The 111,723-nt window shown below is 72.3% G+C and carries 105 protein-coding genes and 3 pseudogenes (1 of these 108 only partly in view); 56 read left to right on the top strand and 52 right to left on the bottom strand.

The genetic code is table 11. The features are described from left to right. Nucleotides 1-612 carry the 3' portion of a GNAT family N-acetyltransferase gene (locus ABZ915_RS41030; RefSeq protein ID WP_361814072.1) on the top strand. 186 nt of this gene lie to the left of the window's left edge, so only the last 612 of its 798 coding nucleotides appear in the window; its start codon lies off the left edge, out of view; its stop codon occupies nt 610-612. 336 nt (nt 613-948) lie between these two features. On the opposite strand, the gene ABZ915_RS41025 is transcribed toward ABZ915_RS41030, so the two are convergent. Beyond that, a complete protein-coding gene (locus ABZ915_RS41025; protein WP_361814071.1) occupies nt 949-1,212 on the bottom strand; it encodes a GlsB/YeaQ/YmgE family stress response membrane protein in 264 nt (87 codons plus the stop codon). Nucleotides 1,213-1,437: 225 nt separating this feature from the next. Here ABZ915_RS41025 and ABZ915_RS41020 point away from each other — a divergent pair, with 225 nt between their 5' ends. Next, nucleotides 1,438-2,886 carry a hydrolase gene (locus ABZ915_RS41020; protein ID WP_361814069.1) on the top strand — a complete coding sequence of 483 codons (1,449 nt, stop codon included), beginning with the start codon at nt 1,438-1,440 and terminating at the stop codon, nt 2,884-2,886. Nucleotides 2,887-2,925: 39 nt separating this feature from the next. Here ABZ915_RS41020 and ABZ915_RS41015 read toward each other — a convergent pair whose 3' ends face one another. Together ABZ915_RS41015 and ABZ915_RS41010 are read right to left on the bottom strand one after the other, a co-directional pair. Beyond that, complete coding sequence (locus ABZ915_RS41015) at nt 2,926-5,649, bottom strand: exo-beta-D-glucosaminidase (protein ID WP_361814067.1); 2,724 nt, start codon at nt 5,647-5,649, stop codon at nt 2,926-2,928. Nucleotides 5,650-5,751: 102 nt separating this feature from the next. Then, nucleotides 5,752-6,936, bottom strand: coding sequence for an ROK family transcriptional regulator (locus ABZ915_RS41010; RefSeq protein WP_361814065.1), 1,185 nt, complete (start codon nt 6,934-6,936; stop codon nt 5,752-5,754). Nucleotides 6,937-7,062: 126 nt separating this feature from the next. Between ABZ915_RS41010 and ABZ915_RS41005 the strand changes: the two genes are divergently transcribed. Next, complete coding sequence (locus tag ABZ915_RS41005; RefSeq protein ID WP_361814064.1) at nt 7,063-8,535, top strand: APC family permease; 1,473 nt, start codon at nt 7,063-7,065, stop codon at nt 8,533-8,535. Nucleotides 8,536-8,707: 172 nt separating this feature from the next. Then, nucleotides 8,708-9,475, top strand: coding sequence for a metalloregulator ArsR/SmtB family transcription factor (locus tag ABZ915_RS41000; protein WP_361814135.1), 768 nt, complete (start codon nt 8,708-8,710; stop codon nt 9,473-9,475). A 68-nt stretch (nt 9,476-9,543) separates the two neighbouring features. On the opposite strand, the gene ABZ915_RS40995 is transcribed toward ABZ915_RS41000, so the two are convergent. Both ABZ915_RS40995 and ABZ915_RS40990 read right to left on the bottom strand, forming a co-directional pair. After that, nucleotides 9,544-9,981, bottom strand: coding sequence for an SPW repeat protein (locus ABZ915_RS40995; RefSeq protein ID WP_361814062.1), 438 nt, complete (start codon nt 9,979-9,981; stop codon nt 9,544-9,546). Nucleotides 9,982-10,065: 84 nt separating this feature from the next. Next, nucleotides 10,066-10,662 (bottom strand): sigma-70 family RNA polymerase sigma factor, encoded by a 597-nt coding sequence (locus tag ABZ915_RS40990; protein WP_361814060.1) that lies wholly within the window; start codon nt 10,660-10,662, stop codon nt 10,066-10,068. 117 nt (nt 10,663-10,779) lie between these two features. On the opposite strand from ABZ915_RS40990, the gene ABZ915_RS40985 reads away from it, so the two are divergent. After that, the gene (locus ABZ915_RS40985; protein ID WP_361814133.1) at nt 10,780-11,805 is read left to right on the top strand and encodes a MerR family transcriptional regulator; all 1,026 of its coding nucleotides are present in this window, start codon (nt 10,780-10,782) and stop codon (nt 11,803-11,805) included. Nucleotides 11,806-11,827: 22 nt separating this feature from the next. On the opposite strand, the gene ABZ915_RS40980 is transcribed toward ABZ915_RS40985, so the two are convergent. Further along, nucleotides 11,828-13,201 (bottom strand): deoxyribodipyrimidine photo-lyase, encoded by a 1,374-nt coding sequence (locus tag ABZ915_RS40980; RefSeq protein WP_361814059.1) that lies wholly within the window; start codon nt 13,199-13,201, stop codon nt 11,828-11,830. A gap of 79 nt (nt 13,202-13,280) precedes the next feature. Further along, the gene (locus ABZ915_RS40975) at nt 13,281-14,810 is read right to left on the bottom strand and encodes an SDR family oxidoreductase (RefSeq protein ID WP_361814057.1); all 1,530 of its coding nucleotides are present in this window, start codon (nt 14,808-14,810) and stop codon (nt 13,281-13,283) included. Between the two features lie 182 nt (nt 14,811-14,992). Between ABZ915_RS40975 and ABZ915_RS40970 the strand changes: the two genes are divergently transcribed. Further along, entirely contained in the window at nt 14,993-15,169 is a 177-nt protein-coding gene (locus ABZ915_RS40970) for a hypothetical protein (protein WP_361814055.1), read from the top strand. Between the two features lie 21 nt (nt 15,170-15,190). Here ABZ915_RS40970 and ABZ915_RS40965 read toward each other — a convergent pair whose 3' ends face one another. Next, nucleotides 15,191-16,249, bottom strand: a complete 1,059-nt coding sequence (locus ABZ915_RS40965) for an acyl-CoA dehydrogenase family protein (protein WP_361814053.1) — start codon at nt 16,247-16,249, stop codon at nt 15,191-15,193. A 114-nt stretch (nt 16,250-16,363) separates the two neighbouring features. On the opposite strand from ABZ915_RS40965, the gene ABZ915_RS40960 reads away from it, so the two are divergent. The 8 genes from ABZ915_RS40960 (at nt 16,364) to ABZ915_RS40925 (ending at nt 24,133) form a co-directional block, all read left to right on the top strand. Further along, a complete protein-coding gene (locus tag ABZ915_RS40960; RefSeq protein WP_361814051.1) occupies nt 16,364-16,714 on the top strand; it encodes a YciI family protein in 351 nt (116 codons plus the stop codon). Next, nucleotides 16,714-17,913: an RNA polymerase sigma factor gene (locus ABZ915_RS40955; RefSeq protein ID WP_361814049.1), complete on the top strand. Its 1,200-nt coding sequence runs from the start codon at nt 16,714-16,716 to the stop codon at nt 17,911-17,913. Before ABZ915_RS40960 ends, ABZ915_RS40955 begins: the two co-directional genes overlap by 1 nt. A gap of 112 nt (nt 17,914-18,025) precedes the next feature. Then, nucleotides 18,026-19,348, top strand: coding sequence for an aldehyde dehydrogenase family protein (locus ABZ915_RS40950; protein ID WP_361814047.1), 1,323 nt, complete (start codon nt 18,026-18,028; stop codon nt 19,346-19,348). 139 nt (nt 19,349-19,487) lie between these two features. Next, nucleotides 19,488-20,852, top strand: coding sequence for a phospholipase (locus ABZ915_RS40945; protein WP_361814045.1), 1,365 nt, complete (start codon nt 19,488-19,490; stop codon nt 20,850-20,852). A gap of 297 nt (nt 20,853-21,149) precedes the next feature. Next, nucleotides 21,150-21,524, top strand: a complete 375-nt coding sequence (locus tag ABZ915_RS40940) for a BlaI/MecI/CopY family transcriptional regulator (RefSeq protein WP_361814043.1) — start codon at nt 21,150-21,152, stop codon at nt 21,522-21,524. After that, nucleotides 21,521-22,447 (top strand): M48 family metalloprotease, encoded by a 927-nt coding sequence (locus tag ABZ915_RS40935; protein WP_361814041.1) that lies wholly within the window; start codon nt 21,521-21,523, stop codon nt 22,445-22,447. Before ABZ915_RS40940 ends, ABZ915_RS40935 begins: the two co-directional genes overlap by 4 nt. Before the next feature lie 130 nt (nt 22,448-22,577). Next, nucleotides 22,578-22,970, top strand: coding sequence for a VOC family protein (locus ABZ915_RS40930; protein WP_361814039.1), 393 nt, complete (start codon nt 22,578-22,580; stop codon nt 22,968-22,970). Between the two features lie 92 nt (nt 22,971-23,062). Further along, nucleotides 23,063-24,133, top strand: a complete 1,071-nt coding sequence (locus ABZ915_RS40925) for an adenosine deaminase (protein WP_361814037.1) — start codon at nt 23,063-23,065, stop codon at nt 24,131-24,133. On the opposite strand, the gene ABZ915_RS40920 is transcribed toward ABZ915_RS40925, so the two are convergent. Both ABZ915_RS40920 and ABZ915_RS40915 read right to left on the bottom strand, forming a co-directional pair. Beyond that, nucleotides 24,115-24,627 carry a DUF664 domain-containing protein gene (locus ABZ915_RS40920; RefSeq protein ID WP_361814035.1) on the bottom strand — a complete coding sequence of 171 codons (513 nt, stop codon included), beginning with the start codon at nt 24,625-24,627 and terminating at the stop codon, nt 24,115-24,117. The genes ABZ915_RS40925 and ABZ915_RS40920 overlap by 19 nt on opposite strands. A 71-nt stretch (nt 24,628-24,698) precedes the next feature. Further along, nucleotides 24,699-25,574: a LysR substrate-binding domain-containing protein gene (locus tag ABZ915_RS40915; protein ID WP_361814033.1), complete on the bottom strand. Its 876-nt coding sequence runs from the start codon at nt 25,572-25,574 to the stop codon at nt 24,699-24,701. 111 nt (nt 25,575-25,685) lie between these two features. Here ABZ915_RS40915 and mgrA point away from each other — a divergent pair, with 111 nt between their 5' ends. The 5 genes from mgrA to ABZ915_RS40890 all read left to right on the top strand — a co-directional run bounded on the left by mgrA (nt 25,686) and on the right by ABZ915_RS40890 (nt 32,206). After that, complete coding sequence (mgrA, locus tag ABZ915_RS40910; RefSeq protein WP_361814031.1) at nt 25,686-26,675, top strand: L-glyceraldehyde 3-phosphate reductase; 990 nt, start codon at nt 25,686-25,688, stop codon at nt 26,673-26,675. Between the two features lie 194 nt (nt 26,676-26,869). After that, complete coding sequence (locus ABZ915_RS40905) at nt 26,870-29,548, top strand: LuxR C-terminal-related transcriptional regulator (protein WP_361814029.1); 2,679 nt, start codon at nt 26,870-26,872, stop codon at nt 29,546-29,548. Nucleotides 29,549-29,706: 158 nt separating this feature from the next. Further along, nucleotides 29,707-31,335, top strand: a complete 1,629-nt coding sequence (locus ABZ915_RS40900) for an MFS transporter (protein WP_361814027.1) — start codon at nt 29,707-29,709, stop codon at nt 31,333-31,335. A gap of 16 nt (nt 31,336-31,351) precedes the next feature. After that, the gene (locus ABZ915_RS40895) at nt 31,352-31,870 is read left to right on the top strand and encodes a hypothetical protein (RefSeq protein WP_361814025.1); all 519 of its coding nucleotides are present in this window, start codon (nt 31,352-31,354) and stop codon (nt 31,868-31,870) included. Nucleotides 31,871-32,008: 138 nt separating this feature from the next. After that, on the top strand, nt 32,009-32,206 hold the full coding sequence (locus tag ABZ915_RS40890) for a hypothetical protein (RefSeq protein WP_361814023.1): 198 nt from the start codon (nt 32,009-32,011) through the stop codon (nt 32,204-32,206). Nucleotides 32,207-32,254: 48 nt separating this feature from the next. Here ABZ915_RS40890 and ABZ915_RS40885 read toward each other — a convergent pair whose 3' ends face one another. Then, nucleotides 32,255-33,664, bottom strand: coding sequence for a DUF2252 domain-containing protein (locus tag ABZ915_RS40885; RefSeq protein ID WP_361814021.1), 1,410 nt, complete (start codon nt 33,662-33,664; stop codon nt 32,255-32,257). Beyond that, a complete protein-coding gene (locus ABZ915_RS40880; protein ID WP_361814019.1) occupies nt 33,661-34,302 on the bottom strand; it encodes a potassium channel family protein in 642 nt (213 codons plus the stop codon). Before ABZ915_RS40880 ends, ABZ915_RS40885 begins: the two co-directional genes overlap by 4 nt. A 220-nt stretch (nt 34,303-34,522) precedes the next feature. On the opposite strand from ABZ915_RS40880, the gene ABZ915_RS40875 reads away from it, so the two are divergent. The 4 genes from ABZ915_RS40875 (at nt 34,523) to ABZ915_RS40860 (ending at nt 37,733) form a co-directional block, all read left to right on the top strand. Further along, nucleotides 34,523-35,167: an HdeD family acid-resistance protein gene (locus ABZ915_RS40875; protein ID WP_361814017.1), complete on the top strand. Its 645-nt coding sequence runs from the start codon at nt 34,523-34,525 to the stop codon at nt 35,165-35,167. Between the two features lie 76 nt (nt 35,168-35,243). Next, nucleotides 35,244-35,705, top strand: a complete 462-nt coding sequence (locus ABZ915_RS40870) for an SHOCT domain-containing protein (protein WP_361814015.1) — start codon at nt 35,244-35,246, stop codon at nt 35,703-35,705. Between the two features lie 36 nt (nt 35,706-35,741). Then, nucleotides 35,742-36,188, top strand: a complete 447-nt coding sequence (locus ABZ915_RS40865; RefSeq protein WP_361814013.1) for a hypothetical protein — start codon at nt 35,742-35,744, stop codon at nt 36,186-36,188. A 159-nt stretch (nt 36,189-36,347) separates the two neighbouring features. Further along, nucleotides 36,348-37,733, top strand: coding sequence for a hypothetical protein (locus tag ABZ915_RS40860; protein WP_361814011.1), 1,386 nt, complete (start codon nt 36,348-36,350; stop codon nt 37,731-37,733). A gap of 47 nt (nt 37,734-37,780) precedes the next feature. Here the strand turns inward: ABZ915_RS40860 and ABZ915_RS40855 are convergent, their stop codons facing one another. Further along, nucleotides 37,781-38,164, bottom strand: coding sequence for a nuclear transport factor 2 family protein (locus ABZ915_RS40855; RefSeq protein ID WP_361814009.1), 384 nt, complete (start codon nt 38,162-38,164; stop codon nt 37,781-37,783). Nucleotides 38,165-38,496: 332 nt separating this feature from the next. Here ABZ915_RS40855 and ABZ915_RS40850 point away from each other — a divergent pair, with 332 nt between their 5' ends. Next, nucleotides 38,497-38,907 carry a hypothetical protein gene (locus ABZ915_RS40850; protein ID WP_361814131.1) on the top strand — a complete coding sequence of 137 codons (411 nt, stop codon included), beginning with the start codon at nt 38,497-38,499 and terminating at the stop codon, nt 38,905-38,907. 20 nt (nt 38,908-38,927) lie between these two features. Here ABZ915_RS40850 and ABZ915_RS40845 read toward each other — a convergent pair whose 3' ends face one another. The 3 genes from ABZ915_RS40845 to ABZ915_RS40835 are packed head-to-tail and all read right to left on the bottom strand — an operon-like array spanning nt 38,928 to nt 40,206. Then, a complete protein-coding gene (locus ABZ915_RS40845; protein ID WP_361814007.1) occupies nt 38,928-39,353 on the bottom strand; it encodes a PRC-barrel domain-containing protein in 426 nt (141 codons plus the stop codon). Continuing rightward, nucleotides 39,353-39,982: a PRC-barrel domain-containing protein gene (locus tag ABZ915_RS40840; RefSeq protein WP_361814129.1), complete on the bottom strand. Its 630-nt coding sequence runs from the start codon at nt 39,980-39,982 to the stop codon at nt 39,353-39,355. The genes ABZ915_RS40845 and ABZ915_RS40840 overlap by 1 nt, the downstream gene beginning before the upstream one ends. Nucleotides 39,983-40,029: 47 nt before the next feature. Further along, nucleotides 40,030-40,206, bottom strand: a complete 177-nt coding sequence (locus ABZ915_RS40835) for a hypothetical protein (RefSeq protein WP_361814005.1) — start codon at nt 40,204-40,206, stop codon at nt 40,030-40,032. Between the two features lie 155 nt (nt 40,207-40,361). On the opposite strand from ABZ915_RS40835, the gene ABZ915_RS40830 reads away from it, so the two are divergent. After that, nucleotides 40,362-40,817 (top strand): ATP-binding protein, encoded by a 456-nt coding sequence (locus ABZ915_RS40830; protein WP_361814003.1) that lies wholly within the window; start codon nt 40,362-40,364, stop codon nt 40,815-40,817. 28 nt (nt 40,818-40,845) lie between these two features. Here the strand turns inward: ABZ915_RS40830 and ABZ915_RS40825 are convergent, their stop codons facing one another. After that, the gene (locus ABZ915_RS40825) at nt 40,846-41,733 is read right to left on the bottom strand and encodes an RNA polymerase sigma factor SigF (RefSeq protein WP_361814001.1); all 888 of its coding nucleotides are present in this window, start codon (nt 41,731-41,733) and stop codon (nt 40,846-40,848) included. A 237-nt stretch (nt 41,734-41,970) separates the two neighbouring features. On the opposite strand from ABZ915_RS40825, the gene ABZ915_RS40820 reads away from it, so the two are divergent. Further along, nucleotides 41,971-42,336 (top strand): helix-turn-helix transcriptional regulator, encoded by a 366-nt coding sequence (locus ABZ915_RS40820; RefSeq protein WP_361813999.1) that lies wholly within the window; start codon nt 41,971-41,973, stop codon nt 42,334-42,336. Nucleotides 42,337-42,541: 205 nt separating this feature from the next. Continuing rightward, nucleotides 42,542-43,024: a VOC family protein gene (locus tag ABZ915_RS40815; protein ID WP_361813997.1), complete on the top strand. Its 483-nt coding sequence runs from the start codon at nt 42,542-42,544 to the stop codon at nt 43,022-43,024. A 36-nt stretch (nt 43,025-43,060) separates the two neighbouring features. On the opposite strand, the gene ABZ915_RS40810 is transcribed toward ABZ915_RS40815, so the two are convergent. The 5 genes and pseudogenes from ABZ915_RS40810 to ABZ915_RS40790 all read right to left on the bottom strand — a co-directional run bounded on the left by ABZ915_RS40810 (nt 43,061) and on the right by ABZ915_RS40790 (nt 48,813). Next, on the bottom strand, nt 43,061-43,945 hold the full coding sequence (locus ABZ915_RS40810) for an aminoglycoside phosphotransferase family protein (RefSeq protein WP_361813995.1): 885 nt from the start codon (nt 43,943-43,945) through the stop codon (nt 43,061-43,063). 80 nt (nt 43,946-44,025) lie between these two features. Further along, the gene (locus tag ABZ915_RS40805) at nt 44,026-44,904 is read right to left on the bottom strand and encodes a geranyl diphosphate 2-C-methyltransferase (protein ID WP_361813993.1); all 879 of its coding nucleotides are present in this window, start codon (nt 44,902-44,904) and stop codon (nt 44,026-44,028) included. A gap of 43 nt (nt 44,905-44,947) precedes the next feature. Further along, nucleotides 44,948-45,997 (bottom strand): annotated as a pseudogene (locus ABZ915_RS40800) (family 2 encapsulin nanocompartment cargo protein terpene cyclase); the annotation flags it as partial. A gap of 7 nt (nt 45,998-46,004) precedes the next feature. Further along, nucleotides 46,005-47,447: a family 2B encapsulin nanocompartment shell protein gene (locus ABZ915_RS40795; protein ID WP_361813991.1), complete on the bottom strand. Its 1,443-nt coding sequence runs from the start codon at nt 47,445-47,447 to the stop codon at nt 46,005-46,007. Between the two features lie 358 nt (nt 47,448-47,805). Beyond that, the gene (locus tag ABZ915_RS40790; protein ID WP_361814127.1) at nt 47,806-48,813 is read right to left on the bottom strand and encodes a zinc-binding alcohol dehydrogenase family protein; all 1,008 of its coding nucleotides are present in this window, start codon (nt 48,811-48,813) and stop codon (nt 47,806-47,808) included. A 168-nt stretch (nt 48,814-48,981) separates the two neighbouring features. Between ABZ915_RS40790 and ABZ915_RS40785 the strand changes: the two genes are divergently transcribed. Together ABZ915_RS40785 and ABZ915_RS40780 are read left to right on the top strand one after the other, a co-directional pair. Further along, a complete protein-coding gene (locus tag ABZ915_RS40785) occupies nt 48,982-49,779 on the top strand; it encodes a VOC family protein (RefSeq protein WP_361813989.1) in 798 nt (265 codons plus the stop codon). A 30-nt stretch (nt 49,780-49,809) separates the two neighbouring features. Continuing rightward, complete coding sequence (locus tag ABZ915_RS40780) at nt 49,810-50,505, top strand: ribonuclease H (protein WP_361813987.1); 696 nt, start codon at nt 49,810-49,812, stop codon at nt 50,503-50,505. A 13-nt stretch (nt 50,506-50,518) separates the two neighbouring features. On the opposite strand, the gene ABZ915_RS40775 is transcribed toward ABZ915_RS40780, so the two are convergent. Next, on the bottom strand, nt 50,519-51,340 hold the full coding sequence (locus ABZ915_RS40775; protein ID WP_361813985.1) for a tyrosinase family protein: 822 nt from the start codon (nt 51,338-51,340) through the stop codon (nt 50,519-50,521). A gap of 34 nt (nt 51,341-51,374) precedes the next feature. Beyond that, nucleotides 51,375-51,749 (bottom strand): tyrosinase cofactor, encoded by a 375-nt coding sequence (locus tag ABZ915_RS40770; protein WP_361813983.1) that lies wholly within the window; start codon nt 51,747-51,749, stop codon nt 51,375-51,377. A gap of 342 nt (nt 51,750-52,091) precedes the next feature. Here ABZ915_RS40770 and ABZ915_RS40765 point away from each other — a divergent pair, with 342 nt between their 5' ends. The 5 genes from ABZ915_RS40765 (at nt 52,092) to ABZ915_RS40745 (ending at nt 57,154) form a co-directional block, all read left to right on the top strand. Next, on the top strand, nt 52,092-53,306 hold the full coding sequence (locus ABZ915_RS40765) for an FAD-dependent monooxygenase (protein WP_361813981.1): 1,215 nt from the start codon (nt 52,092-52,094) through the stop codon (nt 53,304-53,306). 95 nt (nt 53,307-53,401) lie between these two features. Then, a complete protein-coding gene (locus ABZ915_RS40760) occupies nt 53,402-54,871 on the top strand; it encodes an MFS transporter (protein ID WP_361813979.1) in 1,470 nt (489 codons plus the stop codon). After that, nucleotides 54,868-55,467 carry a TetR family transcriptional regulator gene (locus ABZ915_RS40755; protein WP_361813977.1) on the top strand — a complete coding sequence of 200 codons (600 nt, stop codon included), beginning with the start codon at nt 54,868-54,870 and terminating at the stop codon, nt 55,465-55,467. The genes ABZ915_RS40760 and ABZ915_RS40755 overlap by 4 nt, the downstream gene beginning before the upstream one ends. 83 nt (nt 55,468-55,550) lie before the next feature. Beyond that, the gene (locus ABZ915_RS40750; RefSeq protein WP_361813975.1) at nt 55,551-56,534 is read left to right on the top strand and encodes an aldo/keto reductase; all 984 of its coding nucleotides are present in this window, start codon (nt 55,551-55,553) and stop codon (nt 56,532-56,534) included. A gap of 194 nt (nt 56,535-56,728) precedes the next feature. After that, nucleotides 56,729-57,154 (top strand): DUF6328 family protein, encoded by a 426-nt coding sequence (locus ABZ915_RS40745; protein ID WP_361814126.1) that lies wholly within the window; start codon nt 56,729-56,731, stop codon nt 57,152-57,154. Here the strand turns inward: ABZ915_RS40745 and ABZ915_RS40740 are convergent. From ABZ915_RS40740 to ABZ915_RS40700, 9 genes are all read right to left on the bottom strand, one after another. Next, a complete protein-coding gene (locus tag ABZ915_RS40740; RefSeq protein WP_361813973.1) occupies nt 57,139-57,792 on the bottom strand; it encodes a DUF2238 domain-containing protein in 654 nt (217 codons plus the stop codon). The genes ABZ915_RS40745 and ABZ915_RS40740 overlap by 16 nt on opposite strands. A 121-nt stretch (nt 57,793-57,913) precedes the next feature. Next, on the bottom strand, nt 57,914-58,345 hold the full coding sequence (locus tag ABZ915_RS40735) for an SsgA family sporulation/cell division regulator (RefSeq protein ID WP_361813971.1): 432 nt from the start codon (nt 58,343-58,345) through the stop codon (nt 57,914-57,916). Nucleotides 58,346-58,460: 115 nt separating this feature from the next. Beyond that, nucleotides 58,461-59,432: an LLM class F420-dependent oxidoreductase gene (locus ABZ915_RS40730; RefSeq protein WP_361813969.1), complete on the bottom strand. Its 972-nt coding sequence runs from the start codon at nt 59,430-59,432 to the stop codon at nt 58,461-58,463. 67 nt (nt 59,433-59,499) lie between these two features. Further along, a complete protein-coding gene (locus tag ABZ915_RS40725) occupies nt 59,500-61,143 on the bottom strand; it encodes a serine/threonine-protein kinase (protein ID WP_361813967.1) in 1,644 nt (547 codons plus the stop codon). A 204-nt stretch (nt 61,144-61,347) separates the two neighbouring features. Continuing rightward, on the bottom strand, nt 61,348-62,307 hold the full coding sequence (locus ABZ915_RS40720) for a threonine/serine dehydratase (RefSeq protein WP_361813965.1): 960 nt from the start codon (nt 62,305-62,307) through the stop codon (nt 61,348-61,350). Nucleotides 62,308-62,391: 84 nt separating this feature from the next. Further along, complete coding sequence (locus tag ABZ915_RS40715; protein WP_361813963.1) at nt 62,392-63,447, bottom strand: polyprenyl synthetase family protein; 1,056 nt, start codon at nt 63,445-63,447, stop codon at nt 62,392-62,394. After that, complete coding sequence (locus ABZ915_RS40710; RefSeq protein WP_361813961.1) at nt 63,444-64,484, bottom strand: tetratricopeptide repeat protein; 1,041 nt, start codon at nt 64,482-64,484, stop codon at nt 63,444-63,446. The genes ABZ915_RS40715 and ABZ915_RS40710 overlap by 4 nt, the downstream gene beginning before the upstream one ends. Nucleotides 64,485-64,655: 171 nt before the next feature. Further along, on the bottom strand, nt 64,656-65,333 hold the full coding sequence (locus ABZ915_RS40705) for an AIM24 family protein (protein ID WP_361813959.1): 678 nt from the start codon (nt 65,331-65,333) through the stop codon (nt 64,656-64,658). Nucleotides 65,334-65,389: 56 nt separating this feature from the next. Next, nucleotides 65,390-66,601, bottom strand: coding sequence for a serine hydrolase domain-containing protein (locus tag ABZ915_RS40700; RefSeq protein WP_361813957.1), 1,212 nt, complete (start codon nt 66,599-66,601; stop codon nt 65,390-65,392). A 310-nt stretch (nt 66,602-66,911) separates the two neighbouring features. Between ABZ915_RS40700 and ABZ915_RS40695 the strand changes: the two genes are divergently transcribed. The 5 genes and pseudogenes from ABZ915_RS40695 (at nt 66,912) to ABZ915_RS40675 (ending at nt 74,648) form a co-directional block, all read left to right on the top strand. After that, nucleotides 66,912-68,699, top strand: coding sequence for a M4 family metallopeptidase (locus tag ABZ915_RS40695; RefSeq protein ID WP_361813955.1), 1,788 nt, complete (start codon nt 66,912-66,914; stop codon nt 68,697-68,699). A gap of 168 nt (nt 68,700-68,867) precedes the next feature. Continuing rightward, nucleotides 68,868-69,017, top strand: a pseudogene (locus ABZ915_RS40690) (sugar kinase); the annotation flags it as partial. Nucleotides 69,018-69,106: 89 nt separating this feature from the next. Continuing rightward, nucleotides 69,107-70,906 (top strand): CBM35 domain-containing protein, encoded by a 1,800-nt coding sequence (locus ABZ915_RS40685; RefSeq protein WP_361813953.1) that lies wholly within the window; start codon nt 69,107-69,109, stop codon nt 70,904-70,906. A 104-nt stretch (nt 70,907-71,010) separates the two neighbouring features. Next, nucleotides 71,011-73,356, top strand: a complete 2,346-nt coding sequence (locus tag ABZ915_RS40680; protein WP_361813951.1) for a glycoside hydrolase N-terminal domain-containing protein — start codon at nt 71,011-71,013, stop codon at nt 73,354-73,356. Then, the gene (locus tag ABZ915_RS40675; RefSeq protein WP_361813949.1) at nt 73,353-74,648 is read left to right on the top strand and encodes an SGNH/GDSL hydrolase family protein; all 1,296 of its coding nucleotides are present in this window, start codon (nt 73,353-73,355) and stop codon (nt 74,646-74,648) included. Before ABZ915_RS40680 ends, ABZ915_RS40675 begins: the two co-directional genes overlap by 4 nt. Here the strand turns inward: ABZ915_RS40675 and ABZ915_RS40670 are convergent. The 3 genes from ABZ915_RS40670 to ABZ915_RS40660 are packed head-to-tail and all read right to left on the bottom strand — an operon-like array spanning nt 74,572 to nt 78,040. Next, nucleotides 74,572-74,922: a UBP-type zinc finger domain-containing protein gene (locus tag ABZ915_RS40670; protein WP_361813947.1), complete on the bottom strand. Its 351-nt coding sequence runs from the start codon at nt 74,920-74,922 to the stop codon at nt 74,572-74,574. The two genes, ABZ915_RS40675 and ABZ915_RS40670, sit on opposite strands and share 77 nt — an antisense overlap. Then, nucleotides 74,919-76,367: an ATP-binding protein gene (locus ABZ915_RS40665; RefSeq protein ID WP_361813945.1), complete on the bottom strand. Its 1,449-nt coding sequence runs from the start codon at nt 76,365-76,367 to the stop codon at nt 74,919-74,921. Before ABZ915_RS40665 ends, ABZ915_RS40670 begins: the two co-directional genes overlap by 4 nt. After that, a complete protein-coding gene (locus tag ABZ915_RS40660; protein ID WP_361813943.1) occupies nt 76,364-78,040 on the bottom strand; it encodes an FAD-dependent oxidoreductase in 1,677 nt (558 codons plus the stop codon). Before ABZ915_RS40660 ends, ABZ915_RS40665 begins: the two co-directional genes overlap by 4 nt. A gap of 162 nt (nt 78,041-78,202) precedes the next feature. Here ABZ915_RS40660 and ABZ915_RS40655 point away from each other — a divergent pair, with 162 nt between their 5' ends. Continuing rightward, nucleotides 78,203-79,066, top strand: a complete 864-nt coding sequence (locus tag ABZ915_RS40655) for a universal stress protein (RefSeq protein ID WP_361813941.1) — start codon at nt 78,203-78,205, stop codon at nt 79,064-79,066. Between the two features lie 28 nt (nt 79,067-79,094). On the opposite strand, the gene ABZ915_RS40650 is transcribed toward ABZ915_RS40655, so the two are convergent. The 3 genes from ABZ915_RS40650 to ABZ915_RS40640 all read right to left on the bottom strand — a co-directional run bounded on the left by ABZ915_RS40650 (nt 79,095) and on the right by ABZ915_RS40640 (nt 82,068). Further along, the gene (locus ABZ915_RS40650) at nt 79,095-80,330 is read right to left on the bottom strand and encodes a DUF4032 domain-containing protein (protein WP_361813939.1); all 1,236 of its coding nucleotides are present in this window, start codon (nt 80,328-80,330) and stop codon (nt 79,095-79,097) included. Nucleotides 80,331-80,340: 10 nt separating this feature from the next. Then, entirely contained in the window at nt 80,341-81,093 is a 753-nt protein-coding gene (locus tag ABZ915_RS40645) for an MBL fold metallo-hydrolase (protein ID WP_361813937.1), read from the bottom strand. Nucleotides 81,094-81,435: 342 nt separating this feature from the next. Continuing rightward, nucleotides 81,436-82,068 (bottom strand): alpha-ketoglutarate-dependent dioxygenase AlkB, encoded by a 633-nt coding sequence (locus ABZ915_RS40640; RefSeq protein WP_361813935.1) that lies wholly within the window; start codon nt 82,066-82,068, stop codon nt 81,436-81,438. Between the two features lie 121 nt (nt 82,069-82,189). Between ABZ915_RS40640 and ABZ915_RS40635 the strand changes: the two genes are divergently transcribed. Both ABZ915_RS40635 and ABZ915_RS40630 read left to right on the top strand, forming a co-directional pair. Next, the gene (locus tag ABZ915_RS40635) at nt 82,190-82,831 is read left to right on the top strand and encodes a TetR/AcrR family transcriptional regulator (RefSeq protein ID WP_361813933.1); all 642 of its coding nucleotides are present in this window, start codon (nt 82,190-82,192) and stop codon (nt 82,829-82,831) included. Between the two features lie 18 nt (nt 82,832-82,849). Then, nucleotides 82,850-84,523: an FAD-binding dehydrogenase gene (locus ABZ915_RS40630; RefSeq protein ID WP_361813931.1), complete on the top strand. Its 1,674-nt coding sequence runs from the start codon at nt 82,850-82,852 to the stop codon at nt 84,521-84,523. Between the two features lie 30 nt (nt 84,524-84,553). Here ABZ915_RS40630 and ABZ915_RS40625 read toward each other — a convergent pair whose 3' ends face one another. Further along, nucleotides 84,554-84,904, bottom strand: a complete 351-nt coding sequence (locus ABZ915_RS40625) for a DUF488 family protein (protein WP_361813929.1) — start codon at nt 84,902-84,904, stop codon at nt 84,554-84,556. Nucleotides 84,905-85,069: 165 nt separating this feature from the next. Between ABZ915_RS40625 and ABZ915_RS40620 the strand changes: the two genes are divergently transcribed. The 5 genes from ABZ915_RS40620 (at nt 85,070) to ABZ915_RS40600 (ending at nt 90,407) form a co-directional block, all read left to right on the top strand. After that, a complete protein-coding gene (locus ABZ915_RS40620; protein ID WP_361813927.1) occupies nt 85,070-86,497 on the top strand; it encodes a M1 family metallopeptidase in 1,428 nt (475 codons plus the stop codon). A 42-nt stretch (nt 86,498-86,539) separates the two neighbouring features. Next, nucleotides 86,540-87,277, top strand: a complete 738-nt coding sequence (locus tag ABZ915_RS40615; protein ID WP_361813925.1) for a L,D-transpeptidase family protein — start codon at nt 86,540-86,542, stop codon at nt 87,275-87,277. 19 nt (nt 87,278-87,296) lie between these two features. Then, a complete protein-coding gene (locus tag ABZ915_RS40610) occupies nt 87,297-87,995 on the top strand; it encodes a response regulator transcription factor (protein ID WP_361813923.1) in 699 nt (232 codons plus the stop codon). Further along, nucleotides 87,992-89,842, top strand: coding sequence for a HAMP domain-containing sensor histidine kinase (locus ABZ915_RS40605; protein WP_361813921.1), 1,851 nt, complete (start codon nt 87,992-87,994; stop codon nt 89,840-89,842). Before ABZ915_RS40610 ends, ABZ915_RS40605 begins: the two co-directional genes overlap by 4 nt. 115 nt (nt 89,843-89,957) lie before the next feature. Continuing rightward, on the top strand, nt 89,958-90,407 hold the full coding sequence (locus ABZ915_RS40600) for a DUF6098 family protein (RefSeq protein ID WP_361813919.1): 450 nt from the start codon (nt 89,958-89,960) through the stop codon (nt 90,405-90,407). A 69-nt stretch (nt 90,408-90,476) separates the two neighbouring features. On the opposite strand, the gene ABZ915_RS40595 is transcribed toward ABZ915_RS40600, so the two are convergent. Beyond that, a complete protein-coding gene (locus ABZ915_RS40595) occupies nt 90,477-90,728 on the bottom strand; it encodes a WhiB family transcriptional regulator (protein ID WP_361813917.1) in 252 nt (83 codons plus the stop codon). A 265-nt stretch (nt 90,729-90,993) separates the two neighbouring features. Here ABZ915_RS40595 and ABZ915_RS40590 point away from each other — a divergent pair, with 265 nt between their 5' ends. Next, the gene (locus tag ABZ915_RS40590; protein ID WP_361813915.1) at nt 90,994-91,956 is read left to right on the top strand and encodes an alpha/beta hydrolase; all 963 of its coding nucleotides are present in this window, start codon (nt 90,994-90,996) and stop codon (nt 91,954-91,956) included. 37 nt (nt 91,957-91,993) lie between these two features. Here the strand turns inward: ABZ915_RS40590 and ABZ915_RS40585 are convergent, their stop codons facing one another. Continuing rightward, complete coding sequence (locus ABZ915_RS40585) at nt 91,994-92,899, bottom strand: LysR family transcriptional regulator ArgP (protein ID WP_361813913.1); 906 nt, start codon at nt 92,897-92,899, stop codon at nt 91,994-91,996. A gap of 92 nt (nt 92,900-92,991) precedes the next feature. Here ABZ915_RS40585 and ABZ915_RS40580 point away from each other — a divergent pair, with 92 nt between their 5' ends. Further along, nucleotides 92,992-93,606 carry a LysE/ArgO family amino acid transporter gene (locus tag ABZ915_RS40580; protein ID WP_361813911.1) on the top strand — a complete coding sequence of 205 codons (615 nt, stop codon included), beginning with the start codon at nt 92,992-92,994 and terminating at the stop codon, nt 93,604-93,606. A gap of 118 nt (nt 93,607-93,724) precedes the next feature. Continuing rightward, a complete protein-coding gene (locus ABZ915_RS40575; protein WP_361813909.1) occupies nt 93,725-95,029 on the top strand; it encodes an MFS transporter in 1,305 nt (434 codons plus the stop codon). A 12-nt stretch (nt 95,030-95,041) separates the two neighbouring features. Here the strand turns inward: ABZ915_RS40575 and ABZ915_RS40570 are convergent, their stop codons facing one another. Together ABZ915_RS40570 and ABZ915_RS40565 are read right to left on the bottom strand one after the other, a co-directional pair. Further along, the gene (locus ABZ915_RS40570; RefSeq protein ID WP_361453985.1) at nt 95,042-95,497 is read right to left on the bottom strand and encodes a cyclic nucleotide-binding domain-containing protein; all 456 of its coding nucleotides are present in this window, start codon (nt 95,495-95,497) and stop codon (nt 95,042-95,044) included. Between the two features lie 271 nt (nt 95,498-95,768). Next, nucleotides 95,769-95,993 (bottom strand): hypothetical protein, encoded by a 225-nt coding sequence (locus ABZ915_RS40565; RefSeq protein ID WP_361813907.1) that lies wholly within the window; start codon nt 95,991-95,993, stop codon nt 95,769-95,771. A gap of 153 nt (nt 95,994-96,146) precedes the next feature. Between ABZ915_RS40565 and ABZ915_RS40560 the strand changes: the two genes are divergently transcribed. From ABZ915_RS40560 to ABZ915_RS40540, 5 genes and pseudogenes are all read left to right on the top strand, one after another. After that, nucleotides 96,147-96,581, top strand: a complete 435-nt coding sequence (locus ABZ915_RS40560; protein WP_361813905.1) for an ATP-binding protein — start codon at nt 96,147-96,149, stop codon at nt 96,579-96,581. A 209-nt stretch (nt 96,582-96,790) separates the two neighbouring features. Then, nucleotides 96,791-97,684: a SigB/SigF/SigG family RNA polymerase sigma factor gene (locus ABZ915_RS40555; RefSeq protein WP_361813903.1), complete on the top strand. Its 894-nt coding sequence runs from the start codon at nt 96,791-96,793 to the stop codon at nt 97,682-97,684. Nucleotides 97,685-97,724: 40 nt separating this feature from the next. Further along, nucleotides 97,725-97,976, top strand: a complete 252-nt coding sequence (locus tag ABZ915_RS40550; protein ID WP_361813901.1) for a DUF5133 domain-containing protein — start codon at nt 97,725-97,727, stop codon at nt 97,974-97,976. A gap of 81 nt (nt 97,977-98,057) precedes the next feature. Further along, nucleotides 98,058-98,873: a DUF1206 domain-containing protein gene (locus ABZ915_RS40545; RefSeq protein ID WP_361814124.1), complete on the top strand. Its 816-nt coding sequence runs from the start codon at nt 98,058-98,060 to the stop codon at nt 98,871-98,873. Nucleotides 98,874-98,899: 26 nt separating this feature from the next. Then, nucleotides 98,900-99,091: pseudogene (locus tag ABZ915_RS40540) on the top strand (DUF1206 domain-containing protein); the annotation flags it as partial. Nucleotides 99,092-99,128: 37 nt separating this feature from the next. Here the strand turns inward: ABZ915_RS40540 and ABZ915_RS40535 are convergent. Further along, the gene (locus ABZ915_RS40535) at nt 99,129-101,348 is read right to left on the bottom strand and encodes an FUSC family protein (protein WP_361814122.1); all 2,220 of its coding nucleotides are present in this window, start codon (nt 101,346-101,348) and stop codon (nt 99,129-99,131) included. Between the two features lie 121 nt (nt 101,349-101,469). Continuing rightward, nucleotides 101,470-102,897 carry an NAD(P)/FAD-dependent oxidoreductase gene (locus ABZ915_RS40530; protein WP_361814120.1) on the bottom strand — a complete coding sequence of 476 codons (1,428 nt, stop codon included), beginning with the start codon at nt 102,895-102,897 and terminating at the stop codon, nt 101,470-101,472. 306 nt (nt 102,898-103,203) lie between these two features. Here ABZ915_RS40530 and ABZ915_RS40525 point away from each other — a divergent pair, with 306 nt between their 5' ends. Continuing rightward, the gene (locus tag ABZ915_RS40525; RefSeq protein ID WP_361813899.1) at nt 103,204-104,022 is read left to right on the top strand and encodes a methyltransferase domain-containing protein; all 819 of its coding nucleotides are present in this window, start codon (nt 103,204-103,206) and stop codon (nt 104,020-104,022) included. 23 nt (nt 104,023-104,045) lie between these two features. On the opposite strand, the gene ABZ915_RS40520 is transcribed toward ABZ915_RS40525, so the two are convergent. The 6 genes from ABZ915_RS40520 to ABZ915_RS40495 all read right to left on the bottom strand — a co-directional run. Beyond that, a complete protein-coding gene (locus ABZ915_RS40520; RefSeq protein ID WP_361813897.1) occupies nt 104,046-104,480 on the bottom strand; it encodes an ATP-binding protein in 435 nt (144 codons plus the stop codon). A 128-nt stretch (nt 104,481-104,608) separates the two neighbouring features. Continuing rightward, on the bottom strand, nt 104,609-106,513 hold the full coding sequence (locus ABZ915_RS40515) for an AMP-dependent synthetase/ligase (RefSeq protein WP_361813895.1): 1,905 nt from the start codon (nt 106,511-106,513) through the stop codon (nt 104,609-104,611). 144 nt (nt 106,514-106,657) lie between these two features. After that, on the bottom strand, nt 106,658-107,746 hold the full coding sequence (locus ABZ915_RS40510) for a glutamate--cysteine ligase (protein ID WP_361813893.1): 1,089 nt from the start codon (nt 107,744-107,746) through the stop codon (nt 106,658-106,660). Nucleotides 107,747-107,869: 123 nt separating this feature from the next. Beyond that, complete coding sequence (glgB, locus tag ABZ915_RS40505) at nt 107,870-110,071, bottom strand: 1,4-alpha-glucan branching enzyme (RefSeq protein WP_361813891.1); 2,202 nt, start codon at nt 110,069-110,071, stop codon at nt 107,870-107,872. 3 nt (nt 110,072-110,074) lie between these two features. Next, nucleotides 110,075-111,439, bottom strand: a complete 1,365-nt coding sequence (locus tag ABZ915_RS40500) for a maltokinase (protein ID WP_361813889.1) — start codon at nt 111,437-111,439, stop codon at nt 110,075-110,077. Between the two features lie 29 nt (nt 111,440-111,468). Then, on the bottom strand, nt 111,469-111,723 hold a 255-nt coding region (locus ABZ915_RS40495), incomplete at its 5' end, for an alpha-glucosidase C-terminal domain-containing protein (RefSeq protein ID WP_361813887.1).

Here is a 111,723-nt window from a genome sequence, read left to right as displayed (position 1 = left end):
CAGATCGCGTACTTCACCGGCCTCGGCCACGACTTCGAGTGGAAGCTCCACGGTCACGACCTCCCCGCGGACCTCGGAGCGCGGCTCACCGCGGCCGGGTTCGTGCGCGAACCGGAGGAGACGCTGATGATCGCCGAAGTGGCGGATCTGACCGGCGATCCGGAGCCGCCGGAGGGCATCCGCATCGTGCCCGCCACCGACCGGGCGGGCATCGACCTCGTGGTGGCCGTGCACGAGAGGGCTTTCGGCAGAGACGGCACCCGGCTGCGTCACCAGCTGCTCGCCCAGCTCGCCGCCGCCCCGGACACCGTCGTGCCCGTCGTCGCGCTGGCCGGCGAGGAACCGGTCTCGGCGGCCCGCCTGGAGCTGGTCCCGGGCACACGGTTCGCCGGACTGTGGGGCGGCGGCACGGTCGAGGCATGGCGAGGCCGCGGCATCTACCGGGCCCTGGTCGCCCACCGCGCCCGCCTCGCAGCGACCCACGGCTACCCCTACCTCCAGGTCGACGCCTCCGCCCTCAGCCGTCCCATCCTGGAACGCCTGGGCTTCCACCCGCTCACCACCACGACGCCGTACGTGTACGAGGCCGCTGCCGCCGGGCTCGGCCGGTGAACCCTCGGCGGGACCGCCCCTGGGGCTCCGCCCCGGACCCCGCCCAGGGGCTGCGCCCCTGGACCCCGGGGTTTCCCGCCCACCCATGACGGCCGACTGAAAGGCTGCCCCACCTGGGGCTCCGCCCCGGGCCCCGGCGGGGACCGCGTCCCCTGCACCCCTCGCGGGGCTCCGCCCCTGCACCCCGCACGGCGACATGCGGGGCCAACGTGCACGCGCCCGAAAGGGGCGCGGGGAACTGCGCGACCAGCCGCGGACGACGCGCACTCGCCCACGGCGAAACCCCGGCACCCCACTGGGCGGACCCCCAACTCGGCCCCGGCGGCCGGCCGTGCGTCAGCGGTGCGCCCTCGACCGGTCGAGGGCGGAGACGCCCAGCGCGGCCAGGCCGATCTGGATGAGCCACTCGATCCAGTCGACGCCCTTGGTGTCGGCCACCCCGAACCCGGCGGCGATCGCCGAGCCCAGCAGGGCGGCCACGATGCCGACCGCGATCGTCCACAGGATGCCGATGTGCTGCCGGCCGGGGACGACCAGGCGGCCCAGTACACCGATGATGATGCCGATGACGATGGCGCTGATGATGCCCGAGATCTCCATCTCCGCCCCTCTTCCTCGAGATCCCCGCTGTGTCCAATCTGCCCCCTTACTGTAGAAACAGTCCGCTCCGCTTGTTCCCTGTGAATGCCGGGACTTTCTGTTCACCGGGCCGTCATGCCATGTACCTTTCAATCGATTGACGCGTGTAGAACGCTCAACCCGGTTCTACGCGCGCAGACTTGGCGCCCGCACCGCCTCTACCCCACCCACACGGAGGTTCGCCGGATGCTTGGATCGAGGAGATCCCGCCGCAGAGTCACCACCGCCCTGGCCGGATTCGGACTGCTCGTCACCGGAGCCGCCCTCCAGGTCACCACCAGCGCCGCGCCCGCTCACGCGGCCACCACGCACCGCGTCCTGTTCGACAACGCCCATGCCGAGACGGCCGGCAACGCCGACTGGATCATCTCCACCAGCCAGCCCGACCCGCTCGGCCAGGATTCCTCCCCGTCCGCCGAGACGGACTGGACCGGCGCCCTGTCCTCCTGGGGCGTCGCCCTCCAGAAGACCGGCGGCTACAGCCTGAAGACGCTGCCCTCGGGCTCCAGCCTCAGCTACGGCGGCTCGTCGACGACCGACCTGTCGAACTTCGACACCCTGGTGCTGCCGGAGCCCAACACCCTCTTCACCACCGCCGAGAAGACGGCGATCATGAACTTCGTCAAGAACGGCGGCGGACTGTTCATGATCTCCGACCACACCGGTGCCGACCGCAACAACGACGGCGAGGACGCGGTCGAGATCCTCAACGATCTGATGACCAACAACAGCGTCGACTCCACCGACCCGTTCGGCTTCTCCATCGACTCGCTCAGCGTCAGCTCCGACTACCCGTCGGCCATCAGCGACAGCAGCGACCCCGTCCTGCACGGCTCCTTCGGCACCGTCACCAAGAGCCTGATCGCCAGCGGTACGACCGCCACCCTCAAGCCCTCCGACAACTCCGCCGTCAAGGGCCTGCTGTACCGCACCGGCTACTCCGGCAACACCGGCGCCTTCTTCCTCACCAGCACGTTCGGCAGCGGCCGCGTCGCCTTCTGGGGCGACAGCTCGCCGATCGACGACGGCACCGGCCAGTCGGGCAACACCCTGTACGACGGCTGGAACGACACCGGCGCCACCAACGCGGCCCTCGCCCTCAACGCCACGGCATGGCTGGCCGGCGCGGGCAGCAGCAGCGGAGGCGGCGGAGGCTCCGGCTCCTGCACGGCCGCCCAGCTCCTGGGCAACAACGGCTTCGAGTCGGGCAACACCACCTGGAGCGCCACCAGCGGCGTCATCACCAACTCCAGCGGCGAGCCGGCCCGTACCGGCTCGTACTACGCCTGGCTCGACGGCAACGGCACCGCCACCACCGACACCCTCTCCCAGTCGGTGACCATCCCGTCCGGCTGCGCCGCGGCCCTCAGCTTCTATCTGCACATCGACACGGCGGAGACCACCACCAGCACCGCCTACGACACCCTGAGCGTGCAGGTCCTGGGCAGCTCCGGGTCGGTGTTGGGCACCCTGGCGACGTACTCGAACCTCAACGCCGCCTCCGGCTACACCCAGCGCAGCTTCGACCTCAGCGGCTACGCCGGGCAGACCGTCACCCTCAAGTTCACCGGCACGGAGGGTTCCAAGCTCCAGACGTCGTTCGTCGTCGACGACACGGCGCTCAACGTGAGCTGACGCCCCGGGGCCCGGTCACCTGGGCCGGGCCCCACCGGGTCACTCCGCCGGAACCGTCTGCTCCGGCGTGTTCCAGCCGGACACCTGCACCCGTGGCGCGGAACCCTGCAGATCGGCCGTCCGGTAGGTGGCGGTCAGCGTCACCGACTCGCCCGGCCACAGACCGACCTCGTCGTCCGACCAGCGCACCGGCAGCACCGGCTTGCCCGCCGCGTCGACCAGATGGACGTCCGTCAGCAGCGACGGGGTCTTCCCGCTCCCCGTGGCGCGCAGGGTCACCGTCGTGGTCGACGTGCCGTCCGACGACCGGGTGGACGCCGTCGCCGACACCGGCGCCTGCGCCATCGCGGCCAGCCCCTTCAGATCGGCGTAGTGCGTCGTCGGCGTGTAGTACCAGTCGGTCCGGTCCCAGTCGAGGGTGTCCGGCTCGGTGGAGAGCCAGTACACGTTCCGGCTCACCTCCTTGCCGGACGAGTCGGTCAGGGTCAGCCGGGCCAGGTACGTCGCCGACAGTCCGCTCACCGAGGAGGGCAGGGTGAGGGCGGTGCTGTGGGCGCCGTTCCCGTCCACCGCCACCCCGGTGACGGTCTTGTCGTACTTCTGCGTCCCGTCGGGGTTGAACAGCGTCGCCCGTACGGTGAGTCCGGAGGCGGCGGCAGGCCGGTTGCCGACCACGACGACCGAGTGGTCGTCGTACGAGTACTGCACATGCAGCGGCTCGTTCGCCTTCTTCGCGCCGAAGTAGGCGCCGCCCTGGTCGAGGTAACGGTCCATCAGCTGCCAGTGCAGGGACGTCCAGCCGCTGTTGAACATCCAGTGGATCACGCCGGTGGACGGCTTCGAGGAGTCGGTCGCGTTGCGCTGGTACGCCTCGAACTGGGCGCGGACGGCCTCGTACTGCGCGAGCTGGGCCTTGCGCACATAGTCGGTGAGGCTGGTCGGGGCGCCGTAGCGGCCGGTGAGGGCGTCGTCGTAGATCTTGAGGGTGCCGAAGACGGGTGACGGGGAGCGGTGGTACTGCTTGACGCCCGGGTTCTTCCAGAGCGTGTCCAGCTCGGCCGGCGTCATCATCCGGCGCAGGGTGTCGAGGGTGGGGATGTCGGGGCCCGCGCTGGTCTCGGAGTTGAAGCCGGTTGCTCCGCCCTCGCGCTTGGCGTACCAGTAGCCGGGCGGGATCCAGTCGTACGGTCCGGTCATCTTCATGCCCGAACTGCCGAGCTGCGGCGAGGACTTGTCGGAGGCCGCGGACACCACGGGGGCCGTCCAGTCGGCGGCCTTCAGTGCGTCCAGGTAGTTCTTCTCGATGGTGGCGTCGGGCGCGAAGTCGCTGCCGATCAGGAAGGAGATCACGCTCGGGTGGTCGCGCAGCCGGGCGGCCTCGGCGGCCATCGAGGCCTTGGCCACGGGATAGTCGGCGGAGGTCCAGGTGTCGCCGGACTCGCCGCTCCCGTTGACCTGGCCCTCCCACTTGTCGCAGCACTCCCAGCCCGGCAGGGTGAGGATGCCGTACCGGTCGGCGAGGGCGAAGAACTCGTCCGGTTCGATGTGGCCTTCCAGGCGGATGGTGTTGAGGCCGAGGTCGAGGGCGTACTTCAGCCGGTCCTCGACATAGGTGGGGTCCCAGCGCAGGAACTCGTCCGGAGACCAGCCGCCGCCCTTGATCAGCAGCTTGCGGCCGTTGATCCGGTACTGGCGGGCGCCGTCGGAGTTCAGCGGCGCCTGCACGTCCCGGATGCCGAAGCTCTCGTGCGCGGTGTCCGACACCGTGCCGGAGACGGACGCGGTGAGGTCCAGGCCGTACAGGGGCTGCCCGCCCATGCCCGCCGGCCACCACACCTTCGGGGAGTCGAGGTGCAGGCCGGGTACGTCGGCGGGCGTGAACGTCACGGTCTTCGTCTCGTGCGCGGCGAGCGGGACGGTCCTGGTGAAGGTGGTCCCGCCGATGCTTCCGGCGACCTCCGCGGTGACGGGCGCGTCGGAGTCGTTGCGGGCCTGCGCCTTCACCGTCAGGTCCGCCGAGGCCAGCGACGGCACGTCGAGCCTCGTCACCACGTGCGCGTCGCGCAGCGCGACCGGACCGCCGCGGCGGACCAGGACGTCACGGACGATGCCCATGTTCTGGTCCGGCGGCGGCTGGAGCCAGTCGATCCAGCCCATCGTGAGGTTCTTGTTCGGTTCGTTGGGCTGGATACGGAAGGCGACCGTGTTCGTGCCCGCCCGCACGAGCGAGGTGACGTCCAGTTCGTGGTGCGTGTAGGCGCCCGTGACATCCGCTGCCCGGGCGACCCGCGTGCCGTTGACGTACACGTCCGCCGCCGAGATCACCCCGCTGAAGTCGAGGTAGGTGCGCTGCCCGGTGTCGGCGACCGTGAAGTCCGAGCGGTACCACCACGGGACCTGGAAGTCGGCCTTGGGGATCTTCTGCTGGTTGGTGGACCAGAAGGGATCGGCGTACACCCCGTCGGCGAGCAGGGCCGCCAGCACGGTGGAGCGGGGCCCCGCCGGGTACCAGCCGGTCGCCGGATAGCCGGGCGACGAGACGGCGGACGCGGAGTCGCTCACCTTCGCCGTGGACTGGATCGCGTAGCCGGTCAGCGGAGTGCCGGTGCCGGTGATGGAGGGGACGTGGGCGGTACTGGGCCGGCCGTGCGACGGAGCGGGGTGCGGGGACCCGGCCCAGGCGCCGGTGTTGAGCGAGCAGAGCAGGCCCAGGGTGACGGCGGCCGTGGCGAGGCGGCGATGGGCGGCGGGGCGAGGGAACACGGCGGTCTCCAGCCTCGGTAAAGTTAGGAAACTTTACTAACCCGGCACAAGCTAGGGCGCCGAGCAGGTCATGTCAATCACCGTGCGTGAGGTGTGCATCGCTCACGACCCGGACGACCTGCGCTCGAACACGATCTCCCGAGCCGTACCCAGCGCCGTCGCCACCGCGCCGAGGAGCACCGCGTCCTCACCCAGCCGGCTCGGGGCGATCTTCGGCCGCAGCGGGGTGAGCGTGCGCAGATGCTCCCGGACCGGGCCCAGCAGCAGGTCCACGCTGTGGCCGACGCCCCCGCCCAGCACCACCAGATCGGGGTCCAGCACCGCGGCGGCCGCCGCCACGGTGTGCGCTATCCGCTCGCCCTCCAGCCGCACCGCCTGACGCGCCGCCGAGTTGCCCTGCCGGGCCGCGTCGAACACGGCCTTCGCGGTGAGCTGCCCGCTCATCCCGAACCGGCGCGCCGCCTCCACCACGGCCACCCCCGACACCGCGTCCTCCAGCCGCTCCGGCTTCTGCTGCCCCGGCCACGGCAGGAACCCGATCTCCCCGGCCAGCCCGTGCGCCCCCGTGAACAGCCGTCCCTCGCTGACGACCCCCATGCCGAGCCCGGTGCCGATCAGGATGTACGCGAACAGCCTGCTGCCCGCGCCGACCCCGTACGTGTACTCGCCCAGGGCGGCCAGATTGGCGTCGTTGTGCACCTCCAGCGGCACGCCCAGCTCCTCGCGCAGCCGGTCCAGCAGTCCGGCGCGGCCCCAGCCCGGCAGGTGCATCGCGTACCGCACCCGCCGCTGCCGCTCGTCGTACACGCCGGGCGTGCCCACCACCGCGTGCACCACCTCGGACGGGTCCACGCCGGAGCTCGCGACCACCTGCCGGGCGGAGGAGACCACCAGGTCGGCGAGGGCGTCGGCGCCCCGGGCCCGGTTGCGCACGTCGGCGCGGGCGACCAGCGCGCCGTCCAGGTCGGCGACCGCCACCCGCAGCCAGCCGCGGCCCACGTCCACGCCGAGCGCGTACCCGGCGGCCGGGTCGGGGGAGTACAGGACCGCCGTCCGGCCGCGCTCGGGGGCGTGGGTGCCGACCTCGCGGACCAGTCCGGCGGCCTCCAGGGAGGCCAGCGCGCTGGAGACGGTCGGCTTGGACAGCCCCGTCTCGCGGGCGAGTTGGGCGCGGGAGGCCGCGCCGACAGCCCGCAGCCGGTCCAGCAGCAGCCGTTCGTTGGTGCTGCGCAGGCGCTGCCGGTTCCAGGGCTGATCCGGCTGCTCTGCGGCGTCGCTGGCGGGCATCGGACCATTCTCATGCATTCCCGGCGCATACTTGACGCCTCTAGTAAATCTCCTTAACTATATCGGCCACTCGGTCACTCGGCCCCGCCGGGCGAGCCCTCTGCCTGCCGCGCGTCAGGAGTCCTTATGTCCGGTAGTCCCGGTAGTCCCGGTAGTCCGTCACCCACGGGTGGCTTCGTCCGCCGCGTCGGCCTGTTCCAGGCCACCGCCATCAACATGAGCCAGATGTGCGGGATCGGTCCGTTCGTGACGATCCCGCTGATGGTCGCCGCGTTCGGCGGCCCCCAGGCGGTCATCGGTTTCGTCGCGGGCGCGGTGCTGGCCCTGTGCGACGGTCTCGTCTGGGCCGAGCTCGGGGCCTCGATGCCCGGCTCCGGCGGCAGTTACGTCTACCTCCGCCAGGCCTTCCAGTACCGCACCGGCCGGCTGATGCCGTTCCTGTTCGTCTGGACGGCGATGCTCTTCATCCCGCTGATCATGTCCACGGGCGTGGTCGGCTTCGTCCAGTACCTGGGCTATCTGGCCCCGGACCTGACCGAGACCCAGGGCGACCTGGTCGGGCTGGGCATCATCGCCCTGGTGGTGATCCTGCTGTGGCGGGGCATCGAACACATCGCCCGGATCACCGCCGTGATGTGGGCCGTGATGATCGCCTCGGTGCTCCTGGTGATCGTCGCGGCGGCCACGGACTTCAGCCCGCACCGGGCCTTCACGTACCCGGCCCACGCCTTCGACCTGACGAGCAACCACTTCTGGCTCGGCTTCGCCGCCGGTCTGACCATCGGCATCTACGACTACCTCGGCTACAACACCACCGCCTACATGGGCGCCGAGATCAAGGACCCCGGCCGCGCCCTGCCGCGGTCCATCCTCTTCTCGATCCTCGGCATCATGGCGATCTACCTGCTGCTCCAGATCGGCACGCTCGGGGTGATCGACTGGCGCCGGATGACCGACCCGCACGACATCGCCTCCACCTCGGTGGCGTCGGCGGTGCTGGAGGAGACCTGGGGCAAGGGGGCCGCCGACACGGTGACCGTCCTGATCCTGATCACGGCCTTCGCCTCGGTGTTCACCGGCCTCCTCGGCGGCTCGCGGGTGCCCTACGACGCCGCCCGCGACCGGGTGTTCTTCCGCCCGTACGGGAAGCTGCACCCCCGGCACCGCTTCCCGATGCTGGGTCTGGCCACCATGGGCGTGATCACCGCGGTCGGCTTCCTGATCGGCCGCCACACCGACCTGGCGACCCTGATCCAGCTCCTCACCACGGTGATGGTGATCGTGCAGGCGCTGGCCCAGATCGTGGCGCTGAGCGTGCTGCGCAGGCGCCAGCCGGCCCTGCGGCGCCCGTACCGGATGTGGCTCTACCCGCTGCCGAGCATCCTGGCCTTCGCCGGCTGGTGCGTGATCTACGGCTACGCCGACAAGAACTCCCCGGGCCGCCATCCCATCGAGTGGTCCCTGGCCTGGCTCGCCCTCGGCTGCGTGGCCTTCGTGATCTGGGCGCGGCTGGAGAAGGTGTGGCCCTTCGGGGAGAAGGAGATCGCCGAGGAGTACCTCACCGTGCCGGCGCCCGAGGCGGAGCGGGCCGGCACCTGACCGCGCCCCCTGTGCGCACATGCGCCGGAGTGCCCCACGGCGGGGGCGCTCCGGCGCTTCGTGCTCCTCGGCCTTCCTCGCCGCGGCTCCGATGTGCAGGTAATCGCCTGCCCTTGACGTGCAGGTAATCGCCTGCATAACGTGGGGTGTGCGATCAGACGACGACCCCGGGATGGACAAGGTCTTCAAGGCGCTGGCCGACGGCACCCGCAGGCGCCTCCTCGACCGGCTGCACGAGGAGAACGGGCAGACGCTGGGTGAGCTGTGCGCGCGCATCGACATGGCGCGTCAGTCGGTGACCCAGCACCTGGCCGTCCTGGAGGCCGCCAACCTGGTCGCCACCGTGCGGCGGGGCCGGAAGAGGCTGCACTACCTCAACCCCGTGCCGCTCCACGAGATCCAGGAGCGGTGGATCGACAAGTTCGAGCGCCCGCGCCTGCGCGCGCTCGGCGACCTGAAGCGACGAGCCGAGGAAGCCATGACCGACAGGCCCAGTTTTGTGTACGTCACCTACATCGCGAGCACCCCGGAGAAGGTCTGGGAAGCGCTCACCGACGCCGATCTGACCGCCGCGTACTGGGGGCGCCGCAACGTGTCGGACTGGCAGCGGGGTTCCCGATGGGAACACGTCCGCACCGACGGCTCGGGTGTCGCCGACGTCGTCGGCACCGTGGTCGAGAGCGAGCCGCCCACCCGCATGGTCACCACCTGGGCCTCACCCGAGAACGAGGGACAGGAGGACAAGCACTCCCGGGTCACCTACGACATCCGGCAGCACGAGGACATCGTCCGGCTGACGGTCACCCACGAGGACCTCAACGACGAGGGCGAGCGCTCCGACGTGTCCTACGGCTGGCCGGCCGTCCTGTCCAGCCTCAAGTCCCTCCTCGAGACCGGCACCACGATGCCGCAGGCGCCGTGGGACGTGCCCGGACGCTGAACGTGCGGCGGGGCCGGTCCCGCCGTCCACGGACCGGCCCCGCGTCCTCCCTTCCAGGGGCGCTTCGATCACGGCATGGGCGCGCTCTTCGCCGCCGTACCGGCGCACATCATCCCGAGGATCACGGCCAGCGCGCCGATGACGACGTTGTTGACGATCACACCGGTGTCCGGGCCGCTGCCCACGATCCAGGGGGCGATGATCATCCAGACGCCCATGGCGCACATGGCCCAGCTGAGGCCGTACATCCGCGCCGGGGCCGTGGTGAATCCGAGTGCCAGCAGGCCTATGGCGATGCCCATGATCAGGTTGTGGGCCGCGAGCGCGGGCTGGCTCGTCGTGTAGTGGAGGATCCAGGGCGACACGGCGCAGTACAGACCGAGCAGGAACACCGGTCCGTCCACGAGCGCCACATCACGACCGCCGAGCATGCGGGCGTAGCGCTCCCGCATTTCGGATACATCGGGGTGACTCGTCATGTCCCCTCTGTGTGAGACGTCAGCCATGATTCGTCTCCTTTATGACTGTGCGGGTGTGGCTGTGCAGGCCTGACCGCGTCAGGCGCGGTGTGCGGTAAGCGCCGCTTACGGTCATTCTGCTCTTATTTCTTCTTTATGTGTAGGCTCGTGGAGGAGGTCCCGCAGCCGGTGCAGCCCGCGCCGCGCATGGCTCTTGACCGTGCCCAGCGGCAGCCCGGTGCGCGCCGCGATCTGGGGCTGCGTCAGGTCCTCGTAGAAGGCCAGGTCCAGGACCCGCCGTTGGGGTGCCGGAAGCCGGGCCAGTTCCCGCCGGACGAGGACGCGGTCGAGCACGGCTTCCGGCTGTCCGGCCCCGGTGTCCGCGGCCAGGCGGACCGTCCCGGCGGCCGTCGCCAGTTCGCCCCGCCGGGTCCGCGCCGCCAGGGCGTCGGCGATCCTGCGCCGGGTGATGCCGACGATCCAGCCGCCGAGCGGGCCCCGTTCGGGCCGGTAGCCGCGACGCCCGCACCACACGCCGAGGAACACCTGCTGGGTGACGTCCTCCGCCTCCCCGGCATCCCCCAATGAGCGCCGCGCCAGCGTGTAGACCAGTGCCGACCAGCGACGGTAGACCGCCGCCAGGCCGGCGTCGTCGCCCGTCAGCAGGCTTCGTGCCAGATCCTCGTCGGTGCGCGGCTCGGTGCGCGGCTCGTCACTGCACGGGCTCATGACCACGGCTCCTGACCTGAGAGAACTGTCATCCGAGCGCCATGGTGGGAGCCCGCCGACAGGGCCTCAACTCGCATCGATTCTGCGTCGTATAGTCACCGTGTGGGCGATTTCGACGTGGATCGCGAACCGGAGGACGAGCCGGCCGGGCGGAGTGCCGGTGCCGCCGTGACCACCGGCGCGCTGGCCCGCAGGCTCGGCGTGTCACCGACCACCCTGCGCTCCTGGGACCGCCGGTACGGCCTCGGCCCCGCGGTGCGCGCCGACGGCCGGCACCGCCGCTGGACCCCCCGGGACGTGGCGGTCCTGGAGGCCATGTGCCGGCTGACCTCGGCCGGTGTACCGCCCGCCGAGGCCGCCCGCGCGGCGAGACGGGCGACATGCGCCGCCGACCGTACGGCCGCCGCGCCGCCACCGGACGGGGGACCGGTTCCCGCCGCCGGGCGCTCACGGGCGGCCGGAGCCCTGCCGCTGGGCGAGGCGCGCCAGGAGTGCCGGGGGCTGGCCCGCGCCGCCGTACGCCTCGACGCCGCGGCCGTCGAGGCACGGCTGGCCTCGGCCGTGGCGGAGCACGGGCTCACCGCCGCCTGGCAGGAGGTGATGGTGCCGACCCTGCACGCCGTGGGACGCAAATGGGCGTCCTCGGGGGACCGTTACGTCGAGGTGGAGCACCTGCTGTCCTGGCACGTCTCGACCACCCTGCGCCGCCACACGCCGCCGCCCGTCCCGGCGGGCGACACCCCGGCCGCCGGTCCCGTGCTGCTGGCCTGCGTCCCCGGCGAGGAGCACACCCTGCCGCTGGAGGCGCTCAACGCCGCCCTGGGTGAACTCCGGCTCCCCACCCGGATGTTCGGCGCCGCCGTGCCCGCCCCGGCGCTGGCGGCGGCGGTACGGCGGCTGGGCCCGGCCGCCGTGGTCCTGTGGGCGCAGGCACGCTCCACGGCGAGCCCGCCGCTGGCCGGGGACGTCGCCGCCACGGAATGGGGCGTCAGGGGCGCGCGCCGCCGGCCGCTGGTGGTGCTCGGCGGTCCTGGCTGGGCCGGCCGCCGCACACGGGGCATGCCGCGTCCGACGGGGCTCCAGGAGGCCCTCGACCTGCTGGCCGACGGGTACGGGACGGCTCCGCCCGGCGGTGCGCGGTGACGGCGCTCAGGGCCCCGCGGCCTCACTCACGTGCCCGTGCACGCCGGAAGCGGGCCAGCCCGTCGGACAGGTCGACGATCGGCTCCGGGTAGTCGACGGCCGCCCGCTCCGGACCCCGCAGTCTCCACGGCTCGTGCACCGACGGCGGCTCCAGCGACGCCAGTTCCGGCACCCACCGCCGTACGTAGGCGCCCTCGGGGTCGTACCGCTTGGCCTGGGTGACGGGGTTGAGCACGCGGTTGGGGCGGGTGTCCGTGCCGGTCCCCGCCATCCACTGCCAGTTGAGCTGGTTGTTGGCGAGGTCGCCGTCGACGAGGAACCGCAGGAAGTGCCGGGCTCCCACACGCCAGTCGACGTACAGCGTCTTGGTCAGGAAGCTCGCGGTCAGCAGGCGCCCGCGGTTGTGCATCCAGCCCTCGTGGCGCAGCTGGCGCATGGCCGCGTCCACGACCGGGTAGCCGGTGCGGCCCTCCCGCCAGGCCTCGATGTCGTCCCCTGCGGTGCGTTCGGTCCGCCAACGGTCGTGCTTCGTGCGGTAGTCGGCGTGGGCGGCGGCCGGGCGGGCGGCCAGGAGCTGGCGGTGGAAGTCGCGCCAGGCGAGCTGCCGTACGAAGGCCTCGGCGCCGGGGCCGCCCGCCTTGCGGGCCCGGTGGACGAGTTCGACGGGGGAGAGCGTGCCGAAGTGGAGATGGGGTGAGAGACGGGAGGTCGCGTCGCCGGCCAGGTCGTCGTGGCGGTCCTCGTACGCGGCGACGCCCGAGCGCAGCCAGGCCGCGAGCCGTCTGCGGCCCTCGGTCTCGCCGCCCGCGGCCAGCCCCTGCGACACTCCCGGCACCGCGGCACGCGAGGGGATCCCCTCCGAACCGACTCCGTCCGGCACGCGAACCGTCCGGGGGGCGCCGAGCACGTCCCGCAGCCGCTGCCGCGACCACTGCCGGAAGTACGGTGTGAACACCGCGAAATGGTCCGAGGAGGCCGGGGTCAGCGCGCCGGGCACGACCGCCGTGGTCACCGTGTCGTGCACGTGCAGCCGGCGCCCGTCCGCCTCCAGGGCGCGCCGCAGCCGCTCCTCCCGGCGGTGCGCGTACGCGCTGACGTCGGCCGCCATGTGCACCTCGTCGGCGTCCGTCTCGGCCACCGCCTTGCACACCTCGTCGACCACGTCACCCGACCGGACGACGAGCCGTCCGCCGCGCCGGCGCAGCCCCGCGTTCAGATCCCGCAGGCAGTCGGCGAGGAACGCCAGCCGGTTGGGCGCGGCGAAACCGGCCGCGTCCACGCCCCGGTCGCGCACGAAGAGGGGGACCACCTGGCGGGAGCCGTCCAGGGCGGCCCGCAGCGGCGGATGGTCGTGCAGGCGCAGGTCGGAGGTGAACAGGACGACCGAGACGTTCATGGGAGGCTCCGCGGGAGACGGGTTGGACGGTGTGGGCGACGAGGTGATTCGGGCCGGGGCGGCCCGCCGGATGCGGGCGTCAACGGACCGGTGCGCGTTCCTCCGTCCGGGTGAGCGGGTCGCCGGCCGCGGCCCGCGCGATGTTGCGGGCCATGCCGCCGAACACCACCGCGTGGAAGGGCGACACGCTCCACCAGTACGCGTGACCGAGCAGCCCGCGCGGATGGAACAGGGCGCGCTGCCGGTACCGGCTGCGGCCGGTGCCGTCCGGCTCGGCGTACATCTCCAGCCAGGCCAGGCCCGGCAGCCGCATCTCGGCCCGCAGTCGCAGCAGCCGGCCGGGCTCGATCTCCTCCACCCGCCAGAAGTCCAGCGAGTCGCCCGCGCGCAGCCGCTGCGCGTCCCGGCGGCCCCGGCGCAGGCCCACCCCGCCGACCAGCCGGTCCAGCCATCCGCGCAGGGCCCAGGCGAGCGGGAAGGAGTACCAGCCGTTCTCACCGCCGACGCCCTCGATCACCCGCCACAGTGCGTCGACGGGCGCGTCCACCCGCGCCTCGCGGTGATCGGCGTACAGGCTGCCGCCCGCCCAGGCGGGGTCGGTGGGCAGCGGATCGCTCGGCGCGCCGGGCACCGAGGCGGAGGACCAGCGCGTGCTGACACCGGCCTCGCGTACCCGCCGCAGCGCCAGCCGCACCGCCTCGTCGAAGCCGACCGGATGACCGGGAGGGGAGGGCACGTACCGGGCGATGTCGCGCTCGCGGCAGACCACCTCGTGCCGCAGCGACTCGGTGAGCGGCCGGGCGAGGGACGCGGGCACGGGAGTCACCAGGCCCACCCAGTAGCTGGACAGCCGGGGCGTGAGCACCGGCACGGGGAGGATGACCCGGCGGGGCAGACCCGCCACCGCCGCGTACCGGATCATCATGTCCCGGTACGTCAGGACGTCCGGCCCGCCGAGATCGAAGGTCCTGCTGACGTCGTCCGGCATGCCCGCGCTGCCGACGAGGGCGCGCAGGACGTCCCGTACGGCGACCGGCTGGATACGGGTGCGCACCCAGCTCGGGGTGACCATCACCGGGAGGCGCTCGGTGAGGTAGCGGAGCATCTCGAAGGAGGCGGAACCCGACCCGATGATCACCGCGGCGCGCAGGACGGTGGCCGGCACCCCCGAGCCCAGCAGGATGTGGCCCACCTCGGCCCGCGAGCGCAGGTGCGGCGACAGCGCGTGCTCCGGTACCCCGGCCGGGGTGAGTCCGCCGAGGTAGACGAGGCGCCGCACGCCCGCGGCCCGGGCCGCCTCCCCGAAGACCGTCGCCGCCCGGCTGTCGGTCCGCTCGAAGTCCCTGCCCGTGCCCAGCGCGTGCACCAGGTAGTAGGCGACGTCGACGTCCCGCATCGCCGTGGCGACCGAGGCGGCGTCGGTGACGTCTCCCCGGACCACCTCCACGTCACCCGCCCACGGATGGTCCCGCAGCTTGCCGGGGGAGCGGGCCAGGCAGCGCACCCGGTGTCCGGCGGCCAGCAGCTCCGGCACCAGCCGGCCGCCGATGTACCCCGTGGCACCCGTCACCAGACAGCGCGGCCCCGCTCCGGCCTCGTCACCGCTCATCGGTCGCCCGTCCTTCCTGTACGGCCCTCCTGAGATCCCTTCCACGCCGATGGGGTCTTCGGATGCGCGCTCAAGGACATCGGCCCCGATCCAAGTCATGTTCACGCCGATTCGGGGCAGCCGGAGCAGTACGCACGGTGAAAAGCTCGTCAGCCCGTCGATACTGGAGGTGACCTGCCGCTATGGGCGCGAAGGTGTTGGAGCGGTTTCCTGCGGGAGCTCCGCGCGGATCGTGGCCGGCGGAGGAGTTCGCGGCGGCGCGCCGTGCCGAGGGCGAACCCGCCACCGTGGTGATGGACCTGAAGTCGGACGCCTTCCTCGTGGTGGTCGAGCGGCAGGACGACGACGTACGGCCCTGACCCGGGACCGGCGCCCGCCGCTCAGGTGCCGTGCGCGAGCTGGGGCCCCTGCCCCGTCAGGGCGTCGAGATGAGCACGGCGGGACTGCGCCGTCTGCCCCTGCACCAGCAGGAACAGGCCCTCCCTGGCCAGGCGTTGGGCCTTGCTGTCCAAGGTCATCGCCCGGCCGCCGCCGGCCACCAGCGCCGCCGTGGTGGCCGTCCGCATGACGTCGAACGACAACGTCCTCATCTCCAGCCGCTCCGTCGCGTGCCCGGCTGCCGCCGGATCGTCGGCCAGGGCGTAGGCCCGGCGGCGGACCTCGTCCAGGCGGGCTCGTAGCGGGGCGGCCGTCTCCTCGTCCAGCAGGGCCAGGGCGGCCTCCGTGATCCCGAACACCGCGGGGGAGGCGTTCACCGTCCGGTCGCGGTCGGTCGCCGCCCAGCGCTCGTACGGCATCCGGAGAGCCACCGCCTCCTCGGGCAGCCACAGGCCGTCCAGCTCCAGCGACACCGTGCGCGCGGCGGTGAGGGCCGCGAGGCGCACGGGCCGCGACGCCCGCAGGCCGGGCTGGTCGCGGGCCTCGGTGAAGGCGAAGACCGCCTCGTCGGAGTCGGTGAACCCGGCCAGCAGCAGCACGTCGTTGAGACCCCAGCCGGTGTACCAGGGGACGGTGCCGTCGAAGCGCAGGCCGCCCCGGTCCGGGGTGACCCGGACCGGAGTGCGCGGGTGGGACCGCAGGTGTGCGTACGCCACCCCCGACATGAGTTCACCCCGCGCCAGCGGGCCCAGCAGCCGCTCCCGGACGGGCGTTTCGCCCATGGCCAGGATCCGCACCGGCGTGTGGTGCTGCGTCTGCACGAACCACGTCGAGCAGCAGGCCCCGGCCAGGATCTCGGCCGTCTCCCGCACCACCGGGGCGGGCGCCGCCGAGCCGCCGTACGCCACCGGCGCGCCCACCCCGAGCAGCCCGGACCGCTTGACCGCCTCGATGTGGCTCGCGGGCACCCCCTCCTGGTCGACGCGCTCGGCGTTCGGGGCGAGTAGCTCGTCCGCGAGCCGGCGGGCACGGACGACGAGAGGGTGTGCTGCGATGGTCATACGGGAAATTCTCCCGATCCGGCCGGCCGAGGTGTCGATCCGGGGGTGTGCCGTTCGTGTAGGAGGCGGGACAACCCCCACCGGGAGCACCCCGGTGACGCCAAGGAGGACATCATGAAGCACTACCTGCTCAGCGTGGTCCAGCCGGTCGGCGGACAGCCGCCCGAGCCCGCCGCGCTCGCCGAGCTCATGCGCAATGTCGAGGCCTTCCACGACGAGCTGCGCGAGGCCGGGGCCTGGGTCTTCGCCGGCGGACTGCACGGCCCGGAGACGGCCACCGTGCTGCGGCCCGAGGACGGCGACGTGCTCATCACCGACGGGCCGTACGCCGAGGGCAAGGAGTACCTGGGCGGTCTGTGCCTGATCAAGGCTCCCGACCTGGACGCGGCCCTGGAGTGGGGCCGCAAGGCGGCCCTGGTCACCACTCTCCCCATCGAGGTGCGCCCCTTCGTGGACCAGCGCTGATGCCGGACGCCCCGGACATCGAGGCCGTCTTCCGCGCCGAGTACGGGCGTGCGGTCTCCGTCCTCGTCCGCTTCCTCGGCGACATCGACCTCGCCGAGGAAGCGGTCCAGGACGCCTTCGCCACCGCCGTCGGGAAGTGGCCGGAGACCGGGGTGCCGCCGAGCCCGGCCGGCTGGATCATCACCACCGCCCGCAACCGCGCGGTCGACCGCCTGCGCCGCGAGACCGGCCGGGACGCCCGGCACGCCGAGGCCGCCCGGCTGTACGGGCCCGACGCCCCGGCCGAGGAGGGCCCCGTGCGCGACGACCGGCTCCGCCTGATCTTCACCTGCTGCCACCCCGCCCTCGCCCCGCAGGCCCGGGTGGCCCTCACCCTGCGCCTGCTCGGCGGGCTGAGCACCGCACAGATCGCCCGCGCCTTCCTGGTGCCGGAGCCCACCTTGGCGCAACGGCTCGTGCGGGCGAAGGCGAAGATCCGGGACGCGGGCATCCCGTACCGCGTGCCCCGGGACGCCGACCTGCCCGACCGGCTCGGCGGCGTCCTGGCCGTCCTCTACCTGATCTTCAACGAGGGGTACACCGGCGCGCCCGAGCTGTGCGCCGAAGCCGTCCGGCTGGGCCGTCTGCTGGCGGAGCTGATGCCGGACGAGCCCGAGGTCACCGGCCTGCTCGCGCTGATGCTGCTCGTCGAGGCGCGGCGGCCCGCCCGGCAGGACGAGGACGGCGCCCTCGTGCCGCTGCCCGAGCAGGACCGCGCCCGCTGGGACCGCGACCTGATCGGCGAGGGCCAGGACCTGGTCCGCCGCTGCCTGCGCCGGAACCGGCCGGGGCCGTACCAGATCCAGGCCGCGATCAACGCCGTGCACAGCGACGCGCCGACGGTCCGGGCCACCGACTGGGGGCAGATCCTGCGGCTGTACGACCAGCTGACGGCCGTTGCCCCGAGTCCCGTGGTCGCCCTGAACCGCGCGGTCGCCGTGGCCGAGATCGAGGGCCCGGCGAAGGCGCTCGGCCTGGTCGACGCGCTCGATCTCCCCGGCTACCACGTCCGCCACGCCGTCCGCGCCGAACTGCTGCGCCGCCTGGGCCGGCACACCGAGGCCGTACGGGAGTACGAGAGAGCCGTGGAGCTCGCCGAGAGCCCGGCGGAGCGGGCGCATCTCGAACGGCGCCGGCAGGAGCTCGTACGCGCGAAGTGACCGGACCCGGTGCCGGGATTTATTTTGGTACCTGAAAGGTTGGCATTTACATCTGACTGTTCGAGACCGTACTCTCGGGCCGCAAGGTCCGTGCACCCACCAGCGAGGCACCGTGAACCACTCCACCCCCGAGCAGCCCGCCGACGTCGTGGCCCGGCTGCGCGCCACCTTCCGCACCGGCCGCACCAAGCCCGTCGAGTGGCGCACCGGCCAGCTGGGCCGTCTGCGCGCGATGCTCACGGAGAACGGCGACGCGCTCGCCGCCGCACTCCACACCGACCTGGGCAAGAGCGCCACCGAGGCCTACCGCACGGAGATCGACTTCACGGTCCGCGAGATCGACCACACCCTCGACCACCTCGCCGAGTGGCTGCGCCCCGAGTCCGTCCCCGTCCCGGCGCACCTCGGCGCCGACGCGACGGCCTGGACGCAGTACGACCCCCTCGGCGTCGTCCTCGTCATCGCCCCCTGGAACTACCCCGCGCAGCTCCTGCTCGCCCCGGTGGTCGGCGCGCTGGCCGCGGGGAACGCGGTGGTGGCCAAGCCCAGCGAGCTGGCCCCGGCCACCTCGGCCGCGCTGGCCCGGCTGATCCCGGCCTATCTCGACACCGACGCGGTCGCCGTCGTCGAGGGCGGTGTCCCTCAGACCACGGCCCTGCTGGCCGAGCGCTTCGACCACGTCTTCTACACGGGCAACGGCACCGTCGGCCGCATCGTCATGCGCGCGGCCGCCGAGCACCTCACCCCCGTCACCCTCGAACTCGGCGGCAAGTCCCCGGCGTTCGTCGACCGCGGGACCGACCTCGACGTGGTCGCCGACCGGCTGGCGCGCGGCAAGTTCCTCAACGCGGGCCAGACCTGCGTGGCCCCCGACTACGTCCTCACCGACCCGGAGACCGCCGCCGCCCTCGAACCCGCGCTCGTCCGGGCCGTGGAGGCGCTGTACGGCACCGACCCCGCGGCCTCGCCCGAGTACGGCCGGATCGTCAACGAGCGCCATTTCGACCGGCTCAGCGGCCTGCTCGACTCCGGCAGGGCGATCGTCGGCGGTTCCGGCGACCGTGCGGCGAAGTACCTCGCGCCGACCGTGCTGGCCGACGTCGACCCGAAGTCCCCCGTCATGCAGGAGGAGATCTTCGGTCCCATCCTGCCGATCGTCACGGTGCCCGGCCTCGACGCGGCGATCGAGTTCGTCAACGACCGCGACAAGCCCCTCGCGCTGTACGTGTTCACCGACTCCGACGGAACCAGGGAGCGGATCGCCGCCGAGACCTCCTCCGGCGGCCTCGGCCATGGCCTGCCGCTCGCCCATCTCACCGTCTCCGACCTGCCGTTCGGCGGCGTGGGGGAGAGCGGTACGGGCAGCTACCACGGCCGCTGGTCCATCGAGACGTTCAGCCACCGCAAGGCGGTCCTGTCGAAGCCGCTGCACTGACTTCGAGACCCGCGCGGGCCCGGCCGCACCGGCGGCCGGGCCCGGCCCACCGGGTCGTGCGAGCGGAACCGCTGACGTGAAACCGCGTGCCATGGTGTCATGCCCCTGACCATCTACTGTCAGCAGGAAGGGCACCCGCATGCGCACCCCCCACGCCCTGTTCGCCACGGCCGTCGCGCTCGCCGCCGCGGTCGTTTCACCCCCGTCCCAAGCCGCCACCGCGGTCCCGGCCGCCGGCCCGTACTACGTCCAGAGCGCCGTGACCGGCCTCGACGCGGCGGGCAACGGGGGAGCGGTGGAGCAGCACAGACCCAAGGGCGACGAGGACCACCAGCAGTGGAACCTGAGGGCGAGCGGATCGTCGTACGTCCTCGAGAGCAGGGACACGGCGGGCAGCTGCCTGGGACGCTCCGGTGACCTGGCGGCGACCGTCACCTGTGCGAGCGCCGACGCGGCCTGGGAGATCAGCCCGCTCGGAGACGACCGCTACACCCTCAAGTCCCCGGGCACCGACCGGTATCTGACGCTGGGGGCCAAGCCCTCCGGCGGCACCTACCCGGACCGGCTCGCCGTCGGCGCCGCCGGCGACCTCGCCGCCTGGTACCTCACCCCGGTCACACCCACCACTAGCCCCATGCCCGCGCCGGACCGACGCACCCTCGACCAGGTCACCTTCCTCACCGCCCACAACGCCTACGCCAACGGCGTCGACGGCGGCTTCGCCCCGCCCTTCGTCAACCTCTTCCCCAACCAGACCCGGGGCATCGACCAGCAACTCGCCGACGGCGTCCGCGGATTCATGCTGGACATCCACCAGACCCCGGACGGCGCGATCCTGTGCCACGACAGCTGCGCCCTCGTCAGCAGGCCGGTCGCCCTGTGGGTGGACGTACAGCGGATCGTGAACTTCCTCAAGGCCCACCCCGACCAGTTCGCCACCATCTTCCTGGAGGACTACGTCGACCCCGGCGTCCTGCGCTCCGAACTCGCCCGGGTGAACGGCCTGTCGGACGTGCTCTACCGGCCCGACCGGACCGGGGTACGGCAGAACGGCTGGCCCAGGCTGGCCGATCTGACCGCGGCCGGTCAGCGGCTGCTGATCTTCACCGACCACAGCCGCTCGGCCGACGAGTCGGCGGGGCTGACCCGGGACAGCTTCGGCGTGATGTACCAGCGGGAGTGGACCGTGGAGAACTACTGGTCGATGGGCTCGGGCATCGGCTCCTCCGACTGGTCCTGCTACAGCCGCTGGTACGACGCGAACACCACCCTCCCGCTGACCCGCACCGAGTCCGGCTTCCGCCCGCTGTTCGTGATGAACCACTTCCGTGACGCGACCGTGGCCGCCACCGCCCAGAGCGACAACACCAAACTCGCCGACCGCGCCCGCCGGTTCTGCCAGCCGGCCGCCCGGAAGAAGCCCACCTTCCTCGCCGTGGACCGCTACGACCTCGGCGACCCGGCCTCCGCGGTGGCCGCCCTGAACACCTACACGTATCCGTAGCACCTCCGCGGCCGTGCCGGACGCGTGTGCGCGACCCCGCCGGTGACCACTCCACCGATCACCGCGGACGCGTCCGGCACCTGGGAACTCGGCGACCTGCCCGTCCACGGGACGAGGTGCTCGCCCTTCTTGGCACCGGCAACCCCGGCCACCTCCCGAGAACCTCGCCGCGGGAGCGCTGCGCCTCACCGACGAGGAGCTTCGTGCCGCGCACGGCGCCGGGTCTTCCATAATGGAAGCGGCATCGTGCGGATGAGCCGATCATCTGCGGACGGATACGGGGTGAGGAACCTTCCCATGACCGACGCGAAGGACGAACGTCGTCCGGCCGGCGAGCTGGAAGCGAGCGTCATGGCCGCCCTCTGGGCCGCCGGCGCGCCCCAGACACCCGGTCAGGTGCAGCTCAGCCTCGGTGCCGGCCTGGCGCGCACCACGGTGACCACGATCCTGTCCCGGCTGCACGACAAGGGGGTCGTCGACCGGCGGCGACAGGGCCGCGGGTACGCCTATGTCCCGGTCCAGGACGCCCAGGGCCTCACCGCCCGCCGGATGCACACCGAACTCGACCGGGACGGCGACCGCGAGACCGTGCTCGCCCGTTTCGTCGCCCAGCTCAGCCCCGACGACGAGCGGATCCTGCGCGACCTGCTCGAACCCCCGGCAGAGCGATGACCGCCCTGCTGCTCCTGCCACTGGTGCTGACGTTCGCGCTGCCGGGGACGGCCCGGCGGACCGTCGACCGGCTGACGCCCGTCGCCGCGCTGTGGCTGATCACCGTCACGGCGGTCGTGTGCGCGGGCTGCTCGCTCGCCGCGCTCGGCGCCTTCGTGCTCATCGGCCTGCTCAAGGTGTCCGTCTTCGCCACGCTCGGCGAACTCGTCCACCCCCTGCGCACCGCCTCCGACCTCTTCGTGGTTCCGGCGGCCGCCACCTCCGTCGGCGTGCTCGCCGTGTGCGCCTGGACCCTCGCGCGCTCGGTACTGCGCCAGACCCGCGCCTTCCGCGCGGCCCGCTCGGAGGCCGGGCGCGGGCCCGCCGCGGGCGATCTGTGCGTGGTCGACTCGCCGCACCCGGACGCGTACGCGCTGCCCGGGCGCCCGCACCGGATCGTCGTCACCACCGGGATGCTGCGCAGTCTGGACGCCGCCGAGAGGGAGGCCCTCTTCGCCCACGAGCGGGCCCACAACCAGGGCGGCCACCACTACTTCCTCGCCGCCGCCGAACTCGCCGCCCACTGCCACCCCGCGCTGCGCCCGGTCCGCGAGACCATCCGGCTCGCCGCCGAGCGCGCCGCCGACGAGGCCGCGGCCGCCGCCGTCGGCGACCGGCGCCTGACCGCCCGCGCCATCGCCCGCGCCGCCCTCGTGGGCCAGGCCACCCGGGGTAACCGCCCGGACTTCGCCCCCGCCGTGACGACCGGGCCCGTCCCCCAGCGCGTGCAGGCCCTCCTGGCGGCGCCGCGCCGCGCCGCCGCCCCCTCCTGGATCGCCCTGGTGCTCGTCGCCTGCGCCGGCCTCTCCTTCGCCGCCTCCGCGACCGGGATGATCGACTTCCACCACCGGGTGGAGGTCGCCCAGGGCGAGGAGCACGACTGAGCGCAGGCTCGCCGCCCGGCCGCCGGAACCCCCGAGCCGTCGGACTGGCGTGCGTTACGTTTTACGTATAACCTCACCCGTCAGTCAGCCTGTCCGGCACCTCCGTCCGGCACCTGAGCGAAAGGCCCCGATGAGACGCGTCGCCCTGGTCACCCTCGTCGTCGACGACTACGACGAGGCGATCCGCTTCTACACCGAGGCCCTCGGATTCCGGCTCGCCGAGGACGAGGCGCGCCCCGACGGCTCCCGCTGGGTCGTCGTGGAGCCCGGACCGGAAGGGGCCGGAACCGGTCTGCTGCTGGCCCGCGCCAAGACCGACGCCCAGCAGGCCCGGGTCGGCGACCAGACCGGCGGGCGGGTCGGGTTCTTCCTGCACACGGACGACTTCGCCCGCGACCACGCCCGCATGACCGCCGCCGGCGTGACGTTCCTGGAGGAGCCGCGCCACGAGCCGTACGGCACGGTCGTCGTCCTCCAGGACCTGTACGGCAACCGCTGGGACCTGCTCCAGCCCGCCGACTGAGCTTCCGCCCGCCGCCGCTCCTCCTGCCGCACGTTCCTCCTGCCGCACGCTCCACCCGCCGCTTCGAACCACCCGCTCAAGGAAAGACCGCCATGACTGCTACGCGCGTAGACGCCGAAGTGATCCGCCGCCTGCCCAAGGCCGTCCTGCACGACCACCTCGACGGTGGCCTGCGCCCCGCCACCGTCGTCGAGCTCGCGGCCGCGGTCGGTCACACCCTGCCCACCACCGACCCCGACGAGCTGGCCGCCTGGTACTTCGAGGCCGCCAACTCCGGCGACCTGGTCCGCTACATAGCCACCTTCGAACACACCCTCGCCGTCATGCAGAACCGCGAGGGCCTGCTGCGCGTCGCCGAGGAGTACGTCCTGGACCTCGCCGCCGACGGCGTCGTCTACGCCGAGGTGCGCTACGCCCCCGAGCTGAACACCAAGGGCGGGCTGTCGCTGAGCGAGGTCGTGGAGACCGTCCAGGAGGGCCTCGCCGCCGGTATGGCCAAGGCGGCCGCCGCCGGCACCCCCGTCCGGGTCGGCACCCTGCTCTGCGGCATGCGCATGTTCGACCGGGTCCGCGAGGCCGCCGAGCTGGCCGTCGCCTACCGGGACGCCGGTGTCGTCGGCTTCGACATCGCCGGTGCCGAGGACGGCTTCCCGGCCGTGAACCACCTGGACGCCTTCGAGCTCCTGCGCCGCGAGAACGTACCGTTCACCATCCACGCCGGTGAGGCGTTCGGCCTGCCCAGCATCCACCAGGCGATCCAGGCGTGCGGCGCCCAGCGCCTCGGCCATGGCGTGCGCATCACCGAGGACATCGTGGACGGCAAGCTGGGCCGTCTCGCCGGATGGGTGCGCGACCGCCGCATCGCCCTGGAGATGTGCCCCACCTCCAACCTCCAGACGGGCTGCGCCACCTCGATCGCCGAGCACCCCATCACCGCCCTGAAGGACCTGGGCTTCCGGGTCACCCTCAACACCGACAACCGGCTGGTCTCCGGCACGACGATGACCCGCGAGATGTCCCTGCTGGTCGAGGAGGCGGGCTGGACGGTCGAGGACCTGCGCACGGTCACGGTGAACGCCCTCAAGAGCGCGTTCATCCCGTTCGACGAGCGCAACGCCCTCATCGAGGACGTGGTCCTGCCCGGTTACGAGTCCGAACTCTGAAGGCCTCGCACATAGGCGGCCTGTCCGATGTGCTGAAGATCGTCGGACAGGACGCTGACCAGCCGGACGCCCAGGCTGACCGGGGGGTCCCAGCGCTCGTCCACGATGCGCTCGAGGTCCTTGGCGGGCAGGTCGCGCAGCACGCCGAGCGTCTGCTCGTGCACGGCGTCGTAGTACCCGGTCAGCAGGTCCGCCGAGTCGACCCGCACCTTCGCGACCTTGGCGGGGCTGTGCCCGTAGCCCGTGTCGTGGCGCGGCAGGTCGAGCCCGAAACGCTTCTCCCAGCCCTGTGACAGCCACACCTGGTCCAGTGCGAAGGCGTCGGCGACATGGTCGTCCTGGACCCGGGTGAGGTGCCAGACCAGCCAGGCGACGGAGTTGGCGTCGGGGACCGGGCAGGCGTGGAGTCCGTCCGGCCCGAGCCCGTCGAGGGTGGCATGGACTTCTTCCTGGATGCGGCCGAAGCCGCCGATGAGGATGTCCCGTGCGTGCATACGTCCACCATCGCGCATCGCGCTCCCTGATGCGTCAGCGATCCGGCCGGGAAAAGGGCACTGACCTTCCGTCAGTCGCTGAGCAGCGTGACCAGTGCGCGGGCCGCGGGGCTGGTGGCCTGCTCCGGCGGCAGCAGGGCGACGGTCTCGTACTCCGCCTCGCCCGTGCCCTTCAGGGGCAGTGCGGTGAGCCCCGGCCGCTTGTGGCGGAAGTGCCGGGGTACGACGGCGATCCCGAGGTTCTCGTCGACCAGGTCCAGCAGGCCGTGCACGTCGTTGACCTCCAGGGCGACCGTACGACGCACACCCGCGGCGGCGAAGGCCGCGTCCGTGACGCGGCGCGGACCCCAGTCGGGGTGGAAGTCGACGAAGACCTCGCCGCCGACGTCGCACGGGGTCAGCGCCACCCCGGCCGTCGCGAGGCGGTGGCTGGGATGGCACAGCACGGTCATCGGCTCGCTCGTCAGCGACACCGACCGCAGCTGGTCGCTGTCCGCCTGCGTGCGGTAGGCGAAGGCGAGGTCCAGCCGCCCGGCCGCCACCTCCTCCGCCAGCGCGCCCGAGCCCGCCTGCCGCAGCCGGATCTCCACATCCGGGTGCCGCCGCCGGAACGCGGCCAGCAGCCCCGCCACATGCACCCCGGCGATGCACTGCTCGGTGCCCAGCGCCAGCGTCCCGCGCAGCACCCCCTGCACCGCGGCCACCGCCTCGTGCGCGGCCCTGACCTGCGCCAGGATCCGCTCCGCCTCGGCCAGGAGCGCGCGGCCCGCCTCGGTCAGCGTCACCCGGCGGGTGGTCCGCACGAACAGCGGCGCCCTCAGCTCCCGCTCCAGCGCGCGGATCGACGCCGACAGGCCCGACTGGGACACCATCAGCCGCTCCGCCGCCCGGGTGAAGTGCTGGTCCTCGGCCACGGCGACGAAGTGCTGGAGTTGGCGCAGTTCCATGATTGAGAAGCCTATCCGCTGAATTCCATCGGATTCTTCTGTTGGACCGCTGTACACCGCTCGCGCGAGAGTGGCAACGGTAGATCGTGTGCCAACCCCTCTGGAGTCGCGTTGTACACCGCACACCCCGACCGTTACACGGACATGCCCTACCGGCGCACCGGACGCAGCGGTCTGAAGCTCCCCGCGCTGTCGCTCGGTCTGTGGCACAACTTCGGTCCCGACCGTCCCGTCGAGACCCAGCGCGCCATCCTGCGCCGCGCCTTCGACCTCGGGGTCACCCACTTCGACCTGGCCAACAACTACGGACCGCCGCCCGGCGCCGCGGAGTCCGCACTCGGCGAGGCCCTGAAGGCCGACTTCGCGCCGTACCGCGACGAGCTGGTCATCTCCACCAAGGCGGGCTACCTCATGTGGCCAGGCCCGTACGGCGAATGGGGCTCGCGCAAGTACGTGCTGTCCTCGCTCGACCAGAGCCTGAAGCGGATGGGCCTGGAGTACGTCGACATCTTCTACTCGCACCGCCCGGACCCGGAGACTCCCCTGGAGGAGACGATGGGCGCCCTGCACTCGGCGGTCCAGCAGGGCAAGGCGCTCTACGTCGGCGTCTCCAACTACTCCCCGGAGCAGACCCGCGAGGCCGCCCGTATCCTCGGCGAGCTGGGCACCCCGCTCCTCATCCACCAGCCGCGCTACTCCATGCTCGACCGCCGCCCCGAGGAGGGCCTCCTCGACGCCCTCGACGAACTCCAGGTCGGCTCCATCGCCTACTCCCCGCTGGAGCAGGGCCTGCTCACCGGCCGCTACCTCGACGGCATCCCCGAGGACTCCCGGGCCGCGAGCGACAGCCCCTTCCTCAACTCCGACGCGGTGACCGAGGAACTGGTCGGCAGGCTGCGCGCCCTCGACGACATCGCCAAGTCCCGCGGCCAGAGCCTGGCCCAGCTCGCCCTGGCCTGGGTGCTGCGCGGCGGCCGGGTCACCTCCGCCCTGGTCGGCGCGAGCAGCCCGCAGCAGCTGGCGGACAGCGTCGCCGCGATCGGCAACCTGGACTTCGACGCGGAGGAGCTGGCCCGGATCGACGCGGTGGTCAAGGGCTGAGGCCCGGTCCTCCTCGTCCCCGGTCTTCCGCCCGGCGCCGTGCACACACCCGGCGCCGGGCGGAAGCCGGCTCGCCCCGGTCGTCCGGAGCCCTGTCCGGGGCCGTCCGTTCCCGCGCGCCGCGCGCACGGACGGGAAGGCTGAGAAGCTGATCGGAGAAGGAGCGCTGTTACCGGCCCGAAGAACAGCGGGTGGTGAGTGCAGTGGCCGTGATCGACGAAGACGACTGGGGGCAGGCCGCCACGGGTGTGGATCCCCTGGGGGATCCGATCCTGCATACCCGGTTCGCGCTGCCGACGAGGCCCACCACGTTCCTGCGGCGCGAGCGGCTGGTCCAGCACCTCCAGCAGGCGCTGAAGACCCCGCTGACCATGGTCAACGGAGCCGCCGGCGCCGGCAAGACCCTGCTGGTCGCCGACTGGGCGGCGGGCCTCGCGGAGCCGGTCGCCTGGCTCACCCTCGAGTCGGGCGACCAGCGCCCCGGAATGTTCTGGGCCTACCTCCTGCACGCCCTGCGGGACTGCGGTGCTCCCGTACCGGACGAGATCGGCTGCCCGGCCGAGGCGACGCGCGCCGACCAGAGGCTGCTGGCCGCGCTCGCCGCCGGTCTCAGCGGCCGTGACCGGACGGTCACCGTCGTCCTCGACGAGTACGACCGGGTGCCCGCGCCGGAGATAGCGGAGCAGCTGGAGTTCGTCCTGCACCACGCGGGCCGCGGCATGCGCCTGATCATCGTCAGCCGCACCGAGCCGATGATGCCGCTGCACCGGTACCGGGCGGCCGGCGAGCTGACGGAGATCCGCGACGCGGAACTGGCCTTCACCCCGGAGGAAGCCGTCACCCTGCTGGAGCTGCACGGCCTGCGCCTGCCCGTCGACTCCGCGCGCGGCCTCGTCGAGCGCACCCGGGGCTGGGCCGCCGGCCTGCGCCTGTGTGCCCTCGCGGCACAGGAGAGCGCCGACCCGGCGACGTACCTGAAGGAGTTCGAGGCGGACCGCAGCACGGTCGCCGACTATCTGCTGGCCGAGGTGCTCAAGCGGCAGCCCGAGGAGACGCAGAACCTGCTGCTGCGGGTCAGCGTCCTGGAGCGCTTCTCGCCCGATCTGGCGAACGCGATGACATGCCAGTCCGACGCCGAGGCGATCCTCGCCGGACTGCACCGGGAGAACGCCTTCGTCGAGGACCTCGGGCACGGCTGGTACCGACTCCACCCGCTGTTCGGGGAGATACTCAGGGCCCATCTGCGGGTGCGCCTGCCCGGTCTGGAACCCGAACTGCACCGGCGCGCGGCCCAGTGGCTGCGGCGGGCCGGATCCCTCCCGGAGACCCTCGCGCACGGCGCCGCCGCGGGCGACTGGGACTTCACCGCCCGTGCCCTCGTCGACGACCTGGCGATCGGACAGCTCCTGACCGGTCTGCGCTCCGACGACCTCGCCGAAGTGTTCTCCCGGATGGGACACGAGGCCGCGACTCCCGCGACGGACCTGGTACGCGCGGCCCGCGAACTGTCCCGCAACGACCTCGACCGCGGCCTGGCCCACCTGCACCACGCCGAGGAGCTCCTGGCCGGCGACGTGCCCGACCAGGCGGCGGCCCTGCTGACCTGTGCGCTGCTGGAGACTCTGGCCGCCCGCCTGACCGGGTCTCCCGGGCAGGCGGAGAAGGCCGCCGCGACCGCCGCGGACCTGCGGCAGGAGGTCCCGGCCCAACTGCTGGAGAAGCATCCCGAACTCACCGCTCTGCTGCTGACCCATCTGGGTGCCACGCGCCTGTGGGCCGGACACTTCGAGGACGCCCGCGCCGCCCTGTCCGCGGTGGCCGGATCGTCCGGCGGGGCCGCCACCGTGCTGCCCCGGGAGGAGTCGCTGGGGCACCTGGCCCTCCTCGACTACCTGCACGGCTGGCCCGGCAGGGCGGAACGCAAGGCGCTGGCCGCGGTCTCCGAGACGGAGCGGTACAGCCTGCCCCAGCCGTCCGGCTCCGGTATCGAACGGCTCGTGCTGGCGGCGGTGGCCGTCGACCGCGACGAACTGGACCGGGCCGAGGCTCTCCTCGACGAGGTGGCCGGGCTCCGCTGCGCGGTGCGCGACCCGGTGATGGCGGCGGGACAGGCCATCGCCAGGGCGCGTCTGCTGCTGGCCCGGGGCAAGGTCCGGGCCGCGCTGGAGGCGGCGGGCCCGGCCGTCCCCGCCGAAGTGGTCTCCCCGTGGGCGGAGAGCCACGAGGCCCTGGTCGCCTCCGCCGCCCACCTGGCCGCGGGACGGCCGGAGAACGCCGCCGAGGTGCTCAGGAACGTGGCCGACGACCAGCCGGCCTACGCCGTGGAGGCCGCGCGGATCCAGCTCGCCGCCGGTGATCCCGGAGCCGCGATCGAGCTGCTCGACAGCGTGCGCGGCGACGGGCGGATCGGTCCCGCGGTGTCCGTGCGGGCCGCACTGGTACGCGCTCAGGCCGCCCAGCGGGCCGGAGACACCGCCACCGCCCGCCGGCTGCTCGCCCAGGCGCTCGTCGACGCCCGTCGTGAACGGCTGCGCCGCCCCTTCAGGGACGCCGGGCCCTGGTTGAGGCCCCTCCTGGTCGTGCCACCGCTCCGGCAGCTGGCCGCGGGCTGGCTCGAGCACGGGCCGGCGCGACCGGGCGAGCCGCTCCGCCCCGAGGCCGAGCCCCCGCCGCTCGTCGTGGAGGACCTGAGCGGGCGCGAGCGCGATGTGCTGGAGCGGGCCGCCCGCATGATGTCCACCGAGGAGATCGCCGCCGACCTGCACGTGTCGGTGAACACCGTGAAGACCCACCTCAAGAGCGCCTACCGGAAACTGGCCGTGAACCGGCGCAGCGACGCCGTGCGCCGCGCCCGCGACCTCCGGCTGCTGTGACGTGTCCCGCCGGTGGCATCGCCCGTAGCGGATCGCCCGTGGCGGGTGAGGCGCCCGGCGGGTCGCTCGGATGCGATGGAAGCGGCGGCGGGACTGTGAACGGCCGCTGCCCGGCCGACTCCACCGGTGTCCCGGGCCGATGCGGCGAGGTGGGCATCGTGGCGCACTGGCGGGCTCTGATCGTCCTGGGCATGGCCCAGTTCCTGATGGTCCTGGACACATCCGTGATGAACGTGTCCATCAGCCAACTGGTCGAGGACTTCGAGACCGAGGTCACCGCCATCCAGGCCGTCATCACTCTGTACGCGCTGGTCATGGCGGCGTTCATGATCACAGGCGGTCGGCTGGGAGACATCCTGGGCCGCCGCCGCGTGTTCTTCCTGGGCATGGCCGTATACGGCACGGGGTCGGCGCTGACCGCGCTGGCCCCCACCCTCTGGGTGCTCGCGCTGGGCTGGTCGGTCATAGAGGGACTCGGTGCCGCCCTGGTCCTGCCGGCGATGGCCGCTCTCGTGGCCGCGTCGTACCGGGGACGGGACCGGGCCATCGCCTACGGCGTCATCGGTGGACTGGCCGGCGCGGGGGTGGCGGTCGGCCCGCTGCTGGGCGGGTGGGTGACGACGTACCTCACCTGGCGGCTGGTCTTCGCAGGCGAGGTCGTGGTCGTCCTGGTCGTCCTGTGCTGCCGCCGGGTGATCACGGAAGCCGCTCGGAACGCGCCCCGTCCCCGGCTGGACGGGATCGGTGCCGCGCTCTCGGCTGCCGGACTGGGGCTGGGCGTGCTCGGGGTCCTCCAGAGCGGCACCTGGGGCTGGGTACGGCCCGCCCACCCTCCCTTCACCGTCCTGGGTTTCGCCCCGACGCTGTTCGTCATCGGCGCCGGAGTGGGCGTCCTCGCCCTCTTCCTGCGCTGGGAGCAGCGGCGGGACGCACGGGGCGCCGACCCTTTGCTGCACCGGTCCCTGCTGGCCAGGCCCGCTCTTCGGGCCGGTCTGATGACGCTGCTGAGCCAGAATCTGATCCTGCTCGGCCTGTTCTTCGCCATCCCGCTGTACCTGCAGGTGGTGCAGGGGTTCGACGCGTTCCAGACGGGGCTGCGGCTGCTCCCGGTGTCCGTCACCATGCTCGTGACCTCCATGGGCGGGTCCTCGCTCGGGCGGGTCTGGGGGCCGCGCCATGTGGTCCGTCTCGGCCTGCTGATCCTGGCGGCGGCCATCGTGTGGCTGCTGGCCACCATCGACCCGGTCATCGACGACGCGCAGTTCGCCGGAGCCATGGCTCTGCTGGGCGTGGGCGTCGGCCTGCTCGCCTCGCAGCTGGGCAACGTCGTCCAGTCCAGCGCCGGCGAACAGGAACGCAGCGAGGTGGGTGGGCTGCAGTTCACGGCCCAGAACCTCGGTTCCGCGCTGGGTACCGCACTCATCGGGTCGATCCTCATCGGCTCACTGGCCCACGCCTTCACCACACACGTCGCGGACGACCCCCGGCTGTCGGACGAAGCCCGCAAACAGACCAGTGTGGCCCTCGAAGCCGGGGTCGGCTTCGTCCCCACCTCGCAGGTACGCTCGGCGGCCCAGCAGGCCGGCCTGCCGCCGTCGGAGGTCGACGCCCTCACGGACTCGTACGCCTCGGCGCAGCTCGAGGGACTGAAGGCGGCGATCCTCGCCACCGGCGGCGTCACCCTCGCCGGCTTCCTCGTCACGCCCCACCTGCCCGCCGGCCGGACTAGCCGGGCGCGGCGGCCGGACACCGGTGCTCATGCCGGAGCCGTCGGACCGGCGCGCTGAGGCCCGGGGTGCCGCGATGACCGGGCCCGGCCCCGCCACGACGCAGGCGAGCGGCGACGAGCGCCGGGCGCACGCCGACTACACGGGCGGTGTCTACGGCTCCATGCTCGCGGCCTCCGTGGTGACCGGCGCCAGCGCCCTCGGCTCGTTCCCGCGTGTCGAACTGGTGCTGCTGTTGCTGCTCACCGGTGTGGTGTTCTGGGTGGCGCACGTGCACGCCCAGCTGTTCGGGGCGCACCTGGCGCAGCGGCGCCTGGACCGCCGGACCGTGGTGCACGTGTGCCGGGACGAGTGGCCGATCGTCAAGGCCGCCGTCCCGCCCGCCCTCGCGGTGGCCGTCAGCCCGCTGCTCGGCCTGGGCCCCGAGGGCGCGTTCTGGCTGGCCCTCTCGGTGGCGGTCGCCGGGCAGGTCGGCTGGTCCGTGGCCGCTGCGCGCCGGTCCGGCGCCTCCTGGCCCCTGGTCGCGCTCACCGCTTCGGTCAACCTGCTGCTCGGCCTGTTGATCATCGTCTTCAAGCTCCTGCTGAAGCACTGAGACCGGCCGTGACACCGGCCGTCCGCGCGGGGCGCCGGGTCACCTGTGCCGGGTGAGGCCCGGCCGGGCGCCGAAGCGGAGGATCTCAGGTGAGGGTGCGGTCCTCCGGTCCGCGGGTCGCCTGTGGGAGTACTGCCGATGCGCTATGAGATCCGCGTCGACGGCCATATGTCGGAGACGCTGGCCAAAGCCTTCCCGGAGCTGGACCACGTGGTCATGTCCGGGCAGACCGTCCTGTTCGGTCCCGTCCTCGACGAGGCCCAGCTGTACGGGCTGCTCGCGCGCTTCCAGTCCCTGGGGCTGCGCGTGGTCGAGATGCGGCAGCTCCCGGAGTGACCGGGAGCTGGGCGGACGGGGACGGGTGGCTCAGAGCGCTCCGCGCGCTCAGAGGCGCTCCGCGTGGAGCCGGCCGGAGCGGACGGCGGCCTCCAGCGCCTCGAAGTCCCGCTCGTTCTGGTCGGCATAGGCCTGGGCGAATGCCGTGAGGGCCTGGTCGAAGCGGTCGCTGCCGCCCAGGTAGGCGCCGATGGCGACGGGATCGCCGGAGCGGGCGTGCGCCCTTGCCAGGGAGGCCCCGCACAGGCTGCCGAAGAGGGCGAGCAGTGCCGGATCCATGGTCTCGGGCTGCACGATGCCCTTCCAGTCGCGCAGCTGGCGCACATAGAAGTCCCGGCCGCGCCCGTCGAGGCCCATCACGCGCGTCCAGCCCAGGAAGATGTCACTGGTCGTCTGGATGAGACGCTGCCCGGTCACCACCCGGCGGCCCTGGTTGTCGTAGCGCTCGCCGCCGGTGTGGGCGGCCAGCACCGACTCCTGCGCCTCCTTGGCCTGGAGCAGGAGCGGGTCGTCGTCGTCCCGGCCGAGCAGGAGCAGGATCCAGCACCGCGTGCCGACACTGCCGACGCCCACCACCTTCCGTGCGATGTCCACCAGGCGGTAGTGGCGCAGCAGATGGCGGCGTTCGGAGGGCAGGGTCCGCGCGTACGCGTCCAGCAGGTTCTGGAACTCCCTCTCCTGCCCTTCCCCGGCCTGATCCGGCCGCAGTTCCCCGAGCGGGGTGATCAGCGGCGGGTCGGGTGTGATGCGCCTGCCCTCGGCCGTGCTCCGGGTGAGCTTCTCGAAGGCCTGCATCTGGGTCCGCGTGCGGGCCCGCGCCGTGGCCTCGGCGGTGCGCCGCCTGGCGGCCTTGTCCATCGACGACACCAGCAGCTTCCGCATGCGCTCGGTGTCGTCCTGGGCGTACCAGATGTCCAGGGTGCGCTGGTCGGCGAACTCCCGCATCCGCTCCCGGTAGGCCAGCACGCACGCCCGTACGGCACCGTCCTGCTCCCTGCGGGAGAAGCCGTTGGCCCGGCCCGCTATCGCGAGACTGGCCGCCAGCCGCTTGACGTCCCATTCGAAGGGGCCGGGCAGGGTCTCGTCGAAGTCGTTGATGTCGAAGACCAGATGGCGCTCCGGCGAGGCGAGCAGCCGGAAGTTCAGCAGATGGGCGTCGCCGCACAGCTGCGCCCGCAGCCCGGTGTCCGGGGCGGTCCCCAGGTCCGCCGCCATGATCGCCGCCGCGCCGCGGTAGAACCGGAACGGCGACTCGAGCATGCGGCCGTAGCGGATCGGCACCAGTTCCGGCACCCGGGTGGCCGACTGCCGTTCGATCACCTCGATCGGGTTGGGCCGCTTCGGCCCCGGGTCGAACCGGCCCTGCTCCGAGCGCGGCACGCGCGTACGGGCCTGCCTGCCGTAGACCGCCCGTTCGGCGGCCGGCAGTCGAGTCGTGAAGGCGCTCGATGTGGTCATGGTCCGTCCTCCCGGTCCAGCGTCGCGGTGTCGTCGTCGGCGTCCGGTTCGGCCGGTGGCTCATGGTGCTGCCGCCGCAGGCCCGCCTCGACGGCGCCGGCGAGGATGCGCGCGGCGCCGCCCACCAGCAGCAGTCCGCCGGCCATCTGGAGCATCGTCACCACGCGACCCGCCTGCGAGCGGGCCGTGATGTCGCCGTAGCCGACGGTGGTGAACGTGGTGAGCGTGAAGTACAGGGCGTCCGTCCTGGTCAGCGGCTCGGTGAAGGAGCCGGGGTAGGACCTCTCCAGCAGGTAGTAGGCGCCGGCGAAGAGCACCAGGAACAACCCCAGCGTGGCGGAGAGGGCCTCGACGGCCCTCAGCCGTGGGTGGGGCGAACGCACGATGGCCCACACCTGCCACGAGAACACCAGCAGGACCGCCAGCAGACCGCCCACCAGGAGCGTCAGCGCACCGGTCGTGTGGAGGTCGTCCAACGGCAGCAGGTAGTAGGCGGTGACGAGCGCGGTGACGGTGAACAGGGAGCGCAGGGCGGCCAAGCCGGCCGCCCGCCGGCCGGCATGGTGCCCGCGGCCCGGCGGGTGCGCGTCCTGCCCGGTGCGGGAGTGCTCCGTCCGGGCGGCCATGGGATCGCTCATCCGATGCTTCTTCGTTCCGTTCCGCCGCGGGGCGGGTGCCCTTCCGCCGCGGGTCCGGTGCCCCTCGTGTCCCACTGCATCGTCTCGTGGGCGGGGGCGGATCACCCACCGCGGGTGATCCGGTGGCCGCGGACGCGCGGGACGCTGGCCCGGTGAGGTCCCCCCACACCGCCCCGTCGGCGGTCCACGAGCGCCGCGATCGATCGCGCGAGGAGGAGCCATGACCACATCGCGTGATCCGTCGGCGCCCGGTGGACCGGAAGGCATGCCCGGCGGGGCGGCTCCGCCCGCGGAAGGCGCCGAGGAGGCCCTGGGGCGGCTCGGCCGTTCCTGGACCTGGATCCTCGCTTCGGCGGTCGCCACGATCGTGCCGGGTGTGCTGGTACTGGTCTGGCCGGACGAGACCCTGCACGTCCTGGCGGTGCTCATCGGCCTGTACCTGCTGGTGCTCGGGGCGTTCCGGTTCGTGGCGGTGTTCGGCAGGGAGGGGCACGGGGAACGGCTCCCGGTGCTGGTGGTGGCCGTGTTGTACGTCCTGGCCGGGGTGCTGTGCCTGCGCAACCCGTTGCAGACGATCGCCGCTCTCTCAGTGATCGTCGGCATCGTCTGGCTCGCCTCCGGGATCCTCACCCTCTACACGGCCCTGGCCGCCAAGGACCTGCCGCACCGCGGCGCCGTCCTGGCGGGCGCCGTCCTCGCCATCGTCGCGGGGATCGTGGTGCTCGCCCTGCCGGCCGAGTCGGCCCGTGCGCTGACCCGGCTCCTCGGCCTGTGGCTCGTGCTGATCGGCCTGGCCGAGGCGGGCGTCGCCTTCGCCTGGCGCTCGGCGCTGCGCAGGTCGGACACGCTCACCCGCGCCGGGTGAGGCACCCGGTTCTCGACGTGGGCACGCTGAGAACAGCATGGAACGGCTGGGCGAACGCCCGGGACGGAGGAGTGACATGAACGCGCAGATGTACCTCGCGTACGACTATCCACTGCTGAGCGCCTTCTGGACGATGCTCTGGTTCTTCCTGTGGGTGCTGTGGTTCGTCCTGCTGTTCCGGGTCATCGTGGACATCTTCCGTGACGACGAGATGAGCGGCTGGGGCAAGGCCGGCTGGCTGCTGTTCGTCGTCTGCCTGCCCTTCCTGGGCGTGTTCGTCTACCTCATCGCGCGCGGCAAGGGCATGGGCCGCAGGGAGGTGGCACAGGCGCGTGCGCAGCAGCAGGCCTTCGACGCCTACGTCCGGGAGACCGCGGCCGGCGGAAGCGGTCGCAGCAGTGCCGACGAGCTCGTCCGGCTCTCCGAGATCCGGGCCCGCGGCGACATCACGGACGACGAGTTCCGCCGGGCGAAGGAACTCGTCCTCAGTGGCCACGCGCCTGCGGAAAAGCCGGGTACCACCGCGTCCCCCCGCTGACGGACACACCCAACGGCAACGAAACGAGGTACTGGTATGACCGCGTCACACAGTGCGCCCGAGACGACGGCGAAGCAGCAGTGGGCCGGCGGCCTCACGATATTCGGAGCCGTCATGCTCATGATCGCCGGAGTGCTGGACATCTTCCGGGGCATCATGGCCATCGCCCATGACGACGTCTTCGTCACCACGCGCAACTACGTGTTCCAGTTCGACCTCACCGGCTGGGGCTGGGTCCACCTGATCCTGGGCGCGGTCGCGGTGATCGTCAGCCTGGGGCTCTTCCAGGCCTCGCTGTGGGCGCGCATCGCCGGCGTGACCATCGCAGCGCTGATCATCATCGCCAACTTCCTGTCGCTGCCGTACTACCCGGTGTGGTCGGTCGTCATGATCGCGATCTCGGGGTTCGTCATCTGGGCCCTGTGCGTGGTCCAGCGCGAGGCCTCACCCGACATGTTCGGCAGCCCGCGCGGCGGGATCTGAGGCGGTCGGGGGGCGCGGCGCTCAGGACCCCCGACCGGAGGACACCCGGTCGGGGGTCCTGAGCTGGCCCGTCTCCCGGCGGCCTTGTGTCCTGGTAGGGCCGACGACGGGCAGCCGCCCCGGCCGGGTGCGCTCCGTCGACGAGGACGGGAGTGCTCCATGCCGCCACAGGACGCCGAGGGTGAGCCGGGCAAGCCGGGCGAGAACGAGCTGGACGAGCTGCGCCGGCGGGTCGCCCAGCTGGAGTCGACCGGCCGGCCGGCGCAGCAGCGCCGGCATCCGCTGCGTACCACCGGATCGGTGCTGCTCATCATCCTGGCGTCGATCCTGTCGATCCTGGCCGTGACAGCCGTCTGGGCGCGGGACCAGATCACCGACACCGACCGGTTCGTCGCGACCATGGGGCCCCTCGCGAGCGACCCCGATGTGCAGCAGGCGGTCTCCCGCCGGGTCACCGACGTCGTGGTGCAGAAGATCGACGTGCCGGCCCTGGTCGACCAGCTGTCCAAGGCGGCGTCCCAGCCCGGCGTCCCGCCCCGTGTGTCCCAGCTGATCGGCCCGCTGACCGGGCCCATCGAGAACGGCGTGAAGAGCCTCATCGGCGCCGCCGCGGACCGCGTCGTGACGAGCCAGGCCTTCGCGAAGGCGTGGACCGACGCGATCACACTGGCGCACAACGCGATGGTCAAGGTCCTGACCGGGGAGAGCGGGGGCGCGGTCAAGCTCTCCGGCGACCAGGTCACCATCGACCTGGCGCCGGTCATCGACCAGGTCAAGAAGCAGCTGGTCGACGCGGGCCTGGGACCGGCCGCGAAGATCCCGACGGTGCACACGCAGTTCACGGTGTACTCCTCGCCGAAGCTTCAGTCGCTCCAGCTCTATCTGCGGCTGCTCCAGATCCTCGGCAACTGGCTCCCGCTGGTCGCGGTGCTGGTCGCGGCCGGGGGCGTCTACGCGGCCTGGAACCGCAGACACGCGCTGATCGGTGCGGCGCTGGGCATCGCCGCGGCGATGCTGGTGCTCGGCATCGGGCTCACGGTCTTCCGCACGTACTTCCTCAACCAGTTGCCGCCGGACGTCTCCCCGGGCGCGGCGGGCTCCGTCTACGACGCCCTGGTCCACTTCCTCAGGAAGAGCGCGCGCATGGTTGGGGTGCTGGCCGTGCTGGTCGCGCTCGGCGCGTTCTTCGCCGGCCCCTCCCGGATCGCGACGACGACCCGTGCCGCGTGCACGACGGGGGTTGGCGGCGTCCGCCAGGTCGCCGAGCACGTGGGCTTCCGGGCCGGGCCGGTGGAGCCGTTCGTCCGGCGGTGGAAGCGGTGGATCGGGATCGTGATCCTCGTCGGCGCCTCGATCGTGTTCGTGTTCTGGAACCATCCGACCGGCACGGTGGTGTTCTGGTTCGCCGTCGTCGTCCTGGCCCTGTTCGGCGTACGTGAGTTCCTCGCGCCGGGCCCCGGACTCGCCGGGCTGGAGCGGGGCAGGCCCGGCCCGCCCCCGCCGCCCCGGCCCGGGGCCGCCCCCCAGCCCGGGGCGACCGGGTGAACCCTCACCAGACCGCCGCGAGCGGAGAGACTCATCGCCCGACCGTGTCACGCCCCGGCCGGCACCCGGTCCAGGAAGCCGAGCACCGACCTGATGCGGCCCTCCGCGTCCAGCGTGACCACGTCGAAGCCCGCCACCGGCGCCGAGCCGTCGGCCTCGTTCACCAGCTCCCAGGCGAAGCGGGCGGTGTCGTGGTGCCCGTCCACGGCGCCCAGCGGACGGAACACGAAGCCGGGGAACTGCCCGTGCGCCCCGGCGATCACGGCGGCGATCCCCTCGTGCCCGCTGACGTCGGCAAGCGGGTCGGTGTAGGAGCCGTCGGCCGTCCAGGCGGCGGCGACCGCCTTCGCCAGGGCCTCCGGCTCGGTGGCGTTCCAGGCCTCGAAGTAGCGGGCGGCGGCGGTCTGGTAACGGTCGGTGTTCACGGACATGGCGAATCAGCCTCCATCGAGTTCGCAATTGCTCTTCGGGAACCGGATCCTCGGTGCGTCGAACCGGTGTGACCACCATGCCCGCGGGCATCGGGGAGGGTCGATTACCCCCCGGGTAATGACGGTGTCGAGGACGGGAGAGCAGGGCTACGCGCCTCGGCGGATTCCGGCCAAGAACACCGGCGAATATGCCAACAGACTGGCCGGAAAGTCATGGTGACAGAGTGTCAGTAGTGAAGATACTCGAACGTCAGGGGCACTTCACCGCACAGGAGCCGCACGGAAAGCGAGGGCCCGGCCGGCGGAAGAACGACGCGACGGGGGAGTGGATCGTGCACGACGAATTCCTGTGCCATGTCACCGCGTACGGCTGGTGCGACGGTCGGCGCATCGGCGTACCGCTCGGCACCTACCGGGCGCCCACCCTGGCGCTGGCCCTGTGGTGGCTGCGTGACCGGGCCCTGTGGATCGCCGAGCGGCTCGACCCGAAGCCGGACAGCCCCCACTACCCGCCGAACGCCCTCGCGCCCGTCCCGGACACCGTCACCGACGTGCCCGGTGTGCTCCGCGCCTGGTGCGCCGACGAGGGCCGGCAGGAACTGGTCGCCGACGAACTGGCCGACGGCCGGCTGGTGCGGATCGCGGCGAGCGACGAGACCACGGAGTACGAACTGCTCGCGGAGTCCGTCGACGCCCTGCGCATGCAGCGCACCATCCCGGCGCTCGTCGTTCCCGTCGCCTGACACGTGACACCGGCCGTGACTCAGCCGGCGCGGACGACCAGGGCGTAGTCGCCCAGGCCCAGCAGACGGTCGGCCGGGATCGTGCCGAGTGCGGTGTAGACCGTCTCCACGCGGCCGGTGGCCGGGTCGAACGCGAGGTCCTGAACGGTGCCGCGCTCGTCTCCGGCCTCCGTCAGGATCCGGTGCCGCAGGGCCTCGTGGTGCGCCGGCGCCGGGGGCGCACCGGTGTCCGCCGCCGGATCCCGGCGGACGAGCACGGCGTCGGGACCGACCGCGTGCAGCGCCTCCCACGGCAGCACGGTGTTCCCCCGGCCGCGCCGCGCGCCGACCCGGACATGGGTGACCGCCCTCGCGGCGGCGTCGACCGTCAGGGCCTTCACGACCCCGATCTCGGCCGCCTCCGCGAGGGTCACCACGGGCAGGCCCCGCACCTGCGAGTACAGCATCACGGCAGCGGCCCCTTCGGCGGGTTCGGTGCGGTCGGCGGGTTCGGCGAGTGACCGCCCGCGTCGCCGCGGGCGTGGAAGGCCTGGACCTGACCGGCGAAACCGGGGAGGTCCTCGGCGACGTACAGCGTCGCGTCCGCGGGGACGACCAGGGCCTGGCCGGAGACCGCGAGGGTCTCGCCGCGCGGGACGTACACCTTGTGCCGGCGGCGGTTCGAACCGGACGTCCCGGACGCCGGCGACCTGCTCGCCGCGATCCGGAAGCCGACGACCCGGCCGCTGGCGCCGCCCTCCACGACGACGTCGAGCACCCTGCCGACCTCCGTCCCCGCGTCGGTCAGCACCTTCGCGCCCAGCACCCGGCCCTTGACCGCCTCCCGGCGGACGACCACGGCGGCCGCCTCGGTCAGCACGCCCGGATCATTGATCATGACCGCGTGATGCCCCAGGGAGTGCACACCCGACCAGGGCAGGCTCTGCTTGAGCGGGCCGGAGAGCAGGCCCCGGCCACTCAGGGTGAAACCCGTGATGTGGCCGGCCGGGGCGTCGAAGACGGTGTCCTTGATCTGCGCGACCGCGTCACCCGCGAGCGTGACCACCGGCAGCGTCGAAAGACTGCGCGCGGCCATCAGCTCCGATCCCACCCGCCCGGGTCCTGACAGCAGATGCCCGCCCATCACGTGCTCCGTCCGCCGTACCGGCGCCCGCGCCGCACCGCGATCACCGTCCCCGACCGCCGGCCGGCCTGGACGCCCAGCGCCAGCAGCGACGCGACCGCCACCGCGGCCACCACCAGGACCAGCCACACCCACCAGACCACCGTCCACCTCCGGCCGTCCGTCCCGGCCGCCATCGGCCGGAGCCACCTTCTCCGGGTGCCCCGGACCGGCGCGCCGATGCCCGTTGTGCGCGGTGGGCGAACGGCAGGCTGGACTGTGCGGCGTCTGTCGGGGTACGAGAACTGGTGCAGTAGTGACCGGCCGGGTCCGGATTCCGAAAGAGAAGCGCATGACCGACCACGTGGACGGGGCAGTGATACCAAGTGGTTTCGACGTGCCCGTGGAACCGCTGCGACGGGCGGCGCACTACACCGGTGAACCCGGCAGCATCGCCGAGGCGCGCTCCTTCGCCGCACAGTTCCTCGACCAGCTGAGGACCGAGTGGTGCGCCCGCATCGACTCGCGCGCCGACGGTGAACTGCTCCTGGTGGTCAGCGAGTTGGTCACCAACGCCGACCGGCACAGCAATGGGCCGTACATCCTGGAGCTGGAGGGCACGGACTCGGCCGTCTCCGTGTCCGTCTACGACAGCAGCGTCGCCCTGCCCCGGCGCTTTCCGCGCGACCCCCAGCGGGTGGGCCGCCACGGTCTGGAGATCGTGCACGCGCTGGCCGCGGAGGTCACCGCCGAACGCGTGCCCGTCGGCAAGAAGGTACGCGCCTGGGTGAAGCTTCCCACTGAGTGAAGCTTCACCCCCGAGCCGTGAGGGAGGTTCAGGCGCAGCCCAGCTCGCCCAGCATGCCCTGCCTCAGGCGGGTGATGATCCGCTTGATCAGGCGTGAGACGTGCATCTGGGAGCAGCCGAGGTGTTCGCCGATCTCCGCCTGGGTGGCCTCCTCCACGAACCTCATGTGGATGATCTGCCGGTCCCGCTCGCTGAGCTCGGCCATCAGCGGGGCCAGGGACTGGAAGTCCTCCACCAGTCGCAGGCCCTCCTCCTCGACGCCGATGAAGTCCGCGAGCACCGCCTCGCCGTCCTCGGGCCCGTCACCGGTGAGCGCCGCGTCCAGGGACGCGGAGTTGTATCCGTTGGCGGCCAGCTGCGCCTCGACGACCTCGTCCTCGGTGATGTTCATCAGGGTGGCGAGCTCGCCGACCGTGGGATCGCGGTCCAGCCGGCTGGAGAGTTCCTCGCGCGCCTTGGCCAGCTCCACCCGCAGCTCCTGGAGCCGCCGGGGCACGTGCACCGCCCAGGTGGTGTCCCGGAAGAACCGCTTGATCTCGCCCACGATGTACGGCAGCGCGAACGAGGTGAACTCCACCTCGCGTGCCAGTTCGAACCGGTCGATGGCCTTGATCAGGCCGATCATCCCGGTCTGGACGATGTCCTCCATGTCGTCACCGCGGTTGCGGAACCGCCCCGCCGCGAACCGCACCAGCGACATGTTCATCTCGATGAGCGTGTTGCGGGCGTACTGGTACTCGTGCGTACCCTCCTCCAGCACGGTCAGACGCCGGAAGAACTGGCGGGACAGCTCGCGTGCGTCACGCGGAGCGATCGTGCGCGGGTCCTCGATTCCAGGCAGTGATCCCTCGCCCGTCCTGTCCTCGGCGGTCCTCTCGGCGACCACTGCTTTCGACCGGCTCCCGGCGGTATTCATTGCCTCTCCCACGAAAGTCACGGTTCGACGTCTGCCTCTTCGGCTAGGTGTTTCCGGATGTCTGCCCCAGGACTGCGTGCTGGGCGGATACCCGGAAAGCGGTCATCCATGCGTGTCCCACGGTGCGGGTACCCCGGGTGACGCGACGCATGCGGGCGGTGCGCCCGGGTGGCGGAAACCGGGCTCTTCGGAAGCCGGTGGCCCCTGACGGTGTCGGGGACCGCATAGGCTGACGGCGTGACCGATCGAGCGCCGCACCAGACCCGACTCGTACCCGTGCACCCGGGCGACCCGTCCCCGGCGCCGAGGGAACCCCTTTGGCGCGATCTGGTCGGCGACGTGCTCCGCCGGGAGCGCCTGGCGCAGGAGCGCACGCTCAAGGACGTCGCGGACGCCGCGCGGATCTCCATGCCGTATCTCTCGGAGATCGAGCGCGGCCGCAAGGAGGCCTCCTCGGAGGTCCTCGCGGCCGCCGCCCACGCCCTCGGCCTGGGCCTCGGCGACCTGCTGTCGCTGACCCAGGGGGAGCTCACCCGGCAGCAGGCGAACCGGAGCCGCCAGGTGTCCCGCGCGCCGTACCGGGGGCTGTGCCTGGCGGCCTGACGGTCCGCCAGTACCGCACGAGGTCCCGCAGGTGGTCGGCGGGGACTCCGTACGCCCGTCCCGTGCGGGGACGACGTCATGGCGCGGCGATGCTGGTCGCCCGTGCCGCTTGGGCCATTCGGATGAATCGGCGGGCCGGCCGATGAGTTTCGCGGCGCCGACCGGTCGATACAGATGACCGCGTTCCCCGTTCCAGGAGGTGCTCATGACCACCGACGGATTCACCACGTGTCTCTGGTTCGACGGCCAGGCCGAGGAGGCCGCCCATTTCTACGTCTCCGTCTTCAAGAACTCCGGCATCGGCCGGATCACCCGCGGCAACGAGGCCGTTCCGGGCCCGGCCGTCTCCGTGCTGACCGTCGAGTTCACGGCCAACGGCCAGAAGTTCGTCGCCCTCAACGGCGGCCCCCAGTTCACGTTCGACGAGGCCATCTCCTTCCAGATCGTGTGCTCGGACCAGGAGGAGATCGACCACTACTGGAACGCGCTCACCGAGAACGGCGGCGAGGGCGGCCCCTGCGGCTGGCTCAAGGACAGGTACGGCGTCTCCTGGCAGGTCGTCTACGACCGGCTGATCCACATGATCGGCGACCCCGACCAGGAGAAGGCGACCCGCACGACCCGGGCCATGATGTCCATGGGCAAGCTCGACGTCGCCGAGCTGGAGAAGGCCTACGCGGGGGAGTGACCGGCGCACCGGCCGCCCGTCGTGGGCGGCCGGCCGTCACTCGGCCAGGATCGCGGCGATCGCGTGCCGGGAGTTCTCCGCGAGCGGCGGGTTGGTCTCCCAGTAGTACGGCAGCTGGATCACCGAGATCGACAGCGCCCAGCCCTGTCCGCGCGCCCATTCCGCGTCGTCGGCGCCGACGGCCTCGCGGAAGGTGTCCCGGGCGGAAGCGGGCAGCAGGTTCCAGGCCACGATCAGGTCGACGGCCGGATCGCCCACGCCCACGGTCCCGAAGTCGATCACGGCGCTGAGCCGCCCGTCCACGACCAGGACGTTGCCGGGCGACAGGTCCCCGTGCGCCCAGGCGGGCGCCCCGGCGTGCCGCGGGGCGCGCAGGGCCTCCTCCCACCGGGCCGTCATCGCGGCGGTGTCGATGCCCCGGTCCGCCAGCTGGGCGATGGCGTCCCGCATGGGCGCGTCCCGGGTCTCCAGGGGCCCGCCCCGGTACCCCGGCGGTCCGTCCGCCGGGTCGATCCGGCGCAGCGCGCGGACGAACCCGGCGAGATCCCGGGCGAGCGCCTCGGGCCGCTCAAGTGCCCCGGCGACCGGATTGCGTCCCTCCAGCCAGCGGTACACCGACCAGGGCCAGGGAAAGTCCGCGCCTGGCCCACCCCGCCCGATCGGCTCGGGCGTGGGCACGGGCAGCCGCGGCCCCAGCAGGGGCAGCCGGCGCTGCTCGTGCGCCACGTCGTCCACGGCACCGGGATGCCGGGGGAGTCGTACGACCTTGTCCTCGCCGAGGCGGAACATGGCGTTCTCGGTTCCGGAGGACTCCAGGCGCCGCACCGGCAGCGACGCCCACGCGGGGAACTGGCCGGCGATCAGCCGGCGGACGAGAGGGACGTCGACATCGACCTCGTCCGCCCGCATTTTCGTCGTCATGGCACACACAGGCCCCATTGCAGCGGCCGACGGGCGTGCTGTCGAAGGGTTTTGACGGCACGCCCGCCCCACGGCCCGGCTCAGACCCGGTCGGCCGCGATCAGCAGGTACTGGAAGCTGCCGTTGCGGTAGGCCTTCAGGAACGTGTCCTCGATGCCCGTGACCAGGTGGTCGGCCTGCTTGCGCAGCTCCCAGTACGGGATCGTGGCCGCCGTCAGATCCTGCACATGGACCGGCACCAGGCGGTTCTTCGCCATGGCCCGGAAGTACTCGGACCGGGGGTGGATGTCGCAGATGTAGTGCGCGTTGATCAGGGACACCTCGCGCGAGGCCTGCCCGTAGGTGTCGTTGTAGCAGCCGGTCACCACCACATAGCGTCCGCCGCGCCCGAGCAGCCTGGCGTGCTCGGCGAACAGCAGGTCCAGCTCGACGTACATGGTGGACTCGTTGTTCCAGGAGGCCGCGTAGGCGCCGGAGGCGAAGCCGGTGTCGAGCATGTTGCGGTGGTGGTAGCGCACCTTGCCGTCGATGCCCCGCTTGCGGGCCTGCTCGTTCGCGAACCCGGCCTGCTTGGCGGAGATGGTCACGCCGTCGGCGTGGCAGCCGTAGCGCAGGTTCGCCACCACGCTGCCCCCGCCCCGGCCGCACCCCGCGTCGAAGACCCGGTCGGCGGCCGAGAGCGGGCCGAGGTGGGAGGCGAGCAGCTCGGCCTGGGCGTGTTCCAGACGGTGGAGTTCGGCGGTGATCCGCTCCCGGCGCAGGGCGGCGTCGGGCTCGTCGAGCACCGACCAGTCGGCTTCACCGACGCCGTAGTGGTGGTGGTAGAGGTCGTCGATCTTCCCGAGTTCGAGATTGACCGGGTTCTCTTCGGCGTTCCAGTAGTCCGCGACGCGGTTCTGGTACGTGGACTGGGTCGGCACCGGGGCCGGCGTGGTGCCGGCGACGGGGGCGGTGGTCAACGATGACTCCTCACTGGTGTGTCTGTCGCGGGGTCAGCGGGGGCTACCAGTAGTTGGGCAGGTGGTAGCGGTGGCTGTTGGTGGCGTGCCATTCGTGGTTGCCGGACACCCAGGCCGCCAGGCCCTGTGCGTAGCGCTCGACGAGCGGCGAGGTGGCGGACAGCAGGGCGGACTCCTTCTCGAAGGCCGCCATGATCCGGTTGTGGATCTCGACGGACTTCAGGTAGGCCGCCTTCAGCCCGCAGCGCTCGTTCGTGGCGACCACCTGGGGCAGGTTGAGATGCGCAGGGTCGTTCGCCAGCTCCTTGGTGAAGGAGTACAGGTCGTTGACGATGGTGGTGGCGTTGCAGGCCAGGGCGGTGATCCGCTGGATCTCGGGCCGGGCGTAGACCTGCTCGGGCAGTTCGTAGCCGTCCACGGCGTCCACGACCGACAGACACGGGCGGAAGTTGTTGAACTGCCGCATCACCAGGTACTCCCAGACCCGGGGCACGTACCGGGTCTCCGCCCAGGCGGCCTCACCGAGGTAGCCCAGGTGCAGTCGGGCGATGTCGTGCGTGAAGCGGGTGGTCTGGCTGGGCGTGGCGAGGACGGCGAAGTCCTTGAGGGCGAAGTGGTACGAGCGCAGCGGACCGTCGGCCCGCATGCCGCGGTGCCACTCCTCCTCCAGTTCGGGGGTGCCGTGGTACGGGTCGATCGCCGACTGGGCCATGATCAGCCGGCCGCCGAGCCCGCGCGGGGAGCCGCCCCGGTCCTCGCAGTAGCAGTCGTCGACGATGTTCTCGGCGAGCAGCAGCTTGCCGGCGACGGTGAGGCGTTCCAGGTCGGCCGCCCCCGGATGCTGGAGCACCACGGCCCGGCCGAACTGGAAGCCGGCGAAGTCCCCCGTCCAGGACTCGGGGAACAGGTCGAGACTCCGGGCCCAGGCCTCCAGCCTGCGGTCGATCTCCGCCGCCTGCTCCGGGTCGGCGGGCGCGGCGGGCCGGTACAGCAGCCCGGGGATCGCTCCGGTGCGCCGGGCCCGCACCGAGCGGGCGAGGTTCGGCGGTCCGGGCAGCGGAACGGAGGTGGGAGGTGCGCTCATGGGGTCCTCCGGGCCGTCACTCGGCCGTCCGGCCGATCTGGACGTTCTCGAGGATCCCCGCGGCGTCGGGGACCAGGATGGCCATCGAGTAGTAGGCGGTGACGAGGTAGTTGACGATCGCGGCGGTGTCGATGCCCATGAAGCGGACGTTGAGGCCGGGCTGGTGCTCCTCGGGGATGCCGGTCTGGTAGAGCCCGACGACCCCCTGGTCGGCCTCGCCGGTGCGCAGCGCGAGGATGCTGGTGGTGTGCTGCTCGGTGATGGGGATCTTGCTGCACGGGAAGAGCGGCACCCCGCGCCAGGCGGGGACCTCGTGTCCGTCGACGGTCGCGGTGCCGGGTACCAGGCCGCGCCGGTTGCACTGCCGGAAGAAGGCCGCGATCGCCTTGGGGTGGGCGAGGAACAGCTTGGTCTTGCGCCGCATGGAGAGCAGCTCGTCCATGTCGTCCGGGGTGGGCGGGCCGGCGAAGGTGCTGATGCGCTGGCCGTAGTCGGTGTTGTGCAGCAGCCCGAACTCGCGGTTGTTGACCAGTTCCCACTCCTGGCGTTCGCGGATCTCCTCGACGGTGAGCCGGAGCTGCTGCTCGGTCTGGTTCATCGGGTTGTTGTAGAGGTCGGCGACGCGGGTGTGGACCCGCAGCACGGTCTGGGTGAGGGACAGCTCGTACTCGCGGGGGCTGAGTTCGTAGTCGACGAACCCGCCGGGCAGTGTCGGCTCGCCCACGTGGCCGGCCTGCACCGGGACCTCCGCCTCGCCCTTGCGGTTCATGGGCCTGAGGTTCCGCTCGACGTACGCCTCGAGGTGCGCGGCGAGGGAGGGCACCCGGTCGGTGAACTCGGTGACGACGGCCCACGGCAGCGCCAGCACCACGCCCGAGGTCTCCGCCCGCACCGAGCTCAGCCACAGGGGGTCGGACTGGCCGACGGCCTCGTCCCCCATCTGGGCGCCGCCGGAGACCACCCCGAGGATCTCCTCGTCGCCGTACTTCCCGTTCGTGTAACGGGTGAACCGGCCGTGGGCGACGAGGTAGGTCTCGGTGACCGGCTGACCGGCCTCGAACAGGACCTGGCCGGCCCGCACCTCCCGGGACTGGAACCGGCCGGCGATCTCCCGCAGCACGTCGAGGTCGTCGTAGCCGCGCAGGACGGGCAGTTCGGTCAGTGTCTCGGGGATGACCCTGATGTCGTCGGCGCCGTTCTGCTCGAAGTGCACCCGGCCGCGGCCGGTGCTCAGCTGAAGGCGGCGGTTGACCCGGTAGGTGCCGCCCTTGACGTCCACCCACGGCAGCGACTTCAGCAGCCACCGCGAGGTGATGGCCTGCATCTGCGGCTCGGACTTGGTGGTGGTGGCGAGCTGGCGTGCCGCCCGGGTGCTCAGACTGGTGAACTGCCCGTCGGCCGCGGGGTCGGGGGCGGGTTCGTCGACGGCGGAACCGGTGGCGCTGTCCGGTGTGGACACATTCCCTCCCGGGAGCTGAACAGGGGTGACCGGATCGGTCGGTGGTGAGCGAGGTGATCGTGTGCGGGGACAAGCCAAACAGCAGTGGTGAGGTTCCCGGTACGGCGTGAAAGGGGCGGGTTCATTCCCCGGTGGTGCAAACATGCCGTTCGGGGTGAATGGGTCGGTGTGCCGTGATCGCGCGCCGGGCACACGCGCCCGTGTCCGGGCGTGCGCGAGTGCGGCGACGGGCCGCGCGTCTCCCCGCCGGGCAGGGCGCGGTGAACCGGAGCCAGGACGAGAAGCGCGGTGGCGTCGGCGGGCCGGGGCCCGGAGGTCGGCCGATCGGTGGGGGCGGGAGCGCGCGGGCCCGGTGGCTTCAGGAGAAGTCGTTCACCAGTACCGCCGCTCCGTCGAAACGGCCGGCCCTGAGGTCCCTCAGGGCCTGTGGGGCCCGCGACAGGGGATAGGTGTGCGTCCGCGCGCGGATCCCGTGCCGCGCGGCCAGTCCCAGGAACTCGCGGGCGTCCGCGCGGGTGTTGGAGGTGACGCTGCGCAGCTCCTTCTCGTAGAACAACTCGGTCTCGTAGTGCAGCGGCGGCACATCGCTCAGATGGATGCCGGCCACCGCCAGGACCCCGCCCCGGTCGAGGGCGCGCAGTGCGACCGGCACCAGGTCGCCGGCCGGTGCGAACAGGATCGCGGCGTCCAGGGGCTCGGGCGGCGGGTCGTAGGCGTCGCGCGCCGAGGCGGCGCCGAGCTCGCGCGCCAGCCGACGGGCGGCCTCGCCGCGGGTCAGGACGTGCACGGTGGCGCCCTCCGCCAGCGCCACCTGCGCGCACAGGTGGGCGCTGCCCCCGAAGCCGTACAGCCCGAGCCGGCCGCCCGGTGGCAGCGCGGTGCGGCGCAGCGCGCGGTGGCCGATGATCCCGGCGCACAGCAGCGGCGCCGCGGGCGCGTCGTCCAGACCGCCGGGCAGCCGGTGGGCGAACCCGGCCGGGACGGTCGTGTACTCGGCGTAGCCGCCGTCGGCGTCCCAGCCGGTGTACTCCGAGCCGGGGCACAGGTTCTCGGCTCCGCGCAGACAGTAGGCGCAGGAGCCGTCGGTCCGCCGCAGCCAGGCCACGCCCACCCGCTCGCCCACCGTGAAGTCCCGGGCCGCCGCCCCGGTACCCGCCACCACGCCGATCACCTCATGGCCCGGGGTCACGCCGGGCCGCCGCACCGGCAGATCGCCCTCGGTGACGTGCAGATCGGTGCGGCACACTCCGCAGGCGAGCACCCGGACCAGCAGTTCGTCGTCCCCGGGCACCGGCACCGGCCGCTCGACGAGCCGGAGGGGATCGCCCTCGACCGGCCCCGGGCGGACCACCGACCACGCCCGCATCGTCGCCGCACCCGTCCCCGTCGCGTCCGTCATCCTGTGCCCCGTCCCGCCGATGGCCGCCGTCTCCTCCCAGTCTCCGGCGGCCGGGCGGCTTCGGCGCGCGGGCCGCCCCGAGGGTGACTAGCGTGAGGTTCCGGACAGTCCGCCGAACGGGAGAGGGCCACGACCATGGCCGTACGACCTGAGGGAACCCCCTGCTGGGCCGATGCGATGTTCGGTGACGTCGAGCAGGCCAAGAGCTTCTACGGAGCTGTCCTCGGCTGGACCTTCGGCGAGTCGTCGTCGCAGTACGGCAACTACACCCAGGCCTATGTGGACGGCAAGGCGGTGGCGGCCGTGGTGCCGCCGATGAGCGGGCAGGAGGGACAGTCGCAGTGGTGCCTGTACCTCGCCTCCGCGGACGCCGCCGCGACCGCCGGAAAGATCCGCGAGCACGGCGGCGAGGTGCTGATGGAGCCGATGCAGGTCGGCGAGTTCGGCACGATGTGCCTCGCCCGCGAGCCCGCCGGTGCCGTGTTCGGGCTCTGGCAGGGCGGCACCCACGAGGGCTTCGAGGCGACGGCGGTGCCCGGTGCCTACTGCTGGGCGGAGTTCTTCACCCGGGACCCGGAGCGGACGGACGCCTTCCTGTCGGCGGTCTTCCCTTACGGCATGCAGCAGATCGACGATGCAGGCGTCGACTTCCGGCTGTTCAAGGTGGGCGACGACACCGTCCTCGGCCGGATGAGGATGGGGGAGGAGTTCCCGCTCGAGGTGCCCTCGTACGTCAACGTCTACTTCACGGTCGGCGACTGCGACACCGCCGTGGCCCGCGCCACCGAGCTCGGCGGCGTCCTGCGGTTCGGCCCGATGGACAGCCCCTTCGGCCGCTTCGCCGCACTCAGCGATCCGCAGGGCGCGAACTTCTCGGTGATCGACATCACGACCACGCAGGGCGAGATGCCGGTCACCACGGACGTCTCCTAGGGCGGTCCTGGGGGCCGGTGCGGGCGTGGCATGATCGGGGCCATGCGTGAACGAGTGGTGGCCGCGTGCGACGGGGCTTCGAAGGGAAACCCCGGTCCGGCGGGCTGGGCGTGGGTGGTCTCCGACGACGCCGAGAGCCCGGCCCGCTGGGAGGCCGGACCGCTGGGCACCGCCACCAACAACGTCGCCGAACTCACCGCGCTGGAACGCCTGCTGGCGGCCACCGACCCGGGCGTGCCGCTGGAGATCCGCATGGACTCCCAGTACGCGATGAAGGCCGTCACCACCTGGCTGCCCGGCTGGAAGCGCAAGGGCTGGAAGACGGCCGCCGGCAAGCCCGTCGCCAACCAGGACCTGGTGGTCCGCATCGACGAACTGCTCGACGGCCGCTCGGTCGAGTTCCGCTACGTGCCCGCCCACCAGGTCGACGGCGACCCGCTGAACGACTTCGCCGACCGCGCCGCCAGCCAGGCGGCGACCGCGCAGAGTGCGGCGGGCAGCGACCTCGGCTCCCCGGAGCCGCCGCCCTCGCCCGACGTCCCGGTGGCCAAGTCGCCGCGCAGGAAGGCGCCCCGCGCGACCGGCGGCGGCTCGTCCGCCCGCACCATCAAGGCGAAGTTCCCGGGCCGCTGCGTGTGCGGCCGCTCCTACGCGGCCGGCGAGTCCATCGCCAAGAACGCGCAGGGCTGGGGCCACCCGGAGTGCCGTACGGCCGTCGAGGCCTGATCGCGGGCCGCGCTCAGCTGTCGAAGGTGTAGAACGCCGTGTGGTCCAGCAGGTCCGCCGGACGCACGTCGTTCCACGGCTTCATCGTCTCGTTCAGGTCCACCACGTCGGGCGTCCCGCCGCCCGGCACGTACCCGGCGTCCGGGTGCCGGCGCTGCCACTCGGCCCACAGCTTGTCGATGTAGGCGTGGTGCAGCCAGAACACCGGGTCGTTGGGGGAGACCCCGGTGGCCATCTGCCCGCCGACCCAGACGTGGACCCGGTTGTGCAGGTTGACCCCGCGCCAGCCCTCGAGATGGTTGCGGAAGCCGTCCGAGGCGCTGTTGAAGGGCGCCATGTCGTACGTCCGCATCGTCAGCACCGACTCGACCTCGGCCGGCGTCGGCAGCTCGCGCACCGCGGCGCCGAGCGAGCGGCGCAGGTACGTACGGCCGTCCACGCGGACGTTGACCGGCCAGTTCCCGGCCGACGCGGCGAACGGCCCGTCCGTCACCCGGCCGTCCAGGCTCCGCCCGGTGCCGCCGAGGAAGTCCGGTGCCCACAGCGAGGCGCGGGCCGTGCGGTCCGTGCTCCAGTCCCAGTAGGGCAGCGCGACCGACGCGTCCACCTGCTGGAGCGCGCCCTCGAAGTCGAGCAGGAACCTGCGGTGCCAGGGCAGGAAGGACGGTGAACGATGCCCGGTCCGCTCACCGGTGTCGGTGTCGGACATGATGAAGGCGTTGTGCGTCCTGACGAACTCGTCATAGCGTCCACTGCGCTTGAGTTCCAGGACGGCGGCGACGAACCGCCGCTTCTCGTCGGCGGTCAGGGCGGCCTGGTTCTTGCGTACGGTCATGTGCGCGGTGCTCCGGATGTCCTTGCGGGGGCGGTCAGTTGGCGGGGAGGGGCAGCAGCGCGGCGCCCTGGAGCTCGTCCACCGCGGCACGGGCCGCGGCGCGCGGCGTGGACACCGGGGCGTAGTGGCTGACGACGCTGATCCAGCTGCCGTCGGCGTTCTGCATCACGTGCAGTTCCACCCCGTCGACGAACACCGCGAATCCGCCCCCGTGGCCGTGGTGGTGGCCGCCACCGCTCGCCGGGCGGCCCTGTATCCGACGGCCCCGGTAGACCTCGTCGAAGGCCTCGGGGGAGCCGTGGTGGTGCTCGGCCGCGGACGCGCCCGGCGCGTCGACGGCCCGCACTCCGGCCGCGGCGGTGAGGGCGGCGGCGGCGGTGAGCGCGCGGCGTCGGGTGAGTTCCGGCATGCGGGACCTCCTGGTGCGTTCGGGTGATGACCCCGCATGCCTATCGGCCCGCCCGAGAGCGGGCGAAATCTTCCGGATCGGGTTGGCTACGATCAGGACAATTGACAACATGCCGTACAGAGTTGAACGAAAACGATCTTGCCGCGCGAGCGGCCGCCGTGGCCCGGGAAGGGGAAATCCTCCCCTCTGCGGCGGCATTTCCGATGATCTTTCGCGGCAGCCCTCCGTCCGAGTGGCGCGGCTCACCGCCGCAAGCTGACGCGATCCGGAAGCCCGGCCGTACCATCCGATCTTTGTTACTCTGCGGTGCCAATCGACCGCTTTGGGTAATTTCCTGGGGGTGTGTACGTGAAGGTCGCATGCGTCGGAGGCGGACCCGCCGGCCTGTACATCGCGATCCTGCTCAAACTGCAGAATCCGTCCCACGACATCACCGTCCACGAGCGGGACCCGGAGGGCTCGACCTACGGCTGGGGCGTGATGTACTGGCGCGGACTGCTCGACGAACTGCACGCGCACGACCCCGTGTCGGCGCTCGCCATCGAGGAGCACTCGGTGCGCTGGCGCGACGGCGTCGCCCACGTCCGGGACCTGACGACCCAGCGGCGCGGCGACGAGGGCTTCGGCATCGGCCGCCACCGGCTCCTCGAACTCCTCGCCCACCGCGCCCGCTCACTGGGCGTACGGCTGGCCTACGAGAGCGAGGTCACCGCCGTACCTCCTGGCACCGACCTGGTCGTGGTGGCCGACGGCGAGCACAGCGCGCTGCGCGACCGCTACCGCGACCACTTCGGCACGCGTGTCACCTCCGGCCGCAACCGCTACCTCTGGCTCGGCACCACCCAGGTCTTCGACGCCTTCACCTTCGCCTTCGCCGAGACCGAGCACGGCTGGATCTGGTGCTACGGCCACGGCTACAGCGACACCCACAGCACCTGCGTCGTCGAGTGCTCCCCCGAGACCTTCGCCGGCCTCGGCCTGGACCGGGCGAACGAGGCCGACGGACTGGCGCTGCTGGAGAGACTCTTCACCGGCATCCTCGACGGCCACCCCCTGATCGGCCGCTCCGCCGCCGACGGCAGCGCCCAGTGGCTGACCTTCCGCACCCTCACCAACCGCACCTGGTACCGCCGCAACCTCGTCCTGCTCGGCGACGCCGCCCACACCACCCACTACTCCGTCGGCGCGGGCACCACCCTCGCCCTCCAGGACGCGATCTGCCTGGCGGACGTCCTGCGCGAGTACGGCAGACGCCCCGAGGCCCTCGCCGTCTACGAGCGGCAACGCCGGACGGAACTGCTGTCCGTGCAGAGCGCCGCCCGCTACAGCGCCCAGTGGTACGAGAACCTGACCCGCTACATCGACCTGCCCCCGCACCAGATGTTCGCCCTGCTCGGCCAGCGCCACTCGCCCCTGCTGCCGTACGTGCCGCCGCAGCTGTACTTCAACCTCGACAAGGCGGCCGGGCAGTTGGAAGTGCTGCGCCGGTTCAAACGGTGGCTCGGACCGAGGGCCGCCCGATCGCTGCACGCGCGCTCCTCCGCCGCCCGGGCGTAGGGGGCATCCTCCGGCACGGGTTGGTGAATGCCAATTCACTCGCTAAGGTGAATGGAAATTCACCTCGCAGCCCGCGCCGCCCCGCAGGAGCATCGATGGACCAGCCCGGCCCGATAGCCCGCCCCCTCCGGGACCGCCTCACCATCCCGGTGCTGGCCTCGGGCGGCATCCTCATGGCGGTCATGCAGACCGTCGTCGTCCCCCTGCTGCCCGACCTGCCCCGGCTGACCGGCGCATCGGCCTCCACCGTCTCCTGGATGGTCACGGCGACCCTGCTCGCCGGCGCCGTCCTCACCCCGGTGCTCGGCCGGGCCGGCGACATGTACGGCAAGCGCCGGGTGCTGACGGCGTCCCTCGCGCTGATGACCGTCGGCTCCGTGATGTGCGCCCTGTCCTCCGACATCGGGGTCCTCATCGCCGCCCGTGCGCTCCAGGGCGCCGCCGCCTCCGTCGTGCCGCTGTCGATCAGCATCCTGAGGGACGAACTGCCGCCCGAGCGGCGGGGATCCGCAGTCGCCCTGATGAGCTCCACCGTCGGCATCGGCGCCGCCCTGGGGCTGCCGCTCGCCGCGCTGGTCGTGCAGTACGCCGACTGGCACACCATGTTCTGGCTGACCAGTGCCCTCGGCGCGCTCGGCGTGACGGCCGTGTGGTGGGCGGTGAAGGAGTCGCCGGTGCGGGAGCCGGGCCGGTTCGACGTCCTCGGCGCGCTCGGGCTGGCCGCCGGGCTGGTCTCCCTGCTGCTGGGGGTGTCCCAGGGCGGGCAGTGGGGCTGGGCCAGTCCACGGATCATCGGCCTGTTCGCCGCCACCGTCGTCGTCCTGGCGCTGTGGTGGTGGCAGCAGCTGCGCACCGAACGGCCGCTGGTCGACCTGCGGCTGGTGACCCGGCCGCGCGTCGGCCTCTCCCATGTCGCCGCCCTGCTGACCGGATTCGCCTTCTACGCCAACTCCCTGGTCACGGCCCAGCTGGTGCAGGCACCGAAGGCCACCGGATACGGCCTTCAGCTGTCGATCGTCGCCACCGGCCTGTGCCTGCTGCCCGGCGGCGTCACCATGCTGCTGTTCTCGCCCGTCTCCGCCCGTATCTCGGCGGCGCGCGGACCGCGGATCACGCTCGCCCTGGGCGCCGCCGTCATCGCCTGCGGCTACGCCGTGCGCATCGCGGACAGCCGGGACCTGTGGATGATCATCCTGGGGGCCACGGTCGTGGCCACCGGCACCACCCTCGCCTACTCCGCGCTGCCCACCCTGATCCTGCGCGCGGTCCCCGCCGGGCAGACCGCCTCCGCCAACGGCGTCAACGTCCTGATGCGCACCATCGGCCAGGCCGTCTCCAGCGCGGCCGTCGCCGCCGTCCTCGTGCACCACAGCAGCCCGCTCGGCGGAATCTCGGTGCCCACGCTGCACGGCTACCTCCTGGCGTTCGCCATGGCCGGCGCCGTCGCCCTCGCCGCCTGCGCCGCGGCGCTGACCATCCCCGGCGACGAACCCGCCGCCGACTCCACCCGGACCGACGCGGGCGAGGCCCGGGGCACCCGCGACGAGGCGATGGAGGAAGCATGACCGCCGCGAGCGCGCCGTCCGGCCCCGCCGGGACCGCCCCCGCCCGCCGGGACGCCGAGTCGACCAAGGCGGCCATCCTCCGCGCCGCCCGCTACCTCCTCGCCCGGCACGCGCACGCCGACATCACGCTCAAGGCCGTCGCCGAACGCGCCGGTGTCAGCCCGCCGCTGATCGTGAAGTACTTCGGCAACAAGGACGCCCTCTTCGCCCGTGTCATGTCCTTCGAGACCGACGCCTCGGCCCTGCTGGACGCCCCCCTGGAGGGACTCGGCCGGCACATGGTCCGGCACCTCCTGGACAGCCAGCGCGAACGCGGCGCCGACCCGCTGCTGCGCATCGCCTTCGCGCCCCTGCACGGTGACCGCGGAGACGTCCTGCGCGCCAACTTCCGCACCCAGGTGACCGAACGCCTCGCCGAACGCCTCCCCGGGCCCGAGGCACCCCTGCGCGCCGAGCTGGCCGTCTCCTGCCTCCTGGGGCTCGGCGTGATGTACGGCATCGCCCGCGGCACCCATGTGCGCACCGCTGACGTCGACGACCTCACGGAACGGTACGGGGCCATGGTGCAGGCGCAGTTGACTCCGCTTGCGCCCTGAGGCGGCGGCCGGTCCAGGGTCCGGCCGCCCGACCCGGAGCGGCCCGCTCCGCGTGGCACGGCGCCGGATGACAGACTGGCGGCATGGACGAACGCGTGATGGGCAGGTCGGGGCAGTGGGCATCGGTCGTGGGCCTCGGCACATGGCAGCTGGGCGCCGACTGGGGCGACGTGGACGACAAGGAGGCCCTCGCCGTACTGGAGGCGGCGGCCGAGTCGGGAGTGACCTTCTTCGACACCGCAGACGTGTACGGGGACGGGCGCAGCGAGCAGACCATCGCCGCCTTTCTGAGCGGCAGGCCCGACCTGCACGTGCTGGTGGCCACGAAGATGGGCCGCCGGGTCGAGCAGATCCCGCAGAACTACGTCCTGGACAACTTCCGCGCCTGGAACGACCGCTCCCGCCGCAACCTCGGCGTCGACCGTGTCGACCTGGTCCAGCTGCACTGCCCGCCCACCCCGGTGTACTCCTCCGACGAGGTGTTCGACGCGCTGGACACCCTGGTGGCGGAGGAGCGGATCGCCGCGTACGGCGTGAGCGTGGAGACCTGCGCCGAGGCGCTGACCGCGATCGCCCGCCCGAACGTGGCGAGCGTCCAGATCATCCTCAACCCCTTCCGCATGAAGCCCCTGCGCGAGGTGCTCCCGGCCGCCCGGGAGGCGGGCGTGGGCATCATCGCCCGCGTGCCGCTCGCCTCCGGGCTGCTGTCCGGCAAGTACACCAAGGACACCGTCTTCGCGGCCAACGACCACCGCACCTTCAACCGGCACGGCGAGGCCTTCGACCAGGGCGAGACCTTCTCCGGCGTCGACTACGGCACCGGTGTCGAGGCGGCCGCCGAGTTCGCCGCCCTGGCCCCCGAGGTCTACAGCCCGGCCCAGCTTGCCCTGCGCTGGATCGTCGAACAGCCCGGCGTCACCACGGTCATCCCCGGCGCCCGCACCCCGGAACAGGCCCGCGCCAACGCGGCCGCCGCCAAGCTGCCCGCGCCGCCAGCACAGACCCTCACCGCGATCCGGGAGCTGTACGAGCGCCGGATCAAGGACCAGGTCGAGGGCCGCTGGTGAACCTCGCCCCGCCGCCCGGTGACCGCCGGGCGCGGTGGCGGTCAGGTGGTTGAACAGGCACGATTCCGCCGTTTCTGGGAACTCGCGAGGGAGGACCCGCAGTCCCGGAGACAGGAGGAGACGTGGCGGCCACCGGAGAGGGCGACGGCCGGCGCCGGGGGCGCAACGAGACCGAGGAGGAACGGGCCGACCGGATGTGGGTCGAGCTGATCCAGGAGGTCCGCGTCGCCCAGACCGGTGTGCAGATCCTCTTCGGCTTCCTGCTCACCGTCGTCTTCACGCCCAAGTACGCTCATCTGAGCCATACCGACCAGGTCATCTACATCGTGACCGTGTGCCTGGGCTCGTGTGCCACCGGCGCCCTGATCGGCCCGGTGTCCCTGCACCGGCTGGTCGCCGGGCGCCGGGTGAAGCCGCAGGCCGTGCGGCTGGCGTCCCGGCTGACCTTCATCGGGCTGGTCCTGCTGCTGGCCACCATGACCGCCTCGCTGCTGCTGATTCTCCGGGTGGCCACGCACGACGCGTACGTGCCGTACCTGGTCGTGCCGGTCGTCGTCTGGTACCTGGTGTGCTGGTACGGGGTGCCGTTGTGGGCGCGGTACCGTCACACCTCCCGCTGAGCCTCGAGCGCCGCCAGCCGCCGGTCGTGCACCCGGCTGAGCAGCAGCACCGACAGGGTGGCGCCGATCAGGGCGCAGAACATGTCCCACTGGGTGTCCCACACGTCGCCCTGGGTGGCGAGGAAGGCGTCCGCGCCGTGCCCGCCGATCTCGGCCGCCAGCCACTCCAGCAGTTCGAACACCGCGCTGAAGGCGAGGCAGGCGCACACGGTCAGCGGCGCCAGCCACCGGCTGCCGCGCAGCGGTGAGGTGCGGCTGAGCAGCTCCCGTACCAGCACCGCCGGGACGAAGCCCTGCATGAGGTGGCCGAACCGGTCGTACGGGTTGCGGTCCAGGCCGAAGGTGTCGCGCACCCAGTCGCCCAGGGGCACCTGCGCGTAGGTGTAGTGCCCGCCCACCGCCAGCACCAGCGCGTGTGCGGCCAGCAGCCCGCACAGCAGGCCGGTCAGCGGGAAGCGCCGCCAGGTCAGCATCACCAGCGGCAGCCCGATCAGCACCCACACCGTCTCCAGGAACCAGGTCCCGCGGTCGCGCGCTCCCCAGGCGGACAGGGTCATGCCCGCGACCACCACGGCGGCGCACAGTCCCGGAAACGTCGGGCGCGGGGCGCGGCGGGGCACGGGCTGCACTGCGGTCATGGCGGGCTCCTTGTCGTAGGAGCCCTCATCGTGGTGGGTCCGCCCGACGGGGGTCATGAGTACGGCTACTCAACCGCCGTCGCGTGCTCAGCCCCCGGCGCGTACTCGGCCGCCGTCGCGCTCACGCCCATCCCGTGGCGAGGATCTCGGCCAGGAAGTCGTCGACCCGGACCTCCTCCCGGCCCGGCGGCACGGCCTCCCAGGTCTCCCGCAGGAAGGCGGCGACGGCGGGTGCCCAGGCGTACACCACGGCCCGGTGGCGGTCGCCGTCGGTCCGTGCGTCACCGAAGAAGTCCATCCGCAGCTCGTGCCACGGCCCGGTGGCCACCGGGCGGAACCGTACGTCTCCCATGCCGACCGGCTTGTCCAGCCCGTCGGCGAGCATCTCCCGGTCCAGCCGCCACCGGGCGAGCACCCGTCCGTCGTGGGCGAACACCGCGGTGACGGCGAACGGGTCGTCGGCGTCGTACGTCAGGTGGGCGAGCACGGGACAGCGTTCCGTGCCGCCGGCCTGGAGCTGCACGACGAGGGTCTTGTGCACGAAGGGTGTCACGCGAGGGCCTCCGGGACGATCGACGTAGGACCCTCTAGTACCCCTCCGGCGCGCAAGATGCTCAGTCGTTGGAGTGATTGCCTTGTGATTGGCGCGGCATCGCCCACGCCGGCGGTCAGCCGAGCGCGTCGCGCAGCGCCGGCAGCAGCGTCTTCGCGGACCAGTCCAGGTACGCCGGCTGGGAGTCGCCGCCGATCTGCACCAGCGCGACCTCGGTGAATCCGGCTTCGGCGTACGGCCGCACGGCTTCCACGAAGGCGTCCGGGTCGTCGCCGCACGGGATCGACGCGGCGACGTCGTCGGGCGTCACGAACTGGGTCGCCGCCTCGAAGGAGTCAGGGTGCGGCAGTTCGGCGTTGACCTTCCAGCCGCCGCCGAACCAGCGGAACTGGGAGTGCGCGCGCTTGACCGCGGTGTCCCGGTCGGGGTCATAGCAGACCGGCAGCTGGCCCACCCGTGGTTTGCCGGTGCCGCCGTGCCGGTCGAAGGCCTCCAGCAGGCCCGCCTTCGGCTCGGTGGCGATGACCAGGTCGGCGTGGTGGCCCGCGAGCTTGCAGGACTGCTCGCCGGAGACGGCGATGCCGATCTGCGGCGGTTGTTCCGGCAGGTCCCACAGCCGGGCCGACTCCACGTCGAAGTGCTGGCCGTGGTGGGTGACGTGACCGCCGCCGAAGAGCTCGCGGATGATCTCCACGGCCTCCTCGAGCATCTCGTGCCGCACGTCCACCGGCGGCCAGCCGCCGCCCACGACGTGCTCGTTGAGGTTCTCCCCGGCGCCGAGCCCGAGCCGGAAGCGGCCCTCGGACAGCAGCTGCATCGTCGCCGCCTTCTGCGCCACGATCGCCGGGTGGTAGCGGAAGGTCGGGCACGTCACGTAGGTCATCAACGGGATGCGCGACGTGGCCTGGGCGGCGGCGCCGAGCACGCTCCACGCGTAGGGGGAGTGACCCTGGGAGCGCAGCCACGGGAAGTAGTGGTCCGAGGTCACCGAGAAGTCAAAACCGGCCTCCTCGGCGCGGACCAGATGGTCGACGAGGTCACGCGGGCCGGCCTGCTCGGTCATCATCGTGTATCCGATTTGCACCATAAGCATCGGGTCCCCGGCCTGCCCGGGAGAAAACGGCCCGTCCGGGCGACCGGGGATGCGGCACAGGTCATCGGACCGCCGGCGGCCGGAAGGTCCGCAGGAAGGTGCTCTGCGCCTCCCGGTCGGCGGCGCTCTCCCAGTCGGCGGCCGGGGTGGTGAAGCGCAGGGAGAAGCCCTGCTGGTCGCCGACGAGGAAACCCCGGCCGAAGGTGTGCACGGCGTCGCCGCCGGTGCCGGAGACCCACTCCATGTCGGCCGCCTTGTGGCCCTGGTAGGTGGTAGCCCGGATCTCGCCGATCCGCCGGTAGCCCGCCAGCTTCTCCAGATCCGGCTCCACGTCGTCCCGCCAGATGGCGACCGGGTCCGCCTTGACGCGTGCGCCTTCGCTGTACGTGACCGCCAGGGTGGAGGAGCCGTCGGCCGTGCCGAAGGTGACGCGGTAGGCGTCGGACTCGCGCGCGGTGTCGAGTCGCTTCCAGCCGTCGGGCAGCGCGACGGAGAAGCCCTCCGGGGCGGTGTAGCGGTGGTAGCCGTCGGGCAGGGCGTTGGCGTTGGCGGTGGGTGACGGCGAGGGTGAGGCCGGGGAACCCGAGGTCCGCGTGGCGGAGGGGGAGGGGGACGGGGTCTGTTTGTTGTCGGTGCGGTCGCCCCCGGAGGGGGAGGGCGCGGGGGCGGTGGCGGACGGCCGGCGAGAGCCGCCGGAGGCCGCGCTGTCCGTGTCCGCGCCGGTGCCGGGCAGCCCGTCCGTCGTGGCGAGCACGGCGACCGCGACCGTGACCACGGCCAGCGCGGTCCCGGCGATCATGGTCCGTCGGCCCCAAGCCCCGCCGGGGCGCAGGGCCGCGGCGTAGGCCGCCCGCAACCGGGGCACGGGAGCGGTGTCCGTGTCGGGTTCCTCGCTCAGCACCCGGGTGAGTGCCTCGCGGACCACCGGCCGGGTCAGCCGCTCCCGCGAGTCCTTGCGCAGCAGGCCCTGCACGACCTGCGTCAGCGGACCGGCGCGCAGCGGGGTGCGCAGAGGCAGCCGGTCCACGCCCTTCAGGGTGGCCTCGAACCTGCCCCGGTCCCGGAACGGCGGCCGTCCCTCCACCATGGTGTAGAGGATCGCGCCCAGCGCCCACAGGTCGGCGGCCGGGCCGATGCGCTCGTCGCGGGCCTGCTCGGGGGAGGCGTACGCCGGTGCGGTCACCCGCGGGGCGAGGGTCGCGCCCGCCAGTCCGAAGCCCGTGACGACGACCGGGCCCCGGTCGCGCACGAACACCTGGCCGGGGCTGAGCTCTCCGTGGGTGAAGCCCTCGTCGTGCGCGGCCTCCAGTACCTCGAGCAGTTCCAGCCCGATCCGTGCCGCCCGCACATAGTTGCACGGGCCCTCCTGGGAGAGGACTTCACCCAGCGGCCGGCCGCCGATCACGTCGCTGACCGTCCACAGCGTGCCGGACTCCTCGACCGAGTCGATCACCGTCGGCACCCGGCCCGGGCGGAGCACGCTCATGACCTCCGAGGTGCGCAGGATGCGCGCGCGGGTCCGGCGGGGGGCCTCCTCCGGAGAACCCGCCGGGAGCGCGATCTGCGTGACCAGCCGGGGCCGCTGCGCCTCCAGGTCCTCGGCGTACCAGCAGATGCGGTTCGTCTCGCGGCCGACGACCTCGAGGAGCCGGTACTTTCCCGCGACCAGTTCTTGTGCGGAGACGTGCGCCTTGACCATGGTCATCCCTCGCTGAAACCCCTGACTCGTCTTTCCCAGAGGTACGCGGGGCGCGACACGATGCGTTCAAAGAATCCGCAACTCCGAGGCGCTTCTTGCCTTTTATTCAAACGGCGGGCGGCGTCCGGGACTTGGGGAAACGGGGGATGTCGGGGTCTCGACCTGTGGGTAACCGATGGTAAAGGGGCGGGTGCCGGCGGCCTCCGCGGCTCAGCTCGGCCCGAACCGCTCGGTCCATTCGAAGACATCGCGCGGCGTGGCGTTGCCGCCGCACACCACCAGCCCGAGCCGTGCCCCGTCCCCGACCCGCTCCAGCACCTGCCGGGCCGCCGGCAGCAGACAGCCCGCGGCGGGCTCCGCCCACACCTTGGCATGGTCGGCGAGGTCGAGGCAGCCCCGCACGGCCTCCCGGTCCGGGACCACGAGGACCTCCTCCACCAGGGCGGAGACGAGGTCGTACGTCAGCTGTGACACGGACGGGGCGCTGAGCGTGGTCACGATCGACGACAGCGCGACCGGCACCGGCCCGCCCGCGGCCAGCGCCTCGGACATGGCCTGGGCGCCCTCCGTCTCCACGCCCCAGACGCGCACGCCGGGGCGGCGGGCCCGCAGCGCCACCGCGACACCCGCGATCAGACCCCCACCGCCGATGCTGACCAGCACGTCGGTCAGCTCGTCCGCGTCCTGGGCCAGCTCCAGGCCCACGGTGCCCTGACCCGCGATCACCACCGGGTCGTCGAAGGGATGGACCAGGGTCAGTCCCTCGTCCCGCAGCCGGGTCACCAGCCGGAAGGCGCTGTCCATGCCGTCGGTGAGCCGCACCGTCGCCCCCGCCGCCTCGGCGATCCCGATGGAGCGGGCGGGCGCCGTACGGGGCATCACCACCGTCGCCTTCACATGGAGCGCCGCGGCCATCACCGCGAGCGCCACCCCGTGGTTGCCGCCGCTCACCGCCACCACTCCGGCCGCCCGCTCGGCCTCGCTCAGCGACAGCAGCTTGGCGGTCGCGCCGCGGGCCTTGAACGAGCCGGTGCGCTGGAGCAGTTCCAGCTTGGCGGTGACGGGGGCGCCGAGCAGTTCGGTCAGGCCCGGGCTCGGCACGGTCGGGGTGCGCACGACATGCCCGGCGATGGTCCGTGCCGCGGCTTCGATCTCCGGGATCCCGGTCAAGGCGGTCACCTTCCCGGCGCGGGGAGCGACGGACCGCGCCACTTCGCAGCCTCGCCCGCGGGCCCGGTCAAGGTCAACTCCGGATCACAGGTCGCGACGCACCAGGGAGTCCAGCAGGCAGCGCAGTTCCGCGGCAGCCCCGGCAGCCCAGGTGGCCCCGGTCGCCCCCGGAACGCCGTCGAGTGCCGCCCGCGCCGTGGCGGTGTACCGCCGGGCCTCGGCGAGCGCCGCGGCACGGCCGCCGAGCTCCGCGATCAGCGCGGCCGCCGCGTCAGGCTCCCGGCCGGAGCCGAGGAGCACGGCGAGGCGCCGGGCCGCGGGGCCGGGGCAGGAGAGCGCGGCCAGCACCGGGAACGTCTTCTTCCGCTCCCGCAGATCACCGTGCACCGGCTTGCCGGTCACCGCCGGGTCGCCCCAGATGCCCAGCACGTCGTCCACCAGCTGGAAGGCGACCCCCAGAGCCCGCCCGGCCTCGTCCAGCGCGGCGACCGTGGCCCCGGGCGCGCCGCCGAGCGTGGCACCCAGAGCCGCGGCGCAGCCGAGCAGCGCGCCCGTCTTGTGCTCGGCCATCGTCCGGTACTCCGCGGGGGACACCCGCTCCGGCCCGGTCCACGGCCGGTCGGTGAAGAGCAGGTCGTCGGCCTGCCCGCGCACCAGGTCGGCGAGCGCCGCCGACAGCAGCCGCAGCGTGCCCGCGCCGCCCGGCTCGGCGGCCAGGGTCTCGACGGCCAGCGCGAACAGGGCGTCGCCGGCGAGCACCGCGGGGCCGGTGCCGTACGCCTGCCAGACGGTGGGGCGACTCCGCCGGGTCGTGTCGCCGTCCATGATGTCGTCGTGCAGCAGCGAGAAGGCGTGCACCAGTTCCACCGCGACCGCCCCGGCGACCCCGGCCCGCCCGGGTGCGCCGGCCGCCTCCGCCCCGAGCACGGCCAGCGCCTGCCGTACGCCCTTGCCGCCGGGTGCGCCGGCCGGCGCGCCGCCGACCTCGCACCAGCCGAAGGAGTACGCCGCCATCTCGCCCACCCACGGATGCAGCCGCCCCACCGCCTCGGTCAGCGCGGGCCGCACCAACTCCCGGCAGCGGTCGAGGATTTCGGGCGCGGACGGCGGTGCCTGCACCGGCGAGGGAAGCGCGTTCACCGTACGGCCTCCGCCTCGGCGCCGAACTCCTCCTGCGCGCGGGCCACCATGCGTCCCACGTGCCGCAGGCCGGCGTGCCGCACGGTGCGGGCCAGGTCCGCCAGTTCGGCCGCCGTCTCGGCGCGGTCGCGGCCGAGCCCCGCGAGGGACTTGGCCAGGCCGAGACGGGACAGCGCCTCGCCGCGCGGCTCGCTCATCGCCCGGAACTCCCCGAGCGCGGTCTCGTACATGTCGCGTGCCTCGGCGTACCGGCCGGCGCGGTGGAGGACGTTGCCGCGCATCTTGTGGTTGTAGGCGAGCGCGCTGGAGAGGTTCATCTCGCGGCACGTCGTCTCCGCCTGCGAGAGCAGCGCGAGCGCCCGTTCGGTGTCGCCGTCGCGCACCGAGACGATGTCGGCGAGCCCGCGCAGCGCCCAGGCGTGTCCGCGCCGGTCGTTCGCCCGGTCGGCTATCTGCGCCGCCTCCTCGAACATGGCGTACGCCGTGTCGTAGGAGCCGGTGTTGCGGTGCATCTGCGCGATGCCCTCCAGCGCCCACACCGTGTGCCGGGCCTCGCCGCGCTTGCGGGCCTCGGCGAGCAGCTGCTTGTGGAGCCGGCCGACGGCCTCGTAGTCGCCCTGGATGCGGCCCGTCTCCGCGAGCCCCGCCAGCGAGTAGCCGCGCACCACGATGTCACCGCCCCGCTCGCCGAGTTCGGCCGCGAGCCCCAGCAGCCGCCAGGCCAGCGCGAACGCGCCGCGCTGCCGGGCGAGCGTGCCGCCGCTCCACAGCGCCCACGCCATCGCCGCCGTGTCACCGGCCTCCCGGGCCGCGCGGTAACTCGCCTTCCACGCCCGGTCGGCGTCCCGCACCTGGCCGAGCCTGCGGTGTGCCTCGGCGACCGCGAGCCCGCAGCGGGCGGCCTCGTCGCGCCGTCCGGCGCGCTCGGCCGCGCGCAGCCGCTCGGTGCCCTCGGCCAGCACGTCCACCAGCGAGGAGTTCACGGACAGGGTGGTGAGGGAGCCCTGGTACTCCGGGGCGAATGCCTTGCCGTACATTGCTGCCTTTCTATGCACTCTGTGTATACGTGATGCGTATACATGATGTGTATAGTGCGTCCGAATTTCGCCCTGGCCCTCGGGGGCCAGGGCTGTTTCGGTCTGTTGCCGATCAAGACGCCGATACGGCCGGCGGGGTTGCCTTAGCGGAACGGATCATTCCCGCAGGCGTCAGTGCTGCTCCGTCTTCTGCGGCGTCACCTCGCTCGGGCGCACCACGACATGGCCCTCGCCCTGGAGCATCAGCTGCACGGCCTCGCCGGAACCGCCGCGCAGCATCGAGCCGATGGACTGCGAGCGGTGCAGCGAGGTCTGCAGATGGGCGGTCCAGCCCACCACCGCGTCCGTGTCGACGTACACCGGCTGCTGCGCGGAGACCGGTATGACCAGCGGGTTGCCCTCGCACATCAGGCCGAGCCGGCCCTGCCCGGTGAAGACGCTGTTGAACAGGCCGCCCCCGGCGATGCCCGAGCCCTTGACCGTCTTGATCTCGTACGACAACGACGAGTCGAAACACAGCACGTTGCGGCCGTTGACGGTGAACTGGTCGCCGGGCTCGACATCGACGATGAAACAGTTCTGCGCCTCGTGCGCGAACCACGCCTCGCCCTGACCGCGCACCGCCATGAGGGGCAGGCCCTCACCGGTGAACGCCCGCTTGAGCATGCCGCCGACGCCCTGCCCCTTGCGCTCGAACTGGAGATTGCCGCGGTAGGCGACCATCGCGCCCTGGCGGGCGTGCATCTCGCCGTTCACCGTGTACCTGAGGCACTTGGCGTTCTCGACGGACATTCCCGGCTCCACGGCCGGCTGCACCATGTGCTGACTGGAAAAGAGATCACCCTTCATGCGCGCATGGTGGCCCGGACGGAGTCATTCCGCCAAGATCGCGGAGCGTGGGCGTATCACAGCGACTCGTCCGTCCACTCGGCGTTCCACCCGACGGCCGCGGCATCCCGCCGGGCCTTCGCCTGCTTGCCGCAGAACGCCGACTCCAGGGTGCCCGCCATCGTGCCGAGCACATCGGCGTTGTTGGACGTGTTGGCGACCGCGGTGAGACTGCGCCGGCCGTCCTTGGAGGCGAAGGCGTACGTGTAGTAGCCCTGGACGGCGCCCGTGTGGCCGTAGACCGACACCCCGCAGGACAGGGTGCGGCGGCGCAGTCCGAGCCCGTACGCCGTGGTGCTGTCGATCGGGGTGAACCGCTCCATCTCCGCCAGCCGCGCGGCCGAGGTCAGCTTCCCGCCGAGCAGGGCGGAGTAGAAGGTGTTCAGATCGTGCGCGCTGGAGATGACGGCGCCCGCGCTCTGCGCCCAGGAGACCGTCTGCCGCGTGGCGTCGACCAGCGCGGCCCCCGCCGTGTCGGGCGTGAGGTAGCCCTTGGTGTAGCGGCCCGGGATCCCGGTGTCCGGGTGGACGTAGAAGGTGTCCTTCAGGTTCAGCGGCTTGAAGATCCGGTTCTCGTACTCGGTCCGCACGGGGTGTCCCGTCAGCTTCTCGATGAGCATCCCGGCGACGACGAAGTTGGTGTTGGAGTACGAGTAGGCGGCGCCGGGGGCGTTGGTGCGCGCCTTCTTCAGCGAGAGGTCGACCAGTTGGCGGTAGGTGAAGACCTTGTTGCGCACCGCCTCGAAGCCGGACACGCTCTTGGCGAACATGTCGTTGGAGTAGTCGTACAGGCCGCTGCGGTGGCTGAGCACGTGCCGCACCGTGATCCGGTCGTCCGGCAGCAGGCCGGGCAGGTAGCGGTTGACCGGTGCGTCGAGGCTGAGCTTGTGCTCGTCGGCCAGTTGCAGCAGGACGACGGCCGAGAAGGACTTGGTGACGCTGCCGACGCGGAAGCGGTCCGCGGTGTCGATGGCCCGCAGGGTGCCGCGGTCGGCGACGCCCTGCACCGCCTTGTACACGGTGCCGTCGTCGTCGAGCCGGGCCATGGCGCCGGGCGCGCCCTTGGCGACCGTCGCACGCAGCACCGCGCGCAGCCCCGCGGTGTCGGGCGCCGGCAGACCCGCCGTCCGTGGCCGGGCCTGCTGGGGCGCGGCCTGCGCGGGGACCGCGAGGAGCGAGAGCGTGACCGCCCCGAGGACCAGACCTTTGCCAACCGTTGTCGTGACCATCCACTGTCGTCCCGTCTGCACCTTCTGCGGTGCGAGATCTGTCACATTCAGGCGACGGAACCTACTCGCATCTCGTCACATCTCCACAGATGACACACAGTTGGTTGTGCGGTGATCACCCTGCGGTGCGCATTCGTAAAGGATTGTCATAGAAGAGCGCGAAAGCGATCATTCCGGCTTTACGCGGACATGACTCATCCGTAAAGGTTCCGTCGGGGGCCCGACCAGCCCTCGTGGCGCGGGTCCAACCCCGCCACGTCTCAAGGCGGTTGGTGACCCTAACCGCCTTCGAACGAAGGAACCCTACATAGTGCGTAGACCGCACATACGCAGCGTGGCGGTCGCCATCGCGGTGGCGACGGCTGCTACGGGCCTGGCCGGGACGGCCTTCGCCGGACCCGCCACGGGGGCGGAGCACGGCGTGTCGTCGTCGGCGACGAAGACCGCCTCGGTCGTGAAGGCGGCGCAGACCGCCGCGTTCGCCCACGCTTCCGCGACCGGCGTGTCGCAGGGCGACGAGCTCCACGCGCAGGACGTCATGGTCGACCCGGAGGGCGCCCGCCACGTCCGGTTCGTCCGTACTCACAACGGAATGCCGGTGCTCGGTGGCGACCTCGTCGTCCACCTGTCCCGGCAGCTGGCCTACACCGGTGTCACCCGGGCGGCCGAGCAGGCGGTGAAGCCGGCCGGCTCCCAGCAGGCCAAGCTGACGGCCCGGCAGGCCGAGCAGAAGGCCGCCGCGACCGCCAAGGGTGACGCGGGCACCGCCGAACTCGTGGTGGACGCCCGCAACGGCGCCTCGGCCCTCGCCTACCAGGTGACGGTGACCGACAGCGGCAGCTCGCGGACGGTCGTCGTCGACGCCGTCACCGGCAAGGTGCGCAGCAACACGCCCGACAGCGACGAGTTCCTGTCGCCGAAGCTGCTCGACACCCTGCGCGAGCGGGGCGAGACGATCGACCCGGCCACCGGCATCGGCTCCTCCGCCCAGGCCGGCCTGCTCGGCTCGGGTGTCTCCGGCGCCACGCACTACCCGGCGACGGCGCACGGCACCGGCAAGACCCTCTTCGTGGGCAACGTCGGCCTGACCACCACGGCGACCTCGCGCGGCCACTACCAGCTCAAGGACCCGAGCCGGTACGGCACCGAGACCCGGGACGCCAAGGGCAAGTACACGGAGAGCTTCGGCGCGGGCACGAAGTTCACCAACACCACCGACGTGTGGGGCAACGGCAAGACCACCAGTCGTGCCAGCGCCGCCGCCGATGCCCAGTACGGCGTCACCAAGACCCTGGACTTCTACAAGAAGACCTTCAACCGCAAGGGCATCGCCAACAACAGCAAGGCCGCCCGCGCGATGGTCCACTGGGGCAGCAAGGTCGCCAACGCCTTCTGGGACCCGACCTGCAACTGCATGCTGTACGGCGACGGCGACGGCGACATGTTCAAGAAGCCGCTCGTCGTCCTCGACGTCACCGGTCACGAGCTGACCCACGGCGTGGTGGACGCGACGGCGAAGCTGGAGCCGACCTACGTCGACGCCGACGGCAACCAGTACGGCGAGCCCGGCTCGCTGAACGAGTCGCTCGCGGACATCTTCGGCTCGAACGTGGAGTTCTACGCCAACAACGCGAAGGACACCCCGGACTACCTGATCGGCGAGAAGCTGGGCCTCGCGCAGAAGTTCCTGCGCCGCCTGGACCACCCGTCGCTCGACCGGCTCGAGGGCACGATCGACTACTGGTCGCCGGACACGTACTACACCGAGGTGCACGCCGGTTCCGGTGTCTCCTCGCACGCCTACTACCTCCTCGCGGAGGGCAGCGGCAAGAAGAAGATCAATGGCGTGAACTACGACTCGCCGACCTCCAACGGGTCCACGGTCAAGGGCATCGGCCGCACCAAGGCCACCGCCATCTTCTACCGTGCGCTGACCCGCTACATGGTCTCCACCACCGACTTCCACGACGCGCGTGTCGCGACGCTGAAGGCGGCCAAGGACCTGTACGGCGCCGGCAGCACCGAGTACAAGACGGTGGACAAGGCGTGGGCCGCGGTCAACGTGACCGCCGCCAACACGCCGGCCGCCCGCCACTGAGGCGGACGGACCACGGTCGACCCGAGTGCCCCGCGCCCCGGCGCGGGGCACTCGCGTGTCCGCCCCCCTGCTCAACAGCCTTTCTCCTGGCTACTGTTCTGACTCCTGCCTCTTTTATTGACAGCGGAAAGTAATGGCCCTAGGTTCCCGGCCATGCCCACGACCCTGGTGCGCTACCCACCCTTCCTGGAGTGGCGGGACGTGCCGTCGGCCGAACTCGCCGCGCTCACCCGCGGGTTACCGGTCGCCTTCGACAACGATGTCCGAGCCCTGACCGCGGCCGAGCGGTGGATCTGGGCCGGTGTCCACATCCGTGACGCGTTCACCGCGGCCGCCGCGATCCAGTCGTTCATCGCCCCCGACCCCCGACCGAGCCGCTGACCCGACATCCCCTGGAGGCCCGACCCATGCGGTCATCCTCGTACTCCGTCATGGCCGCACGCGCCCTGAGAGCCACGGTGGTCCTGGCCCTCGCCGTCGGCGCCGTCACCGTCGCCCCCGCGGCGCACGCCGGGACCACCGCGCCGGCCCCCGCCGCCAAGCCCTACATGGGCTGGTCGAGTTGGAGCATGCAGTCGTCCAAGTACCCCGGCCTCAACCCGGACGGCGACTACAGCTACCTGACCGAGGCCAACGTCACGAAGCAGACCGACGCCCTCGCCGCCAAGCTGAAGAAGTACGGCTACGAGTACGTCAACATCGACGCCGGCTGGTGGCGCGACAACACCTGGAAACCCGAGTTCGACCAGTACGGCCGGCAGAAAGCCGATCCCGAGCGCTTCCCCAGCGGGATGAAGGCCGTCGCCGACCGCATCCACAGCAAGGGCCTCAAGGCCGGCATCTACCTGCCCGCCGGCCTGGAGAAGGAGGCGTACGGCGACGGGAAGACGCCGATCCTGAACGCCGACGGCTGCACCACCGCCGACATCGTCTACGGCGACCTGCGCACCACCAACGGCTGGGACAGCTCGTACAAGCTCGACTTCTCCCGCCCCTGCGCGCAGAAGTACATAGACTCGCAGGCCCAGTTGATCGCCGACTGGGGCTACGACTTCCTCAAGCTGGACGGCGTCGGACCAGGCTCCGGCAAGAGCGGCGACCAGTACGACAACGTTGCCGACGTGGCCGCCTGGAACAAGGCCATCGCCGCAGCCGGCCGCCCCGTCCATCTGGAACTGTCCTGGTCCCTGGACATCGGACACGCCGCCGACTGGAAGAAGTACTCCAACGGCTGGCGTATCGACACCGACGTCGAGTGCTACTGCAACACCCTCGTCAGCTGGGAGAACTCCGTCGACGACCGCTGGGACGACGCCCCCGCCTGGACGCAGCATGCCGGTCCCGGCGGCTGGAACGACCTCGACTCCCTCGACATCGGCAACGGCGCCATGGACGGCCTCACCAAGGCCGAGCGGCAGAGCTACGCCACCCTGTGGGCCATCGCCAAGTCGCCCCTGTTCACCGGCGACGACCTCACCAAGCTCGACTCCTACGGACTCTCCCTGCTCACCAACAAGGAGGTGATCGCGCTCGACCAGGGCGACACCCCGCCGGCGCGTCCGATCACCCCGTCCGACCCGCAGCAGGTGTGGGCCGCGAAGAACCCCGACGGCACCTACACGGTCGCCCTGTTCAACCTGGCGGATTCGCCCGCGGCGGTGACGGCCGACTGGACGGCGCTGGGGTTCACCGGGAAGGCCTCGGTTCGTGACCTCTGGAACCACGAGGACCTCGGCGGGTTCCAGAACAAGATCACCGAGGCGCTGCCCGCGCACGGCTCGCGTCTGTTCACCGTGACCCCGAAGGGCAGTGCGTCGACCTCGACCGGCTATGAGGCCGAGGCGAGCGCCAACACCCTGAGCGGCAACGCCTCCGTCACCGGCTGCGACGCCTGCTCCGGCCAGAAGAAGGTCGGAAACCTCTACCTCGGCGGCAAGCTGACCTTCAACGACGTCGTCGTCGACAAGGCGGGCACGTACCTGGTCAGGATCGCGTACATCAGCGGTGACGCGCGGTCGGCCACGGTGTCCGCGGGCTCCGGGGCCGGCACGAGCCACACGTTCCCGTCCACCGGTGACTGGGGGACGGTTTCCACGGTCAGCGCGCCGGTGACCCTGAAGGCCGGTGCGAACACGGTCACCATCGACAGCGGCTCCTGGTACGCGCCGGACATCGATCGCGTCGACGTTCCCAAATCCCCTCGCTGAACACTCCGTCGGGTCAGGCCGTAGGGGAACTGCGGACCCGCTGCGGCTGGTCGCGCAGTTCCCCGCGCCCCCTGACGGGGCGCGCTTCACCGAAGGATCACGCCATGGACAACCACCCCAGCCGACGCGGCCTTCTCGCCCTCGCCGCCGCCACCGGAGCCCTCTCCGGGCTTCCCTCCTTCACCGCGACCGCCGCCCCCTCGCGGTCCTCCGAGCCGCTCATCTCGTCCCGTCATCAGCTCTGGTGGCAGGCGCCCGCCGACGGCGGCTCGATGATCGAGCAGGGCCTGCCCGTCGGCAACGGCCGGCTCGGTGCCCTCGCGAGCAACGACCCCGGTCGTGAGCTCCTTCTGGTCACCGACGCCACCCTGTGGACCGGCGGGCTCAACGACACCCTCGACTCCGACGGCCAGTTCCCCTACGGCCGCGCCGACTTCGGCTCGCTCACCCTGCTCGCCCGGCTCACCGTCGAGATCCCCGACCACGACCTGGGCGCCGTCTCCGGCTACCGCCGTGCCCTCGACCTCGGCAACGGCGTGGTGACGACGTCGTACGTCCGCTCCGGGGTGACCTACCGGCGGCAGGTGTTCGCCAGCCGCCCCGACGACGTGATCGTCCTGCACTTCGGCCAGGACGGCGGCGGGCGCTACACCGGGACCATCACCCTCGAAGGCACGCACGGGGAGACCGGCGGCAAGGCCGACTCGTTCGCCGGGTCCTTCGCCAACGGGCTGAAGTACGGGGCCGCCATCAGCGCCCACGGCAGCGGCGGCAGCGTACGCGTGAGCGGCTCGCACATCACCTTCACCGACTGCCGGGAACTGACCGTCGTCCTGAGCGGCGGCACCAACTACGCCCCGGACGCCGCCGCCCACTACCGTGACCCGTCGCTCGATCCGCCGACGCTGGCCCGCACCAAGGCCGAGGCGGCCGCCCGGCACTCGGCGGACTCGCTGCTGCGTACCCACGCGGCCGACCACCGGGCCCTGTTCGGGCAGTTCGACCTGTCGCTCGGCACCTCGACGGCACAGCAGCGCGAGCTGGACACCTGGGAGCGGATCCAGGCCCGCTTCGACACCGGAGATCCCGACCCCGAACTGGAGGCCGCCTACGCACAGTTCGGCCGGTATCTGATGATCGCCGGGTCGCGCGACAGTCTGCCGATGGGCCTCCAGGGGGTCTGGCTGGACGGCAACGACCCGGACTGGATGGGCGACTACCACACCGACATCAACATCCAGATGAACTACTGGATGGCCGACCGGCTGGGCCTGTCGCAGTGCTTCGACGCCTTCACCGACTACTGCGTCGACCAGCTCCCGTCCTGGACCGACCTCACCCACCGGCTGTTCCAGGACTCCCGCAACCGCTACCGCAACTCCACCGGGAAGGCCGCCGGCTGGACCGTCGCCTTCTCCACCAACCCCTATGGCGGACTCGGCTGGTGGTGGCACCCGGCGGGCAACGCCTGGCTGTGCCAGAACCTCTGGGAGCACTACGAGTTCACGCGCTCCCGCACCCACCTGGAGAAGATCTACCCCCTCCTCAAGGGCGCCTGCCAGTTCTGGGAGGCCCGACTGCTCACCACCACCCTGGACAACGGGAAGGAGGTGCTGATCGCGGACCATGACTGGTCGCCGGAGCATGGGCCGCAGGATGCCAAGGGCAACACCTATGCCCAGGAACAGGTCTGGATCCTGTTCGGCAACTTCCGTACTGCGGCCGCCGAGCTGAAGAGGGATGCTGGATACGCCGCCACCATCGGCGGACTGCGCGAACGCCTCTACCTGCCGGTGGTGAGCCCCAAGACCGGCTGGCTGGAGGAGTGGATGTCCCCGGACAACCTCGGCGAGACCACCCACCGCCACCTCTCGCCGCTCTTCAACCTCTTCCCCGGCGACCGGATCCGCCCCGACGGCTCCACCCCGGACGACATCGTCAAGGGCGCCACCGCCCTGCTCACCGCACGCGGCATGGACAGCTTCGGCTGGGCCAACGCCTGGCGCGCCCTGTGCTGGGCCCGGCTGAAGAACGCCGACAAGGCCTACCAGCTCGTCGTCCGGAACCTCCGCCCGTCCAGCGACGGCAGCAACGGCAGCTCACCCAACCTCTTCGACATCTACGAGGTCGAGCAGGGCCGGGGCATCTTCCAGATCGACGCCAACTTCGGCACCCCGACCGCGATCCTGGAGATGCTGCTGTACTCCCGCCCCGGTCACCTGGAACTCCTGCCCGCCCTGCCCGACGCCTGGGCCGCCTCCGGTTCGGTCACCGGAGCGGGGGCGCGGGGCGGCTTCGTCGTCGACCTGCGCTGGAAGCACGGCAAGCCGACCGAGGCCCGGATCCGGAGCGTCGGGGGCCGGAGGACCGAGGTGGCGTACGGGGGCACCTCCCGGACGGTCACCCTGCGCCCCGGCGAGTCCGTCACACTGAAGGACCTCGCCCGATGACGACCCGCCGCGGCGCGCGGAGCTGCCGCCTCGCGGCCGTCCTGCTGACCCTCCTCGCCTGCCAGACGGCGCCCGCCCGGGCATCGGGCACGGTCATCCCGCACGGTGCCGTCGTCACCTGGGCGGCGAGCGCCGACCGGCTGGGCGACGGCGTCGCCGACCGCTCCTACCGGCTGGTCGTGCACACCAGCGCCGCCGGGAGCGGCCTGCGGATCCGTCTCTCCAACGCCTTCGGCGACCGGCCGCTGACCCTCGACAGCGTCTACGCGGGGGTCCAGGACCAGGGTGCCGCGCTACGGCGGGGCAGCAACCGGCGGCTCACCTTCGACGGCGCCCGCACGGTCACCGTACCGGCGGGCGCCACCGTCTGGAGCGATCCGCTCTCCGGCGGCCTGGCCCCCGCGACCGACCTGGTGGTGAGCCTGCACAGCGCGGACGCGGCGGGCCCCGCCACCGGTCACGGCATGGCCATGCAGACCTCGTACGTCACCCAGGGCGACCACACCGGGGAGGAGAGCGCCGCCCACTGGAGCGGCACGACCGGCTCCTGGTTCTACCTCGACGCCGTCTCCGTACGGCCGCCGCACGCGGCCACCGGCGCCGTCGTCGCCCTCGGTGACTCCATCACCGACGGCTGGCAGTCCACCACCGACTTCGACCGCCGCTGGCCCGACTACCTCGCCCGGCGCCTCCACGCGGCCGGCGGCCCGCTCCAGGGGGTGGCCAACGAGGGGATCTCCGGCAACATGGTCCTGGCCGACGGTGCCGGACAGAGTGCTCTGCACCGGCTGGACCGGGACGTCCTGTCCCAGCCCGGGGCGCGGACCGTCTTCCTCTTCGAGGGCGTCAACGACATCAAGGCCCACACCGGCGTCACCGCCCAGGACCTGATCGCCGGGTACCGGGAGATCGCCGACCGGGCGCACGCGGCCGGGAAATGCGTGGTCGGCGCGACCGTCGGCCCCTTCAAGGGCTGGCCCGAATGGGACCCGGCGGGGGAGGCCGTACGGCAGGAAGTCAACGAATTCATCCGCACCAGCGGGGAGTTCGACGCGGTCACCGACTTCGACCACGTCCTGCGCAGCCCCTACGACCCGGAGCGCGTGCTGCCGTTCCTCGACGGCGGCGACCACCTCCACCCCAACGACAAGGGCATGCAGGCGATGGCCGACGCGGTCGACCTGAACACCCTCGACTGCGCCGGCCGCCAGATACTCAGCGCAGCGTCTTCGCCCAGTCGGCCGGGACCCGTCCCGCGGGCCCCGGCACGGGCTGGTCCGCCGGGTGACTGACCGGCGGGGCCAGCTCGGGACCGGAGTCGTACACCTCGTTGGTGTCGTAGTTCCAGAACCAGGCCTCGCCCGGCTCGAAGCTGCGGATCACCGGGTGGCCGGTGGCGCGGTGGTGGGCGGTGGCGTGCTTGGCGGGGGAGTCGTCGCAGCAGCCGATGTGCCCGCACGTCGCGCAGCGCCGCAGATGGAACCACCAGCCGCCCGCCTCGTCGCACTCCACGCAGCCATTGCCGCTCGGCGGCACACTCGGGTCGATCGCGGACTCGCCGCTCATGCTGCCTCCTCGGGCGTCTCGGCGGTCAGGGGGAGCAGGACCTGGAAGCGGGTGTCGCCCGGCACCGACTCCACCTGGAGGGTGCCGTGGTGCTTGTTGACGACGATCCGCCAGGAGATGTCCAGACCCAGCCCGGTGCCCTGGCCCACCGGCTTGGTGGTGAAGAAGGGGTCGAAGATGCGGCCGCGGATCTCCGCCGGGACCCCGGGACCCGTGTCCCGGAACTCCACCAGGAGCCGCTCGTGGTCCAGCGCGGTCCGCACGGTCAGGGTGCCGTCCCCGCCCGCGTCGTTGATGGCCGAGACCGCGTTGTCGATGAGGTTGGTCCACACCTGGTTGAGCTCCGCCGGATAGGCGGGGATCTCCGGGAGGGTGCGGTCGTACTCCTTGACGACCCCGATGCGCGGGCCGATCTTGCCCGACAGCATCAGCAGGGTGCTGTCGAGGAGTTCGTGGACGTCCACGACCCGGTAGGGCGCGCGGTCCAGCTGCGAGTACTGCTTGGCGGCGTCGACGAGGTGCGAGATGCGGTTGGTGGAGTCGTCGATCTCGTTCATCAACAGCTCGGTCTCGATGGTGTAGTTGAGCCAGCCGACGGCCCCGGGCAGGATCTCCTCGCCCACGGCCGCCGCGACCTGCTCCAGCCAGTCGATGTCGAGCCCGGCCTGCACGAAGGTCGGCGCGAGCTGCCAGCCGTAGTCGATGCCGCGGCCCTCCAGCCAGTCGGAGAGGGCGTCCTCCCGGTCCGAGGCCTCCAGCGGGCTGAGCACCGGAGCCTTGGCGACCCGCTCGGCCGTGCGCTCCTGGATCTCGATCAGATCCGCCAACTGCTCACGGGAGAACGGCCCCTCGGCGATCACGGCGAGCTTGTGCCGCATCTTGGCCACCCGCTCCCGCAGCGTCGCCGTGGCCCGGACGGCCGCCGCCGCGGGGTTGTTGAGCTCGTGCGTGAGACCGGCCGACAACGAGCCGAGCGCCAGCAGGCGTTCACGCTGCCCGATCGCGGCCTGCGTGCTCTTCGTCCCGAAGAACAGCCCCTCCAGCAGGTGGACGGCCATCGGGAACCACTCGCTCATGATCTCGGCGAAGGTGTCGGCCGGCAGCACGAAGAAGCGCGTCGGCTCCGTCACCCGCATCGAGTTGTTGTACACCTGCCGCACCCGGTCCCGGATGTAGGCCTGCATGGCGCCGGAGTACACCCCGCGCTGCGAGGTCCGGATGACCTCCACGTCGTCGCCGCCGACCCGGCGGGAGAGCACCACCGTGCCCTCGATCATCACGTAGAAGCAGGTCGCCGGATCACCCTCGGTGTACACCGGGCCGGGCTGGTACAGCTCGACCCGGCCCGCGGCGCACAGCCGCCCGAGCTGCTCGGGGGCGAGCTTCTCGAACAGGAAGAGCGAGGCGACCTCCTGCGGACTGCACGGCATCGGCTGCCCGCTCACGACTGCTCCAGGTAACGGTGGACGAGCATCACGGCCATGGCTCCCTCTCCGACGGCGGACGCGACCCGCTTGGCGGACTCGGCGCGGGCGTCCCCCGCCACGAACACGCCGGGCACGCTGGTCTCCAGGTGGTACGGCGGCCGCTCCAGCTCCCAGCCCGCCGGCGGCCGGCCGTCGGCGCCCAGGTCGGGTCCGGCCAGGATGAAGCCCCGCCCGTCGCGCAGCACCGTCTCGCCCAGCCAGTCGGTGAGCGGAGCGGCCCCGATGAACACGAACATCCACTGGGCGTCGACCTGTTCGACCTCCCCGGTGGCCACATCACGCAGCGTCAGCCGCTCCAGGCGGTCGGAGCCTTGCGCGGCGTCGACCACCGTGTGGCTGCGCACCGAGATGTTCGGGGCCTCGTCGATCTGCTGGATCAGGTAGTGCGACATCGACGCCGCCAGGTCGGGGCCGCGCACCAGCAGCGTCACCGACTTGGCGAACCTGGACAGGTACATCGCCGCCTGACCCGCCGAGTTGGCGCCGCCGACGATGTACACGTCGTGCCCCTGGCAGGCGGCGGCCTCGGTCAGCGCCGAGCCGTAGAACACCCCGCACCCGGTCAGGTCGTTACAGCCGGCGGCCTCCAGCTGCCGGTACTGCACGCCCGTCGCCAGGATGATGCTGTGCGCCGCGATCGCCGAGCCGTCGGCGAACCGTACGACGCGCGCCGCCCCGTTGACCTCCAGTGCCGTCACCTCGCGCGCGGTGAGCATCTCGGCGCCGAACTTGGCCGCCTGCCGCCGTGCCCGGTCGGTGAGCTGGGCACCGGAGACGCCGTCCGGGAAGCCGAGGTAGTTCTCGATCCGCGAACTCTGCCCGGCCTGCCCGCCGGTCGCCGACCGCTCCACGAGCACGGTCCGCAGGCCCTCGGAGGCCCCGTACACGGCCGCGCCCAGCCCCGCCGGACCACCGCCGATGACCACGAGGTCGTAGAAGTCGGCCGTCGGGGTCGTCGCCAGCCCCACCCGCGCGGCCAGCTCGGGCGCCTCCGGCTCGACCAGGACCGTACCGTCCGGGGTGATCACCAGCGGCAGCCGCTGCCCGTCCTGCCCGGCCACGGCCAGCAGCCGCTGCCCCTCCAGCTCCTCGACCGAGTACCAGCGGTACGGCACCTGGTTGCGGGCCAGGAACTCGCGCACGTCCGAGGACCTCGCCGACCACCGGTGCCCGACGACCTTGGTGCTGGCCACCGCCCGGTAGTCGCTGTGCCGCCACGCCTGAAGCAGATCGTCCAGCACCGGATAGAGCTTCTCCTCCGGGGGGTCCCACGGCTTGAGCAGGTAGTGGTCGAGGTCGACGACGTTGATCGCGTCGATCGCCGCGTTGGTGTCCGCGTACGCCGTCAGCAGCACGCGCCGCGCGCCCGGATACACGTCCAGGGCCTGTTCCAGGAACTCGATGCCGTTCATCTGCGGCATCCGGTAGTCGGCCAGGATCACCGCGACCAGGTCGCCGCGCAGCTTCAGTTCGCGCAGCGCGTCCAGCGCGGACTCCCCGGACTCGGCGCGCACGATCCGGTAGGACTCTCCGTAGCGCCTCCTGAGGTCACGGGCGACGGCACGGGAGACCCCCGGGTCGTCGTCCACGGTCAGGATGACGGTCCGCGCTGTGTCGGCGGCCTGTGTCATTCGTCTCCCACCCCGTTGTCACGGCACCGGTTCCCGCCCATCGTATGTTCGATCCCCGCGCCGCGCTCAGGGACGGCGCGGACAGTGCGCTCCGAGTACAGCGCCTCGGCCCACCGAGGGAGACTGACCCGTACAAGGCGCGATCCACGAGGAGGCCCGGACATGGCACGCCCGATCACGGCAGGGTTCGACGGCACGGAGGAGGGCCTCGCCGCAGTGGCCTGGGCCGGTCGGGAGGCCGTACGCCGGGGGCTGCCGCTGCGGGTGGTGCACGCCTGGGGGCACGAGGCCGTGGGCGGCGCCGACCGGGACACCCAGGCCGGGTGGGTGACCGCGGCGCTGGCTGAGGCCGTGCGGACCGTCGCCGAGCGGCATCCGGAACTGACCGTGACGACCGAGGCAGTCGAGGGCGGGACGGTGGAGTCGCTGGTCGCGGCCGCGGCCGAGGCGGAGATGCTGGTGCTGGGTTCACGCGGGCACGGCGCCGTCGTCGGGTTCCTGCTGGGTTCCGTCGGGCAGCAGGTGATCGCGGAGACCACGCGGCCCGTGGTGCTGGTGCGCGCGGGGGACCGGCCGTCGGGTGAGGCGGCCGGACGGGACGTCGTCGTGGGGCAGCAGGGCGGCCCCGAGGACAGCGCCGCGGCCCTGCGCTTCGCCTTCGAGGCGGCGGCGGCCCGCGGTGCCACCCTCCGGGCCGTACGCGCCTGGACCCTGCCGCCCGTGTTCGCCTACAGCCCCGGCTCGCTCAAGCTGCTGGACGAGGCCGGGGGGCTGGAGCCGTACGAGCGGAAGGCGCTCGCCGAGGCGCTGAAGCCGTGGCAGCAGCGGTTCCCCGAGGTGCCGGTGGCCGAGCAGGTGGAGATGGGCAGCGCGGGACAGGTGCTGCTGTCGGTGGCCGGCCGGGCCCAGCTGATGGTCGTGGGGCGCCGCGCGCATCTCACGGCGGTCGGCGCCCGGATCGGCTCGGTGGCGCACGGAGTGCTGCACCACGCGGAGTGCCCGGTGGCCGTCGTCCCGCACGACTGACCCGGCCCTGCTCCGGGACCGACCGGCCCTACTCGGGGACGGTGGGTTCCAGTGTCGTACGGGCCTTGGGCAGGACGTTCTCGATGTAGTCCTCGACGGCCGTGTCCAGACCGATGTCGTGCTGGGCCCGCTCGGAGAGGTACCAGCGGTGTTCCAGCAGCTCGTGGTAGATCTCCGCCGGGTCCATGGAGCCGCGCAGATCGTGGGGCACGGCGCGCACGGTGGGCCGGAACACGTCCCGCACCCAGCGGTGGGCCAGCACCTCGGGGCGGGCGGCGAGGGGGTCGCCCGGGGCGTAGTCGTCCTGGGTGGCCATCCAGCTCTCCAGGTCGTTCAGCAGCCGCCGCGCCTGGTTCTCCTCGGTGTCCAGGCCGGTCAGGCGCAGCAACTGGCGCTGGTGGTGGCCGGCGTCGACGACCTTCGGCACGAAGGTGACCGTGTCGCCGGTGGAGGAGTGCTCGATCTGCATCTCGGCCACGTCGAAACCGAGGTCGTTGAGCCGGCGTATGCGCCGCTCTATGTAGTGGTACTTGCCCGCCGGATACACGGAGATGCGGGTCAGCTCCTCCCACAGGCCGCGGTACCGGGTGCAGATCTCGTGACCGAACTCGACGGGGTCCACCGACGGGTGCAGCGCGCCCGAAGCCTCCAGGTCCAGCAGCTCGCCGCTGATGTTCACACGGGCGAGGTCCAGGTCGTACTCCCGCTGGCCGGGGCTGAGCCGCGGGTGCAGATCACCGGTCTCGGCGTCCACCAGGTAGGCCGCGTAGGCGCCCGCGTCCCGCCGGAACAGCGTGTTGGACAGCGAGCAGTCGCCCCAGGCGAACCCGGCCAGGTGCAGCCGCACCAGCAGCACCGCCAGGGCGTCCATCAGACGGTGCATGGTGGCCGGGCGCATGGTCGTCTCGAACATCGAGCGGTACGGCATCGAGCCGCCCAGGTGCCGGGTGATCAGCACCGGCTCCAGCGGGTCGCCCGTCCGGCCGGTGCGCCCGGTGATCACCGCGAGGGGATCCACCGCGGGGATGCCCAGCCGGTCCAGGTCGCGCAGCAGCTCGTACTCGCGCAGCGCGGGCCGCTCCGCGAGTTCCTTGACGGCGATCACCTCGTCCCCGGCCCGGGCGTACCGCACGACGTGCCGCGAGATGCCCCGGGGCAGCGGTACGAGGTACTTCTCGGGCCACTCCTCCAGGGGCGTGCCCCAGGGGAGTTCGAGCAGGAGCGCGGGGTGCTCCGGGTTGGTGGCGCTGATCTGCAAGGCCATGTCAGGAACCTCAAGAGGCCTGGGCGCGTTCCCGCGCCAGTCGGGCGGCTTCCGGTACCGGCCCGTGGTGGACCGGTCCGTGCCCCGGCAGCAGGATGTCACCGTCGAGGCGTTCGATGGTCTCCAGCGAGGAGACCGCGCGGGCCCGCTCGTGGTGGAACATGCCGGGCAGCAGGTGCGGACCCCGGACGCGAGAGGTGCTGTGTCCGCTCGCCAGGGCGTCGCCGGAGACGAGGACGCCCGTCCCGGGCAGGTGGTAGACGCAGTGCCCGTCGGTGTGGCCCGGCGTGTGCACGGGGACGGGCCCGCCCGGCAGGTCGAGCGGGCCGTCGGCCGGGAACGCCTGCGGAGCGGTCACGGGATGCTGTTCGGTGCCGCCGGAGCGCAGCACCCGCACCGCCCACGGCAGCACGCCCGGCCGCCAGGCGTTGCGCAGCACCTCGCCCACGGACACCTGCTGGAGGAAGTCCCGGCGGGCGTGCGGGACTTCGGCCGGGTGGAGGAGGACGGGCGTGCCGTGGGCGGTGCGCAGGTACTCGGCCGAGCCGATGTGGTCGTTGTGGGCGTGGGTGATCAGCACGGCCACGACGGCCTCGGGCCCGCCGCCCACCGCTTCGAGGGAGGCGAGCAACCGCTGCCGGTCGCCGGGGTAGCCGGTGTCCACCAGCGTGAACGCGTCGCCGTCCCGGAGGATCACCCAGTTGGTGTCGCTGCCGTGCACCAGGTAGGTGCCGTCGGCGACCTGGCGTACGTCTGCCCGCATGTGCGTCCCCGGTGGTGAGGTGCCTGACCGTCGGGGACAGCAAAGCAGATCACGCGGGCGCGGCGGCCCGCGGGGCGGCCCGCATGCCGGCGCCGGTGCGGCACGTACAGCGGCAGGGCGGCGACGGTCAGGTACGCCCTGGTCCGGCCGCCGCGGGTCCTCCTCCGGCCGGGCGCGCGGCCGGTCGAGCCACCCGAGGATCGCCGGCACCCAGCACCAGCCGGCCGCGCGCAGTCGCAGCCATTGGGGGAGGGGATTCAGGGCGAGCGCGTCGACGACCAGCGGCACCCCCGAGGCGCAGCAGGCGCTCGCGGGCCGGGGGACGACCGCGTTCCGTCCGGCTCAGTGCACGCCGTGCGGGCGGAACTGGACGCTGATGCGTGGGCCCGTGGCCCGGGTGGTCTTGGGGATACAGTGCTCCCAGGTCCGCTGGCAGGAACCGCCCATGACGATCAGGTCGCCGTGGCCCAGCGGTCGCCGGACGCTCGCGCCGCCCCTGTGTGCCGGGCGCAGCAGCAGGTCCCGGGGCGCGCCCACGGACAGGATCGCCACCATGGTGTCCGCATGCGCGCCCCGCCCGATCCGGTCGCCGTGCCAGGCCACGCTGTCCCGGCCGTCGCGGTAGAAGCACAGCCCGGCGGTGGTGAACGGCTCGCCCAGCTCGTCGGCGTAGTGCCGGGAGAGCGCGCCGCGGGCCTCGGCGAGCACGGGGTGCGGCAGCGGGTCGTCGGCGCCGTAGAAGGCGAGCAGGCGCGGTACGGCCACCACGTTGTCGTACATCTTGCGGCGCTCGGCGCGCCACGGCACCTCGGCCGCCAGCTGTTCGAACAGCGCGTCTGCGCCGCTCAGCCAGCCGGGCAGCACGTCGATCCAGGCGCCGGAGCCCAGCTCGGTGCGGCGCAGGCCGCCCAGGGGGCCCAGCCGCAGCTCGTCGGTCTGGTCGAAGAGGGAGCCCTGGAGGTGGTGCGTGGCCATGGGGTCCAGCGTACCCCTGAATCGAAAATATGTTCCCATGATCGAAGCGGGGTCGACCGAAGGGTTCCGCAGGTCTTTGGATACAGAGATGTATCGGATACATTCGTGTATCGAACGGGAGGTGGGCACGGCAGTGGAGGAGACGGCGGCCAAGCGCGTCACCAGGCGCCGGGTGCACACCCGGGCCAGGCTGCTCGACGCCGCGTTCACCGTGTTCGCCGCCAAGGGCTTCGGCCGGGTCTCGATCGAGGAGGTCTGCGAGGCCGCCGGCTTCAGCAGGGGCGCCTTCTACTCCAACTTCGCCACCCTGGACGAGCTGTTCTTCGCCCTCTACCGGGTGCGGGCCGACCTCATCGCCGGACAGGTGGCGGACGCCCTCGCCCTCGACGGACCCGACCTCGACGTGCCCGCCTCCGTGGACCGGGTCACCGAGGTGCTGCTGCTCGACGTGGACTGGCTGCTGGTGAAGACGGACTTCCTGGTGCACGCCGCCCGGGACCCGGACGTCGCCCACGCCCTCCTGGAACACCGGACCCGACTGCGCCGGGCGATCGCCGACCGGCTCTCCCGGGCCCGGGGCCACACCGAACTCCCCGCCGTGCTCGGCGACGCCGAGGGTGCCGCCCACGCCGTGGTCGCCGCGTACGACGGAGTCACCACGCAACTCCTGCTGGACCGGGACGTGGAGGCCGCCCGAGCCTGGCTGGGGCAACTGCTGACCGCGCTGCTGACCGGTGGCAGCGCCCCCGAACGAGTCGTATAGGGAAGGAAAACGGTCGTCATGGACGCGGACGTCATCGTCGTCGGAGCGGGCCTCGCGGGCCTGGTCGCGGCGCACGAACTCACCAGCCGGGGCCGGCGGGTCGCCCTGCTCGACCAGGAGAACGCCGCCAACCTCGGCGGCCAGGCGTTCTGGTCCTTCGGCGGGCTCTTCCTCGTCGACTCCCCGGAGCAGCGCGTCCTCGGCATCAAGGACTCCTTCGACCTCGCCTGGAACGACTGGCAGGGCAGTGCCGGGTTCGACCGGCACGACGACGAGGACTCCTGGGCGGTGCGCTGGGCGCGCGCCTACGTCGAGTGGGCGGCGGGGGAGAAGCGGTCCTGGCTCGGGGGGCACGGCATCACGCTGCTGCCCACGGTCGGCTGGGCCGAGCGCGGCGGCCTGCGGGCCGACGGGCACGGCAACTCCGTACCCCGCTTCCACATCGCCTGGGGCACCGGCACCGGCGTCGTCGAGCCCTTCGCACGGTACGCCGAGCAGGCCGCCCGCGACGGGCTGCTCACCTTCCACCACCGGCACCGGGTGGACGAGCTGGTCATCGAGGACGGGACGGTACGCGGGGTGCGCGGCACGGTCCTGGCCGACGACGACTCGCCGCGCGGCGTGGCCTCCAACCGCGACCGCGTCGGCGACTTCGAGCTGACCGCCCAGGCCGTGATCGTCACCAGCGGCGGCATCGGCGGCAACCACGACATCGTCCGCCGCTACTGGCCCGAGCGGCTCGGCACGCCCCCCGCCGAGATGGTCACCGGCGTCCCCGCCTACGTCGACGGCCGCATGCTCGACATCAGCGCCGAGGCGGGCGTACGGCTGGTCAACCGGGACCGCATGTGGCACTACACCGAGGGCATCCAGAACTGGAACCCGATCTGGCCCGGCCACGGCATCCGGATCCTGCCCGGCCCGTCCTCCCTGTGGCTGGACGCCCTCGGCCGCCGCCTGCCGGACCCCTGCCTGCCCGGTTACGACACGCTCAGTACGCTCGAACACCTGCGCACCACCGAGGACATCGCGGGCCACGACCACTCGTGGTTCATCCTCACCCGCAAGATCATCGAGAAGGAGTTCGCGCTGTCGGGCTCCGAACAGAACCCCGACATCACCGCGAAGGACCGCAAGGCCGTCCTGCGCGACCGCCTCCTCGGCAAGGGCGCCCCCGGCCCGGTGCGGGACTTCGTGCGCCACGGCGCCGACTTCGTGACCGCCGACACCCTCGAGAAGCTCGTGGAGAAGATGAACGGGCTGACGGACAAGCCGCTGTTGGACGCGGCCGAGGTACGGCGCCAGATCGAGGCCCGCGACCTCCAGATCGCCAACCCCTACAGCAAGGACTCCCAGGTCCAGGGCATCCGCAACGCCCGCCGCTACATCGGCGACCGCCTCGGCCGGGTCGCGACCCCGCACCGCATCCTCGACCCGGCGGCCGGACCGCTGATCGGCGTCAAGCTGCACGTCCTGACCCGCAAGACCCTCGGCGGCATCCAGACCGACCTGGACTCCCGCGCCCTGGGCGCCGACGGTCAGCCGATCGGCGGGCTGTACGCGGCGGGCGAGGTGGCCGGCTTCGGCGGCGGCGGTGTCCACGGCTACAACGCGCTGGAGGGCACCTTCCTCGGCGGCTGCCTGTTCTCGGGCCGGGCCGCGGGCCGGGCGGCGGCCCGGCAGACGGCCTGAGACACCGTCGACCCCGGGAGTGACCGCACGTCACTTGCCCAGCAGCCGGGCCAGTACCGCGACATGGCCCTCCTCCAGGTTCTTGGACGCGGTGACGAGGGTGACCGGCCCCTTGCGGGCCGACTCCCTGAGGCCGTCGAGGAGTTCGGCGGCCTCGGGGGCGTCCAGCTCCGCCTCGTACCGCTGCCGGAACTCCTCGTACGAGCCCTCGCCGCCGTGGTACCAGCGGCGCAGCTCGTCCGACGGGGTGAGGCCCTTGGGCCACTCGTCCACGTGCGCCGCGTCCTTGGACACGCCGCGCGGCCAGAGCCGGTCGACCAGGACGCGCAGGCCGTCGTCGGGCTCGGGTGTTTCGTAGATCCGGCGCACGCGCACGCTCACGGTGGGGCCCCTCTCGGGTCGCGATCGGTGCCGCGAGCGTACTGCGGCGACACCCGCCGCCCCGTCGGCGACGCGGCGTGACTTGACCTGAAGGAGGGTGAAAAGCGAGCGGTGACGCGCCTAGTGTGTCGGTAATTGATCACAGCCACCCCACAAGGAGCGCATGTGACGTCACCCCGACAGCAGGCCGCCGCAAGACGCACAGCTGTCCTGAGCCGCCGGGCGGTGCTCACCACCGTCCCCCTCGCCCTCGCGGCGCTGGTCGCGGCAGCCGGGCCCGCCGCGGCCGGGACCAACGGCTCGTCCGGCGTGGGCGACCCGTACTTCCCGCTCGCGGGCAACGGCGGCTACCACGTCCGGCACTACGGATTGACGCTCCGTTACGAGACCGGCACCCGGGAGCTGCGGGGCAAGGCGGTCCTCACCGCCCGCGCCACCCAGCGGCTGGCCCGCTTCGACCTCGACTTCAAGGGCCTGAACGTCACCGGCCTCACGGTCGACGGCCGTACCGCCGGATTCAGCAGGAACGGCCAGGAACTCGTCGTCACCCCGCGCCACGCCCTGCGCGAGGGCCAGGACTTCAAGGTCACCGTCGCCTACCAGGGCACCCCCGAGTCGGTCACCGACCCGGACGGCTCCGCGGACGGCTGGATCCGCACCGACGACGGCGCGTTCGTCGCCGGCGAGCCACAGGGCGCGATGACCTGGTTCCCGGCGAACAACCACCCCCAGGACAAGTCCTCCTACGACATCACCGTCACCGTTCCCCAGGGCCGCACCGCCGTCTCCAACGGCGTCCTCCTCGGGCAGTCCACCGCCCACGGCAGGACCACCTTCCGCTGGCGCCAGACCGAGCCGATGGCCGCCTACCTGGCGACCGCCACCGTCGGCAAGTTCAAGGTCGAGCGGTACACCACCCGCGACGGCATCCAGGTGTACAACGCCGTCGACTCCCGCGAGGCGAGCGCCGCCGCGCCCGTGCTGAAGAAGCTGCCGTCCGTCCTGGAGTGGGAGAGAAAGGTCTTCGGCCCCTACCCCTTCCGCGCCGCCGGCTCGATCGTCGACCACGCGCACAGCGTCGGCTACGCCCTGGAGACCCAGTCCCGGCCCGTCTACGACCGGGCACCCGACGTGAGCACCCTCGTCCACGAGAACGCCCACCAGTGGTTCGGCGACTCCGTCTCGCTCACCACCTGGAAGGACATCTGGCTCAACGAGGGCTTCGCCACCTACGCCGAGTGGCTCTACAGCGAGCAGCACGGCGGCGACAGCGCACAGAAGTCCTTCGACGCGCTCTACACCCGCCCGGCGAGCAACAGCCTGTGGGCGTTCCCGCCCGGCAACCCCGGCAGCGGCGAGCACATCTTCGACACCCCCGTCTACGACCGCGGCGCCATGACCCTGCACGAACTGCGGCGGGCCGTCGGCGACTCCACGTTCTTCCGCATCCTGCGCGCCTGGACGGCCGAGCGGCGCGACGGGCACGGCACCACCGCACAGTTCGTCGCGCTGGCCGAGCGGGTATCGGGCAAGGACCTCCACACGTTGTTCAACACCTGGCTCTACCAACCCGGTAAGCCCGGACGATCCTAGAAGCTGACCAGTTCCTCACAACTGTCGGCCAAGGTTCGACTCATGATCAATCGCAGGACCGCCGTCGCACTGCTCGCGACCCCCTTCGTGCTCAGTGGCTGCGGCGGCGGTGCCGCGGCGAACCCCCGCTGGACGACCGCCGCCCCGCCGCGGCCGGCCACGCCCGCACCGGGGGTCACCGCGCAGGCCGCCCCGCAGCGCATACCCGGCCTCGGGCCGAAACTGACGGCGGCGATACCCGGCCGGTCACGGCAGGCGATCGTCGTGACCGGACGCGGCAAGAACTCACCGCAGTCCACCGTGGTGTTGTACAAAAACACCGACCTCGGCTGGGAGGCAGGCCCGAGCTGGCCCGCGCACAACGCCCTGCGGGGCTGGAGCGACCACCACATGGCCGGGGATCTGCGCTCACCCCTCGGCGTCTACTCCCTCACCGACTCCGGCGGCCTGCTCCCCGACCCCGGCAGCCGGTTGCCGTACACCCGGTCGGGCGGGTTCAGTTCACCCGGCACCGGCTTCGAGGGCGAGCCGCTCGACGGCGCCTTCGACTACGTCATCGCCATCAACTACAACCGCCGGCCCGGCACCTCGCCCCTCGACTGGACCCGCCCCCTCGGCGCGGACCGCGGCGGCGGCATCTGGATCCACGTCGACCACGGCGGCCCCACGCACGGCTGCGTCAGCGTCGCCAAGGCCCACATGAAGGACCTGCTGCACACCCTGGACCCGGGCCGGCACCCCGTCGTCGTCATGGGGTACGCCGACTGGCTCGCCCTCTGACCGGCTTAGGATCCGCCGAATGTGCGCACATGTGCTGGTCGCCGAGGACGACGAGATGCAGGCCGAACTGATACGCCGTTCCCTGCTCGCGGAGGGCCACACCGCGACCGTGGTCCACGACGGGGCCGCCGCGCTGGACGCCGCCCGCAGCCTGAGACCCGACCTCGTGGTCCTGGACCTGATGCTGCCGGTGGTCGACGGCTTCGGGGTGTGCCGGGTGCTGCGCTCCAGCGACGACAACACGCCCGTGCTGATGCTGACGGCCCGCTCCGAGGAGGACGACCTCCTGCTCGGCCTGGAGCTGGGCGCCGACGACTACATGACCAAGCCGTACAGCCCGCGCGAGCTGATGGCCCGTATCCGCACGGTCCTGCGGCGCAGCGGGCGAGCCGTCGACGTACCGGAGGACCCCGTCGTACGCGCCGGCGGGATCGCCGTCGACCCGAGGCGGCACGAGGTGCGCTGCGACGGGCTGCCGGTGGAGTGCACCCCGGCCGAGTTCCAGATCCTGCTGGCCATGGCCGGTGAACCGGAACGGGTTTTCACCCGGAGGCAGTTGCTGCAATTCACCCGTGGTCTCGACCGGGCCTCCACCGAGCGGGCCGTCGACGTCCACATCATGAACCTGCGCAAGAAGATCGAGGCCGACCCGCGCCACCCGGTACGGCTGCTGACCGTGTTCGGCGTCGGCTACAAACTCAGCGGCGGCCGTCCGTGAGGCGAGGGCAGCCCCGGAAGCGGCGCATCCCCGTACGCAAACGGCTGCTGGTCCGGCTGCTGTCCGTGTCCGCCCTGATCGCCGTGTGCTCCGTGGCGGCCACGGCCTGGCTGGCCGTGACCACCACCACCAGCGCGCTGCGCGAGGAGCAGGGGCAGGACCTCGCCGCCGACATGAAGATCCTGGCCCGGCTCAGCGGATACGCCGCCACTCACCCGAGCTGGAAGGGGGTCGACGGCACCGTCCGCGCCCTGGCCGTGAAGACGGGCCGGCGCATCGCCCTGACCACCGCCGACCGCGTCCTGATCGCCGACTCCGCCCCGCACGGCACCGCCCTGCCGCTGGGCGCCGCCGCCACGGTCGACCCCCTGCACACCGACACCTACAGCGAGCCCGGCGCACAGCTCAGCGGCGTCGATCCGCGTGCCGTCGGCCCGTACCGGCTCACGACGGGCGAACGCGAGCGGATGGACGCCCTCGCGGACAAGATGCGGCAGTGCTACGCCTCGCAGGGCGTCGAGGTCACGGTCCGGCGGGCCCCCGGCGGACGCCCCGTCCTCAGCGACTCCGACGGGAGCCCGCGGTCGGCCTACCTGCCGGAGGAGTGCGGCTACTACATGCTGATCACCCCCACCGCCACCGAGAAGAAGGCCGTCGACGCGCTCGCCGAAGGCACCAGAACCTGTCTGCTGCGCAACGGCCACGACTTCGGCAGACCGGAATTCGTCTCACCCGACCCGGCCAAGCCGAACCGGTACGTCGTGGCGGGGTTCGACAAGCTGGGCAAGACGAAGTCCGCACGACAGGCGCAGCCCTGCGCCGACAGCGCGCTGCGCGCACAGCTCGACCCCTATGTGGCACCCGCCGCCGAACTGTTCCTCGGCATCGGCGACCGGCCGGCGCCCCGGTTCGACATGTCCCCGGCCAACAAGGCCAAGATCGTCGGCGCGGCCGGGCTGGTCCTCGCCGTCACCGTCGCCGTGACCGCGGTGGTCGCCGTCCGGCTGGTACGGCCCCTGCGCGCGCTGACCGCGGCCGCCCAGCAGCCGCCCGAGCTGCATGTACGGGTCCCGGTGACCACCCGGGACGAGACCGGCATCCTCGCGGAGGCGTTCAACGACCTGACCGAGCGCCGTGAGCGGCTGGAGGCCCAGCGCAAGGCCATGGTCAGCGACATCGCGCACGAACTGCGCAGTCCGCTGACGAACATCCGCGGCTGGCTGGAGGTCACCCGGGACGGCGTCGTCGCCCCCGATCCGGCGCTGCTCTCCTCGCTGCACGAGGAAGCCGTGGTGCTCCAGCGGATCATCGACGACCTCCAGGACCTGGCCGCCGCCGACGCGGGCACCCTGCGCCTGCACCGTGAGCCGGTCCGCTCCGACGACCTGCTCGACCAGGTCGCCGCCGCCCACCGGGTCGCCGCCGACGCCGCCGGGGTCACCCTGCGCACGGAGCCCTGGGCCGAGGGCGACGGAAAGCCGTGGCTGGACGCCGACCCGGTGCGGATGCGGCAGGCGCTCGGCAACCTCGTCTCCAACGCCCTGCGGCACACGCCCGCCGACGGCACCGTCACCCTGGCCGCCCGCCGCGACGGCGACCGGGTCGTCTTCACCGTGGCCGACACCGGCACCGGCATCGCGCCGGACGACCTGCCGCACGTCTTCGACCGGTTCTGGCGGGCCGAGAAGTCCCGCAGCCGGCGTACCGGCGGCAGCGGGCTGGGACTGGCCATCGTCCGTCATCTGGTCGCCGCGCACGGCGGTACCGCGGAGGCGGGGAGCGAGCCCGGAGCGGGCGCCGTCTTCACGCTGCGGCTGCCCGGCGTGCCGCCGCCGGACGATCAGTGAGGGGGGACGGCGCGGTGGGACAGCGCGGCGGACGCGCTGCCTCCGCTTTCATCCGCGCCGTGTGGGTACCCCGGAGCCCGACGGACCCGACGCAGCCGGCGAGGGAGGCCGTGCCATGGGCGCAGGGGACGGCCTTCCGGTCGTACACACGATCACCGAGCTGACCGACCTGGTCGAGCGGCACCGGGCCCTCTATGTGCGCTGGTCCCGCGGGCCCGACGTCGACCTGGCCGCCACCTCCAGCACCGACGAGCTCACCGGAGTCGAGATGCCGGGACTGTCCGCCAGCCCGCTCGACGTCGAGGACTGGTGGCAGGACCGCTCCGTGGAGCTGTGGGTGGCGCGCCGCCTGTACGACTACGCGCACCTGCCACGGGAGAAGGGTCCCGGCGTCCGGCCCTGGGTCCTCACGGGCCGGGAGGCCGGCCGCGGGCCCGACAACGAGCCGCTCGTGACCCACGTGGAGCCCCTCTGCCGGATCGCCCCCGAAGTGATCGAGGAGGCCGAGGCCGCGGTGGCCCGCCAGGAGAGGCAGTGGGGCCCCCTGCGCCGCACCGGCGGCTGACGAGCCGGTCGGGCCCGACCCCGCAGGGGTGGCTCACGACAGCCGGGCGTCGGTCAGCCCGGGCGTCGGTCAGCCCGAGCGTCGGCGGGAGCTCGCGCGCCGCCTGAGTGCGCGGCGTTCGCCTTCCGTTGTACCGCCCCAGATCCCGAGGGTCTGCCCCGTGTCCATCGCCCAGTCCAGGCACTGGTCCCGGACCGGGCAGCGTCCGCAGACCGCCTTGGCCTGCCGCTCCTGCCACAGGGCGGGTCCGGTGGTGCCGACCGGGAAGAAGAGGTCGGGGTCCTCGTGACGGCACGCGGCGTGGTTGCGCCAGTTGTCCATCGAAGTTCACCTGCGATCGAAGTCGTCCGTGTCGTCCGTGTCATGTCGAAAATCTCGCCCCATGCGGGTGACCGATGGATGCCGGGTGAAACAACCGAGCCGCATGGTTCCGGACGCCCTCGCCCGCACGGGTCCACGACTGCGGCCGCTCTTGCTACTCTCGACCCTCCTCAGGTCGCACGGTCGCGCCAACTCCTGTTCCGTGCCGACCAGTTGAGCCTGAACGGGTGGGGCGGGCGGTGGTCCGAGGGGGAGGGACACGGGCGTGAGACCGGCCTTGGTGTTCGTGCACGGGATCGGCGGCGCACGCGATCCCCGGGCCGAGTGCGCGGCATGGCTCGCGGCGCTGGCCGTGGGCGCCCGGAAGGCGGACCACTCCGGGGAGGCCGCACCACCGTCCCTGGACCGCCTCGCCGAACCGGCCTTCGCCTACTACGGCGATCTCCTCGCCGCCCGCCGGCCCCAGGGCGTCGCGGGCACCGACCCGGCCGACGCGGAGGAACTGCGCAACCTGCTCGACGAGTTGATCGAGGTACGGCTCGAACTCGGGCCGGATCCGCGCGAGCGCCGCATCCTGGAACACGCGCGCGCCGAACTGCGCCCGCCGGGACGGACGCAGAGCCCCGGCGAACTGCTCCGCCGGATCGTGAACGTCTGTACGACGTTGCTCGCCCTGCCCGGGCTGCGACGGGCCGGCCAGTGGGCCGGCGGCCGGCTCATGGCAGGCCACCTCGCCCAGCTCACCCGCTACCTCGCCAGGGCCGAGCACGACGCCGCCGGGATCCCCCTCGACCGGCGGATACGCGAGCGCGTCCTGGACCGGCTGGACGCGACCCGACCCGCCGTCGTCGTGGCCCACTCCCTGGGCAGCGTCGTCGCCATGGAGGCCCTCCAGCACCACCGGGGACCGGTACCGCTGTTCGTCACCCTGGGCTCACCGATCGGGATGCGTGCCGTCGTGCGCCCCCGACTGCTGCCCCAGCCCCCGGCCGTGCCCGGCTGCGTGGAACGCTGGCTGAACTTCTGGGACGGCGACGACATCGTCGTCCCACGCCCCCGCCTGGAGGACGACGTGCTCCCCAACGCCCACGGCTGCCTCCCGGTGACCGACCGGATCGATTCCGACGGCCTGTGGACGCACACCGCGACCAAGTACCTGGCCCAGGCGAGCGTCGCGGGACCCGTCATGGCGGCCGTCCGCGCGGCGGGCGGGCCCGAAGGCGCCTGAGGGCACGCGGTTGCCGATCCCGCCCGGCGCCGGAACGTCACCGCGAAGCCTTCAGCGCGCCCTCCGAGGCCGCCCCCACCGCCCGCGCCACCGCCGCCAGCGCGGGCGAGTCCAGCTTCCACTGCTGCCAGTACAGCGGCACGTCCACCGGCCGCCCCGGCGCCAACTCCACGACCCGCCCGGCCCGCAGCAGCGGATCCGCCTGCGGCTCGGGCACCATCCCCCAGCCGAGCCCCGCGGCGACGGCCTCGGCGAAGCCCTCCGAGGTCGGCACGTAGTGCCGCAGTGCGCTCGCGGCACCGCGCCCGCCGCGCAGGCTCCGTACGAAGCCGTCCTGGAAGTCGTCACGCCGGTCGAAGACCACCACCGGCGCCTCGGCGAGCACCTCCGGCAGCGGCCCGCGCAGATACCGCTCGGCGAACTCCGGCTCGGCCACCGCGAGATAGCGCATCCGGCCGAGCGCGCGCACCGAGCAGCCCGGTACCGGGTCGGGCGAGGAGGTCACCGCGGCCATCACCAGGCCCTCGCGCAGCAGCGCCGCCGTGTGGTCCTCGTCCTCGCGGCGCAGCTCCAGACAGATCCGGGGCTCCGGCGGCAGGCGGGTGAGAGCCCCGAGGAACCAGGTCGCCAGCGAGTCCGCGTTGACCGCCACCGAGACCCGCGTCGGCTCCCCGGCGCCGCTCAGTCCCAGCTCACCGCGCGCGTCCCGCTCCAGCCGGGCCAGTTGCCGGGCGAACCGTACGAGCACCGCGCCGGACTCGGTGGGCCGCACCGGTTTGGTGCGCAGCAGCAGGACCCGGCCCGTGCGCTGCTCCAGCGCCTTGACCCGCTGGCTGACCGCCGACGGCGTCACGTGCAGGGCGGCGGCCGCCGCGTCGAACGTGCCCTCGTCCACCACGGCGAGCAGGGTGCGCACCTGGTCGAGGGGGAGTTCGGAGATCACCGGGATTCGCCCTCCCTCATCATTAGCCCGGCTAAGGCTACATAAAAATCTTTAGCTGTACCTCCAATGATCGCGCCCTTAGCGTCGACCCCATGTCCAGCAGCCTCGCCGCCGCCGCGGCCGGATTCGGCACCGGTCTCTCGCTCATCGTCGCCATCGGCGCCCAGAACGCCTTCGTCCTGCGCCAGGGGATCCGCCGGGACGCGGTCCTCGCGGTGGTCGGGATCTGCGCCCTGTCCGACGCGCTGCTCATCGCGGTCGGTGTCGGCGGGGTCGGCGCGGCCGTGGTGGCATGGCCGGGAGCGCTGAAGGCGGTGGGGCTGGTCGGAGGAGCCTTCCTGCTCTGTTACGGCGCCCTCGCCGCCCGCCGGGTCTTCCGGCCGGGCGCCGGTCTGCGGACGGAGGGCGAGGCGGCGGGCTCACGCAGGCGGGCGGTGCTCACCTGTCTGGCGATGACCTGGCTCAACCCGCACGTCTACCTCGACACCGTCTTCCTGCTCGGGTCGCTCGCCGCCGACCGGGGCCCACTGCGCTGGACGTTCGGGCTGGGTGCGGCCTGCGCCAGCCTGTGCTGGTTCGCCGCCCTGGGCTTCGGGGCCCGGCTGCTCGGCCGGTTCCTCGCCCGGCCCGCCGCCTGGCGGGTGCTGGACGGCCTGGTCGCCGCGACCATGATCGCGCTCGGCGCCCTGCTCGTCACCGGAGCCTGAGACAGAGGTGCCCGGAACAAACCGTTCGGCGTCCGCCGCCGGTCCTGGGATAGTGAAGCCGCACCGAAAGGTGTAACAAGCAAAGATCTCAGGAATCTGACGAGCGACCAGGAAGCCCGTGGACACGAGCGAGAGCAGCAGCACCGAGCCCCGGACCGATACCCCCGCCACGGCGCCGCCCCCGCCCCGGCGCGGCTGGCGCCGCTGGGCGATGGACACCCGTCCGCTGCGGATCCCGGCCTACCGCCGTCTGTGGTCGTCGACCATCGTCACGGCCGTCGGCAGCCAGCTCACCGCCGTCGCCGTGCCCAAGCAGATCTACGACATCACCAAGTCCTCGGCGTGGGTCGGCGCCGCGAGCCTCGCCGGTCTGCTGCCGCTGATCGTGTTCGCGCTGTGGGGCGGCGCGGTCGCCGACACCGTGGACCGCCGCAAGCTGCTCCTGGTCACCAACTGCGGCATAGCCGTCACCTCGCTGCTGTTCTGGGTCCAGGCCGTCACCGGACTGGAGTCGGTGGTGGTGCTGATGGCGCTGCTCGCCCTGCAACAGGCGTTCTGGGGCCTGAACGCACCGGCCCGCAACGCCTCCATCGCACGGCTGGTCCCCGCCGGGGAACTGCCCGCCGCGAACGCCCTCGGCTCGACCGTCATGCAGACCGGCCAGGTGGTGGGGCCGCTGCTCGCGGGCGTCCTCATCCCCCTCATCGGGCTGCCCGAGCTGTACCTCGTCGACGCGCTGGCGCTGTGCGTCACCGTGTGGGCGGTCTACCGGCTGCCCTCCCTGCCGCCGCTGTCCGGCTCGGGCGCGCGCCGCGCGGGCTGGCGGGAGATCGCGGCCGGGTTCCGTTACATCGCCGGGCACAAGGTGCTGCTGCTGTCCTTCCTCGCCGACATCGTCGCGATGGTTCTCGGCATGCCGCGCGCCCTGTTCCCGCAGCTCGCCGCCCAGACGTACGCCTCGTACGGCGAGGGGCTCGCGCTGGGTCTGCTGTTCGCGGCGATCCCCATCGGCGCGGTGGCCGGCGGCCTGTTCTCCGGCACGTTCTCCCGGGCGCGCCGGCACGGCTGGATGGTCATCGGCGCGGTCGTCGGCTGGGGCGTGGCCGTCGCCGGGTTCGGGCTGAGCCGCAATCTGTGGGTGGCCGCGGCGTTCCTCGCGGCGGCCGGGGTCGCCGACATGGTCTCCATGGTCTTCCGCGGGGCGATCCTGCTGTCCGCGGCGACCGACGAGATGCGCGGCCGCATGCAGGGCGTGTTCACGGTGGTCGTCGCGGGCGGCCCCCGCCTGGCCGACGTCCTGCACGGCACGATGGGCTCCGTCTTCGGCCCCCGCGCGGCGGTGGCGGGCGGCGGCCTGCTGGTGGTCGCCGTGATGCTCACCCTGGCCGCCGCGGTACCGGCACTGCGCCGCTACCGTGTCTGAGCCGGGGCAGGGCTACAGCGTGCCGCGCCGGCGGGTCGTGTACTGATCCATGAGCTTTCCACGGGTCGTCTCCAGCCGGTGGGCGAGGATCTCGGCGACGGTGCGCACCAGGGACAGCCCGAGCAGCGGGTCCTCCACGCACAGCCCCAGCACCGCCGCTCCGTCGAACTCGTAGGCCCGTACCTGGCTGAAGGCCACCGCGCCGAAGTCCCATTGGTACGGCGGGAACAGCCATGACCAGCCGAGCATGTCGCCCGCGCCGAGGGTGGCGACGGTCACCCGCTGGGTGGACGTCACCTGCTGGTCGAGGTTGACGGCGCCCGAGCGGATCACCCAGAAGCGGTCGGCGGTGCCGCCGGCCTCGAAGATGTGGCTGTCCTCGGGGAAGGAGACCTCCTTCGCCAGCTCCATCAGACGCTCGCGCTGTTTCTGGGGGAGGGCGGTGAGCAGTTTGATCGCTTTGGTCATGGCGCGGGCTCCTCGCCGGCGACGGATGAGGTGTCGTTCCCTACGCCCATTTCAGCCGCTGCGGCCGCCCGGAGCACCTCGGGAGAGGGAAGATCCCGTGAACAAAGCCGCCGGGGCAGGAAAAAGCCCTGGCTGGACGGGGGAGGCCAGCCAGGGCCGTATGCGGTGGTTCGGGGAGGACGGTCACGGTCGACTCCCCGTCCACGTATGGATGAACGATAAACCACCTGACGTGCTTTCGGGTAACCGAAAGCGGGCCACGTGACCTGTTTCACTCCGGCCGGGCCTCGTGTGCTCCCGGGGTGAGGATCTCATCCAGCACCCGCAGCACGACCTCGTAGGCCGTCGCCCGTACGGCGGCGTCCCGCGCGCCCGCCGGATCGTCCTCCCGAAGGGCGTCACCGCGCTCCCGCCATGTCCGCTCCTCCTTCCGCGCACAGACCTTGGCGCGCTGCATCCGCCGCAGCAGTTCGTCCGAGTCCACGACATCCGTCATGGCATCCGCGTACCCCCGAACCCGGCCATGATGAGGCCCCGATGTGTTTGGCCGCGCCCTGACAGGTGAGCCGAAAAGGGAGAGACCCGGGCATTCACCCCCGGGTCAGCGAAGGCACCGGATTTCTGTCCTCACCAGTCAGGGAGCGAAAGGATGCGCGAGACGCACAGGACCGAATCCGCCATCGGACCGTCGGACCCGCACCGCACCGTTCCGTGCCGGCCGGCGGACGCCCGCAGAAGGGTGCGGTGTGTGGTCGCCGAGCGATGCGAGGTCCAGCACGTCCACTGTGATACCGACTCCGTCGACGACGCCCTGCTCGTCGTCTCGGAACTCACCACGAACGCGATGCTGCACGGCGGGGGGATCACCGACTTCTCCGTCGACGTCGTCGGAGGGGAGGTGCGCGTCTCGGTGAGCGACCGCAGCGACGACCTCCCCGTCGCCCTGTCGCCCGTCGACGCCCAGGGCCGGTTCCGGGTCGGCGGGCGCGGCTGGCCCATCGTGTGCCGACTGGCGCACGACGTCCATGTGGCCTGTCTGCCCTGCGGCGGCAAGCGGATCACCGCCCTTGTTCCGCTGACCTGAATTCAGTCCGCAACCGGTCAAGGAAATTCTTACCCGGCCGATTCCGGGCGCGGAGTTTGGCCCATCGGGTGCAGGGCAGACGGAGTTTCGTGCTTCGGACCGGAGGCGCGCCCAGCGGGAGTGTTGTGCCTGCTCAGGGCCCTGTGAATTGGTCCGGGCGGCTCTCCCGCGGCAATTCCCTGAAACCACTTGGTCAGGAGCGATTCCGCATGCTCACCGATATCTCGACCAGCCGTCCCGGCACGCCCGCCCGTCCCTCCGCCGACCCTTCCCCCGCCGCCGGCCCGGCCGCCACGGCCTCACCCAAGCGGCACCACGACGACGCCCCCGACACCCTGGCCCTCTTCGCCCGGCTCGCGGAGCTCGACGAGGGCCCGGAACGCGACGCGCTGCGCGACGAGCTGGTGACCGCGTGGCTGCCCATGGCCCACCGGATCGCCGGCCGCTTCCGCGACCGAGGCGAGTCCGTCGAGGATCTGCGCCAGGTGGCCGCCCTCGGACTGGTCAAGGCGATCGACCGGTTCGACCCCGAGCGCGGTGCCTTCGAGAGCTATGCGGTGCCCACCATCACCGGGGAGGTCAAGCGGCACTTCCGGGACCGGATGTGGGCGCTGCGGGTGCCCCGCCGGGTCCAGGAACTGCGCAACAGGGTACGCGTGGCCCGCCGCGAACTCACCCAGAACCCGGGCAGCCCCGAGCCCTCGGTCGCCGACATCGCCGCGCACACCGGGCTGGCGGAGGACGAGGTCACCGCGGGCCTGGAGGCGCTGGAGAGCTTCAGCACCCTCTCCCTGGACGCCGAACTGTCGGCCGGTGACGACGGGTACAGCCTCGCGGACACCCTCGGGGCGGCCGACGCCTCGTTCGACGTCGTCGTGGACCGCGAGTCCGCCAAGGAAGGGCTGCGCCGTCTGCCCGAACGGGAGCGCGCCATCCTCTACATGCGTTTCTTCGAGGACATGACCCAGAGCCGGATCGCCGACAAGCTGGGCATCTCCCAGATGCACGTCTCCAGGCTCATCAGCCGCAGCTGCGCACGCGTCCGCGACGAGGCGCTCGGCCGGCGGCCGGGCTGCCGGGGTTCCGGCACGCCCGGCGTGTGAGCTGTTCCCGAGCGACGACCGCCACGAAGGAGCGAGACCGATGCTGATTCCGCTCAGACCCCATCCCGCGACCCTGCGCGAGCTCGTCGAGGAGTACGAGGGACTCCTCGCGGGCGACGGAGGGCGGGACGTGTCCGCTGCCGGCCCGCGGGCGAGGGACCTGGCGTACACGCTGTGCGTGCTGACCGGCACGCGGGAGGTGGGAGTCGCCCTCGAGGCGGCCCACCGCCACTTGGGCGCGGCCGGGCTCCGGCCGGCGCCGGTGACGGTGGCGCGGGCCGGGCGGAACTGAGCCCGCCCCACCGTCGAGGAGCCGCCGGGGCAGCCGGGGCCGGGGAGGACTGGATTGGATACGGGTGCTGTGGTGACTGTGGTGCGGGGCGCGCGGATACGGGCCCGGTCGGGCCCGCCGGGCGCGGTGACCGAGTGGGCCGCGCGGGCGGGTCTCGCCGCACGCGGGGTCATCTATCTGCTGGTGGGGCTGCTGGCGCTGCAGATCGCCTTCGGCGGCAGCAGGAAACAGGCCGACCGCAACGGGGCCCTCGCCGAACTCGCCCACCACCCGTTCGGTGCCGTGGTGCTGTGGGCGGTCGGCGCCGGGCTCGCCGGCATGGCCCTGTGGCAGCTGTCCGAGGCGCTCTTCGGCTCGGTGGGCAAGGACGGCCGCTCGGCACGTAAGCGGCTGCCGGCCCTCGTGCGGTGCGTGTTCTACGCGTTCGTCGCCTCCTCCGTGCTGTCCTTCGCGGCCGGTGCCGGTGGCGGACGGTCCAGCGACACCCAGTCGCGCGACCTCACCTCCCGGGCCCTGTCCGTGCCGGCCGGGCAGTGGTTCGTCGGCGCGGTGGGCGCCGGGATCATCGTCGCCGGGGTCTGGATCGCCGTGCAGGCCGTACGGCGCACCTACCGCGACCGGCTCAGGACCGGCGAGATGTCCCCGTGGGTACGGCGCCTGGTGCACACGACGGGCGTGGCCGGCGGCGCCGCCCGCGGCGTGGTCTTCACCGCGGCGGGCGTCTTCGCAGTGCGCGCCGCCATCGACTCCCGCCCCGACAAGGCCAAGGGCCTCGACGACACGCTGCGCACCTTCGCCGATACCCCGGTGGGTCCTTGGCTGTTGGCGTTGGTCGCGGCCGGGTTGGCGTTGTTCGGGCTGTTCTCCTTCGCGGAGGCCCGCTGGATCCGCACCTGAGAGGGGACGCGGGGACGGCGTCATGTGTGGTCGTCGCAGGGGCCGGTGTCTTCGCGGTGCGCGCCGCCATCGACTCCCGCCCCGACAAGGCCAAGGGCCTCGACGACACGCTGCGCACCTTCGCCGATACCCCGGTGGGTCCTTGGCTGTTGGCGTTCGTCGCGGCCGGGCTGGCGTTGTTCGGGCTGTTCTCCTTCGCGGAGGCCCGCTGGATCCGCACCCTGAGAGGGGACGCGGGGACGGCGTCGTGCGTGGTCAGCTCTTCGGCTGCTGTACCGGCACGCCGAGGGGCCGGGCCAGGCCCGCCACCGCTTCGTCCAGGCGCTGGAGATGCCGCAGCACCCGGTCGGTGACCCTGCCGTAGCGCGGCGTGTGGTAGGAGCCGGGCTCCAGCAGGGAGGCGATGCTGGGGCCGGTCTCCAGCTCGGTCGTGGCCCGCTCGTCCGCGACGCGGGCGGCGATCGCCTCGATGTTGTGCACGATGCGCCGCCCCACCACCCGCAGCCGGGGATCCGCCGCGATCGAGGGATGGCTGGGCAGCAGTTCCGCCGTGGCCGCCAGCGAACGCGCGTGGTACGCGCAGGTCTCCAGCAGCGCCACGACATAGCGGGCGGTGTCCCGCCTCGACCGCAGCGGTGTGATCGGGTGGGTCAGCGGCTGGGTGGACGCCCGCAGGTCGGCCAGCGCCTGGTCCAAATCCCGCGCCTGGTCCAGCAGATCGGCCGGCGCACTCCCGCTGAGCTGGTCGGCCGCGGCACGGGTCACGTCCGCGAGCCGGTCCAGCGCGGTGACCAGGAGTTCGTTGGTCCGGCGGTCGGTGTGCACGGGCAGCACCACCGCCGCCGCGAGCACCCCGCAGGCCGCCCCCAGCGCCGTCTCCTCCACGCGCAGTACCAGGACGGCCGTGCTGTAGGTGTTGAGCAGCGTGTACAGCAGGCCCAGCATCGCCGTCACGAAGAAGGACATCAGGGTGTAGGACAACGGCGCGGTGTAGAACATCGCGAAGATGAACAGCAGCACCAGCCCGAACGCCGTCCAGGTGTGGTGCCCGACCAGCCCCGCCAGCCCGATGCCGGCCACCACGCCGAGGACCGTGCCCAGCACCCGGCGGTAACCCTTGACCAGGATCTCCCCGGTGGAGGCCGTGTTGATGAACACGATCCAGCAGGCCAGCACCGCCCAGTACCAGCGGTGGGTGGAGAGCAGTTCGCCGCCCAGGATGGCGAGCGCGGAGCCGACGGACACCTGTACGGCCGCCCGCGTGGTGGGCCGCCGCAGCCCGGACGGCTGCTCCTCGTCCCCCTGCGGCCCGTCCTCGCCCGCCGCGATGGCGGCGTCCTCCGCGTCCAGCTCCTCGCGGGAGCGGGCGGTCGCCGGACTGTCGGCGGACTCGTCCTGCGGCCCGTCCAGGGCGATCCGCAGCCCCAGGACCGCCCGCGCCGCCTCGCCGATCCCCCGGAAGACGTCCTGGACGGCGGGCGACGCGGGCGGCAGGTTCTCTCCCTCGCGGTAGCCGAGCAGCCGGTTGCGCACCTGGGACAGCCCGGTCCCGGAGTCCCAGCCGGCCGGCCGCAGCACCTGCGTCCGCAGCGCCCGCAGGTCCCGGCGCACCGCGTCGATCGCCTCCTCCCGCACCGGCTCCCGTACCTCCGAGGGCACCGGCGCGCCCGGCAGGTGCAGCGTGAGCGTGTCCGCCCGCCGCTCGGCGCGCGCGGTGAGCAGCAGCAGGCCCAGCCGCTCCGCGGCGATCTCGGCCTCGGCGATCCGGCGCTGCACCAGGCGGGCCACGGCCTCGTCGGAGGTCCCGTCCTCCAGCCGGCTCTGGACCATCAGGGCCGCCTCGTGCAGCCGCGCGGTCCTGGTGCGGACGTTCTCGAGGGCCTTCTCCACCTCCTCGGGACCGGCGTCCAGCAACTCCGCCTGTGCGTCCACCAGTTGGGCCAGCCGCGCCCGGAAGGCGCGGCGCAGCCGGTCCAGCGTGCCCGCCGGTGTCTGCCGTACGAGGAGGAAGCGGGCGGTCGCGCTGCACACGAAGCCCACGGCGATCGCACCGTACAGCCCGGGCAGGGCCCCGGCACTCGCCCGTACGAACAGGGAGATGAAGTACGTCTGGAAGGCGATCAGCCCCAGCGCCGTACCACGGTCGCCGAACCGGCGGCCGTACACGGCGCAGAAGATGAGCGCCACGAAGAACAGGTCGCCCGTCACGACCCGCGTGTTCAGCAGCGCGCCCAGCGTCACGGAGGCCAGCGCCACCGGCAGGCCGAGCGCGAGGGTGACGGCCTGCGGGGCCGGCTGCTTCTCCCGGACGGCGAAGGTGGCGGCCATCGCGGCCATCGCCCCGGCCACCAGATGGGTCACGCCGACCCGCATCGGCCCCAGCAACAGGAGCGTGAACGCGATGGCGGACACCGTTCGCAGCCCCGCGGTCAGCCGCAGCAGCCCCGGATCGGACGCGGCGAGCCGGTCCCACACCTCCGCCCGCACCGACCGTCCCCGTCCCGCTGTGCTCACGCCGCCGTGCTCTCTCCCGTGTCGCGAAGGGCGGGGCCGCCGGCCGGAAACGCACCGGCCGGCGGTCCGTGGTGTACCCGGATCAGGTCAGCGAGGGGGTGTCCCCACCGCCCGCACCGCCCGCACCGCCTGCACCGCCTGCACCGCCTGCACCGCCTTCCACATGCGCCCGCACCTGCTCCGGCGTCAGATAGGAGTCCGTGTACTCGAAGTCCTTGAGCCTCGCCGCCTTGCGGGACTGGAAGCCGGTGCGCACGAAATCGTCGCCCGCGACCGCGTTGAGCAGCCAGTTCGTCATGACACGCGTCTTGGCGACGTTGGTGCGCAGCGCCGACCAGTGGTAGCCGCGGGCCACCGCCTGCGCGAGCACGCCGCGCAGTTCGATGCCGAGCGGCTTGGAGACCGCGTCCTTGCCGCCGAGGTCGACGACCAGTCCCAGGTCCTTGTGCACGTACGGCTGCATCGGCTGGTTGCGCAGGGTCGCGATGACGTTGTCGGCGACCACCTTGCCCTGCCGCATCGCGTGCTGCGCGGTGGGCGGGCAGACCGCGCCCTCCTGGCCCTTGGCCTCGTCCGGGACGGCGGCGGCGTCGCCGAGCGCGAAGACGCCGTCCTGGCCCGGCAGGCACATCTCGGCGGTGACCGCGAGCCGGCCCCGGACCGTCTCGGCGCCCAGCGTGGCGATCAGCGGGCTGGCGACCACACCGGCCGTCCAGATGAGGGTGCGGGTGGGCACCACCCGGCCGTCGGTGAAGGTGACCTCCTCCGGGCCCGCCTTGGCGATCGACACGCCCAGGGAGATGTCGATCCCGCGCCGGCCCAGGATCTCCTGCGCGCTGCGGCCGAGCTTGTCGCCCAGCTCCGGCATCAGCTTCGGCGCGATGTCGATCAGATGCCACTTGATCAGCTTCGGGTCTATGCGCGGATAGCGCTTGACCGCGGCATGCGTCAGCCGTTGCAGGCAGGCCGCGGTCTCGGTGCCCGCGTAACCGCCGCCGACCACCACGAACTGCAGCCGCGAGGCGCGCTCCGCCGGGTCGTGGCTGGCGTCGGCGAGGTCCAGCTGGGAGATGACGTGGTCGCGGATGTAGGCGGCCTCGGCGAGGGTCTTCATGCCGAAGGCGTGCTCGGTCAGCCCGGGGATGTCGAAGGTGCGGGTGACGCTGCCCGGGGCCAGCACGATGTAGTCGTAATGTTCGTTGACGATCTCGTCGGTGATGGTGCGGATGACGCAGACCTTGGCCTTCAGATCCACACCTATGGCGCCGCCGGGGATGATCCGGGTGCGGTACTTCTTGCTGCGGCGCAGGGAGACGGCGATCGACTGGGGCGTCAGCACACCCGAGGCGACCTGGGGCAGCAGCGGCAGGTAGAGCTGGTAGGCGAACGGCGTCACCAGGGTGACGTCGGCCTCGTCAGGGGCGAGCTTGCGCTCCAGGCGGCGAACGCACTCCACTCCGGCGAAGCCTGCGCCAACCACCAGGATCCTGGGTCGTGTCACGGTGTCCATCCCTTTCTGCGGCTCCAGGCGGTACGACTGGACGCCGTTCGCATGCCCCTGGATCGCTGCTTCGCACCACATCGATCCCACCGTGCCCCGAGCCGCCACGCCAGCCAGGTGCGGCAGGCAGACGAACGCGTGGGCACCAGCATGCCCCGGCACGGTGCCTGAGTAACCCGTGTGTCGCACGAATATGCGGTGTACTCCTGAACCGAGGGCAGTTCGAGGGTTGTCCCGGCCGGTCGCGGCGGGCTCGAGGACCGCCCGTCGAGGAGTGGGCCACGCGGCGCCCACCGGCGCCGTAGAGTGCGCGCCATGGCGCAGACACGGCCCGGATCGGCCTTCCAGACGCGGCACATCGACCCCGAGCGCGTGGCCCCGCTGGTGGCCGCCCTGGACGCGCAGGACGCCAATCCCGGCGTACGGCGGCTGCGCGCCTGGGCGCTGGACGCGCTCGCCCCGCGCGACGGGGAGCGGGTGCTCGACGTCGGGGCCGGGACCGGAACCGAGACCCGGGCACTGGCGGCCGCGGTCGGCCCGGCCGGCTCCGTCACGGGCGTCGAACCGAACCCCGGACTGCGCGCCGTCGCCCAGGAGCGGGCCGCCGCCGAGGGCAGCACCGCCCGCTTCACCGACGGCGACGCGCTCGCGCTGCCCGCGCCCGGCGGCTCGGTGGACGTCGTCTGGTGCGAACGCGTGCTCCAGCACCTCGCGCGGCCGGAGCAGGCGGTCGCCGAGATGGCCCGGGTGCTGCGACCCGGCGGCCGCGTGGCGCTGCTCGACACCGACTGGGCGACCACCATCCTGCATCCCGGCGACCCCGAGGTCATGCGGGCACTGGTCTCCGGCGCCCTCACCCAGGCGGCCAACCCCTACTCGGGGCGCCGGCTCGTCGGCCAGCTCAGCGCGGCCGGGCTGGTGGTCGACGACCGCGGCTCCCAGGCCCTGCTCCAGGACCACCGGACCGTCGCGTGGCCGCTCATCCGGATGCTGGGCGAGTCGGCGGTCGGCCGCGGCCTGCTCACCGAGGACCGGCGGGACGCCGCCTTCGCCGAGCTCGCCGAGGCCGCGGAGCGCGGCGCACTGCACATGTCGGTGACGATGTTCGGTGTGACCGCCCATCGCCCAGAGTGACCGCGGCCCGACCCCGACCCCCCTCACCAGGGCAGGAACACGTGGATGTCCTTGCCGGTGGCCGTCACCACCACGCTCACCTGGTCGCACAGCGTGTGCACGAGGTGCCAGCCGATGCCGCCGCCGCCCGCGTTCGGGTGGAACGGGCGCGGCTCCGGCCGGGTGGTGCTGGTGTCGTGCATCGTGAGGTGCACACCGTCGAACGTGCGCCGCATCCGCAGTTCGAAGGGGCCGGGCGCGTACTGGACGACGTTCGCGGCCAGTTCCGTGACGACCAGCAGGATGTCGTCCCAGGACTCGGGGGCCGACGGCGGCGACGCCCGTGCCAGCACACCCAGGAACTCCTCCGCGGCGAGCCGCGCCCCCGTCACATTGCGCAGCTCTCCCGCGAAGGAGACCGTGCGCTCATGTGTCTCCTCCGAGTGGGGTGTGTCGTCCCAACGCGGCTCCGTAGCCATCACATCTTCCTCAGCCTCGGGTGAACGCGGCTGTAGTCGCTGCTCAGCTTTCCCACGTCTTGGGTTCCCGCAGGCGAGCCGGGTACGCGTGCCTCCCTGGCCGGGGAGGTCACACAGGGTGGGCGTCCTCAGCGGAACACGTCGTCCGAGTCCTCCCAGTCGGCCGGCTCGGGCGGTCCGAGCCGTGCCGTGGCCCGGCTGCGTGCCTGGTACATGGCCTCGATCTCCGCCGCGTAGTGCTGCACGATCAGGTCCCGGCGCAGCTTCATCGACGGCGTCAGCAGCCCGTTGGCCGGGGCGAACGGCTCGGAGACCACCCGGTAGACCCGGATGGACTCGGCACGCGAGACCGTGCTGTTGGCGGCGGCGACGGCCCGGTTCAGCTCCTCGCGCAGCGCGTTGTCCTCGCGGGCCTCCCGCCCCGGCGTGTCGCCCTGCGGCGCCAGGGCCGCCCGCCAGTGCGCCAGGAAATCCGGGTCCAGCGTGAGCAGCGCGCCCACGCAGGGCCGGTCGTCGCCCACCACCACCGCCTGGTGGACCAGCGGATGCACCCGCAGACGCTGCTCCAGCGGGGCCGGTGCCACGGTCTTGCCGCCGCTGGTGACGATGACGTCCTTCTTGCGGCCCGTGAGGGTCAGATACCCCTCGGAGTCCAGGCGGCCGATGTCGCCCGTGGCCAGCCAGCCGCCGCGCAGCGCGGCCCGGGTCGCGGCCTCGTCGCCCACGTAGCCCTGGAACACCGACGGACCGCGCACCAGGATCTCCCCGTCGTCGGCCACCTGGATCTCGGTGCCCGGCAGGGGCCGTCCGACGGTCCCGGACTTCTCCCGGCCCAGCGGCTGCATGGTGATCCCGCCGCTGCTCTCCGTCAGCCCGTAGCCGTCGTGCACGAAGATGCCGATGCCCTCGTAGAACAGGGAGAGCTCGCGGTCGAGCGACGAGCCGCCGGACGTGGCCCGCACCGCCCGGCCGCCCAGCGCCGCCCGCAGCCGGCGGTACACCGTCCGTTCGTAGAGGGCGTGCTGCAACCGCAGGTCGAAACCGGGCCCCGGTCCCGTGCCCAGCCGCCGCCGTTCCTCGGCCGTGGCGAAGTCCCGCGCCGTCTGCACGGCCCGCTCGAACAGGGCCCCGCGACCGGCCTGTTGGGCGGTGCGCAGAAAGTTCTTGTAGAGCTTCTCGAAGATGGAGGGCACGCCGTAGAGGTACGTCGGCCGGAACGTGCGCAGCGCCGACGAGATCGCCGCCTCGGTCATCTCCGGCTCGTGGGCCATGAGGATCCCGCCGCGCACGCACATCACCTGGATCATGAGCCCGTACACATGGGAGAACGGCAGGAAGGCCAGGACCGACGCCTGCTCGCCCGGGGGCGCCGCCGTGTGCCCCCAGCCCTCGAGCAGCGTGTCGCACGGGTACGCGAGGCCCCGGTGACTCAGCGCGCAGCCCTGCGGGCGGCCCGTGGTGCCGGAGGTGTAGACGACGGCCGCGGTCGAGTCCGGGAGCACGATCCGGCGCAGCGACTCCACCGTGGTCAGCGGCACGAACTGGCCCTGCTGGGCCAGCTGCGCCAGCGCGCCGTTGTCCAGCTGCCACACGTGCCTGAGCCGGGGCAGCGCCGTGCACACCGTGCCCACCGTCATGACGCCCAGCTCGTCCTCCACCACCACGGCCACGCAGCCGGCGTCCCGCAGGATGAACTCGACCTGGTCGCGCGAGGACGCCGGATGGATCGGCACCACCTCCGCGCCCACCGCCCACAGCGCGTGCGCCAGCACCGTCCACTCGTACCGGGTGCGCGTCATGACGGCCACCCGGTGACCGGGCGAGATCCCGGATGCCACCAGCCCCTTGGCCACGTCGACCACTTCGTCGCGCAGCTCTACGGCCGTCACCTCCTCCCAGCCGGCCGACGCGCCGTCCGGACGGCGGGCCACCACCGCCCGGGTCGGGGTCCGGGCCGCCGTCTCGAAGACGCCGTCGGCCAGCCCGCCGACCAGGGGCGGGACGGTCGCTGGAGCGAGAGCGGGGTCGCGCATGCGCTGCTCCTGGGGTGTACGGAGAGTGACTCCGCCGACGAGTCCTGTTGTCGGCGGTGCTCGAATGTAGCCCAGGTGCGGGCAGTTGGTGCCGCGAACGGTGAAGTCGTGGCCGATTGATGATCTAGGTGTGTCCGGGGCGCGTCAGGACTGGGTACGGCGCACGCACTCGGTGACGACGTCCCGCAGGCTGCCCGTGCGCTCCATGAGCTCACGCTGCACGCGGGCGCCGTTGCCGTGCTCCAGCACGTCGGCGAAGGCCTGCTCGGCCCGGGCCAGGTCACCGGTGCCGGCGAGGGCGTCGCCGACGTGCTCGAGGAGCGACCGTACGACCGTCTCGGCCGGCTCCGGCCGCATCGTCGCGGGATGGAGCAGCTCGCCGTTCAGGCCCGACCGGGCGGCCCGCCAGGCGGCCAGCCGCAGCACGCTGACGCTGTGTTCGACCGGTTCCACGCCGCGGCGCCACTCGCGCGCGGCGGTCTCCACCAGGCCGCGGACGAGCGTGGCCATGAGAACGGCCGTGTCCGCCTGGAGGCACACGTCGGCGACGCGGATCTCCACGGTCGGGTAGCGCTCGGACAGCCGGGCGTCGAAGTAGACCATCGCCGCGTCCAGGATCACTCCGGTGGCCACCATGTCCGCGACCCGGCGGTGGTAGCGCTCCGCCGTCCTGAACAGCTCCGTCGGACCGGCCGACGGCCAGCGCGCCCAGACCCGGCTGCGGTAGCTGTGGTAGCCGGTGTCGTGTCCTTGCCAGAACGGGGAGTTGGTGCTGATCGCCGACAGCACGGGCAGCCACGGCCGGATGCGGTCGAGGACCGCGACGCCCTCCTCGTCGGACTCCACCGCCACGTGCACATGGCAGCCGCAGACGAGCTGCTCCCGGGTGCCGACGCCGTACTGCTCCGCCATCCACTGGTAGCGGTCGTTCACGCTGATCGAGGGGCTGACCGGCAGGGGGGAGGTGGCCAGCGCGGCAACCGTGCAGCCGATCTCGCCGGCGTGCCGGGCCGCCTCCTTGCGGCAGCGGACGATCTCCGCGCCGAGGTCCGCCATGTCCGTCTGCGGATGCGTGGCGAACTCCAGCATCTGCCCGTACAGCTCTTTCTCGAAGACGTCCTGCGCGGGATCGAGCAGGGAGGCGCGGGCGAGCACGGCCGCCGACAGCGCCTTCGGGTCACCGCTTTCGGGGTCGACCAGAAGGAGTTCCTCCTCCACACCGACGGTGCGCACGTGGAGCCGCCTTTCGTTACGTACCGCGACGGGGCGTCGCGGGGTGGTACGACCCCGACTGCCCCTCCGGCGGCCGTCGACACCTGACGGCACCCGGCGGACCCGGCCACCTCCCCGCCACTCTCACGGCGCGGGCGTCAGCCAGACGGTGGCGAGCGGCGGGAGCGTGAGCCGGACGGCCCCGTCCTTGGTCCTGACCGGGCCCGGGCAGGTGACGTCGCTGCCGCCGTACCGCAGGGCGTCCGTGTTGAGGGTCTCCCGCCAGGCGGGAACCTCCCCGGGTACGGCCAGGTGGTGGTCGTGGCGGACGACGGGGGAGAAGTTCGACACCGCGAGCAGCGGGGCACCCGCCGCGTCGAAGCGCAGGAAGGCGAAGACGTTGTCGTCGGCCGCGTCCACGGCGATCCAGCGGAAGCCGCCCGGGTCGGTGTCGCGCTGCCACAGGGCGGGGGTGGCGCGGTAGAGGCCGTTGAGGTCCCGGACCAGGTCCTGCACGCCCCGGTGGTCGCCCGCGGCACAGTGGCCCGGGTCCAGCAGCCACCATTCCGGGCCGTGCTCCACGGACCACTCGGCGCCCTGCGCGAACTCCTGCCCCATGAACAGCAGTTGCTTGCCCGGGTGTGCCCACATGAAGCCCAGATAGGCGCGGACGTTCGCACGCCGCTGCCACCAGTCGCCCGGCATCTTCGACACCAGGGCCTGCTTGCCGTGCACCACCTCGTCGTGGGAGATGGGCAGGACGTAGTTCTCGCTGTAGGCGTACACCATCGAGAAGGTCATCTCGTGGTGGTGGTACTTCCGGTGCACCGGCTCATGAGCGACGTACTCCAGCGAGTCGTGCATCCAGCCCATGTTCCACTTCAGCCCGAACCCGAGCCCGCCGGTGTCGGTGGGCCGCGTCACGCCGCCCCACGCCGTGGACTCCTCCGCGATGGTCACCACTCCGGGCACCCGGCGGTAGACGGTCGCGTTCATCTCCTGGAGGAACGCCATCGCGGCCAGATCCTCCCGGCCGCCGTACACATTGGGCTCCCACTGACCGGATTCGCGCGAGTAGTCGAGGTAGAGCATGGAGGCGACGGCGTCCACGCGCAGGCCGTCGATGTGGAACTCCTCGCACCAGTACACGGCGTTGGCGACCAGGAAGTTGCGTACCTCGGTGCGCGCGTAGTCGAACTCGTACGTCCCCCAGTCCGGGTGCTCCGCCCGCCGCGCGTCCCCGGGTTCGTACAGCGGGTCCCCGTCGAAGCGGGCCAGCGCCCAGTCGTCCTTGGGGAAGTGCGCCGGCACCCAGTCCATGATCACGCCGATGCCCGCCCGGTGGCAGGCGTCGACGAAGTACCGGAAGTCGTCGGGGGTGCCCAGGCGGGCCGTGGGCGCGTAGAAGCCGGTGACCTGGTAGCCCCAGGAGCCGCCGAAGGGGTGCTCGGCGACCGGCATCAGCTCGACATGGGTGAACCCCAGATCGTTGACGTAGGCGGGGAGTTGCTCGGCGAGCTGCCGGTAGGTGAGGCCGGGCCGCCAGGACGGCAGGTGGACCTCGTACACCGAGAACGGCGCCTCGTGCACCGGCGTCTTCGCGCGGCGCGCGAGCCACTCCTCGTCGCCCCACTCGTGGTACGAGGCCGTCACCACGGAGGCCGTCGCGGGCGGCACCTCGGTGCGACGGGCCATCGGGTCGGCCTTCAGGAACCGGTGCCCGTACCGGGAGGTGATCTCGAACTTGTACTTCGCGCCCTCGCCGATGCCCGGCAGGAACAGCTCCCACACCCCGGACGAGCCGAGGGACCGCATCGGGAAGGCCGTCCCGTCCCAGAAGGTGAACTCCCCGGCCACCCGGACGCCGCGCGCGTTCGGCGCCCACACGGTGAACCGGGTGCCGGTGACGCCCTGGTGGGTCATCGGCTCGGCGCCGAGGGCCCGCCACAGCTGCTCGTGCCGGCCCTCGCCGATCAGGTGCAGGTCGAGCTCGCCGAGCGCGGGCAGGAAGCGGTAGGGGTCGTGCACCTCCTGGGTGCCCTCCGGGTACTCCACCAGCAGGGTGTAGGCGGGGATCGCGTCCAGGGGAAGCACGGTGGAGAAGAGGCCGCCCCCCTCGGAGACGAGCCGGTGGCGCTCGCCGTCGAGGACGACGCTCACGGCGCGCGCGAACGGTCTGAGCGCCCGGAAGGCCGTCCCGCCCGGCACCGGGTGCGCGCCGAGCAGCGCGTGCGGGTCGTGGTGGGCGCCCGCCAGCAGGCGTTCCAGGTCGGCCGGGTCCAGGGCGGGGGCCGGCAGCGGCCGGCGGCCGGCCGGCGCGGGCAGAGTGGTGTCGCGCAGCGCCACGGTTCATCCTCCTCGGACGGCAAGGCGTTCGATCGCCGCCATCGGCACGGGAAGCCAGCCCGGACGGTGTCTGGCCTCGTACAGCACTTCGTAGACCGCCCGGTCCGTCTCGTACGCGCGCAGCAGCGCGTGCTTCTTGCGCGGATCCCATCCGGCCCGGGCCGCGTAGCCCGCGCAGTAGGCCTCACGGCAGCGGCGGGCCCACTCCGGACGCCAGGGGCGGCGCTGGCGGGCGGCGTAGTCGAAGGAACGCAGCATGCCCGCGACGTCCCGCACCGGGGACTGGGCGGCGCGGCGTTCGGCGAGCGGGCGGGACGGCTCGCCCTCGAAGTCGATGACGAACCATTCGCGGCCGGCCCGCAGCACCTGACCCAGGTGCAGATCGCCGTGGATGCGCTGGGCCGCCGGCCCGGCGTCGCAGTTGGCGAGCGCGCGGAAGGCGGTGCGCAGGCCGAGGACGAACGGCCTGAGCGCCGGTACGCAGTGCGCGGCGGCCTCCAGCCGGGCCGTCATCGCCGCCGCCGTGTGCTCCATGTCGCCGTGGGTCCCGGCGGGGAAGGCGGACGCCAGGGCGAGGTGGATGTCGGCGGTCGCCAGCCCGAGTCCGTACGCCTCCTTGGTGAAGTCCTCACCGGCGGCGAGCGCCGCGAGGGCCAGCGTCCAGCCGTCGGAGGCGTCACGCAGGTACGGCTGGAGCACGCCGAGGGTCGCCGCCCACGGTTCGGTGGTGCGCAGCCAGGCCACCGGGGCGGGGACGCGGTTGCAGCCCTGTGCGACCAGCGCCCCCGGCACCTCCAGGTCGGGATTGATACCGGGCTGGATGCGCCGGAAGACCTTCAGGATGAACGCGTCGCCGTAGACCAGCGAGGTGTTGGACTGCTCGGCGTCCAGCAGACGCGGCGCGAGCCCCGCCGGGACGCCCGCGGCCGGGTCGGCCTCGAAGCACAGCGGGCCCGCCGTGCCGGGCCGCCTGAGCCGGTCCAGGAGCAGCGCGGCCGAGCGCGGGTCGTGCAGCGCGTCGTAGACCGTGAGCCCGGCCAGCGGACCGGTCTGCACCCGGCCGATGAGGGCCGGGCCCAGACGTGGCGAGAGGTGCTCGCGCACACCGAGCAGCAGCTGGTAGCAGTCTCCGGGAGGGGAGGTGCCCCCGCCGGGCGCGGGGACCGGCAGGTACCCGGCGTCGACCAGTACGTGCAGACAGCCCGGGAACAGCTCGGTCGCCGACAGCACGGTCAGGTCGCTGACGGGCCGGTCCTTGCCCGCGAACCAGCGCTGCCGGGGCAGCCATTCGCGCAGCAGCTCGCACAGCGAGGACAGGGGCTGCTCGGTGCCCGTGCTCCTCGGCTGGAGGATCACCGTCTTCGCCATGGTGACGCGTCCTTTCCTCGGCGGCGCGTTCAGCGTCGTCCGCCGATGCGGGATGCGACTCGGGAGAGCCGGAACCAGTAGAAGCCGTGGCCCGCGAGAGTGAGGAGATAGGGCAGTTCACCGATGGCGGGGAAGCGCACCCCGCCGATGAGTTCCACCGGGTGCCGCCCGTCGTAGGCCCGCAGGTCGAGTTCGGTGGGCTGTGCGAAGCGGGAGAAGTTGTGGACGCAGAGGACGAGGTCGTCCTCGTACTCCCGGAGGAAGGCGATGACGGCGGGGTTGGA

The organism is Streptomyces sp. NPDC046915, from assembly GCF_040644935.1.
Lineage (GTDB): Bacteria > Actinomycetota > Actinomycetes > Streptomycetales > Streptomycetaceae > Streptomyces.
This window is presented reverse-complemented; position numbering and strand designations above follow the sequence as displayed.

Coding starts and splice junctions, on each gene's coding strand:
- ABZ915_RS41025 (WP_361814071.1), bottom strand. CDS start 1,212: ATGGAGATCTCGGGCATCATCAGCGCCATCGTCATCGGCATCATCATC.
- ABZ915_RS41020 (WP_361814069.1), top strand. CDS start 1,438: ATGCTTGGATCGAGGAGATCCCGCCGCAGAGTCACCACCGCCCTGGCC.
- ABZ915_RS41010 (WP_361814065.1), bottom strand. CDS start 6,936: ATGCCCGCCAGCGACGCCGCAGAGCAGCCGGATCAGCCCTGGAACCGG.
- ABZ915_RS41005 (WP_361814064.1), top strand. CDS start 7,063: ATGTCCGGTAGTCCCGGTAGTCCCGGTAGTCCGTCACCCACGGGTGGC.
- ABZ915_RS41000 (WP_361814135.1), top strand. CDS start 8,708: ATGGACAAGGTCTTCAAGGCGCTGGCCGACGGCACCCGCAGGCGCCTC.
- ABZ915_RS40995 (WP_361814062.1), bottom strand. CDS start 9,981: ATGGCTGACGTCTCACACAGAGGGGACATGACGAGTCACCCCGATGTA.
- ABZ915_RS40990 (WP_361814060.1), bottom strand. CDS start 10,662: ATGAGCCCGTGCAGTGACGAGCCGCGCACCGAGCCGCGCACCGACGAG.
- ABZ915_RS40980 (WP_361814059.1), bottom strand. CDS start 13,201: ATGAACGTCTCGGTCGTCCTGTTCACCTCCGACCTGCGCCTGCACGAC.
- ABZ915_RS40975 (WP_361814057.1), bottom strand. CDS start 14,810: ATGAGCGGTGACGAGGCCGGAGCGGGGCCGCGCTGTCTGGTGACGGGT.
- ABZ915_RS40970 (WP_361814055.1), top strand. CDS start 14,993: ATGGGCGCGAAGGTGTTGGAGCGGTTTCCTGCGGGAGCTCCGCGCGGA.
- ABZ915_RS40965 (WP_361814053.1), bottom strand. CDS start 16,249: ATGACCATCGCAGCACACCCTCTCGTCGTCCGTGCCCGCCGGCTCGCG.
- ABZ915_RS40960 (WP_361814051.1), top strand. CDS start 16,364: ATGAAGCACTACCTGCTCAGCGTGGTCCAGCCGGTCGGCGGACAGCCG.
- ABZ915_RS40955 (WP_361814049.1), top strand. CDS start 16,714: ATGCCGGACGCCCCGGACATCGAGGCCGTCTTCCGCGCCGAGTACGGG.
- ABZ915_RS40945 (WP_361814045.1), top strand. CDS start 19,488: ATGCGCACCCCCCACGCCCTGTTCGCCACGGCCGTCGCGCTCGCCGCC.
- ABZ915_RS40940 (WP_361814043.1), top strand. CDS start 21,150: ATGACCGACGCGAAGGACGAACGTCGTCCGGCCGGCGAGCTGGAAGCG.
- ABZ915_RS40935 (WP_361814041.1), top strand. CDS start 21,521: ATGACCGCCCTGCTGCTCCTGCCACTGGTGCTGACGTTCGCGCTGCCG.
- ABZ915_RS40930 (WP_361814039.1), top strand. CDS start 22,578: ATGAGACGCGTCGCCCTGGTCACCCTCGTCGTCGACGACTACGACGAG.
- ABZ915_RS40925 (WP_361814037.1), top strand. CDS start 23,063: ATGACTGCTACGCGCGTAGACGCCGAAGTGATCCGCCGCCTGCCCAAG.
- ABZ915_RS40920 (WP_361814035.1), bottom strand. CDS start 24,627: ATGCACGCACGGGACATCCTCATCGGCGGCTTCGGCCGCATCCAGGAA.
- ABZ915_RS40915 (WP_361814033.1), bottom strand. CDS start 25,574: ATGGAACTGCGCCAACTCCAGCACTTCGTCGCCGTGGCCGAGGACCAG.
- ABZ915_RS40895 (WP_361814025.1), top strand. CDS start 31,352: ATGACCGGGCCCGGCCCCGCCACGACGCAGGCGAGCGGCGACGAGCGC.
- ABZ915_RS40890 (WP_361814023.1), top strand. CDS start 32,009: ATGCGCTATGAGATCCGCGTCGACGGCCATATGTCGGAGACGCTGGCC.
- ABZ915_RS40885 (WP_361814021.1), bottom strand. CDS start 33,664: ATGACCACATCGAGCGCCTTCACGACTCGACTGCCGGCCGCCGAACGG.
- ABZ915_RS40880 (WP_361814019.1), bottom strand. CDS start 34,302: ATGAGCGATCCCATGGCCGCCCGGACGGAGCACTCCCGCACCGGGCAG.
- ABZ915_RS40875 (WP_361814017.1), top strand. CDS start 34,523: ATGACCACATCGCGTGATCCGTCGGCGCCCGGTGGACCGGAAGGCATG.
- ABZ915_RS40870 (WP_361814015.1), top strand. CDS start 35,244: ATGAACGCGCAGATGTACCTCGCGTACGACTATCCACTGCTGAGCGCC.
- ABZ915_RS40865 (WP_361814013.1), top strand. CDS start 35,742: ATGACCGCGTCACACAGTGCGCCCGAGACGACGGCGAAGCAGCAGTGG.
- ABZ915_RS40860 (WP_361814011.1), top strand. CDS start 36,348: ATGCCGCCACAGGACGCCGAGGGTGAGCCGGGCAAGCCGGGCGAGAAC.
- ABZ915_RS40855 (WP_361814009.1), bottom strand. CDS start 38,164: ATGTCCGTGAACACCGACCGTTACCAGACCGCCGCCGCCCGCTACTTC.
- ABZ915_RS40845 (WP_361814007.1), bottom strand. CDS start 39,353: ATGCTGTACTCGCAGGTGCGGGGCCTGCCCGTGGTGACCCTCGCGGAG.
- ABZ915_RS40840 (WP_361814129.1), bottom strand. CDS start 39,982: ATGGCCGCGCGCAGTCTTTCGACGCTGCCGGTGGTCACGCTCGCGGGT.
- ABZ915_RS40835 (WP_361814005.1), bottom strand. CDS start 40,206: ATGGCGGCCGGGACGGACGGCCGGAGGTGGACGGTGGTCTGGTGGGTG.
- ABZ915_RS40830 (WP_361814003.1), top strand. CDS start 40,362: ATGACCGACCACGTGGACGGGGCAGTGATACCAAGTGGTTTCGACGTG.
- ABZ915_RS40825 (WP_361814001.1), bottom strand. CDS start 41,733: ATGAATACCGCCGGGAGCCGGTCGAAAGCAGTGGTCGCCGAGAGGACC.
- ABZ915_RS40815 (WP_361813997.1), top strand. CDS start 42,542: ATGACCACCGACGGATTCACCACGTGTCTCTGGTTCGACGGCCAGGCC.
- ABZ915_RS40810 (WP_361813995.1), bottom strand. CDS start 43,945: ATGACGACGAAAATGCGGGCGGACGAGGTCGATGTCGACGTCCCTCTC.
- ABZ915_RS40790 (WP_361814127.1), bottom strand. CDS start 48,813: ATGCGGGCGTGGTCGGTGGTCCGCCCGGGGCCGGTCGAGGGCGATCCC.
- ABZ915_RS40785 (WP_361813989.1), top strand. CDS start 48,982: ATGGCCGTACGACCTGAGGGAACCCCCTGCTGGGCCGATGCGATGTTC.
- ABZ915_RS40780 (WP_361813987.1), top strand. CDS start 49,810: ATGATCGGGGCCATGCGTGAACGAGTGGTGGCCGCGTGCGACGGGGCT.
- ABZ915_RS40775 (WP_361813985.1), bottom strand. CDS start 51,340: ATGACCGTACGCAAGAACCAGGCCGCCCTGACCGCCGACGAGAAGCGG.
- ABZ915_RS40770 (WP_361813983.1), bottom strand. CDS start 51,749: ATGCCGGAACTCACCCGACGCCGCGCGCTCACCGCCGCCGCCGCCCTC.
- ABZ915_RS40760 (WP_361813979.1), top strand. CDS start 53,402: ATGGACCAGCCCGGCCCGATAGCCCGCCCCCTCCGGGACCGCCTCACC.
- ABZ915_RS40755 (WP_361813977.1), top strand. CDS start 54,868: ATGACCGCCGCGAGCGCGCCGTCCGGCCCCGCCGGGACCGCCCCCGCC.
- ABZ915_RS40750 (WP_361813975.1), top strand. CDS start 55,551: ATGGACGAACGCGTGATGGGCAGGTCGGGGCAGTGGGCATCGGTCGTG.
- ABZ915_RS40745 (WP_361814126.1), top strand. CDS start 56,729: ATGTGGGTCGAGCTGATCCAGGAGGTCCGCGTCGCCCAGACCGGTGTG.
- ABZ915_RS40740 (WP_361813973.1), bottom strand. CDS start 57,792: ATGACCGCAGTGCAGCCCGTGCCCCGCCGCGCCCCGCGCCCGACGTTT.
- ABZ915_RS40730 (WP_361813969.1), bottom strand. CDS start 59,432: ATGGTGCAAATCGGATACACGATGATGACCGAGCAGGCCGGCCCGCGT.
- ABZ915_RS40725 (WP_361813967.1), bottom strand. CDS start 61,143: ATGACCATGGTCAAGGCGCACGTCTCCGCACAAGAACTGGTCGCGGGA.
- ABZ915_RS40710 (WP_361813961.1), bottom strand. CDS start 64,484: ATGTACGGCAAGGCATTCGCCCCGGAGTACCAGGGCTCCCTCACCACC.
- ABZ915_RS40705 (WP_361813959.1), bottom strand. CDS start 65,333: ATGAAGGGTGATCTCTTTTCCAGTCAGCACATGGTGCAGCCGGCCGTG.
- ABZ915_RS40700 (WP_361813957.1), bottom strand. CDS start 66,601: ATGGTCACGACAACGGTTGGCAAAGGTCTGGTCCTCGGGGCGGTCACG.
- ABZ915_RS40685 (WP_361813953.1), top strand. CDS start 69,107: ATGCGGTCATCCTCGTACTCCGTCATGGCCGCACGCGCCCTGAGAGCC.
- ABZ915_RS40680 (WP_361813951.1), top strand. CDS start 71,011: ATGGACAACCACCCCAGCCGACGCGGCCTTCTCGCCCTCGCCGCCGCC.
- ABZ915_RS40675 (WP_361813949.1), top strand. CDS start 73,353: ATGACGACCCGCCGCGGCGCGCGGAGCTGCCGCCTCGCGGCCGTCCTG.
- ABZ915_RS40670 (WP_361813947.1), bottom strand. CDS start 74,922: ATGAGCGGCGAGTCCGCGATCGACCCGAGTGTGCCGCCGAGCGGCAAT.
- ABZ915_RS40660 (WP_361813943.1), bottom strand. CDS start 78,040: ATGACACAGGCCGCCGACACAGCGCGGACCGTCATCCTGACCGTGGAC.
- ABZ915_RS40655 (WP_361813941.1), top strand. CDS start 78,203: ATGGCACGCCCGATCACGGCAGGGTTCGACGGCACGGAGGAGGGCCTC.
- ABZ915_RS40650 (WP_361813939.1), bottom strand. CDS start 80,330: ATGGCCTTGCAGATCAGCGCCACCAACCCGGAGCACCCCGCGCTCCTG.
- ABZ915_RS40645 (WP_361813937.1), bottom strand. CDS start 81,093: ATGCGGGCAGACGTACGCCAGGTCGCCGACGGCACCTACCTGGTGCAC.
- ABZ915_RS40640 (WP_361813935.1), bottom strand. CDS start 82,068: ATGGCCACGCACCACCTCCAGGGCTCCCTCTTCGACCAGACCGACGAG.
- ABZ915_RS40630 (WP_361813931.1), top strand. CDS start 82,850: ATGGACGCGGACGTCATCGTCGTCGGAGCGGGCCTCGCGGGCCTGGTC.
- ABZ915_RS40615 (WP_361813925.1), top strand. CDS start 86,540: ATGATCAATCGCAGGACCGCCGTCGCACTGCTCGCGACCCCCTTCGTG.
- ABZ915_RS40610 (WP_361813923.1), top strand. CDS start 87,297: ATGTGCGCACATGTGCTGGTCGCCGAGGACGACGAGATGCAGGCCGAA.
- ABZ915_RS40600 (WP_361813919.1), top strand. CDS start 89,958: ATGGGCGCAGGGGACGGCCTTCCGGTCGTACACACGATCACCGAGCTG.
- ABZ915_RS40595 (WP_361813917.1), bottom strand. CDS start 90,728: ATGGACAACTGGCGCAACCACGCCGCGTGCCGTCACGAGGACCCCGAC.
- ABZ915_RS40580 (WP_361813911.1), top strand. CDS start 92,992: ATGTCCAGCAGCCTCGCCGCCGCCGCGGCCGGATTCGGCACCGGTCTC.
- ABZ915_RS40570 (WP_361453985.1), bottom strand. CDS start 95,497: ATGACCAAAGCGATCAAACTGCTCACCGCCCTCCCCCAGAAACAGCGC.
- ABZ915_RS40565 (WP_361813907.1), bottom strand. CDS start 95,993: ATGACGGATGTCGTGGACTCGGACGAACTGCTGCGGCGGATGCAGCGC.
- ABZ915_RS40560 (WP_361813905.1), top strand. CDS start 96,147: ATGCGCGAGACGCACAGGACCGAATCCGCCATCGGACCGTCGGACCCG.
- ABZ915_RS40555 (WP_361813903.1), top strand. CDS start 96,791: ATGCTCACCGATATCTCGACCAGCCGTCCCGGCACGCCCGCCCGTCCC.
- ABZ915_RS40550 (WP_361813901.1), top strand. CDS start 97,725: ATGCTGATTCCGCTCAGACCCCATCCCGCGACCCTGCGCGAGCTCGTC.
- ABZ915_RS40530 (WP_361814120.1), bottom strand. CDS start 102,897: ATGGACACCGTGACACGACCCAGGATCCTGGTGGTTGGCGCAGGCTTC.
- ABZ915_RS40525 (WP_361813899.1), top strand. CDS start 103,204: ATGGCGCAGACACGGCCCGGATCGGCCTTCCAGACGCGGCACATCGAC.
- ABZ915_RS40520 (WP_361813897.1), bottom strand. CDS start 104,480: ATGGCTACGGAGCCGCGTTGGGACGACACACCCCACTCGGAGGAGACA.
- ABZ915_RS40515 (WP_361813895.1), bottom strand. CDS start 106,513: ATGCGCGACCCCGCTCTCGCTCCAGCGACCGTCCCGCCCCTGGTCGGC.
- ABZ915_RS40500 (WP_361813889.1), bottom strand. CDS start 111,439: ATGGCGAAGACGGTGATCCTCCAGCCGAGGAGCACGGGCACCGAGCAG.